Genomic DNA, 115,343 nt, shown 5'->3' with positions numbered 1-115,343 from the left:
TCGATCATCGAATACGGCATGCAGATATGCAGCGTGCCGCCCGTCGTGCCGAATTCGATCGAGAACTGCGTGACGATGACGATTTCGTTCGGCGTCGCGACGTTGGCGAACTGCGTGTGCATTTCCGAGCGCATGTACTCGAACTGCAGCGGACGCACGCTTTTCCACGACGCCGCGTAGTGTTCGAACGTCAGGTTGAGCAGCTTCATGATGATGCGCTGCTCGGTCTGCGTGAAATCGCGACCTTCGACACGCGTGTGAAAACGTCCGTCGCCGCCGAACAGGTTGTCGACGACGAAGAACACCAGATTCGGGTCGAACACGAACAGCGACGTGCCGCGCAACGGCTTGATGTGGACCAGGTTCAGGTTGGTCGGGATCGGCAGGTTGCGGGTGAACTCGCTGTACTTCTGCACCTTCACCGGACCGACGGAAATTTCCGCCGAACGCCGCATGAAGTTGAAGATGCCGACGCGCAAGAGGCGCGCAAAGCGGTCATTGATGATTTCGAGGCCGGGCATCCGGCCGCGGACGATGCGTTCCTGCGTCGCGATGTTGTAGGGACGTACGCCTACACGTTCGCTCTGCTCGGCTTCAGAGTCGGACTCGCCGGTTACGCCCTTGAGGAGGGCATCGACCTCCTCCTGGGACATGAACTCTTCGTGGCCCATTCCTTATTCCTCGTGCATACCGTGACGGTTGATGATGGCAGTGCGGGACAGCGTCACAACGACGTCACTGCACGACGAATTCGGTGAACAACACGTCCTGGACGTGGATCGGCGCGGCACCCTTGTCCGTCGGTTGCTCGATCAGCGTCCGCAGTTCGGTGGAAAGCGCATGCTTGCCTTCGAGCGGAGCGAGTTCATCCGGATGATGGTTCGACAGCGCAAGCAGGATGCGGCTGCGGATTTCCGGCATGTGTTCGGTGAGTTCCTGCGGCGTCTTCGGATCGGTGAGCTTGAGCGTTAGACCGATACGCAGGAAGTGCTGCTGGCCGTCGTCCGATTGCAGGTTGACCGTCATCGATTCGAGCGGGAAAAACGTCGGAGCGGGAGCCGGGGCCGGGGCAGCTGCGGCGGCCGGGGCGCGTTTGGACATGAAGAACCACACCCCTGCGCCAGCGCCGCCAGCGGCGACGATAGCGATGAGGGCGATCAGGATGATGCGCTTCAAGGGGCCCGGAGACACGGGCGCGGCTTGCTGATTTGCGGGAGTGGTAGCCATGAGGTTTGCTTGCTTGCCGTTAGTGCTGGTGATAGTGATTGTTGTTGATTTGCCTGCGGCGCGATGGGTCGAACAGAAGGGTTAATGCGGGCTATCTCTAGTTTTTGGCCCTTCCCTGAAATGAAATCGCGGTGCTCTACTGGCATTGCCCCGCACAAGGGCAGCGCCAATAGGGCACCGCGATATCGAGGAACGGCCAACACCTCGAATCAACCACCAAACAAAGCCGCAACCCGCAAAATCCCGTCAGGCGAACGTATCGACCAACCCGACGCTGCGTCGCACGGCAACGTCCGCCGCCACGCCGGCGCCAGCCGCACCGCCCATGCCGCTTCCACTACCCGCCGTAGAGCGGCTACCAGAGCCGGAGCGTCCCGACTCGGCGTTCTGCTGCTGCCCGCCCTGGCGACCAAACCCGTCGCTGACGCTCGCGCTGCCGAGTCCGATGCCGTTCGCTTCCATCGCCTCGCGCAATTTCGGCAAAGCTGCCTCGACGGCTTCACGTACCTGCTGGTGCTGCGAAACAAACAACGCGTGTGCATGGTTATCGGCGACCTGCAGCACAACCTGGAGCGGCCCGAGATCCTTCGGGTTCAGCGTCAGCTCGGCGCTCTGCGAATGAGCGTTCGACAGGAACACGACCTTCTGACTCAGCGCTTCCTCCCAGTCGGTCGTGCCGACCTGCGGTCCCAACGCATTTGCCGCTGCAGCCGCGCCCGCGTTGCCCGTCGTCTGCACGGCGGCCGTCGTGCTGGCTGCGTTAGCGGCTGCCTGCGACGCGGCCAGCGCTGCGCTCGCCGCGTCGGCTGCGTTTTTGAACGCCGCCAGATCGTCCGCCTGTGCACCTGCCGCACCCGCCGATGCCAACGCACCGGCCGCCGCTGCGGAAGCAGCCGACGCAGCCGCCGTCGGGTCCGCCACGGTCGCGGTCGTCGTCAATGCGCCGCGGGCGGCTGCGGCGCCCTTGCCGCCACCGGAGAGACCGGCTTCCAGCGTCTTGCCGTCTGTGTCGTTTAGCGACGCGTTCGCGCTCGCCAGTCCGTTCGCGGCCGCAGCCGCGGCCGCGCCGCTTGCCAGCGCCTGCGATGGCACCACGGCCTGGCCGTTCGCGAGCGCCGCTAGAGCCGACTGCAATGCGTCCTGCAGCGACTTCGGATCAGTAGGCGCCTTCTTGCCAGGCAGGCCGACCGTGGCGGCGTCGGTGGCCGCGCCGGCTGCGGTCGTGCCGGCATCCGTCGCTGCGGGAATGTTCACGTTGGCCGCATCGGCCGCAGCGCTTGCGTCGGCCTGAGCCTGGGCTTGCGCCTGAGCCGCTGCGGCTGCCGCCGCGGTGCTTGCGTCACTGCTGCTCGCCGCGTTGGCGGCGTTGGCCGACTTCGGAGGCGTGGCGCCCGTCTTGTCCGTCGATGCCTGTTGCGGCTTGTCCGCCGGCGCAGACGCCGCCGCGTCTGACGCGGTGATGTCCTTAGTGTCGCTGCTCGCGTCGTCGGCGTTTTTAGTCGCGGAATCGTCCGACGGCGGCGCGTCGTGCACGCTCGACGACGACGCCTGCGAAGCATCGGCCGGCGTCGGGGAGGGTGTCGGCGTTGCGGCCGACTGGCTCGCGCTCGCGTTGAATCTGGCAGCCGCACTTGCAGCCGCACTTGCAGCCGCACTTGCAGCCGCACTGTTCTGCAGGCTGATGCTTTGCTGCAGGGTTTGCGAGAACGGTTTCGCGCTTGCGGCGGCCAGCGCCGCTGCGCTGTTCGAACCGTTGGTAGAGGCGCTGCCGGTAGAACCTGGCAGCGAGCCGATCTGTGAAAGAAGCGACATAAGTGTCCTGTCAATCCGTCAAAGGGTACGGTGTTCAGTCAGTCGAGGACGGCGCGGGCGTCAGGCGCCTTCCGCGCGCATCCTCAGAATTCGTGCAGCGTGTTCGTCGGCGTCGCGTTGATCGCGCCGCGCCACGGTCTTGGCCTCGGCCGCTTCGCCGCGCGCCTGCAGCACTTCATACGAGCCAAGCTTTTGCTTCTGACGCTGCCAGTCGGGTTTGGCCGCCTCGACTCGCGCATTGGCCGTCATGAGCAGATTGCGCTGCTGTTCGATGGCCGCGTCGAGCGTGTCGATGAACGCCTGAAAATTGCGCATGTTGCCGGCGGGCATTCCCGCCTGGGCGGTTGCCGTGAAACGCGCGTGGTACTCGTCGCGGTACTGCACGAGCGACTGAAGCTGCGCCTCCACTTCGTTACGCTCGCGCTGTGCGCGGCCAAGACGCTGCGCGGCGGCGTCGACATCGTCTTGCGCGAGCCCAATCAATGTCTTGATCGGAAAGTGTTTCGCCATCGTCAGGCTCCTTGGGCAAACAGCGCGTCCAGCATCTCGACACTCGGTTCAAAATTCGCGCACTCACGGAAGCCTTGCTGCAGGAAGGCTTCCATCCGCGGATATAGCGCGATGGCGCGGTCGAGCAACGCGTCACGTCCGCTCGAATAAGCACCAACGTTGATCAGATCGCGGTTGCGCTGATAGCGCGACAGCATCTGCTTGAACATACGCGTTTTGTCCAGATGGTTATCGTCGATCAGCGCGGTCATTGCCCGGCTAATCGACGCTTCGATGTCGATTGCCGGATAGTGGCCGGCTTCCGCGAGCGAGCGCGACAGCACGATGTGGCCGTCGAGAATCGCACGCGCCGAGTCCGCAATCGGGTCCTGCTGGTCGTCGCCTTCGGTCAGCACGGTGTAGAACGCAGTAATCGAACCGCCGCCCGCCGGCCCGTTGCCAGTTCGCTCGACGAGCGCCGGGAGCTTCGCGAACACAGAAGGCGGGTAGCCTTTGGTCGCGGGCGGCTCGCCGACGGCCAGCGCGATTTCGCGCTGCGCCATCGCGTAGCGGGTCAGCGAATCCATCAGCAGCAACACGTGCTTGCCCTGATCGCGGAAATATTCGGCGAGCGACGTCGAATACGACGCGGCCTGCATCCGCAAAAGCGGTGAAACGTCGGCGGGAGCGGCGATCACGACCGAGCGCGCAAGGCCTTCTTCCCCAAGAATCTGCTCGATGAATTCCTTCACTTCGCGACCGCGTTCGCCGATCAGGCCGATCACGATCACTTCGGCGCTGGTGTAGCGCGCCATCGTGCCGAGCAGGACCGATTTACCGACGCCCGAGCCTGCGAACAGTCCCATGCGCTGGCCGCGTCCCACGGTGAGGAGCGCGTTGATCGCGCGCACGCCAACGTCGAGCACCTTGTGAATCGGCTCCCGGTTCAGCGGATTGATGACCGGCGCGGACAGCGGCGCGTCGGCATGCGCGCCGAGCGGGCCGAGTCCGTCCAGCGGGCGGCCGGACGCATCGAGCACGCGGCCGAGCAGTTCCCAGCCGACCGGCAGACGCTTCGCGCCCGCCATCGGATCGGCGATCGGCGCACTTTCGAGCGGGTAGACACGCGCGCCGGGCAGCAGGCCGATTACTTCGGTGGTGGGCATCAGGAACAGCTTGTCGCCGGAGAAGCCGACAACTTCCGCTTCAGCCATCGGCAGCGAGCTGCCCGGCGGCAGTTCGATCATCACTTCGGCGCCTACCGAAAGGCGCAATCCAACCGCTTCGAGCACGAGACCGGCGGCGCGCGTCAGGCGTCCGCAGGCGCGCATCGGCTTCGCGATCGCGTTGCGCGCGCGCAGTGCGTCGAGCCGGCCGCGCCAGGCTTGCATATGCGGATTGCTGTCGAGCGCGGGATCGTACGCAGCAGGAGCCGCGGCGCTTGCTGCCTTGGCGGCGGCCGGACCCGCACCCAGACCAGCGCCCGCAGCCGGCGCCGACTCGCGGCTTGCGGCCGCGCCCGTCACCGGATGAGCCTGATCCAGGTCAGCGGCCGTCGCTGCGGTCGAGACTGCGTCCGCGAACGGCGCGTCCGCGAGCGCCTCGGCGCCGAACGACGCCAGCGCCAGTTCGCGTTCGAGCGGCGTCAGGTCGCTTGCGCGGATCTCCTCGAGCGTCGGTTTCACCATGTACTCACTTTGCCAAGCGCTGCGGCAACGCGTTCCCAGCGTGTATCGATGCCGGCGTCCACCTCGCCGCTGCCGGCCTGCGCGCGGCAGCCGCCGCGCTCCACGGCCGGATCGGTGCGCACGGTCCAGCCGCGCGTTTGCAGTTCTTCCATCAGATACGCTTCGACCACCGGCAGATCGGCGGGACTCACGATCAACGCGGGCGCGCCGATCAGCGCCGGTTCCGCCGCGAGCACCTCGCGGGCAGCGGCGATCAGCGCGGTCGGGTCGTGCTGCACATGCTGACGCACCACCTGTTGCGCGATGTCGAGCGCGAGCGCGACGAGCGTCTCCGAAATGGCGCCCTGCGCGCCGTCGAGCGCGGCCTTGAAGGTTTCGGCGAGCGCGGCGAGTCGCGCAGCTTCCTCGCGCGCTTTGCTTCGGCCCTGTTCAAAACCTTGTGCGTGGCCCTGGTCGTATCCCGCCTGATAGCCGAGCGCCTGGCCCGCCACGTGGCCAGATGCGATGCCCTGCGCGTGCGCGGCTTCGCGCAGACGCTCGAGCTCGGCTTCAAAAGCCGCTTCGTCGATCTCGGACGTCGGCGGTGCCGGCGGCACCGGATCGAACGAGGCCATCTCCCAGCGCTGGTAGGCCGAGAGGCTTTCCTTTGCCGCGGAGTTGCGATTAGACATATGCATCTTCCGCCTTGCCGCCAATCACGATCTGGCCGCTTTCTGCCAGATTGCGCACGATCTGCAGGATACGGCGCTGTTGCGTCTCGACTTCGGAGACGCGAACCGGGCCGCGCGCGTCGAGGTCTTCCGCGAGCAGCTCGGCTGCACGCTGGGACATGTTCGACAGGAACTTCTGACGCAGTGCAGGCGCTGCGCCCTTCAGCGAGATGATCAGCGCTTCCGATTCGACTTCCTTCAGCAGCAGCTGGATCGCGCGGTCTTCCAGGTCGAGCAGGTTCTCGAACACGAACATCTGGTCGACGATCTTCTGCGCGAGCTCCGCGTCGTACTGGCGGACGTTCTCGATGACGCCTTCCTCGTGGTTGCTCGACATGAAGTTGAGGATTTCCGCCGCCGTGCGAATGCCGCCCATCGGGCTGCGCTTCAGGTTGTCGCTGCCCGACAGCAGGTGCGTGAGCACGTCGTCGAGTTCGCGCAGCGCGGCCGGCTGGATACCGTCGAGCGTCGCGATTCGCAACAGCACGTCGTTACGCAGACGCTCCGTGAAGCACGCGACGATTTCCGACGCCTGATCGCGGTCGAGGTGAACGAGAATCGTCGCGATGATCTGCGGGTGCTCGTTCTTGATCAATTCCGCGACGGCCGGCGAGTCCATCCACTTCAGGCCTTCGATACCGCTGGTGTCGCTGCCTTGCAGGATCCTGTCGATGATCGCGCCGGCCTTGTCGTCGCCGAGCGCCTTCGTCAGCACCGAACGGATGTACTCGTTCGAGTCCAGCGACATGCCGGTGTGCTTTTCCGCCTCGCGCACGAACTCGTGCAGCACCACGTCGATCTCGTCGCGCGTCACGGCCTTCATGGCGGCCATGGCGACGCCGATCTTCTGAACTTCACGCGGTCCAAGGAACTTGAACACTTGCGCGGCTTCTTCCTCGCCGATCGACATCAGCAGAAGCGCGCTCTTCATTACGCCTTCAGCGCTCATCGGTCACCCAATTTTTGACGACTGTTGCAACGATCTTCGGATCCTGGCGCGCGATGCTGCGTGCGAACTCCAGGTTCCGCTCATATTTGTGTTTCGCGTTTTCCAGCGCCAGCAGTTCGCTGTCGCCGGAGTCGATTTCGACGTTGCCGTTGGCGCGTTCCGCGGTCGGGATGCCGTCCAGCAGGATCGGCTCGTCCGGCGACGGCAGCGCTGCGGCGACGACCGGTTCCGGCGGCGGGAAGGCGCGGCGCAGCGCCGGCTTCACCATCACGAAGTAGAGGAACAGGGCGACGGCGCCAATGCCGAGATACGTCGCGATCTGCTTGTACAGAGCCAGCATGTCATGCGTGCGCCACCACGGCAGGTCCGCATTCGGGTCGACATCGGCGGTGAACGGGCTGTTGACCACGTTGACCGAGTCGCCGCGCTGCGCGTCGAAGCCCATCGCGTCCTTCACGAGCTGGTTGACCTGCGCGAGCTTGTCGGCGGTGACCGGCTGCATCGTCGCGTGACCTTTGCCGTCGATCACGCGCAGATAGTTGACCACCACGGCCACCGACAGACGCTTGATGCCGCCCATCGGCTGCTCAAGGTGACGCACGGTCTTGTCGAGCTCGTAATTCGTAGTCATGTCCTTACGATCGCTGACGGGCGTCGTCGTCACGCCGCCGCTCGCGCCATTGGGCGCATTGATCGGCGCGGAGGCGGGCTGCGGCGGCTGATTCGACAGCGCGCCCGGCACGCCCGACGCGCCGCCTTGCGACATTTCCGTCGCGGTGCTCGATTGCTGGCTGCGGATCGCCGCCTGTTGGGGGTTGCCGTTCGGGCCGTAGTTTTCGGAAGTCTGTTCGGTGCGCGAGAAGTCGATGTCGGCGCTCACCTGCGAATGTGCATTGCCGGCGCCGAAGAGCGGCGCGAGGATCGCGTCGATGCGTTGCTGCGTGTTGCGCTCGATCTGCTGGCGATACTTCAGTTGCGACGCGTCGAGCCCGCCGCCAACCGACGGTTGCGTCAACAGGTTGCCGTCCTGATCGAGAATGGTCACGCCCTTGACCGGCATTTCCGGCACCGCGGAAGACACCATGTGCGTGATTGCCAGCACCTGGCCCTCGTCGAGCGCACGGCCCGGATAGAGATTGACGAGCACCGACGCCGACGGCGCTTCCTTGTCGCGTACGAACACGGAGGGCTTCGGAATCGCCAGATGGACGCGCGCCGACTTGACCGACGAAACGGATTCGATCGTGCGTTCCAGTTCGCCTTCCAGCGCGCGCTGATAGTTGATCTGCTCGGCGAACTGGCTGATGCCGAACTTCTGGTTGTCCATCAGTTCGAAGCCGACCGAGCCGCTCTTCGGCAGGCCTTGCGACGCGAGGCGCAACCGCATCTCGTGCACCTGTTCGGCCGGCACGAGGATCGCGCCGCCCGACTCGGAAAACTTGTACGGAATGTTGGCCTGCTGCAGCGCGGTGATGATCGCGCCGCCGTCGCGGTCGGACAAGTTGCTGTAAAGCACCTTGTAGTCCGGGGCGCGCGACCACAGGAACAGGCCCGCCACCACGGCGACAAGCAGCGCCACCGCGAAAATCAGCGGGGCGCGCGGGTTGCCGCGCATTTGCGCGAGGCCTGACAGGCGCTGGCCGAAATTGCCGCCGAGGCCGCCACCGAGGCCGCCCAGGTCTGCGTTACCGCCGGGCTGACCGGCGCCCGCCGCTGCCGCGCCGGGCTGTGCGCCGGCGAGGCCCATGCGGGCGTCGGGGTTGATCAAAGAGTTGGCTGACGAATCCATGCGTCGGGTTTCTCCGGGAAGCCTTTTGCGTTCTGCCGCTCAACCGCACCGAGGCTCGGCGGGAGTATGGACAGATACTTTCACGACTGAAATTATCCGCACGGCAGGCGCGCCCGATTGCTTGAATAGAGCCGGGTTTCCCCCCTAGTTTCGGGGCTTTCCAGGAGAGCCCGCTGCTATGCTTTCGTCCAGATCGGTACGGTTTGGTCGTGCCGCTCGTCATTCCTGGAGAGAACATGACTTTGCCCGTGAACGCGCTTTCGTCGGCGCTGCAACAAATGCAGTCGATGGCGGCGCAGGCCGCCGGCGGCAGCACCGCCGCTGCCGGCGCTTCGGCCGCAGGTGAGTCCGGTGCGGCTACGGCCGGCGGTTTTGCGTCGGCACTGAAGGCTTCGTTGGACAAGATCAGCGGGGATCAGACCAAGGCGGTCGGCGAATCGCAAGCGTTCGAGCTTGGCGCGTCGAACGTTTCGCTGAACGACGTGATGGTCGACATGCAGAAGGCGAACGTCGGCTTCCAGTTCGGCCTGCAGGTCCGCAACAAGCTGGTGTCCGCCTATAACGACATCATGCAGATGCAGGTCTGATCGAGGCTGCGGCCATGGCGGCAAGAATGTTCCGCCCGCCCGGCTGCAACTGCCCGCGTGACACACGCCGCGCGCCCTTGGGGGCGCGTGCAACCTGCACCCCTTAATCCTCCTTACACCGGCCTAAAGCTTTCTCGCTGCGTATCCGATAACCAGATACAGGCATGAATCGGGGTGCGCTTACGCATCGCGATGGGCCGCCACGACCAACCGTAGTTGCATTTGAGGAGGAGCGCCGATGTTTTCCCCAGGACACTCTGGAGCCAATGCGTATGCACGCGTGGGCGTCGAGACAGGGGTGATGGGCGCGAGTCCGCATCGTCTGATCGTGATGTTGTATCAGGGGGCCCGGCAGGCAATCGCGCAAGCGCGGATGCATTTGCAGCAGGGCAATGTGCCCGGTCGTGGAGAGGCGATCGGCAAGGCGATTCAGATCGTCGAAAGCGGGCTGCAACAGTCGCTCAACCTTGAGGTGGGCGGTGAGATTGCACAGCGGCTGAACGCGCTATATAGCTATATGTCGCGCCGGCTGCTCGAAGCCAACATAAAAGAGAGCGAGGCAATGCTGGTCGAGGTAGATGGTCTGCTGGCCACGCTCGAAGAGGCATGGATCGGGATTGCCCCGGAGATAGCGCGAATGGCTGCTCAGCCGGTCGCGGAAAGCATGAGATGACATCGAACGCAGAATACTTTGCCCGCTACGAGGCCATTGCAGCGTTGTCCTGCCGCATGCTGATGGCTGCCCGACGCGCCCTGTGGAACGACCTGGTCCACTTGCAGGATGAATACCGGCTGCTCGTCGACGCGCTGAAAGAGGCGGAGACGGGCGTCAAACTTGACGAGACGGAACGCCTGCGCAAATACGCGCTGATCCGGCAAATCCTCGCCGACGACGCCGCGATCCGCGACCTGGCCAATCCGAGCCTCGCCAAACTGTCGGCGTTGTTCGGCGGCCGGCCGTCCCGGGTGCTCAAGGAGCTGTACGGGGCGCGCTGAGGGTGGCCGCAAGGCGTCAGATTGTGTGAATTGAGCGCGTTGCCGCCAATGTGATCAAGGAATCGGCATGAACGGAATCGACACGGCCGTCGCATCGCTCCTCGCGACCCGCGTCGACAGCCTGCTCAACATTGCCCCCGGCAGCGCGGCCACCGCCCAGACGGGCGCGGCCGACGTCGAGACCGCGCCGACAACGCCGGCTCCGGCCACTCTTGCTGCGCCGCAGCCTTCCGCGCAGACCGCGCTGTCCGCCGTCGCACTGACGCTCAACGCGATCGTGCGCTCAGGCGGCGAGGCGACGCCCGCGATCGTCGGGCAGTTGCCGATCTGGCCCGCTGCTCCCGCACTCGACGTCGAGGTAGGCGCTTTGCCGCTCTTCGACGCGCCTGCTCCTTCCAATACCGCTCCCAATGCCGGGGCTTCCGCCGCCACGGCCAATGTCGCGGCGGCCCAGGTGCCGGTGGCGGCGCTCGCGGCCGCGCTCGCGCACACGGTCGGCGACAGCGGTCTTTTCTACGAAGCACACCTCGCTCAATGGCTGAGCGGCCAGCGCTCGCCGGAGACACTCGCGGGCGAAGCACAGAACAAGCTCGTCGCCGCCGCCGCGCAATTGCCGTTGAACTGGGCAAGCGATGGAGGCGACGCGTCGTCGGCGCAAGCTGCCGCGAGGCAAGGCATGGGCGCCACGCCGCACGGCTCAGGCGGCGCGGCCGATGCCGGCAGCGCGAATGCCGCGAACCCGAATGCAGCTAACACCGCCGGCCGCCCGATGCCGTCGATCGACACCGTGCAGGCCGCGCGCTTCGTCGCCGGTGAAGTGCTGGCAAGTTCCCTGTCCGACCTGAACGGCCAGACGTCCCATGCGGGCCTGCATAACGCTGCCTCGCCGGCGGCTGACGCCGGTTCGCAGCAGAATCCGCAGGCCGCCGCCGTCCATCCCGCAACGGTGCCGCTCGTGCGCCAGCAACTGGATCTGCTTGCAACCGGCCAGTTCCGCTGGACCGGCGAAGCATGGCCCGGCGCGAAGCTCGACTGGACCATCGAGCAGGAAGGCGACGAGTGGGACCGCAGCGGCGGCGGCGCGGATAGCGAGGACGATCAGCCTTGGCGCACGCGCCTTACGCTGTCGCTGCCGACGCTCGGCACCGTCGACGCCGAATTGACGTTGACCGGCATGCGCCTCGTCGCGCGTGTGCAGGCGAGCCCCGGCGGCGCGGCGCGTCTCGCGATGCAGGGTGAAAGTTTTCGCCAGCGGCTCGCGGCGGCGGGCATCCAGCTGAACGGTTTGACGATTCGTGAGATCGGCGGCGGCGCGCCCGCCACCGGGGCGGCTGCAGCGGGCGCCGCGGCTGCGGCTCAGGCAGCGGCTTCCGCGTATGCGCGGTCGGCTTCGGCGGCGAATCGGGCGGACGCCGCGGCGTCTGCCGCGTCTGCCGCATCGGGGGCGGCGCCGGCCGGTGCCGCCGCCGGAAAGAGCCGTCGCGCGCCGCACGCGTCGAACGCAGCGACCGCGCCGCTCGACGATTTCGACTGGGACATGTGATGAGCCGCAAACATCGTCGCAGCGCGGCTGCGCTCGTCTACGACGCACAAGGCGGCGATCCGGCGCCACGCGTGATCGCCAAGGGCTACGGCATGCTCGCCGAGATGATCGTGCAGCGCGCCAAGGAAGCCGGCCTTTATGTGCACGAAGCGCCCGAAATGGTCTCACTGCTGATGCAGGTGGACCTTGACGCGCGCATTCCGCCGCAGCTCTATCAGGCGGTGGCGGAACTGCTGGCGTGGCTGCATCGGCTGGAAAGCGAGCCGGCGCAGCCAGCGCCGGACGGTGCGCGCACCGGCGCGGACGATGTCACCGACGTGGTCGCGGTCGATATCGAGGGAGCAACAGGCGCGCGCTAGGCATCCGCCTGGTCAAGCCATGCAGTTGCCCTCGCTCAAAACCGCATCATCAGTTTCAGCAGCGCGTTGACGCGCCTGCCATACGGCGGCGCAATCCATGCGCGCGCGTTCAGTCGCGCTTGCGTCAGTACGGGCTTCATCTTCGAGAAGGTCACGAAGCCTTCATAGCCGTGATACGCGCCCATTCCACTTGCGCCGACGCCGCCGAACGGCAGGCTTTCGCACGCCAGATGCATCAGCGTTTCGTTGACCGCCATGCCGCCCGCAATGGTTTCGTGCGTGACCCGTTCGATGGTGGCTGCGTCGTCCGCATACAGGTAGAGCGCAAGCGGGCGTGGCCGGGCGTTGATCCACGCGATCGCATCGTCGAGGGTGTCGTATGGCACGACAGGTAGCAGCGGGCCGAAGATTTCCTCCTGCATCAGTTCGCAATCCTGCGGCGCGTTGGTGACGGCGATAGGCGGAAAGCGGCGACTTGCCGCGTCGGGCGCGCTGTCGGTCAGCGGATGCAGTTGCGCGCCAGCGGCCTGCGCTTCGTCGGCGAGACGCTGGAGCCGCGCGAAGTGGCGCGGCGAAATGATCGACGTGTAATCCGGGTTGTGCGCGAAGCCGGGGTACATCTTCGCCATCCGCTTGCGCGCCCGCTCGACGAACGCCTGTTCCTTGCCGCGCGGCACGAGCACGTAATCCGGCGCGATACAGGTTTGCCCGGCATTGAGCGTCTTGCCGGCGACGAGGTTGTCCACGGCATTGTCGAACCGCGCATGCGCGCCGATGATTGCCGGTGACTTGCCGCCGAGTTCCAGCGTCACCGGCGTCAAATGCTCGGCGGCGGCACGCATCACTTCGTGGCCGATTTTCGTCGAGCCGGTGAAAAGGAGATGATCGAAGGGCTGCGCGCTAAATGCGGCGGCGAGCGCGGCGTCGCCGTTCACTACGACAACGTGATCGCGGGCAAAAGTCTGGCCGATCAGCTGCTCGAACAACGCCGACGTACGCGGCGTCAACTCGGACATCTTGACGATCGCGCGATTCCCGGCGGTCAGCGCGCTAATGAGCGGTCCAGCGGCGAGCAGCACCGGATAATTCCACGCCACGATAATACCGACCACGCCGAGCGGCTGCGGCACCACTTTCGCGCGGGCCGGCAGCAACCATTTGTTGGTGCTGCGGCGCTGCGGCTTCATCCAGCGCTTGCCGTGCCGCAGCGCGGCGTCGATTTCCTCCTTCACCAGCAGAAATTCCGCGAGCAGCACTTCCTGTTTCGCGCGATTGCCGAAGTCGGCATTCATCGCATCGGCGAGCGCGTCGCGGTTGTCCAGCAGGACTTTGCGCAGCGCTTTAAGATGCGCCGCGCGCGTTTCCCATGACGGATACGGCGCACGCAACCAGGCGTGACGCTGGTCGTGAAGCAACGCCTCCAGCGCGGCGACCTCGGGCAGATCGTTTTTCATTCTTCACCACTCCCTAATGAAAGATGCGCGGTCGCGCCGCGGCTATTGGCGTCGTTGCTTGCTGTTTGCTGCGGTTCGTCTGCGGCTTCCTGGCATCAGCCTGGAAAAGCCCGCTCGACGATCGCCGCATGATCGAACGTGGCGGGCAGCGTGCCGTAGACCCGGCCGCTTTCGCCGCAGCCGCTGGCAAGACGCGTGGCGATGAAAGCCTCGGCGACAGCAGCGGGCGCATGCCTGATGAGCAACGTGGCCTGCGCGATCAATACGATCTGTTGCGCGATGCGCCGCGCGGAGGCTTCGCGATGCTCGGCGGGACCATTGAGCGTCGCGGCGAGCTTGCCGAGGGCGGCACTCAACGCCGGATGCGCGGCGGCATCCGCTTGCCACTGTGCGAAGAGCGCTTGCGCCGCTTCAGGCTCGCGCTCCATGGCGCGTAGCACGTCGAGGCACATCACATTGCCTGAGCCTTCCCAGATCGAGTTGACGGGCGCTTCCCGATAAAAGCGCGCCATCGGACCGGTTTCGACATAGCCGTTGCCGCCCCACACTTCCATTGCCTCGCCCGTAAATTCGAGCGTGCGCTTGCACACCCAGTACTTTGCCGCGGGCGTGACGATGCGCCGCCACGCGCGCTCGGCGGATGCTTCCGTCGGATTCGCGGCAGACGTTGCCGAATCTGCATCCGCGGATTGCTCGAACGCGTGGGCGAGCCGCATGAACAGCACGGTCGCCGCTTCTGATTCCAGGCTGAGGTCGGCGAGCACGTTGCGCATCAACGGCTGATCGACGAGGTTGCGGCCAAACGCACTGCGATGGCGCGCGTGATGAATGGCTTGCACGAGCGCCGCGCGCATCAGCGCTGCGCTGCCGATCACGCAATCGAGCCGCGTGTAATTCGCCATTTCGATGATGGTCGGCACGCCGCGTCCTTCGTCGCCGATCATGATGCCGAACGCGTCAAGGAATTCGACTTCGCTGCTGGCGTTCGAGCGGTTGCCGAGCTTGTCTTTCAGACGCTGGATCTGCACCGCGTTCTTGCTGCCGTCCGGCGCGAAGCGCGGCACGAAGAAGCACGAAAGACCGGCGTGATCATGCGTGCGCGCGAGTACGAGATGTGCGTCGCATTGCGGCGCGGAGAAGAACCACTTGTGGCCCACGAGTTCGTAGGCGCCGCCGCGGCCACCGGCGGCGATCGCACGCGCTTGCGTCTGATTGCTGCGCACGTCCGAGCCGCCTTGCTTTTCGGTCATGCCCATGCCGATCATCGCGGAGATTTTTTGCATGAGCGGCAAGTCGCGTGGATCGTGCTCACGTGCGTAGAGTTTGTCGCGGAGGGTCTCGAACAATTGCGGTTCGCGCTGCAATACCGGAATGCTGGCGAACGTCATGGTCAACGGGCAAAGAGACCCTGATTCGATCTGCGCATGCAGAAAATATCCGGCACAGCGCGCGGCCATCGCGCCGGGCTGCGGATCGGAAAAAGGCAACGCGTGCAGCCCCTCGCGACGCAGCAGCGATAGCAGCTCATGCCACGCGGGATGAAACTCGAGCGCGTCGATCCGCTCACCTCTCGGGTTGTGCGTGGAAAGCTCGGGCGTGTGGCGGTTGGCGAGTTCGGCGAGCGCGAGTGTCTCGGGCGTGGTGAGCGCCGCGCCGTGACGCAGCAATGCATCGCGATGCCACGCGGCGCCGTCGCGTTCGAGCGCGGCTGAGAGCGCCACGTCGCTGGAAAACAGGTTGTAGTCCGCGAGCGGCGGGACCTGGTTGGTGACCTCGTGGGTCTGGCCGAAGCTATGGCGTTGCATCTGCTGTCTCCGTTCGCCGTGAGTTCGACGGCGGTCTGCCCGTGCCGGGTCATCGCGCGGTCGGTGGCCTTCGCGTCGCTGGTCCACGTTCCGCTTCAAGGTCGTCCACGGCTGATTGACGGCTCATCGACGGCTCGTTCGTGGCACGTTTTTGACCTCGCTCTTCGCGACAGGCCGCCGCCTTCGCGGACGGGTCTGCGGCGCAAATCGGCGCTGCGACGTTTGACCGCTGCGTGTCTGCCGCGCGGGAAAAGCGCGACGTCCGCGGACGTTGTTCGAATGCCCCGCGCGACCGTCCGGCGGGCGCGTATGGGACCTTTCATCATAGGGTCGCGGCGCCGCCCATGTTTAGAGTAATCGCTCTGACGCGAAGCCTCCGTGGCCGCACAACGCTCCCTACAATGCCGGTGAAACACACGTAGACAAGTGTGCACGAGACAGGGTCCGCGAGCAACGCGGGCGATCAGGAGGAGCGATGGAATACGACTACATCATCGTAGGCGCCGGATCGGGCGGTTGCGCGCTCGCGAGCCGTCTTGCGGACGACTGTCCCGACGCGTCGATTGCCCTCGTCGAAGCGGGGCCGCACACGAACCGCAACCTGCTGGTCAATATGCCGGTCGGCGTCGCGGCGGTTGTGCCGAACAAGCTCAAAACGAACTACGGCTATCTGACCACGCCGCAGCCGGGTCTCGCCGGACGCCAAGGCTATCAGCCGCGCGGGCGCGGCTTCGGCGGATCGAGTGCGATCAACGCGATGATCTACACGCGCGGTCATCCGCTCGATTACGACGAATGGGCGGAGTTGGGCTGCGACGGCTGGTCCTGGCACGACGTGCTGCCGTATTTCCGCCGCGCCGAGGGCAACGAACGCGGCGCCGACGCGTGGCACGGCGACAGCGGTCCGCTCACCGTGTCGGATCTGCGCTACCGCAATCCGTTCTCCAGGCGGTTCGTGCAGGCCGCGATGGAAGCCGGCTACAAACCGAACGACGATTTCAACGGCCCGGACCAGGAAGGGATCGGCTTCTATCAGGTCACGCAGCGCAACGGGCGCCGTTGCAGCGTGGCGCGCGCGTATGTCTACGACCGCGAGCGTGCCAATCTGCATACCATCGCGGATGCCACGGTGTTGCGCGTCGTGTTCGAGCAGAAGCGCGCTTGTGGCGTCGAAATCGTGCGCGGCGGTCGTCGGGAAATGCTCAAAGCGCGCGCGGAAGTCGTCGTCGCGGCGGGCGCCTTCAATTCGCCGCAACTGTTGATGTGCTCCGGCGTCGGGCCGGCCGCGCATCTTCAGGCGCATGGCATCGAGGTCCTGCACGATGCGCCGGAAGTCGGGCAGAACCTGATCGATCACGTCGATTTCACCATCAACAAACGCGTGTCGTCGATCGAGCCGACGGGCTTTTCGGTCCGTGGCATCGCGCGAATGGCGCCGCAGTTCGTCACTTTCATCCGGCATGGACGCGGCATGCTGTCGAGCAATGTCGCGGAGGCGGGCGGTTTTCTAAAGAGCAAGCCGACGCTCGAGCGACCTGACCTGCAACTGCATTTCTGCGCGGCGCTCGTCGACGATCACAACCGTCACATGCATTGGGGGCACGGCTATTCGCTACATGTATGCGTGCTGCGGCCGTTCAGCCGCGGCACCGTGACGCTCGCCAGCGCGGATGCGCGCACGGCGCCCGTGATCGATCCGCGGTTTTTCAGCGATTCACGCGATCTCGACCTGCTGGTGGAAGGCGTGCAGATGGCGCGGCGCATTCTCGATGCGCCGTCGCTCGCACTGCACGGCGGTCGCGAGCTTTACACGCGGCCGGGCCAGACCGACGCGCAATTGCGCGAGACCATCGCACGCCATGCGGACACGATCTATCACCCGGTCGCCACCTGCCGGATGGGCGGCGACGCGGGCTCCGTAGTCGATCCCCAGTTGCGGGTGCGAGGGGTCACCGGGCTGCGAATCGTCGATGCATCGGTGATGCCGACGCTGATCGGCGGCAATACGAATGCGCCCACGGTAATGATCGGCGAACGCGCAGCGGAGTTGATCGCGGCAAGCCGTCGAAAGCCGCACACGGTGACAGTTCAGGCGCCCGCGATGGCGCCTGCGGGCAACGCGGCATGAATCGAACTCCGCGCGCTCTGCCGCCAAAGTCGAACAACCAGCATCTCGATGTCAAATAGGAGATAAGTCGGCCAAACGTCGTCTAAATCGTCATAAATTGTGCCATTCCGTTTATGAGATTTCCCGCTGCCTATAATCGCCGCGCAAAAACGGGCGCGTCAGGTGGCGAGTCCGGAAACTCAAGGAAGCGAAGGCATGAGCATCAACTTGATTCACGCGATTCAGTCGGCGTTGACGGACGAGGTAGTCGGGCAGCTCGGAGCGCGCATCGGATTGCCTCCTGAGGCGGCGCGCTCGGTGATGAGCACGGCCGCGCCCGCGCTGCTCGCCGGTCTCATGCAGAGGGCTGCGACGCTCGAAGGCGCGCGCTCGCTGTTCGCCACTGTCGTGTCGCCGGACGTGAACGCGAGAATCGCCGAACAGTTGCCGCATCTGACGGGGAGTACGGGCGGCGTCAGTGAACTCGAAAGCGCGGGGCGCGGTTTGCTCGAACGTTCGCTAGACCGCCGCGCCGAGTCGCTCAGCGACGAAGTCGCCGCGCAAACCGGCGTGCCGGCGCACGCCACGCATGCCATCACGGGTATCGTCGGTGCAACCATGCTGGGCGTGCTGAAGCAGCACTTGCTCAAGAGCCAGGGCAATGTTGGTCAGTTGCCCGTGCTGCTGAGCCATCAGATGCCGCTCATCGCACCGTATCTGAACGATCGTCTGCTTGCCGCGCTCGGCTTGGGCAGCGTCGGCGCTTTCGCCGGCAGCGTGCTCGCTCAACTCAAGGCCGTGTCGGCGCATATCGAGCAGCCCACGCCAGCGGCAAAGCCCGCACCGGAAGTCACTGCTGCGGTTCAGGTCCCGGCAGACGCAGTAGTCGGCGAAAAACGCCGTTCGCACGCGTGGCTGTGGTGGCCGCTACTGGCGATCATTGCCGCCGCAATGGCCCTCGTCTATCTGTTTCCGGGCGGCTTCCCGCGCGGACAGTGGAACGGCGGGGCGGCGGTTTCGGGCGCAGAACGGTCTGCGGACTTTCAGTCGGCTTCGGCGCCCGGTGAGCTTACTGCGGTGGGCGTGTCGAGCGATTCGTCAGCGTCTAATGCAGCAGGTGCAGTTCACGCGCTCGATGCCGCGAGTTCTACGGCTGGGATTTCTGCCTCGGCTGCGGGTGCCGGTTCAACTCCAGTGGGCGGCGCAAGTTCCGCAGATACAGCAAGCGCCGCCAGCGCTGCTAGCGCCGCACGTCAGCCGGGCGCGGCCGTCCCGCCGACGAAAGACAGTCAGCTTGCTTTCGCGGTCGCCGAAAGCGGCAAGCCGACGCTCACGGCGACGGTCGGCAGCGAAGCAGAAAAAACCCAGCTCGTGGATGAACTGACGAAGCGCCTCGGGCAGTACAACTACGCCGCAAACATCGCCGTCGATCCGGCAACGAAGCCCGCTGGCTGGCTCCCGCGCCTCGACGGCCTGATGCCGCTGATGAGCGTGCCGGGAGCGGAACTGAGACTGGACGGCACGCATGTCGAACTGAGCGGCGCGGCCGCCAATGCTAGGCTCGGCTGGCTGAACACGCTGAAATCGCTGTTCGGTGCTCCCTACGAGATCGGCACGTTCGACGCAGACAACGCGATCCAGCAGGCAACGGCGAACTTTCGCAGTGCAATCAAGGCGCTGCTCGCGCCCGGTGCTACCTGCGCCGCAGCCGATGTGGCCAAGGTGCTGAACCTGCAAGTGATCAATTTCACGAGCGCGAGCGCGCATGTGCCCACGTCGGCAGCGGAAGACTTGAACCAGTCCGCGCGCGTGCTGAACGCGTGTGCGCGCAACGGCCGGGCGGCGAAGCTCGAGGTCGCGGGATACTCGGACAACGTGGGCGGCGAACAGGCCAATCTGCAACTGTCGAAGCAGCGCGCCGAGGCCGTTCGCACGTATCTCGTTAAAACCGGCGCTCCGGCAGATTCGCTGAGTGCTCAAGGCTACGGCCAGGCGCACCCGATTCAACCCAACGACACCGCCAGCGGACGCTTTGCCAACCGCCGCATCGAGTTCGTTGCACAGTAATGAGTTAGACGCTGCTTGCAAGTACGTTAGCGACATGCCCCCCGCGACCCGCCGGGCGGCGCGTCGTCATTCGGAACGCGGTGTTTGAAGCGGCGCGGCAATGCCGGTCAGACCGAGCATCAGATCGTCGCCCGCCCGGCCGGGTAGCGTCTCGCGCGCCACGTCCAGCCACGCGCGTGCAGCATGCGACAGATATCCATTGCGGCGCCAGCCAATCGCCATTTCCCATGGAATTTCCGGCTCCGCGACCGGCCGGCAAGTGAACTGCGCGGCATCCAGCCGCCGGCAATAGGGCGCAGGCAGCAGCGCAATGCCGACGCCGGCCAGCACGAGCGCCGCCATGAAATCCCAATGTCCGCTGCGCCCGACGATAGTCGGCGCGAATCCCGCGCTGCGGCAGGCGCCGAGCACTACGTCGTTGAGCGCGAGGCTTTCGCCGTAGAACACGAACGGTTCGTCGGCGAGCTGGGCGAGCGGCACTACGCGAAGCTCGTCCCACCGGGAGCCTGCGCGCGCGACGAGCCAGAGCAACTGGCGCGTAATCGGCAGCACGTCGATATTGTCGGGGTCCACCGGCTGGAGAACGCCCCCGAGTTCCAGCTCTCCGTTGATCAGCGCGGTCTCGATCGCACGGGAGCCCTGCTCGAAAAGCTTCAGTTCGATTTTCGGGTAGCGCTGGCGAAACGTGGCGATAGCGGGCGTGAAGAGCGAACCGCCCATCGGCGGAATACCAATGGTGAGCTCACCGTGACCGAGCGTGCCGAGGTCGTTGAGTTCGGCTTGCAGCTGCGCGTGCGCGGCGAGCACTTCCTGGCCCCGCTGATAGACGATGCGGCCGGCGTCGGTGAGCACCATCTGGCGGCCGTCGCGCAGCAGCAGCGGGGAGCCGACCTCGTCTTCGAGCGATTTCACCATCTTGCTGATGGTCGGTTGGGTGACGAACATCTGCTCGGCGGCGACAGTGAAGCTCTGCTGACGAACGACTTCGACGAAATAGCGCAGCGCACGCAGTTCCACGATCGGGCTCCGGATTCCATATTGGAATGAATCCGGGGATTGTAAGTCATCAAATTTATAGCGGCGAGGTTGATGACGGTCGCTTGTGGACAGCGCACGAAGCCCGCGCGATTTCGAGATGAGCCTTCCGGCGCCCGCGCTACCATCGCCGGTTTTTGCTGCGCCCGCCGCCAGCCACGGCTTCTGTCCATGACACTCGCTCACCCCATTTCCGTCGTTATCCCGTGCTACAACGGCGCCTCGACGCTTGCCCGGGCTCTCGAAAGCTGCCGGCTGCAGTCGGAGGCGGCGCAGATCATCGTCGTGGACGACGCCTCCACCGATTCGTCCGCCGAACTCGTCCTTCGTTACGCGCGGGCCGACTCGCGCGTCGCGTTGCTGCGCATGCCCTGCAACGGCGGCGCAGCACAGGCGCGCAATTGGGGCGCGCTGCATGCGTCGCACGATCTGCTCGCCTTCCTCGATGCCGACGACGAATACCTGCCCGGCGCATTGGCTGCCGCAAGCGCGTTCCTCGCGCAGAACCGGAAACAGGTGTCGGTGCGCCTCGACGTCGAGTACGTGGGTTTTCCTCGCGAAATCGCCGGTCACCAGGACTTCGCCCATCATGCGTCGACGCTCAGCAATACGGTGCCGAGCAGTCTCATCGTGCGTCGGGCGGCGTACGCGGCGCTCGGCGGCTTTCCTATGGATGACGCGTTTCGCCGCATCGGCGGCGAGGACGGCGCATTTTCGTGGGCGCTCCGCGAGCTTTTCGGCAATCCGCGGCTCGCGGACGCGAAGCGCGTGCGCATGCATTACCACCCGGGCATCCACGCTGAGCGCTACTTCCGCATTGCGTTCGGCTGGCTGACGCCCGATCCCGCCGACGTCGCCGACGCTTTCCACTTTTCACGGCAGTTCCTCGACAGAGCACGAGCGGGCATCGTCCAGTTGCACGGCGCGCAGATGACCGCCGAAGCCGGCGCGCATCCGGCAGGCGGCGCGGCCGTTGCGTAACCAGCGCAAGAGCCGGCCGCCTGACGCCGCCAAAGGCGACCGCAAGGCAACGCTACTCCAATAAGCCTGCCCCCAGAGCCCACCCCAAACCGATCCTCACGCCCCGAAGCCATCTCGATTTGCTACAATCGCCGCTCGTCTTCGAGGAGCGTTGCGACGGGTACCGCGAATCAGCATATATTCGCCGGCCGCCCGCCAGGCTCGAAGGCTTCAATCGGAAGGAACGGATGCGCATCGCGCTTTCCTGTCCACCGCATCGAACCGCGCTCACGTCAAATTTCTAGTCAATTTCTTAGAAAGGAGGGCGTGATGAACGCCGCAGTTATCGATTCCCAAGCTTCCCAGGATTACATCGTTGCCGACATGTCGCTTGCCGACTGGGGCCGCAAGGAACTCACCATTGCAGAGACGGAAATGCCCGGTCTCATGCAAACGCGTGACGAATACAAGGCGCAGCAGCCGCTGAAGGGCGCGCGAATCGCAGGTTCGTTGCACATGACTATCCAGACCGGCGTGCTGATCGAAACGCTGACCGCGCTCGGCGCGGACGTGCGCTGGGCATCGTGCAACATCTTCTCGACGCAGGATCACGCCGCTGCGGCAATCGCCAAGGCCGGCACGCCGGTGTTCGCGTTCAAGGGCGAGTCGCTCGACGAATACTGGGAGTTCTCGCACCGCATTTTCGAATGGCCGAACGGCGAGTTCGCGAACATGATTCTCGACGACGGCGGCGACGCGACGTTGCTGCTGATCCTCGGCTCGAAGGCCGAGAAAGACCGCTCGGTGATCGCCAAGCCGACCAACGAGGAAGAAGTCGCGCTGTACAAGTCGATCGAGCGTCATCTGGACGCTGACCCGACGTGGTATTCCACGCGTCTCGCTCACATCCAGGGCGTGACGGAAGAGACCACGACCGGCGTGCATCGTCTGTATCAGATGGAAAAAGAAGGCCGCCTGCCGTTCCCGGCGATTAACGTCAACGACTCGGTCACCAAGTCGAAGTTCGACAATCTGTATGGCTGCCGCGAGTCGCTCGTCGACGGCATCAAGCGCGCGACCGACGTGATGATCGCGGGCAAGATCGCCGTGGTGGCGGGTTACGGCGACGTGGGCAAGGGCTGCGCGCAATCGCTGCGCGGTCTCGGCGCAACCGTGTGGGTCACCGAAATCGATCCGATTTGCGCACTGCAAGCGGCGATGGAAGGCTACCGCGTGGTGACGATGGAATACGCGGCGGACAAAGCCGACATCTTCGTTACGGCAACGGGCAACTACCACGTGATCAACCACGATCACATGAAGGCGATGCGTCACAACGCGATCGTCTGCAACATCGGTCACTTCGATTCGGAAATCGACGTGGCCTCGACGCGTCAGTACCAGTGGGACAACATCAAGCCGCAAGTCGACCACATCATTTTCCCGGACGGCAAGCGCGTGATTCTGCTGGCTGAAGGCCGCCTCGTGAATCTGGGTTGCGCGACGGGCCACCCGTCGTTCGTGATGTCGAACTCGTTCACGAACCAGACGCTCGCGCAGATCGAACTGTTCACGCAAGGCAAGAAGTATGAGAACCGCGTGTACGTGCTGCCGAAGCATCTGGACGAGAAGGTCGCGCGTCTGCATCTGGCGCGCATCGGTGCAAACCTGACCGTGCTGTCGGACGCGCAGGCGGGCTACATCGGCGTGGACAAGAACGGTCCGTTCAAGCCGAACCACTACCGCTACTAAGTACGCGTTCCGGTATGCCCTTCGCGCGTAAGCCCGAGGGCAGCCTGAAAACATGATGGTGTGACGACGGGGCGGCGCTTAGGCGCCGCTTTGCTCGCCATGCCTGCCTTTTCGTTCAACGGACATCCTGCCTGCAAGGAGCTTTACATGACCGTTCTGCTGACCTGGCTGATCAATGCACTGGCGCTGCTGATCATCACCTACCTCGTTCCGTCGATTCATATCCGCAGCTTCGGAACCGCGTTGATCGTCGCGGTAGTGCTCGGACTGATCAACACGGTCCTGCGGCCGGTGCTGATTCTGTTGACGCTGCCCGTCACGATTGTCACGCTCGGGCTCTTCATTCTGGTGGTCAATGCGCTGTGCTTCTGGCTGTGCGCGTCGCTGCTGAAGGGTTTTGAAGTGTCGGGTTTCTGGTCGGCGTTCTTCGGCTCGATTCTGTATAGCATCGTGTCATGGCTGTTGTCCGCGCTCATTTTCGGCAACCGTAGTCTCGGTTGACATACTGAACCATGAACCCGATCGAACTTTCATTCGAATTCTTCCCGCCGAAAACGCAGGAAGGCGTCGACAAGCTGCGCGCAACGCGTGCGCAACTCGCGTTACTCAAGCCCAAGTTCGTGTCCGTCACGTTTGGCGCGGGCGGCTCGACGCAACAGGGCACGCTCGACACCGTCGTCGATATGGCGAAGGAAGGGCTCGAGGCGGCGCCGCATCTGTCGTGTATCGGCTCGTCTAAAGAGAGCTTGCGCGCGATTCTCAACGAGTACCGCGCACATGGCATTCGCCATATCGTCGCGCTGCGTGGCGACTTGCCGTCCGGCATGGGCGAAGTCGGCGAGTTGCGTTATGCGTCTGAACTGGTGAGCTTTATCCGCGCCGAGTTCGGCGACTGGTTCTGGATCGAGGTGGCAGGCTACCCGGAATATCATCCGCAGTCGCGTTCACCGCGTCACGATCTCGAAAACTTCGCTCGCAAGGTGAAGGCCGGCGCCAATTCGGCGATCACGCAGTACTTTTTCAACGCAGACGCGTATTTCCGCTTTGTCGACGACGCCAGGAAACTCGGCGTCGACGTGCCAATCGTGCCGGGTATCATGCCGATCACGAACTTTTCGCAGCTGATGCGCTTTTCAGAGATGTGCGGCGCCGAAGTGCCGCGCTGGATCGCGCGCCGGCTGGAGAGTTTCGGCGACGACCGCGAGTCGATTCGCGCGTTCGGGCTCGACGTGGTGACGGACCTGTGCAGGCGTCTGATCAGCGCGAACGTGCCGGGTCTGCATTTCTATACGCTCAACGGCGCCGCCGCGACCACGGCGATCTGCCAGCGCCTGGGCGGTTGAACGGCTGACCCGTCGTTGGTGCTGGCCGTTGATTCCGGCCGTTGTGCTGGCCTTTGTTGCCGATTGTTGTCCCAGGCCGCCGTGCGGATTCATGCGCGGCGGCGCTGGTGAATTGTCTCTTCCCAGCACTTTTCCCACATTTCCACTCAGAACAACTCGAAACGATTCCACAAGAATCGCTGCGATGGCCTACTCTGAAAGTCATTCGAAAGAGGTCTTTGAAATATCCGCGCAGGCGCGCCGGCTGCGGCGTGGCGGATAATTTCCTCTGCTTGTGACACCGGGGAAAGCTCAGTAATATCGCGCTACGCTGGCGTCAGCCAGCCCCGAACCTGGAGGAAACATGAAGCAAAACAACCTGTTGCGCGCCGCGCGTGTTACGACGCTCGTCGCAGCTGCAGCGGCATCGATGGTGGGTGCGCAAAGCGCTCGCGCCGAGATTCCGAACAAGACACTCGTTTACTGCTCAGAAGGCAGCCCTGCGGGTTTCGATCCGGCCCAATACACCACGGGCACCGACTTCACGGCCAATACGTTCACCGTCTATAACCGCCTCGTCGAGTTCGAGCGTGGCGGCACCAAGGTCGAGCCGGGCCTCGCCGAAAAGTGGGATGTCTCCGCGGACGGCAAGACGTACACGTTCCATCTGCGTCACGGCGTGAAGTTCCAGACCACGTCCTTCTTCAAGCCGACGCGCGAATTCAACGCAGATGACGTCATCTTCACCTTTGAGCGCATGCTCGACGCGAACCAGCCGTTCCACAAGGCCTACCCGGTGCAGTTCCCGTACTTCACCGACATGGGTCTGGACAAGCTGATCACGAAGGTCGAAAAGGTCGATCCGTACACGGTCAAGTTCACGCTGAAGGAAGTCAACGCGCCGTTCATCCAGAACCTGGCCATGGAATACGCGTCGGTTCTGTCGGCTGAATATGGCGACCAGTTGCTGAAGGCCGGCAAAGCCGCCGACATCAACCAGTTCCCGGTCGGCACGGGTCCGTTCATCTTCCGCAGCTATACGAAAGACGCGACCATCCGTTTCGACGGCAATCCCGATTACTGGAAGCCGAACGCGGTCAAGATTTCGAAGCTGATCTTCTCGATCACGCCGGACGCTGGCGTGCGCGTGCAGAAATTGAAGCGCGACGAATGTCAGGTGATGAGCTATCCGCGCCCGGCCGATATTGCACCGCTGAAAGCCGAATCGAGTCTCGCGATGCCGTCGCAGCCTGGCTTCAACCTGGGCTACCTCGCGTACAACGTGACGCACAAGCCGGTCGACAAGGTCGAAGTGCGTCAGGCGCTCGACATGGCGATCAACAAGAAGGCGATCATCGACTCCGTGTACCAGGGCGCAGGCCAGGCCGCCACGAACCCGATGCCGCCGACCCAATGGTCCTATGACAAGAACCTGAAGGGCGCATCGTACGACGCGGATAAAGCCAAGGCGCTGCTCGCAAAGGCCGGTTATCCGAACGGCTTCGACATCACGCTGTGGGCAATGCCGGTGCAACGCGCTTACAACCCGAACGCACGTCTGATGGCGGAAATGATCCAGGCTGACTGGGCCAAGATCGGCGTCAAGGCGAAGATCGTCACGTACGAGTGGGGCGAGTACATCAAGCGCGCCCACGCAGGTGAGGACGACACGATGCTGATCGGCTGGACGGGCGACAATGGCGATCCGGACAACTGGCTCGGCACGCTGCTTGGCTGCGACGCGGTGAACGGCAACAACTTCTCGAAGTGGTGCTACAAGCCTTTCGACGATCTGATCCAGAAGGGTCGTTCTACGTCCGACCAGGGCGCGCGCACGACGGCATATACGCAGGCGCAGCAAATCTTCGCGCAGCAACTGCCGTTCTCGCCGATCGCTCACTCGACGGTCTACCAGCCTGTCAGCAAGAAGGTGGTCGACATGCGTATCGAGCCGCTCGGCTACGCTCGCTTCGACGGTGTCAGCGTCAAGTAAGGCGCCCGATATTGAGTCAGGCAAGTCGTAAAATTCGCGCAGTACGCTTTTCGCACGGTTAGAAAACTGGTCGAAATGGTCCGGCGACCGGGGTCACAAGCCCTCGTCGCCGGTTGCGTTTTTTCTTCATCAAGACCATAGGGACGAACCATGTTCCGCTTTGTTTTGCGCCGCATCGGAATGGTGATACCGACATTCATCGGCATCACGATCCTTGCATTCGCGCTGATTCACCTGATACCGGGCGACCCCATCGAAGTGATGATGGGCGAGCGCGGCGTCGATCCGGCGATGCATGCCGCGGCTATGCACCGGTTAGGGCTCGACGAGCCTCTGCCAATGCAATACGTCCACTACATCGGTCGCGCGCTGCACGGCGATCTCGGCACTTCCATCATCACCAACACGAGCGTCATGGGCGAATTTCTCGCCCGCTTCCCCGCAACCGTTGAACTGTCGATTTGCGCGATGCTGTTCGCGCTGATCGTCGGCTTGCCGGCAGGCGTGTTCGCGGCGCTCAGGCGCGGCACGGCGGTCGATCACGGCGTGATGGGTACAGCGCTGACCGGCTATTCGATGCCGATCTTCTGGTGGGGCTTGATCCTCATCATGGTGTTCTCGGTCAAGCTTGGCTGGACGCCGGTGTCGGGCCGCATCGCGGTTGAATACGACATCCCGCACGTGACCGGCTTCATGCTAATCGACGCGATGATGTCCACCGACGAAGGCGCGTTTAAGTCCGCACTCAGCCATCTGATTCTTCCCGCCATCGTGCTCGGAACGATCCCGCTCGCGGTCGTCGCGCGCATGACTCGTTCGTCGATGCTCGAAGTACTGCGGGAAGACTACATCCGCACCGCGCGCGCGAAGGGATTATCGCCGGGGCGAGTGATCGTCGTTCATGCATTGCGCAATGCGTTGATTCCGGTGGTGACGGTGATCGGTCTGCAGGTCGGTACGCTGCTTGCGGGCGCGGTGCTGACGGAGACCCTCTTTTCGTGGCCGGGTATCGGCAAGTGGCTTATCGATGCGATTGGCCGCCGCGATTATCCGGTCGTGCAGGGCGGCATCCTGATGATCGCCACATTGGTGATCTTCGTGAACCTCGTCGTCGATCTGTTGTACGGCGTGCTCAACCCGCGCATTCGCCATACGAGGTGATCAAGCATGGCAGACATACAAAATACAGTTCCCACAGCAGTGACGCCGCCCAGCGGCCGCGCGATTGCCGCTCGCGAATTCTGGGCGAATTTCTCGCGCAATCGCGGTGCGGTTGGCGCCGGCATCGTCGTTTTGCTGCTTATCGTCGTGGCGATTTTCGCGCCGCTCATCGCGCCGCATAGCCCGATCGAACAGTACCGCGACTTCGTGAAAATTCCGCCTGCATGGCTCGAAGGCGGCAACTGGCGGTTCGTTCTCGGCACCGATGAAGCCGGCCGCGACATCCTCTCGCGTCTGATGTACGGCGCGCGGCTGTCGTTCTGGATCGGCTTCGTGTCGGTGGTGCTCGCGCTGATTCCGGGTGTCGTGCTCGGTCTCATCGCGGCATTCTTCGAGAAGTGGGCCGATACGCCGATCATGCGCGTCATGGACGTGCTGCTCGCGTTGCCGTCGCTGCTGCTCGCAGTGGCGGTGGTCGCGATCATCGGTCCGGGCCTCGTCAATACGATGCTGGCCATCGCGATCGTCGCGTTGCCGGGTTATGTGCGTTTGACGCGCGCCTCGGCGCAAGGCGAGTTGCAGAAGGAATACGTGACGGCCTCGCGAGTTGCCGGCGCCGGCACGCTGCGTCTGATGTTCTCGCAAGTGCTGCCCAACTGCACCGCGCCGCTGATCGTGCAGGCAACGCTCGGCTTCTCGTCGGCGATTCTGGATGCGGCCGCGCTCGGCTTCCTCGGCCTCGGCGTGCAACCGCCTTCGGCGGAGTGGGGTGCGATGCTGGCCTCGGCGCGTGACTACATCGACAGCGCATGGTGGATCGTCACCATGCCTGGTTTGTCCATCCTGATCTCGGTGCTCGCCATCAATCTGCTCGGCGACGGGCTGCGCGACGCACTCGATCCCAAACTGAAACGGATGGCATAAATGGACAATCTACTGACCATCCGCAATCTGGCGGTCAACTTCAACGGACTACCTGCTGTCGACCGGATCAATCTGGACGTCGCGCCGGGCGAAGTGCTCGGCGTTGTCGGCGAATCGGGTTCGGGCAAGAGCGTCACAATGATGGCTTTGATGGGACTGATCGACGCCCCCGGTAAGGTCACGGCGGACGAAATCACGTTCAACGGCCGCGATCTGCTGAAGGCATCGGCGAAGGAACGCCGCAAGATCATCGGCAAAGATATCGCGATGGTGTTCCAGGACGCGCTCACGAGTCTGAATCCGAGCTACACGGTCGGCTATCAGATCAAGGAAGTGCTGAAGCTGCACGAAGGGCTGCGCGGCGCCGCGCTCGACAAGCGCGCGCTCGAACTTCTCGATCAGGTCGGCATTCCGGACGCGAAGAGCCGCATTGGCGCGTTTCCGCATCAGATGTCGGGCGGCATGAACCAGCGCGTGATGATCGCCATGGCCATTGCCTGCAACCCGAAACTGCTGATCGCCGACGAACCGACCACCGCGCTCGACGTAACGATCCAGGCGCAGATCATGGAACTGCTGATGCGCTTGCAGAAAGAGCGCGGCATGGCGCTCGTGCTGATTTCGCACGATCTCGCGGTGGTGTCCGAGGTCGCGCAGCGCGTCGCGGTCATGTACGCTGGCGAAGTGATCGAGACAAACAAGGTGCCGGATATCTTCGCCGCGCCTCATCATCCGTACACGGAAGCGTTGCTGGCCGCGATTCCCGAGCATAACGTGGGTGCCGTGCGACTCGCTGCTTTGCCGGGCATGGTGCCGGGACGCGACGATCGCCCGAAAGGGTGTCTGTTTGCCCCGCGCTGCAAGTACATGGTCGACGACTGCAACAAGGGACGCCCCGCGCTCGCGCCCATGCAAGGTCACGCCGAAGTCGCGCGCGTGCGCTGCATCAAACCCTTGAACCTGAGCGGCGACGCGAACGTTCACACACATGGAGGCGCACGATGAACGCAGTACCTGAAACGCGGCGCCAGTCGGACCATGCGGGCGATCACGTGCTGGTCGCCGACAAGCTCGCGCGCTATTACACGGTCAAACGCGGCATGTTCGCGACGGGCACGGTCAAGGCGCTCAACGGCGTGTCGTTCGCGCTCGAGCGCGGCAAGACGCTCGCCGTGGTCGGCGAATCCGGTTGCGGCAAGTCCACGCTCGCGCGCCAGCTGACCATGATCGAAGCGCCCAGTGCGGGCCGTTTGCTGATTGACGGTGAAGACGTGGCTGGCGCCGATCACGCGAAAATCGCGGCGCTGCGGCGGCGCGTGCAGATGGTGTTTCAGAACCCGTTTGCGTCGCTCAACCCGCGCAAGACCGTGGAGCAGACGCTCGGCGAACCCCTCGCGATCAACTCCCAACTGAGCGTAACGGAACGCGCGGAACGCATCGCTCAAATGATGCGTACCGTCGGCCTGCGTCCGGAACATGCGAAGCGCTATCCGCATATGTTTTCGGGCGGTCAACGTCAACGCGTGGCGATTGCCCGCGCGATGATTCTCGACCCGCAGATCGTTGTCGCCGACGAACCCGTGTCGGCGCTCGACGTATCGATCCAGGCGCAGATTCTGAACCTGTTCATGGATCTGCAGCAGGAGTTCAAGACGAGCTATGTGTTCATCTCGCACAATCTGTCAGTGGTCGAGCATATTGCCGACGACGTGATGGTGATGTACTTCGGCGGCGTGGCCGAACTCGGCGACAAGAAACGGATTTTCTCGAAGCCGCGGCATCCCTACACGCGCGCGTTGATGTCGGCGACGCCGTCGATCTTCGAGGCGGATCGCACGATCAAGATCAAGCTGCAAGGTGAGATGCCTTCGCCGCTGAATCCGCCTTCGGGCTGCACGTTTCATCAGCGCTGCCCGTATGTGATCGACCGTTGCCGCAGCGAAGAGCCGAAGCTGCGTGAAGTGGATGGCCGTCAGGTGTCGTGTCACCGCGCCGAGGAGGTGGGGGACGTGGATGCCTGATGCGCTGGCGGCGCGTCGTCTTGCGCGCCGCTCACGTGAAGGCGGCCGCCGCGCTGCCTTCATGCGAAGCTTGCGGGCGCGTGCACTGACTGGTGCCGCGCTCGTCGGCGTTTGTTCCGTTCTGTATTTTTCCGCCGCACTGATCGGCCGCGCGCATGCTGCCGGCGCCGCGGCCAATACGCCCACGGCTGGCGTCAATTCAACCACGCAAGGTGTGCGTCCCGCATTGCCGGTGCCGCACGCGCCGTCGGAGCCACGCGCCGCGCTGCCGGGTTTGAACCCGCCACCTGCCACACCCGGTACGACTGCGAGCGGACCCGTGCGCCTGCAACCGGCGCGTATGCCGTTCTACGTCGCGACTCGCGGTGCTACCACCATCTACGTTCTGGGCACGCTGCACGTGGGCGATCCCGCCGATTACCCGCCGGCTCAGCCTTTTCGTCCGCCGATCATGGGCGCGTTGGCTGCTTCGCCGACCCTTGCGCTCGAACTTTCGCCGGACGAGCTACTCGTCTCGCAAGACGACGTTTCGAAGTACGGTGTGTGCCGCCGCGACTGCCTTCCTGGCCTCTTGCCGGAGCCGCTGTGGCGCAAGCTCGCGTTTCGTCTGCGCGGCAATCCCGCGGCGTTGGATGAAATCAAAAAGATGCGCCCGTGGCTCGCCTCGCTGCTGGTCGAAACCTACGACTCGCTCAGCGCCGGCTTGCAGACCGAGTACGGCACTGAAGCGCAGTTGCAGAACGTATATCTGCGCACACGTGGCAAGATCATCGGCCTTGAAACCCTGCCGCAGCAGATGCGCGCCTTCACCGGGCTCACGCTCGCCCAGCAACGCGAGATGCTCGCGCAGGATCTGATGCAGACGCCCGCGCAAAACGTCGAGGACGTGCGGACCTTGCACCGCCTGTGGCGGGTTGGCGACGCCGATGCAATCGCCGCCTGGGAGGCCGCGAAAACCGAAAAGCTCGCGCGCGACAAGCAGGTGTCCAACTCGATAGACGACAGGATCGTGTACGCGCGCAACCGGCGCTTCGTCTCGCGGATGCTGCAGATCGCCGCGCCGAACAAGCCGGTGTTCGTGGCGATTGGCGCGTTGCATCTTGGTGGCCGCAAAGGCGTTCTGCAGCTTTTGCGACAGCATGGGTTCGTGGTGGACGCGGGCTGAAGCGATGCGCGATTTACGTCGCGGGACCGATTGCGCTGATCACTTCCTTCACCACCTCCGCCCATTCGCCTAGTACCTTCTGCCGGAACAGCCGCATTCCCGGATACCACGGCGAGTCGCTCCGTTCTTCAAGCCAGCGCCAGTCTGAATTGGCCGGCAGCAGAAGCCAGACCGGCTTGCCGAGCGCGCCGGCCAGATGTGCGACGGCGGTGTCGACGGCGATCACCAGATCGAGGTTCATGATCAGCGCGGCCGTGTCCTCAAAGTCGTTCAACTCACCGGTGAAATCGTGCATGCGGAAGGCTTGCGGCGCGGCGGCGAGTTGCGCGTGCGCCGCACCCTTCTGCAACGGATACCAGTCCACATTGGCGACATCGGCGAGCGCGTGCAGGTCGGCAAGCGCCATTGACCGGTAGCGGTCGTTGCCGAACGCCGGACTGCCCGCCCACACGAGGCCCGCCTTGCGCTTCGCATCGCCGGTTTTCTTCAGTTTCTTGCGCCAGGCTTTGACCTTGGCGTGGTCCGCGAACAGATACGGTACTTCGGCCGGGATGGTGGACAACTCAGTGCCCACGCATGACGGCACGCTCGTCATGGGCACCCAGAAATCGTAGTTCTGCTCCGGTTTTCCGCTGAACGTGTTGTCTACGCCCGGCATGCGTTGAACAAGACTCAGCAATGGCTCGCGCACGCAGACGTCTACTGTGGCGCCGCGTTCGTGCAGCAAGCGCGCAAAACGCAGGAACTGGAAATGATCTCCGAAACCCTGCTCGCCGACGATCAACACACGACGTCCGTTGAGCGGTTCGCCGCGCCATTCGGCCACGCCCGGAATCGCGAGCGCTTCGTAATCGCTCTTACGCCAGCGCAGCGCAAACTCGGCCCAACCCTGCTTGAAATCGCCGCGCTTAAGCAGCAGCCAGGCAAGGTTCTGATGGGCGTCGGCGTAGTGCGGATCGCGCGCGAGCGCCTCACGATAGAACGTCTCCTCTTCGTCGAGCCGCCCCTGCGCGCCGAGCGAGCCGCCCAGGCACACGAGGTTGGTCGGATTCGGCGCGATTGCAACCGCGCGACGGTAGTGCGACTCCGCGCCCGCGTAGTCGCCATGCTTGCCGATCGCGCTACCCAGGTTGATGTGCGCCTCGGCGTAATCCGGGCGCAACGCGAGCGCGCGCTCAAAGCTCGCGACGGCCGCCTCGCGCTCGCCTTGCGCTGTGTAGGCATTGCCCGCGTTGAAGTGGGCTTCCGCTGAAGCCGGATCGATTCGCAAGGCGTCGCGATAGCACGCCAGGGCTTCCGCGAAGCGCCCGAGTTTGCCGAGCGCCGTGCCCAGATTCAGATGGGCATCGACCAGTGCAGGGTTCGACGCGATTGCAAGCCGATATTGTTCGACGGCTTCGTTCAACGCGCCTTGCGCCTGCAACGCAGTGCCGAAATTGTTGCGCGCGTCGGCGAAATCGGGTTGTAGTTGCAACGCCTGGTCGTAACAGATGGTGGCTTCGTCGAGATGGCCAAGCGCGGCGGCGGCGAGTCCGCGGTTGCTCCAGCAGGCGGCGTCGTGACGGTCGTATTTGAGCGCGTTGCTCATCAGCGCGGCGGCGTCCGCGAATTGCCCGCGCTGATAATGCAGTACCCCGAAATAATGCAAAGCCTGCGAATTCGTCGGCGCGAGCGCCAGGATCTCGCGGTAGATGGAATCGGCGGTGTCGAGCCGGCCGGCCTGATGCGCGCCAAGCGCGGCATTCACGAGCGAAGTAACGCTGGATGACGGCGGCGCGGAATGCGCGCCGGCGCGCTGAGGTTGACGTTCCATGGAAACCTGCGGGAAAGGCTCCGGCGGCGCGCGTTGCACGCGCCGGCGGGTGTGGATAGGAGATGGTCCAGCATCTTATGGTCGGCATCACGGACCGACGATCGGACGCATCCTATTTCCCTTGCAGTTTTTTCCTGTTTGAGGTGCTTCGCCGATGTGCCGCGAAAGCGTCGCGCGAGACATCGGAAATTGCTGCTTTTACGGACGCTTTTGCGAACGCTTTTACATGAACATCAGGAAGTTGAGCAGGAAGATGTTCACGACCAGCAAGGTCAGCGCGGTAGGTATCTGAACCTTGATAACGGCGTTCTTATCCGGCAGTTCCAGCAAGGCCGCCGGCACCATGTTGAAGTTCGCGGCCATCGGCGTCATCAGCGTGCCGCAGTAGCCCGAGAACATGCCGATTGCCACCATCACGGCCGGATTGCCATGGAACACGCCGACGAGAATCGGCACGCCGACGCCGCCCGTCATTACCGGAAACGCAGCGAAGCCGTTGCCCATGACCATCGTGAAAAGCGCCATGCCGATGCAATACACGGCCACTGCGATAAACCGGTAGTCGAGGCTGATATACGCGGTGGTCACGTGAGCGACGGCTTTGCCGACACCCGCGTCCGAGAACACGAGGCCGAGCATGCCGAGCATTTGCGGCAACACGGCGGCCCAGGAGAGCGCGTCGACGAGACGGCGCGTTTCCTTCATCGACTGCCCGACGGTGTCGCGCGTCAGCACGCATGCAACCGCGAGCGCGATCACGCAGCCGATGCCGAAGCCGATCAACGTGACGTTGGCCTTCTCGATCAGCGGAACGCCGCCGAACACAAGGTGGCTCGCCGACAAGGTGATGATCACGGTGATCACGGGAATCGTGAGCGCGGGCACGAACAGCTTGTTGCCAAGGCGCGCGGCACTCGCCTTGCGCGCTTCAAGCGACAGCACTCTCGGCTTGCCGGCGGTGACCCCGCCGAAGCCGGCAATCAGCGCCATCACGATCACCGCGACGCCGACCACTGCGGGAGGCAGTTTGTCGCCGATCAGAAAGATCAGCGCATAAAGAATCCAGAAGCCGCCGGCCGTCAGGCGGCGCGGATGTTCCTTGTCCGTGACGATCATGCCGCCGACGATCAGCAGCACCACGCCCAACAGCCAGAAGAGATAGGTAATCGAGAGCGTCATGCTTTGTCTCCTGCAGCGGATTGCGTCGGCGATACGGCGGCGTTGCCCGCGCGGGCGTTGCCGCGCAATTCGCGGTCGAGCTTGCGGTCAAGCAGATACAGGCGGAAGCCGTGGATCAGAAATGCGCAGATTGCAGTGGGAATGCCCCAGACCGCGACGTGGATCGGCTCGACGATAATGCCTGCCTCCTTCAGGAAGGTGGTCATCAGCACGATCGCACCGAACGCAACGAAAATGTCTTCGCCGAAGAAGAGGCCGACGTTGTCCGTTGCCGCTGAAAACGCCCGCAGCTTGAAACGCACGGCGTCGCTGATCTTGCCGAAGCGGGTTTCGGTTGCACCTTCGGCCATCGGCGCGATGAGCGGGCGCACCATCTGCGGATGTCCGCCGAGCCCGGTCAGCCCAACTGCCGCAGTCAGCTCGCGCACGAGCAGATAAACGATCAGCAGGCGCCCGGCCGTGGCGGCCTTGATGCCGCTGATCCACGTCTGCGCGCGCTCGCGCAGGCCATGCCGTTCCAGCAAGCCGATTACCGCGAGCGGCAGAAGAATGATCAACGGAATGTTGCGCGTCTTGATGAAGCCAGTGCCGATTTCGGCGAGGATTTTCTCGACCGGAAAGTGCGCGGCCAGCCCGGTAATGATCGCGGCGACTGCCACGATCAGCATCGGATTGAACCGCAATAAAAAGCCAACGATGATGACGGCCACGCCGATGAGCGGCCATAGACTGACTGTTGTCTGCATCTGGATCTCCAAACAGGTTTCAACGTCGCCGCTTGTGACGGCTAACATGGGCCGGCGCGTGGCGATCCGCGCGCCGTTTTGTTTCCGCGGCTCTTGATGGCCGCGTTGCTACGCACTGCAATTGCACCTGCACCAGCATTCACTGCGATGAATCGACTGCGGATACTGCAAATCTCTGCATTACCTCTTGCACCTGGCGAACGCCCCGCATGTAGCGGGGCGTTCAGGGCGTTCAGGACATGACCGGGATGCGGCGGCGCGTACTTCAGACGCTTGCTGCGCCGGCCGCGTGCACCTCGATACCGGCCTGCTGCAGCGCGCTGCGGATGCGCCGCGCGAACGCGAGCGCATGCGGGCCGTCGCCGTGCAGGCAAATGGTCTGCGCGTTGAGCGGCACCCATTGACCGTCGACGGCGCGCACCCGCTGCTCGCGCACCATCGCAAGTGTGCGTTCGAGCACTTCGTCTTCATCTTCGAGTAGCGCGCCGGGCTCCTTGCGCGGCACGAGCGAGCCGTCGGCGCGATAGCCGCGATCGGCGAATACTTCTTCGATGGCGGTCAGCCCCGCGTTGCGCGCGGCGGTCACGAGACCGCTGTTGGCAAGCGCGAAAACCGCGACCGACGGATCGAAGTCATGCACGGCCGAAACGATCGCGTCGGCGATCTTCGCGTCGCGCGCGGCCTGGTTGTAGAGAGCGCCGTGCGGCTTCACGTGCGCGATGCGCCCGCCCTCGGCCTGCGCGATTGCCGACAGCGCGCCGAGTTGATAAAGCACGCCCGCGTAAATGTCGGCCGCCGGCAAGTCCATCTCCTTGCGGCCGAAGTTCTCCGGATCGTTGAAGCTCGGATGCGCCCCGATCGACACGCCTTTTTTCACCGCCCATCGCACGCAGTCACGCATGGCGTTGGCGCCACCGGCGTGCCAGCCGCACGCGATATTCGCGGAGCTGACGAGGTCGAGCAGCGCCTCGTCGGAGCCGCAGCCTTCGCCGAGGTCGGCGTTCAGATCGATTTCCATGATGTTCCTCTACTCTCAAGAAAACGCCGGGCCGCCCCAAGTTTTCTTGCCCCTCGAAAGGCCGGGCGCGACGCGCCAGGCTTGGGGGCGGTCATTGTCACAACGCTGCGGCGGCCATCTGCCGTGCGCAACGTTCTTCATGCATTGCTATGGCGGCGTCGATTTGCCGCAAATAGGTGCGCTCTTCCAGTAAAGCGTGGCGCGCTTCGTAGGGCGTGGTCGGAATGAAGCGGACCGCCGCATTCAGCCGCACCTGGGCGAGCTTCCACAAGTCGGCCTGAATGACCGCGCCGATCTTCGGATAGCCACCGGTAGTCTGTGCGTCGCTCATCAGCACGATCGGCTGGCCGTTCGGCGGCACCTGGATCGTGCCCGGCAGCACCGCGTGTGACAGCAGATCCGCTTTGACTTTGCGCTTCAGTTCCGTGCCGGCAAGCCGGTAGCCCATGCGGTTGCTGTTCGGCGTGACCAGCCACTCGTCGGACCAGAAAGACTCGTGTGCTTCGTCGGTGAAACTTTCGTACTCGGGGCCGCGCAACACCCGAATCGGGACCGCCCAGGGCACGCCTGTCGGATGACGGCCGCGCCGCAGCGGTTCGTCCACGAGCACGAACTTGCACCACGCAGGCGCTTTGACGCCGAACTCCGGCGCCTCGGGAGAGAAGCCGACGTGAGCGCGCTGCGGCGGCGCGCCGACCGGCAGGCGGTCGCCGTCGCGCAGCGCCCGGCCCCCGAGACCGCCGAAGTGAGCCGCAAGGTCGGTGCTGCGCGAACCGAGCATCGGCAATACGTCGATGCCGCCCGCGATGCACACGTAGCCGCGCATGCCGCGCTTCGCCGCGTTCAGTACCAGCTCCTGGCCGGCCTTCACGGGCAGGCTCCACCACGAGTAGACCGGCTTGCCGTCGAGCGTCGCGCCGAATTCAGTGCCGGTGATGGCCACTCGCGTCGCGCGCAGGAAGCGCAGCACGGTGGGGCCGAAGGTGATTTCGAGACCTGCGGCGTCGGGCCGGTTGCCGACGAGCCGGTTGCCGACTTCCAGCGACAGGCGGTCGAGCGCCCCGCCCATCGCGACGCCCAGATGCCGGTAGCCGTGACGGCCGAGGTCCTGAATCGTGGTCAGCAGACCTGCGCGAATCACGTCGATCATGCGTGTATCCCCGCAATCGTGAAGCGCACCCGGTCGCCCGGCTGCAACAAGGTGGGCGGGCGGCGCGTTGGGTCGAACAGCGGCAGTTCCGTGCGGCCGATCAGTTGCCAGCCGCCGGGCGACGTAGCTGGGTAAATGCCCGTCTGCTCCCCGCCGATGCCGACCGAACCGGCCGGCACTTCGAGTCGCGGCGACGCGCGGCGCGGCGTATGCAGCGCCTCTTCCAGTCCGCCCATATAGGCGAAGCCCGGCTGGAAGCCGAGGAAAAAGACCACGTATTCGCCACCCGAATGCCGCTCGATCACCTCGCGCACGCTCAAACCGGTATGGTTCGCCACTGCACCCAGGTCGGGGCCGAACTCTCCGCCGTACTGGACGGGGACTTCGACTTCGCGGCCCGGCGCGGGCGCTGCGCTGACTGCTTGCCAGGCCTCCTGCAGCCTCGTCGTTAGCGCGTCGCGGTCGGCTTCGACGGGATCGAACACAAGCGTCAGATTGTTCATGCCCGGGACGACTTCGAGCACATGAGGCCAGTGCTGCGCCATTTCGGCAGCCGCCCACACGCGGCGCTGGCAATCCAGCGTCGCGGGCGGGGGCGCCTCGCAGACAAGCGCGGCGTCGCCGAGCGGAAAAATTCTGGGTTGGCTCATGGCTTGAAGACCCGAAGATGTCGAAGAGTTCTGCGTTGTGAACGCCGTCGGAAACCATGGGGCATGGTTACGCGACGTTTGAAGCGTACATTGTCAATAAAATATCAACAATTTATCAATAAGAGTTTTCGCCAGGCTCGCCGCCGTGAGCCGCTCGTCGTACACTCCCGACACTCTCCATCCCGTTTTCCTGAGAAATTCACATGTCGCGGCATCCCACCAAGATCGTCTCGTCCGAACATCTCGTGTCGGACACGAGCGCGGAACTGTCCGAGCTCGAGTACGCGCTCATCATGGCCGGCAACGCATTCAACCGATGGATGGTGCGCTGCATGTCGGCGGCCGGGGACAAGGACATGACCGCAATCGAGGTCTCGCTGCTGCATCACGTGAGTCATCGCGAGCGCCGCAAAAAACTGGCCGACATCTGCTTCGTCCTCAACATAGAAGATACGCACGTCGCGACCTATGCGTTGAAGAAGCTCGTAGCTAGAGGGTATGTAAAAAGCGAAAAGACCGGCAAGGAAGTGTTTTTTTCGGCGACGGAAGCGGGCCGTGCGCTGTGTCTGAAGTATCGGGAGGTGCGCGAGAGTTGCCTCATCTCGACGCTGAAGGAAAGCGGCCTCACCAACGAACAGATTGGCGACGCGGCGCAATTGATGAGAAACGCGTCTGGGATGTACGACACAGCCGCGCGCGCGGCGGCGTCGTTATAAATGTGAGGCGCTGGGACGCGCGCCAGCGGGGTATGAGTTTCCTGGCTGCATGCAAGCCGCGCTAAGCGGTGTGTTGCCGGTCGCTCTTCACACGCATCTAGCCGACGGTCCGCGCATGAAGCCCCGCTTCGGTCACGATCATGTCGAGCGGGATGTCATGCACCTCGCGCTCCAGTGCAGAGGTGCGGCATGCTTCATACGCCACACCCACCGTAATCGGCTTCTTCGCTCCGGGCCAGCCGGCGAGCGTACGGTCGTAGTAGCCGCCGCCATAACCGAGCCGGTAGCCGTCGGCATCGAAACCCACGCAGGGAACGAGCAGTAGCTCGGGCGTCACCATTCGCCCTGTGGTGGGCTCCGCGATCTTGTGGTGGCCGATCTTCATCGGCGTATCCGGCGACCATGCGTGGAACTCGAGAGGCAACCCGCGTTCCTTGATGATCGGCAGGCTGGCTTCGCGCTGCGTGCTGCCCGCGAGCCAGATGGTGATCGCTGCACGCGCATCGAATTCGCCTGCGAGCGGCCAGTAGAACCCGACGCTTTGCACGTCGAAATGCTTGAGCGCATCGAGAATGCAACGTCCGAGCGCGGCATTGTTCGTCGGCTCGGAAGCCGCTTGTAGCCTTGCTTCCAATAGCATTCGACGCAGCGCCTTTTTCGATTCCGCGACAGGGTTGCATGCTATGCTTGGGTTCAATTCGCGCTCCAGAAACAACGATGTCAAAAAGTCTTTATCGAGTATATCGCGCGGCAGGCATGGCGTTAGCCGCAGCGGCGCTCGTCGCATGCAGCACGGCGTCAGCCGTCAAGCCTCTTCCCATTTCGCAGCTCAACAACGACGATCAGATTTTCGTCCAGTTGCGCGAGGCCGCCCGCAATAACGACGCGGCTCGTGCGGTGCAGTTGGCAAGCATGATCCCGAGCTATCCAGCGCCTTCGTATCTGGAGTACTTCCAGATCAAGCCGCAACTCTTCGATTCCGGCGGCCATGCGCGCGTCGACGCGCCAGACGCGCCGGTGCTCGCGTTCCTGCAGAAGTACGACGGCCAGGCGATCGCCGACCGCATGCGCAACGACTACCTCACGGTGCTCGGCACGCGCCACGATTGGCGCAACTTCGACCAGCAATATGCGCGCTTCGTGCTGAACGACGATACGCAGGTCAAGTGCTATGCGCTCGAATCGCGTGCGTCGCGCGGCGAGAATGTCGCGGACGCGGCGCGCGCGCTGCTCGTCGATCCGAAATGGTACGGCGACGGCTGCGTCGATCTGATCACGGTGCTCGGCGTGAACAAGCAGTTCAGCACCGACGACATCTGGCAACAAATCCGTCTCGCTTACGAACAGAACTATCCGAATACCGGCAGCAAGCTGGTCGACGCGCTGGGCGACCAGGCGCCCGATCCGGTGCTGTTCGGCCAGGCTACCAGTACACCGCCATTGTTGCTGGCGCGCGGTGTGAGTCCCGACGCGCAATCGCATCAACTTGCGCTGCTCGCCATCACGCGCATGGCACGCAACGATCCGGCCATGGCCGCGGCCACGTTCGCGTCTGTCGCGCCGTCGCTGAATTCGCCCGAACGCGCGATCGGCTGGGGCACCATTGCCTATCAGGCGGCAGCCAAGCAGATGCCGAGCGCCACCGACTGGTACAGGTTGTCGGCAAACGCGCCGCTCTCGAATCCAGCGTATGAATGGCGCACGCGCACCGCGCTGCTTGCGGGAGACTGGAACATGGTGCGCTGGTCGATCGAGCAGATGCCGGTGGCGCTGCGCAATCAGCCGTCGTGGGTCTATTGGCATGCCCGTGCGCTCAAGCAGGCGGGCGACACGACCACGGCCAACCAGGAATTCGAGTCGATCTCGCAGGGTTTCAACTTCTACGGGCAACTGGCCGCTGAAGAACTCGGGCAGAAGATTTCGGTGCCGCCGAAAACCATGGTGACCGATTCCGAAGTCCAGCAGGCCGGCAACACGCCTGGTTTCGATCTGGCGCAGCGCTTCTACGCGCTGAACTTGCGGCTCGAAGGCAATCGCGAGTGGAACTGGCCGCTGCGCACCATGAGCGACCGTCAGTTGCTTGCCGCCGCCGAATACGCGCGCCGTATCCAGCTGTATGACCGCACCGTCAACACCGCCGACCGCACGAAAACCGAACACGATTTCTCGCTGCGTTATTTGTCGCCGTTCCGCGATATCGTCGAACGGGATGCGCAGTCGAGCGGCCTGGACGTGGAATGGGCGTACGGGCTGATTCGCCAGGAATCGCGTTTCATCATTAATGCGCGCTCGGAAGTCGGCGCGGGCGGTTTGATGCAGCTGATGCCGGGCACCGCGCAACTCGTCGCAAAGAAGATCGGCCTCGGCCCGATTTCGCGCGAGCAGATGAACGACATCAACACCAACATCCTGCTGGGCACGAACTACCTGTCGATGATCTACAATCAGTTCGATGGTTCCGCCGTGCTGGCCACCGCGGGTTACAACGCCGGGCCGGGCCGTCCGCGTAACTGGCGGCAGACGTTGCAGCATCCGGTTGAAGGCGCGATCTTCGCCGAAGCGATTCCCTTCCAGGAAACGCGTGACTACGTGAAGAATGTGTTGTCCAACACGGTCTACTACGCGGCATTGTTCGAAGGCCGTCCGCAATCGCTGAAGGCGCGTCTGGGTTACATCGCACCGTAAGCGCCGTGCCGCCGCTGCCTCGGTGTGAGGCAGCGGTGCGCCACGCCAGCCGTTGCCGCGGCTTCCACCAGGGAGTCGAAAATGCGACACAAAGCCATTGCGATCATTGGCGGTTCCGGTTTCATCGGAAGCCATCTCGTCAACGCCCTCGTTGAAATGGGCAAAGACGTGCGCATCGCCACACGGCGACGCTATAACGCGCGCCACCTCACGCTGCTTCCTATCGACGTGATCGAGACCGACGTCTTCGATCCAGTCCAACTCGCTCGCTTCGTCGAGGAAACCGACTGTGTGATCAATCTGGTCGGCACGCTGCACGGCAAGCGACGCACACCATACGGTCCGGAATTCGCGCGCGCTCACGTCGAACTGCCGACTAGAATTGCGGCGGCTTGCGAAGGCAAGGGCGTGCATCGGCTAATTCATCTGAGCGCGCTTGGCGCCGACTCGAACGGCCCGAGCATGTACGCGCGCTCGAAGGGCGACGGCGAAAAAGCCGTGCACGCTTCGAATCTTGCGTGGACGATTTTTCGGCCATCCGTCGTGTTCGGTCCGGAAGACCAGTTTCTCAACAAGTTCGCTTTCTTGCAGCGCATTTTCCCCGTGATTCCGCTCGCAATGCCGGACGCGAAATTCCAGCCGGTCTATGTCGGCGACGTCGCGAAGGCGATCGTGAACGTGCTCGATCTCGATGCGGCGAGCGGCAAGACCTACGAGCTTGGCGGCCCGAGCGTCTATTCGCTCGAAGAGCTCGTTAAATATTGCGGCGATGTGATCGGCAGGCACGCGAGCATCATCCGTTTGCCGCAAATGCTGGCGCGCATGCAGGCAATGACCTTCGAAATGGCACCCGGTGAACCTGTCCTCACACGCGACAATCTCGACTCGATGAAAGTCGATAACGTGCTGACCCGGCCGCTCGCACCCGAGCTTGGTCTTGAGCCGGCCAGCCTCGAAACCATCGCGCCGGTCTATCTGAGCGGGGCGTCGGCACGCTCGCGTTTCGATGCGTTTCGCGCGAGCGCGGGGCGCTGAACCTTCTTATTTTCTTCCTCATACGAACCCGCATGAAGCTGCTTATTGGTGACAAGAACTATTCGTCGTGGTCGATGCGTCCGTGGCTGCTGTTCAAGCATTTTGGGATTGCGTTCGACGAAATCCTGATTCATCTGGACCAGCCCGGCACCAATGCCGCCGTGCTGGCTCATGCGCCGAAAGGCCCGGGCAAGATTCCATGTCTGATCGACGACGCGGGCCGTGCCATCTGGGATTCTCTGGCAATTGCCGAGACGTTGGCCGAGCGCTTTCCTCGGCACGCATTCTGGCCGCGCGACCCGGCGGCGCGTGCGCATGCCCGCAGTGTGAGCGCCGAGATGCATTCCGGCTTTGGCGAATTGCGCTCGCATATGTGGATGAACATTCGCGCGTCGTTCCCCGGCAAGAACGCAACGCCAGGTGTGCTGGCCGACATCGCGCGTATCGAGGCGATCTGGCGCGACTGTCTGGACACATATGGCGGTCCTTTCCTGTTCGGCGAGTTCACTATTGCGGACGCGATGTACGCACCGGTGGTCATGCGCTTCAACACGTGGCAGCCGGCGTTGTCCGAGACGTCGTCGGCGTATATGCGACGGGTCATGGCCGTGCCCGCCGTGAAAGCCTGGATCGACGGCGCGCTCAGCGAGACGCACGCCGTTGCGTATCTAGACGAATGCCGATGAACATCTATGCAGTGGGCGGCGCCATCCGCGACGAATTGCTGGGCGTGCCGGTTCAGGATCGCGATTACGTGGTGGTCGGCGCAACACCCGAGCAGATGGTCGCGCAGGGCTACCGTCCGGTCGGCAAGGACTTCCCCGTGTTCCTGCATCCGCAGACGCACGAGGAGTACGCCCTCGCGCGTACAGAGCGAAAAACCGCGGCGGGCTATCACGGCTTCCAGTTCTTCTACGCACCCGACGTGACGCTCGAAGAAGACCTGGCGCGCCGCGACCTGACGATCAACGCAATGGCTCGCGAGGTGCGTCCGGGAGGCGAACTGACAGGCCCGGTGATCGATCCGTTCGGCGGTCAGCGCGACTTGCAGGCAAAGCTGTTCCGCCACGTCAGCGACGCGTTTCTCGAAGATCCGGTGCGTATCCTGCGGATTGCACGCTTCGCCGCGCGTTTTGCTGATTTCACCGTTGCGCCTGAGACACTCGCGCTGATGCGCAAAATGGTGGCGGACGGCGAAGTGGACGCGCTCGTCGCCGAACGCGTATGGCAGGAGGTGTCGCGCGGTTTGATGGAGAAAAAGCCGTCGCGCATGTTCGAAGTACTGCGCGATTGCGGCGCATTGGTGCGGATTCTGCCGGAGATCGACGCGCTGTTCGGCGTGCCGCAGCGCGCCGACTATCACCCCGAAGTCGATACGGGCGTGCACGTAATGATGGTGCTCGACCACGCCGCGCAGCAGGGTTATGCGCTGCCCGTGCGGTTTGCGGCGCTCACGCATGACCTCGGCAAAGCCACCACGCCCGAAGATATTCTGCCGCGGCATATCGGCCACGAAGGACGCAGCGTGGATCTGCTCAAGCCTCTGTGCGAGCGCTTACGTGTTCCGAACGAATGTCGCGACCTCGCGGTGCTGGTGGCGCGCGAACACGGCAACATCCATCGCGTGACGGAAATGGGCGCCGCTGCGCTCGTGAGGCTGCTCGAGCGCTGCGACGCGATACGCAAGCCTTCGCGTTTCGCAGAAGCCTTGCAGGCGTGCGAGGCCGACGCGCGCGGCCGGCTCGGTTTCGAAGCGCGGGAGTATCCGCAGGCGGAGCGTCTGCGAGTCGCGCTCGTCGCAGCGCGGGGCGTGGACGCGGGCGCCGTCGCCAAACGGCTCGCCGATACGCCGGCCGGCATCAAGGACGCCGTGCATCAAGAACGCGTGCGTGCTGTGGCCGCGGCGCTTGAGTGAGCGAAGTGGGGCGGTAGTGCACCGACGGTCTTTCGTGAAAGAGCTTTCCGAGCTGTCGCAATCAATCGCGCAGTCAACCGCTCGGCGGCTTTACAGGAGCCTCGCGATAAGCGACAGCAACATCGACAGCAACAACGTCGACATAAACGGAAAGTGATATTCGCGTCCGAACAGACGCACGCTGACGTCGCCGGGCATTCGTCCAATGCCGAGCTTTCGAAGCCACGGCCAGCAAGCCGACAGCACCGCGAGGGCAACGAAAGTAGTCAACAGCCAGCGGATCATTGTGCGTACCCCGGCATTACAGCGTGTGTGACCGGTCGCCGCTGGAAAACGCCTGCAGCGTGTCTTCCAGTCCGCGCGAGAACGCGATCACCTTGAATAGCTCGCCCATTTCGGCCTCCGACAACAGCTTCTGCACCGCGTTCGCCGCAGGCAAAAAGCGCGCTGTGTCGGCGGGATCGATTTCGGATAACGCATCCGTAATGCCCGCGTTCAGCAGGAAACGGGCTTGCGACGTGAAGCCCAGCAGGTCGGCTCCGGTTTCAACGCCGGCTTCGGCGATACCCGTGAATTCCACGTGCGCGGTGATGTCCTGCAAGCCAGGATAGACAAATGGATCGCCATGCGCGCGATGCCGGTAGTGGCACATCAGCGTGCCTTGCGCGCGCTGCGCATGGTAGTACTCGTGACGCGGGAAACCGTAGTCGATGAAGAACGCCGCGCCGCGTGCGAGCATCGTGCAGATGGTGCGCGTGAAGGCGCGTGCGGCGTCGTGCGTTTCGGCAAGGTAGTCGCCGCCGGTCGTGTCGATTTCGGACAGCAATGCCATGTCGGCGGATGCGGACACCGGGCGGTCTTCGAATGCGAACCACCCGTCGCGCCATGCAACGCCGCGTTCGCACCAGGCGCCGTCGACGGAAGCAAAAAGCCGCACCGGCATCGCGTCCAACACTTCGTTGCCGATCACCACGCCCTCGAAGCGCTCCGGCAGTGCGTCCAGCCAGCGCACTTTGCCCGCGAGTAAAGGCGCGGCGGCTTCAATCGTTTCACGCTGACGCTCACGCAATTCTCCCGACAGATCGACGATCGAATAGCTGTCGAATTCAGCGCCGAGCGCGACGAGCGCGTTCAGCAAGCCTGCCGCGAGTTTGCCGGTGCCGGCGCCGAACTCCATCACGTTGCGTGTACCGCTTGCGTGCAGCGCTTCGGCGACAGGACGCGCCAGCGTGGTCGCGAAGAGCGGCGATAGTTCGGGTGCCGTGACGAAGTCACTGCCGTCGTCGCCGCGCAAGCCGAACTTGCGGGCGCCGCCGCTGTAGTAGCCGAGTCCGGGCGCGTACAGCGCGCGCTCCATATAGCGATCGAACGGCAACCAGCCGCCGGCCTCTTCAAGCTCTGCTCGAATGAGCGCGACGAGCGCTTCGGACTGCGCGAGCGCGCTCGGGCCGGGAGCAGGTAAACTATCGGGTTGGTGAGCTTTCGGATTCATTCCCGCATTGTAAATGACCACTTCTATCGACACCGCCGCCGCCCGCGAGCCCGAAACGCCGCGTGTCGTCCTGATTACCGGCGCCGCGCGCCGCATCGGACGTTCGCTCGCGCTCGGCTTTGCCGCGCGGGGCTGGGACGTGGCCGTCCACTACGGCGCGTCGCGCGGGGAAGCTGAAGAGGTGGTCGCGGAAATCGCGGGCATGGGCCGCCGCGCGGTGGCCTTGCATGCGGAACTGAGCGACGAGGCTCAGGTCGCGGCACTATTGCCGGCCTGCGCCGCGGCGCTCGGCCGGCCGGTTTGCATCGTCAACAATGCGTCGAGTTTCGAGGAAGACACGGCTCGCAACGTCGGCTACGAACTGCTGCTGAAGCTGACCGCGATCAACCTCGGCGCGCCGCTCGTGCTGGCTCGCATGCTGTTCGACACGACGCCGCAAGCCGCGCTTGTCGACGAAACGCAGCGCAGCGTCGTGATCAATGTGCTGGACCAGAAGCTGTACAACATGAATCCGGACTACCTGTCGTATACGCTGTCGAAGGCAGCATTGCAGACAGCCACGATCGCGCTCGCGCAGGCGTTGGCGCCGAAAGTGCGCGTAGTCGGACTCGCGCCTGGTCTGACGATGCAATCCGCCGATCAAACAGCGGAGAGCTTCGCGGCCGCTCATCGGGTTACGCCTTTGGGCCGTGCGTCGCGGCCGGAGGACATTGTGGCCGCCGCACTGTATCTCGCAGACGCAACCGGCGTCACAGGAACGACGTTGGTGGTCGACGGCGGGCAGCACCTCGTGCCGCTGCCGCGCGACGTGATGTTTCTAACGGGTTTTTAATGGGTTTCCAATGGGCGCCTGAAGCGCCCTTTGCGTGCCCCCACGCTCTTTTGGACTGGAACGAACATGTTTGCCGCTCTTTCGCATCCCCGGCTCGCCGACTGCCGCCGGCTCTTTCTGCGCAATTACGAAGTGCACATCAACATTGGCGTGCACGACTTCGAGAAGCGCGGCGAACAGCGCGTTGTCATCAATGTCGAGCTGTTTGTGCCGCTCGCGCTTTCCACGCCGGTGCAGGACAAGCTGGATGAAGTGGTCGACTACGACTTTATGCGTTCGACCATTTCGCGCCGCGTCGAGCAAGGCCATATTCACTTGCAGGAAACGCTGTGCGACGACCTCGTCAAGGCCATGCTCGAACATCCGCAAGTGCGGGCCGCGCGCGTTTCGACAGAAAAGCCGGATGTTTATCCCGACTGCGACGCGGTGGGCGTCGAAGTTTTCCGTATCAAAGAGGATTGAGCCATGAATGCTCCGGAAATCATTGACGACACCACGCCCGCGACCCGTCAGAAGTCGCCACTCACACGCCGCGAGCAGAAGGAAGCGTACGAGAACAACAAGCTCTTCAAGCGGCTTGCGCGCCAGGTCGGCGAGGCGATTGGCGACTTCAACATGATCGAGGACGGCGACAAGGTGATGGTCTGCCTGTCCGGCGGCAAGGACAGCTATGCGATGCTCGACGTGCTGATGCGGCTGCGCGAACGCGCACCGATCAACTTCGACATCGTTGCGGTGAACCTCGACCAGAAGCAGCCCGGCTTTCCCGAGCACGTGTTGCCAGAGTATCTGAAGCAGCTCGACATACCGTTTCACATCGAAAACCAGGACACGTATAGCATCGTCAAGCGGCTCGTGCCCGAGGGCAAGACCACCTGCTCGCTGTGTTCGCGATTGCGGCGCGGCATTCTCTATCGTGTGGCGGGCGAACTGGGCGCGACCAAGATCGCGCTCGGCCATCATCGCGACGACATTCTGCAAACGTTGCTGCTGAACATGTTCTACGGCGGCAAGCTGAAGGGCATGCCGCCCAAGCTGCAATCGGACGATGGCAAGAACATCGTGATCCGTCCGCTCGCCTACGTGAAGGAAACCGATCTGGAAAAGTACGCGGAATTGCGTGAATTCCCGATCATTCCGTGCAATCTGTGCGGCAGCCAGCCGAATCTGAAACGCGCTGAGATGAAGGCGCTGATTCGCGATTGGGAAAAGCGCTTCCCGGGGCGCATCGAAAATATGTTCAACGCGTTGTCGAATGTCGTACCGTCGCACTTGATGGATCACAATCTGTTTCCGTTCGCGGGCCTGCGCGCGACCGGCGAGGCCGATCCGCAAGGCGACATCGCATTCGACGAAGAACCGTGCTCGACCGACGCCGATAACGGCGCGCCGCTTGGCGCCGCGCGGCCGATCTCGATCGTCCAGTTCGACGATCTTTGATTCGAACGCTCGCAAAAAAGGCGTCTGCGTGCGGGCTTTCGCTCGCAAAATGGCCGCTTTCGCGGTCATTTTGACAAGTGCGTGCATGATAGAATCGACGGCTCCAAACTCCGTCTATACGCCGACGCCATGAACATCGTGATTTTGGCGGCAGGCACCGGTAAGCGCATGCGGTCCGCGCTTCCCAAGGTGCTCCATCCCCTGGCCGGCCGGCCGCTCCTCGCTCATGTCATCGAGACTGCACGCACACTGAAGCCCACGCGGCTCGTCGTGGTGATCGGTCACGGCGCGGACCTGGTCCGCGAAACCGTTGCCGCGCCCGACGTGCAGTTCGCCGTGCAGGAACAGCAACTCGGAACGGGCCACGCGGTGCAGCAGGCTTTGCCGCTTCTCGATCCGTCCGTGCCCACGCTCGTGCTCTATGGCGACGTGCCGCTCACGCGTGCCAGCACGCTGCGGGCGCTGGTAGAACGCGCAGGGCAGCATGGCTACGGCGTCCTCACCGTGTCGCTTGCCGACCCGAGCGGCTACGGCCGCATCGTGCGCGATTCGCAGGGCAAGGTGTCGCGCATCGTCGAGCAGAAAGACGCGAACGCCGATCAGCTTCTGATTGCCGAGATCAACACGGGCATTATCGTCGCGCCCACGGAGCGTCTTGCGGGCTGGCTCGCCGCGCTGAAGAACGACAACGCGCAGGGCGAGTTCTATCTGACCGACGCGGTCGAAATGGCAATCGAAGCGGGCCTGGAAGTCGTCACCACGCAGCCTCAGGACGAATGGGAAACCTTGGGCGTGAACAGCAAGCAGCAGCTTGCCGAACTGGAACGGATTCATCAGCGCAACGTGGCTGACGCACTGCTCGTGTCCGGCGTGACGCTTGCCGATCCGGCGCGCGTGGACGTGCGCGGCACGCTGGAGTGCGGCCGCGACGTGTCGATCGACGTGAACTGCGTGTTCGAGGGCCGCGTAACGCTGGCTGATAACGTGACGGTCGGGCCGAACTGCGTGATCCGCAACGCGACCATCGGCGCAGGTACGCGGATCGATGCGTTCACGCATATCGAAGGCGCGGAAGTCGGCGCGAATGTCGTGCTCGGGCCTTATGCGCGGTTGCGCCCGGGCGCGTCGTTGCACGACGAATCGCATGTCGGCAATTTCGTCGAGGTGAAAAACGCGGTGCTCGGTCGTGGCTCGAAAGCCAATCACCTCACGTATATCGGCGACTCAGATATCGGCGCGCGGGTGAACATCGGCGCGGGCACCATCACGTGCAATTACGACGGCGCGAACAAATTCCGCACGATCATCGAAGACGACGTTTTCGTCGGTTCAGACACGCAACTGGTTGCGCCGGTGCTTGTGAAGCGGGGCGCGACGATCGCGGCGGGCACCACGGTCTGGAAGGACGTCGAGGCAGACTCGCTGGTCCTGAACGACAAAACGCAAACCAGCAAGACGGGCTACGTACGCCCGACTAAAAAGAAGAGTTGATGGAACGGCCGTGGGGCGACGTGCGCCCTGCAAGCTTCCAGCACTGAACGAGGAACAGACCATGTGCGGCATTGTTGGCGCGGCAGCGCAACGTAATATCGTCCCCGTCCTGATCGAAGGACTGCGGCGCCTCGAATATCGCGGCTACGACTCATGCGGCGTGGCCGTGCTGGGCGAAGGCGGCCCGGCGCGCGCTCGCAGCGTGGCGCGCGTCGCCGATCTCGACGATCAGGTACGCGACAGCCACCTGGGCGGCATCACCGGTATTGCCCATACGCGCTGGGCCACGCATGGCGCGCCGGTCACCGACAACGCGCACCCGATCTTTTCGAAAGATGCGCTCGCGTTGGTACACAACGGCATCATCGAAAACTATGAATCGCTGCGGGAAGCATTGCGTGACAAGGGTTACACGTTCGTCTCGCAGACCGACACAGAGGTTATCGCGCATCTGATTCACAGCCTTTATCGGGGCGACCTGTTTGCGGCTGTACGCGAGGCTGTCGCGCAACTGCACGGCGCCTATGCGATCGCGGTGCTGCATAAAGACCAGCCGCACACCGTGGTGGGCGCGCGCCAGGGCTCGCCGCTCGTGGTGGGACTTGGCGACGGTGAGAACTTCCTTGCCTCCGACGCGCTTGCGCTCGCAGGCAGCACGGAGCGCTTCATTTTTCTGGAAGAAGGCGATGTCTGCGAATTGACGCTCGAGGGTGTGCGCATTGCCGACCGCGAGGGTAACGAAGTGCGCCGCGAGGTGCGTCAGGTCGCGGCATACGGCGGCGCGGTGGAACTTGGCCCGTACCGTCACTTCATGCAGAAGGAAATCTTCGAGCAGCCGCGCGCGATTTCCGACACGATCCCGCAATCGGATTCGTTCGATGCGTCGCTGTTCGGCGAAAGTGCCGGGAACGTGTTCGCGGATATCGACAACCTGCTGATCCTCGCGTGCGGCACGAGCTACTACTCGGGGCTCACCGCGAAATACTGGCTCGAGTCGATCGCCAAGATCCCGACGCAGGTGGAAATTGCCAGCGAGTATCGCTACCGCGAGTCGGTGCCTAATCCCAGGTCGCTCGTGGTCGTGATATCGCAGTCCGGCGAAACGGCGGACACGCTTGCAGCGCTCAAGCATGCGCAGGCGCTTGGGCATCGGCATACGCTCGCCGTGTGCAACGTCGGCACCAGCGCGATGGTGCGCCAAACGGAACTGGCGTTTCTCACGCACGCGGGCCGCGAGATCGGCGTTGCGTCGACGAAGGCGTTTACGACGCAACTGGTCGCGCTGTTCGTGCTGGCCGTCACGCTCGCAAAGCAGCGCGGGCGCGTGAGCCCGGAGCAGGAAACCGAATACTTGCGGCAGCTTCGCCATTTGCCCGCCGCGCTGAACAGCGTGCTGGCGCTTGAGCCGCAGATCATCGCGTGGTCGGAAGAGTTTTCGCGCAAGGAACATGCGCTATTCCTCGGCCGCGGCATGCATTATCCGATCGCGCTTGAAGGCGCGTTAAAGCTGAAGGAAATTTCCTACATTCACGCCGAGGCTTATCCGGCTGGCGAACTGAAGCACGGACCGCTTGCCCTCGTCACCGAGGCAATGCCCGTCGTGACCGTCGCACCAAACGACGCGTTGCTCGAAAAGCTCAAGTCGAATATCCAGGAAGTGCGCGCGCGTGGCGGCCAGCTGTATGTTTTCGCGGACGCGGATACGAAGATCGTCAACGACGAGGGCATCCATGTGATCCGGATGCCGGAGCACTACGGTCTGTTGTCGCCAATTCTGCATGTGGTGCCGCTGCAGCTGCTGGCGTATCACACGGCTTGCGCGCGAGGCACCGACGTGGATAAGCCGCGGAATCTGGCGAAGTCGGTGACGGTGGAGTAAGAGGGACTGGCGGAGCTTTGTTGCTGTAGATTCAGGTAGCTCACCAGACCAAAGCGCCGGCTATATAGCCGGCGCTTTTTTCGTTTGTACAGCGTCTGCCCTTGATGGCTACCCGCGAGGCTCGTCACCGCCCCCGTTGTGCTCACAACTCTGGCCGGGCGAGGTCGGACAACGCGATGTGTTCGCCGTAGACCTGCGCGGCCGCGACCGCCTCCAGCTTCGTTGGATACGGGCCGAGTTCCGGTGCGCCATCGAACGGGAACAGCACGCGGCCGTCGGTCGTTCGAACGACTTTCAATACGCCGTAGAAGCGCCGGTAGCCCGCGAGCTTGGACTTCGCCGATATTTCGAAATCGTCCTCCGATGCGGCGGGGACGCTGGGAACAAATGCGGTCTTGCTCATGCTGAGGACATCTCGTGTTCGATTAACCTGCGATTGTCGCGGACGGAAGATCGCCGGCGACCGTCATTGTCTCAAATCCGCGGAAGCGAGGCTGTTTCACGTTCCAATGTGTGCGACGAGGAACGCATAGACGTCAACAATCGCAACTAACGGATCACCTTTTGCATTTAGACACGCAGCGTGCAACCGCACCGCCGACACATACAGCGAGGGATACGTGCACTTTAGGCGGCGTCTGGACCTGAGAGTCTGCGTTTAGCGGACCGATGCCTATTTTTAAGGCAGGGTTATAATGCGCAAACTTTTTCCTCAGACCTATGCCATGAGTCGGTTACTTTGCCTGATACTGCTTTCGCTCGGCCTCGCCCAATCGGCGCTGGCTGAGGAGAACGGCGACCGCATGTCCGTCTATCTGACGCAGAAGTTCGGCCTCGCCAAGGAAAAGGCTGCAAAGATATCCGATGCCGTGCAGTCCGCCGCATCGAAATACTCGTTACCGCCCGCGCTACTGCTGGCGATTATCTCGATCGAGTCGCGCTTCAAGGAAAAGGCCAAGGGCGCCAACGGCGCAACGGGCCTGATGCAGGTCGTGCCGAGCGCTCATCGCGGGCTTTTGAGAAACGTGAAGGATCTCACGGAGCCGACGGCCAACATCGAAGCCGGCTCCGCGATCCTGTACGGCTACATGCGCTCGGCTAACGGCGATATGAACGCCGCGCTCAGGAGCTACGGCGGCTCGCAAGCCTACGCGCAAAAAGTCAGCCTGCGTGCGGGCGATTTTGCCGGCGTCGCGACACCTCAAGACTCAGCCAAAAATCCGGACGGCCGAATGGTTTCCTGCGACGCTCGCACGACCGACGGTTGCCCGGCATCCGGCAGCTGGTCCGACGCGTTCACTGTCCCTTCGACCGGCGTTGGCGGCGCGGGCCCGAGCAGGGCGGTAACGTCAGCGGCCCTTCCCACGACGTCCAACTGAACGTCCACTCTTCTTCGTCGCAACCCAATTGTGCGGGGCGACGGTTGTCAGCATCGCTGGATGCATGGTGAAAGACGGCGCAACTCGCGCGTCGGCCGATTCGCTGCTCGCTTTTTACGCACCGGCGACAACCGCTCTACAATGCGTTTCCTGTGCGATTTCTTTCGCATTCACGCAGCGTTTCTGATTGACCATGTCCACCTCGCTTCTAAAGACCACTGCGGCTTCGCTGTGCGGCCTGCTGATTCTCGCCGCCTGCAGCAGCGCGCCGACGCCCAAGTTTCAGCAAGAGCTATTCGAAACCGGCGCGAGCCCCTATGCGCGCAATTTCAACTCGAGCGTCACGGACACATGTGAAGCTGCGCGTCGAGCCTTATTGAGCCAGGGCTATCTGACGACGATGACCCGCAACGATACCGTCGACGGCACGAAGAACTTCCAGCCTACCGGCGACACCCACGTGGTCGTCGAATTTCACGTGGTGTGCACGCCGGGCGAAGAGGCGAGCAGTAGCAGCATCGTCTATGTGAACGCCGTGCAGAACGGCTTCGCTTTGAAAAAGAGCGATACGTCGGCAAGTGTCGGATTGAGTGTGCTCGGTTCGCTGTCACTGCCAATCCGCTCGAACAGCGACGCGATGGTGAAGATCTCGAGCGAGACCATTCCCTCGGGCAAGTTCTACGACCGGTTCTTTGGTCTCGTCGGCCACTATCTGCAGACGGTGGTGCGCACTCAGCCTGTCGTCAACGACCGCATCGAGACACATCTGCTGCCGATGCCGGTCGAGACCGTGGCGCCTTCCCCTTCGCCTTCGCCCGACATCGCCGACCCGATCGGCAAAGCCGCTTCGGTGCAACCGGCGAGCGAAGCAGCCTTAGTACGCTGAGTCACACCGGATAAGTCGTCGGGCTGTCGCCGCTCACGGCGGTTGCAGCCCGCAAAACCAGCGCGGAGCCGCAGCTCTCTTAGGTCTTTTACTTAAGACGTATACATATGTAGTAGTAGTTAACAAGGGTTAGTCCTGTCTGTGGATAACCGCGAATTCTTCCGTTAGATCAAAGTAATGCGGTCGCGATAACCGTGGGGCTGTCCGCTGTAGAAAATCTACAAGGCCGGGATAACTTTTCATGCCGGCGACGCCTTCTCCGTTTTATCAAGATTTCGCGCACAGGCTGTTCCATGCGCTATCCCGACGTTATGCAAAGGCCGCTGTGGATAAGTACCGCAGCGCGCTGCTACATGGGGCGCGTGCGAAGGACGGCTCCTTTTGCGACCGAGGGCTCGCGAGCGTACAGATCGCACGCACCGTCGCGCGCAGATTGAGGCAGGCGGAACGAAGTTTGCGTCTCTCTTTCTGCAGCGCGACCGTTGCTATTTAGCCAAAAAAGGTTGGTAAATGCGCGATCCGGGCATAGAGTTAAAGTGGTTTCTGAGGTTCTTGGTGCAGTGCGGGGGTGTCGGATGAAGCGCAGAACAGCACGACAGTTGGTCCGTCTTCTATCGGATATCAGGCATGCTGCCCACTGCAGCACGTTGCGGGCGGCGGCTACCAACCGGGAAATCGCGATCGTATCGGCCGAGCGCGATGCGGGGCTGGAAGAGAGTCCCGAACGCGACGAAGGCAACGAAAGCGCCGACACGACCCGCGAGGTTCGCGAGAGCAAGCCGGCCCGGAGCGGATCATGAGAGCCTTGAGCGAACAGTCGTTGCGTTTTCTCGTCGAGAAATGGCTGGCGCCCGCTCCGTCTGCGGCTGTGCACGTCACCGAATTCAGTCGCACCCGAGTTGGCGGCCGACGCTACGTGCGCGTGGAGACATCGGCGGAATCCGGCTCGCGCGCTCTGTTCTTTTTCCGTCACGACGACGGCTGCTGGTGCGTATTCCCACCCACCGGCGACGCCAGGCGCCTGTACGCGCATCCACGCGCCGCTTGACGGCGCGCCCAGCGTGCCGCTTTTTCCCACCGTGTTTATTGCACGCTCCGGTGCTCGTTAAAGCGCCGATTCATGCGCCCGCAAAGCCGACCATCGTCTGATCCAACGCTCCGCGCGCGCCAATCGCGCAAGAGTGAGACGGCTTCGGGCACAATCACGCGACGAGCGGCGCCAGCGGCGTAGACAGCAGCGAGCCGCCGGCAGAGCTTTCGCTCGCAGCCCGAATCGCAGGCAACCCGATGGACGACAAAGACTGGATCGCCGGCGCCGCGAAAGCGCTCGCGATCATCGAGGCATTCGACGAAGAGCACGCGCGGATGACGCCGACCGCGGTGGCCGGACGCGCCGGTCTGTCGCGCACGGCGGCGCGCCGCTATTTGCTGACGCTGCGCGAACTCGGCTATGTCGACACCGATGGCAAGCTCTTCTGGCTCGCGCCACGCGTGTTGCGGCTGGGTCAGTCCTATCTCGACTCCGCGCGCTTGCCGCGCACGGTGCAGCCGTTCCTTCAACGGATTACGGCGACGCTCCAGGAGACCGCGCTCGTCGCGATTCTCGACGAACACGACGTCGTCTACGTCGCCCGTAACGGTGTGAACCGGGCGATGGCGGTCGGCTTCGTGCTCGGCTCGCGCGCGCCGGCGCCGTTATCGTCCGCGGGGTTGGTGTTGCTGGCCTTCCAGGCGCCGGAGAACATCGAACAATGGCTCGCGTCGTATCCGATCAAGGTGTTCACGCCGCACACGTACTCCACCATCGAACGGCTGCGCGAAGTGCTCGGTGAGATTCGGCGCAATGGTTATGTGGTCACGGACCAGCAACTGGAACTCGGTGTCCGCGGCGTCGCGGTGCCGCTGCGCGACCGGCACGGCACGGTCGTCGCGGCGATTAGCGTGAGCATGCCGATCGGTCAGGAGTCGGCGAACGCCGCGCTGCACCGCGTTCTGCCGACGCTGCTCGAGACCGCTAGCCTGCTGCGCAATCTGGTGTAGAAAGACCTAAGGGATATCCCTGATATCGGCTGTTTATGAGCGAAAGCGGCTCGAAAGGCAGCTGTCTCCCGGAAAATACATATCCCGTTTTGCGCATGACAAACCGCCTACGCCAGGTAATACTCTCCCGCGGGAAGCGGTAAGGCGCCCGCAGCGCTCCCTGCTTCACCGCGCAGTTATTTCATTCACACTGACTCAGTCGTTGAGGTTTGGGGAACAACACATGAAAAAAGTTATCGTCTCGCTCGCAGCAGCATCGATCGCGCTGGTTTCGGTTCAAGCTTTCGCACAAGCATCGGACGCAGCCGCTCCGGCCGCTGCAGCAAGCGCACCGAAGAAGCATCACGTGAAGAAGCTGAGCACGCACGGCAAGCGCGCTCCGGTCTCTGCAGCAGCGTCGGCTGCCGGCACGAACGACAAGGGCACGCAGAACTAAGCTGGCGACCTTCGTCAGGCGAGCCGCTTCGCCTGCTGCACGCGCCGCAAGCAAAAAGGCCAGAGCTCCTGCTCTGGCCTTTTTGCATTCCGGTCGCGCTTGTCGCGAGTCCCGGCGATTCGCAGCGATCTTCGTCGAGCGCGCTCGCATACCGCGCCGCGCATTCGCGTTAGCGGTGTTTAGCCCGCGAGGCCGCGTTTGATCACTTCGTTCAGTAGTCCGGTCATCCCTTCGGGATGCGTCGCGGCACGCACTTTCAGCTCTGCAACCAAGTCGCCGTTCAGCTTGCATGCGAACGCGACGAGGCCTTGCGCCTGATCCAGTTTGCGCTGCTCCCGGCGATCCAGTTTCGGCTCCGCAGCCGAAGCCTTGCCGAAGCGTTCGGCGGTGGACTGCTTCATTGCATTGTTCAGCTTGAGTGCCTTGTTCTTTTCAAGGTCGGTCTTTTTCATCGCCATACGTCAGGCCTCTGCCAGATAGGTAATCCCGCATTGTACGCACCGCGCGTTGCGTCGCGCGAGCGAAGGCGTTGCACGTCAAGGCGAGGCGGCCGACGCATCTGCATCGCGAGCGTCGGCGTCGACCGGTGCTGCGGCCACGCTGTCCATCAGCGCGCGCATTCTTTGCCAGTGTGTGCCTTCCCAGAATACGCGGCGGCACACGTCGCAAGTGACAAACTGATTATGCCGCTGCAGCACGCCGTCGGGCGCGCGGTCGCCGACTTCGTCGCGTGGAATGCGCCGCAGCGGTGCGTTGCACATCAGACATAGACGGAACGGCTGCGCGCTGCCCGCCAGATCCAGCCGTTCGAACACTTCGCGCAACTGCTCGCGCGGACGGAGCGTGCGGACGTAGCAGCCATGCGTAATCGAGCGGCGTTTCAATAGCTCGCGGTCGCGGGTGAGGACGATGCGGTTCTCGGCGGCGGCGAGTGCTTCGATATCCGCGTCAGGATAGTGGTTGTCGTAGAGCGTATCGAATCCCGCCAGTCGCAGCAGCGGGGCAAGGCCGCCAAGATGCGCGTCGGCGATGAAGCGCACTACGCGTAGCGGCCGTTCGCGCACTCGTAGCAGCGGGCGGATGTCGAGCGCTTCGAATTTCGGATAGACGGCGACCCGGTCGCCCTCGGCAAGAGGATGATTGAATCCCACCGACTCGCCGTTCACGAGGATCAGTTCCACTTCGGTGTGCGGTACGCCGAGCGCTTCGATCGCGTGTTTCGTCGTGGCGTCGCGCGCGCATGCGTAGGCGAACGCTCGCCGGCGCAGCGGCCGGGCGAGAAAATCGTTCAGCTCCTCATAGAAGCGGAAAGTCGCGGTGACCATCGCAGAAGTATCGCACCGTGCGCCATTGCGTGCCGCAGTGACATGCCCGGTTGCGTGCCGCCGTTGCGTCGTTTTCCTGCATATGTCCCACGGGTGTGCTTTACTTCCAGTTCTTTAGAAGACGGAGCCTCAGATGGACATCGGTTTTATCGGTCTCGGCGAAATGGGCGCCGCGATGGTTGCAAACATCCTGAAAGCAGGGCATCAGGTACGTGTATGGAACCGCTCGCCAGAACGCGCGCAGCCTCTCGTAGACGCAGGCGCGAAAATCGTCGCGACGCCTGCCGAAGCGTTCGCCGGCGACGCCGTGTTTTCAATGCTCGCCGACGACGCCGCCTTGCGCGAGGTCGTGACCGCATCGCTGCTGGAGCATGCACCGCGCGGCCTGATTCACGTGAACATGGCGACGATCTCAGTGGCGCTTGCCGAAGAACTCGCGACCGCGCATGCGTCGCGCGGCGTCAATTACGTTGCCGCACCGGTGCTCGGCAGGCCGGACGTGGCCGCCGCCGGCAAGCTGACGATCGTGGCCGGCGGGCCGGCGGAGTCGATCGATCGCGTGCAGCCTGTTTTCGACGCAATCGGGCAGAAAACCTGGCGCATCGGTTCGCTGCCGCAACAGGCGAACGTCATCAAGCTTGCCGCGAACTTCATGCTTGGCGCGGCGGTCGAGACGCTGGGCGAAGCTGCCGCGCTGGTGTCGGGGCATGGCCTTGCGATCCAGGATTTCCTCGACGTGATCACGAGCGGGATTTTCCCCGGCCCGGTCTACGCAGGCTACGGCAAGATGATCGCGGAGCAGAGCTACGAGCCGGCGCTCTTCAAGGCGCGTCTGGGGCTGAAAGACTTGCGGCTTGCACTTGCCGCAGCCGACGCAGTCACGACGCCGCTGCCAATCGCGAGCGTCGTTCGGGACAGCCTGCTGGAGGCAGTCGCGCATGGCGACGGCGAGAAAGATTTCGCGGTGCTGGGCCAAGTGGCAGCCCGCCGGGCCGGCCGTTGACCAACGCGGCCCGTACGGGCGGTGACGCTTCACGTGCATAATAGTCGCCCAATCTTTTCGCGGTGATGCCATGAGTTTGCATACCTGGTGGCTGTTTGCCGCCACTGTCTTTGTCGTGTGCGCCATTCCGGGCCCGAACATGTTGCTCGTCATGACGCACGGCGCCCGCCACGGCCTGCGCCGGACAGGCGCTACCATGGCCGGATGTCTGTCGGCACTGGTGCTGATGCTGGCGGTGTCGGCGGCGGGGCTCGGCGTGTTTCTCGAGGCGTGGCCGGCTCTCTTCAACGCGCTGCGTTTTATCGGCGCGGCGTATCTGGTGTACCTCGGTATCAAGGCATGGCGCGCGCCCGCTGATGAGACCGCGGGGACCGAGGCTGCGACCAATGCCGACGACCGGGCCGCGAAACCGGTCCGCTCGCCTTTCGCGCTATTTCGCAACGGTTTCCTGGTGTCGGGCAGCAATCCGAAGGCGATTCTGTTCGCTGCGGCGCTGCTGCCGCAATTCATCGACGCCTCGCTGCCCAAGCTGCCGCAGTTCGGCATTCTGGTGGCGACGTTCGCCGTTCTCGAGGTGAGCTGGTATTTCGTCTATGCCGGGTTTGGCACGCGCATCGGCAGCCGTCTGAAGAGCCGCAATGTCGCGCGCCTGTTCAATCGCCTGACGGGCGGCGTTTTCGTCGGCTTTGGCGCCATGATGGCGTTAGTGCGGCACTGACCGCAGCGCATTGGCCCCCTGCTTAAGCACATGTGGCGAAACTGCAACAAGAGGGGACAACCCTGATTTTGATGTTGCGTCGCACCAAACCTTTTGCTATAGTTTGTCTTGTCTCCTCCATGTCTCCTCTGATATGGATTCAGCCCGCCAACTTAGGCGGGCTTTTTTTTGCCTCGAATTTCTTCCGTCCCCACAAGCAAAAAGCCGGCTCTCCGCACGCGGTGGGCCGGCTCGGTCGCGCGTCGCTTCTTTTAGAACTTGTACGAGACCGCGAGGAACGAGATGATCGGGTCAGCCTTGAGCTCGGCTTTCGAGACGCCCAGTTCCGTGCCGTCCGCGGCTTTGATGATGACCGACGACGTCGTCTTCAGCGGAATGTAGGTCACGGAGGCCACCAGGCCCCAATGTTCCGTGATGTTGTACGCGAGGCCCGCGTTGAAAACCGGCGCCCACGAGGACGAAGCCTTCGCCGACACCTGTGTTTTGCCCGGCTTGCCCGCGCCGGCCGCGAGGATGGCGCCCAGGTTTTCCTGCGTCGATTGCACGAAGTTCGGGCTGAGCTGAATGTCGGAGAACCAGTTGTACGACACGCCGATGCCCAGGAACGGCCTGAACTTGGCCGTCGGCGCATTGAAGTAGTACTGGAAGAGCAGCGCCGGGCTCCATTGGCGCACGCTTTTTACGATCGGATTCACCTGCGGATCGCCAATGTCCTGCTGGCCGAGCGCGCCGGCCGGTCCCGGCGGCTTGATCGTGCCGTGCCCGTAGATCTTGAACACAGGCGGCACGCCCGCCACCGTCGTCACGGCAATGTGATCGGTCAGGTAATGGCTGAACACAAGGCCGACCGTGTCGGCGTTGTTCGTCGACAGACTCGTGCCTTCTGAGGTGAACGAACTTGGCAACCGCAGCGGCGTGTTGATCGGCGTGGGCGCCACATGGGTGGTCAGCGGCGTGCTCGAATCCTGCGGCATGACGTGGAACCAGCCTAGCGCGGCGACGTTGTCGCCCGCATGTTGTGCGTGCGCACTGGCGGACAGGCACGCGACCAGCATCGCGAGATAGATTTTTTTCATATTGTTGCTCCTCTAGGGCGCTCGTCAGGCGCGAGGCGCGCGTCGAGCGATGCCGCAGGCCGCAAGGCCGGCGTGCATGATCGTCGCTAACCGGGTCGCCGCGCGGCAGGAGCGGCGGCGACCTCGGCGCAAAGGCCATTGCGTATTGACGGCGCGGGCGTGCCCGTTACTGAACGAAGGCGCCGATCGTGAAGTACGGCGAGGCCGCGTTGGTCAGATCCAGGTAGCCGAATACGCCGCCCGTGAAAATCATCTTTCCGGTCGCCGTATTGCCCGTGGATGCGCCGACATGCGTCGTCGTGGCTACGCCCGGCACTGTTTGCGTGAAGTCGAGATTCAGCGCGGTAGCAAGCGAGGCCTGCGACGCGTTGAACGGATCGAGCAGCGTCGCCTGAGTGCCCGCCAGTGCGGTCGTGCGATAGTCGAACTGGCTATCTACGCCGATGTACTCGCCGTTCTGCGAGTTGACCGCTATCGGACTCTGCGGCGAGAGAATCGAGATACCCGATTCGTCGTCCGCGTACGGTCCAAGCGCGCCGTTTTGCGGCACCGTGACCGACGAGTTCGCCGCGCCGGTGCGCACGAGAATCGGCACCAACTGGTTGCGCAGCCTGCCGACGATCATGTAGCCGCGAGCTTTCGGCGTAGTGGCGAGCGTGGGCTTCGCCTGTCCCTGGAAGTTATTGGTCTGGAATGCGCCGCTGCCGTCGGCCGCCGGCGCGAAGTTACTGCCCGGCTGCTGGCATTTGCCCGCGTTGACACCGGAGTTGTCGCACTCGGTCCACGTGCCGTCGGCGTTGATCGTAATTTTGGTATCCACGGCGACGGGCGCGAAATTTTGCGACGGCACCTGGTGGTAGCCAAGCTGGTTGTAGGTGCCGGCTACCTTCGTGAGGTCGGTTTCGATCGACGAAAACCCGATGAACGGGTAGTAGGGGAACTTGGTGTCCGGCACGGCGCCGACGCCGAGAATACCGCCGAATGAAATTTCTGCACCGGGAATGGTGCCACCCGCAACGCCCTCGCCGACGAAGATCCTTGCCGGCCGGTTCGGATCGAGGCTTGCGCCGTTCAGGCGGAACGCGCACTGGTTAAGCTTGTTGGTCGGCAGCAGCGTTTCCTGGGTCAGTGTGCCGCTCGCGACCTGACCCGCACGTGTTGGGACGACGGTGCCGGTGGTCGCGGGAATCGGAGATTCGACGTAGGTCACCTGCCACGTCATCTTTGCGGTGTCGAGTTGCAGTTTGACCAGTTCGCCGTCACCGCCGCCGCCTGTGTACACCGTGCTGTAGTCGAGCGACGCGGGACACAGTCGAACTTCCGTCATAGGTCCGTCGCCGCCGCCACCACCGCCGCATGCCGCCAGTAACGGTGCCGCAAGTGCGAGCACCGACAGGAATCTCCATTTCATACCGCCTCCAGAATTTTTTCGTTGTAGGTGGCCGGCTCCCGGTCCAGCCACCGCTTGCTCTTTTATGTCTCGTCCTGCCGACTGGTTTGCTTTCCCGCTACTTGCTGATTTGGGCTCCTATGCCGAAGTACGGCGTGCTTGGCGTGTCCGCGTTCGCCGACGTCGATGCAATGCCGTTGTTCTCCGCGCCCTGGATCTCGATCGCGTATAAGCCGCCCGAGGCGATCGCGAGGCCGGTCTTGCCGTTGGTGTCCTGCACGCCGACGAGTCCGGGGCTTGGCAATCCGTAGCCGAGGCCGAAGCCGCTTTCGCCCGCCGAAGTGCTCGGGTTGATGAACGTGCCGACCGCGCCCTGAATCAGCGTCGCCGTGTACTTGAAGTTCGAATCGGCGCCGACGTAGCCGCCGTCGAAGCCGCCGGATGCGAGCGGCGTCGCCGCGGCGAGCATCGCGATGCCGGACTCGTCGTCGACCTTGGCGTCGAGATGGAGCGGCGCCGTCCCCAGGTTGATGTAGCCGGTGCGCACGACGAGCGGCACGGTCGCGCCGTTCACCTGGCCGAGAATCATGTGCGCGGTCCCCGACTTGCCGGTCGCGCCGACCAGCGGGAGTTGAAACTGCTGCACGATCTGCGGCGCCTGCTGGCTGTCGAAGTACCCATTGCTGTTGAGCGTCAACGGGTTGCCGGTGGTCAGGCAGCCGCCGGCATTGGGCGAGTAATTCGGATTGGCCGTGTTGCTGCTCGTGCAGGTGCCGCTTGCATCGAACGTTTCGACGGTGTTGGTCGCGACCGTCGAGTAGTTACCCGACGGTGCCAGGTGATACAGCAGGCCGTTGTACGTGCCCGGCAGTTTCGTGATGTCGGTGGTCGTGCTCGCGAAGCCGAGGAACGGGTAGAAGTCGAAATGCCGGTTCGGCACCGCGCCAATGCCCGAGCCGATGAGGGGAATCGACAATCCGTCGAACTGGACCGTCGCGCCTGGAATGCCGCCGCCCGCCACGCCTTGACCGACAAAGATCATCGGCGGATTTGGATTGTTGGCGAAGCCGGGCGTCGTGTAGGGCTGGCCGTCGCCGGCCGCGGTGCCGGTGCCAGCGCCGAGGATGAACGCGCAGCGCGTTTGCTCGGCGGTCGGCAGTGTGCCGGTGGGCGGGTGAATCACCGCGCCGGTGATCTGGGTGCCGGCGCGCGTGGGTGTGACCGTGCCGGTGCGCAGCGGAATCGGCGACTCGAGCCACTTGAGCGTGTAGGTCATCGCAGTGGCGTCGATATTGATTTGCACCACCTCGCCGCTGCCGGCCCCGCCGAGGAACGTGCTTTTGACGATGTCCGCAGTGGCGGGGCAAAGCGCAGCCGCAGTGCCGTTCGAAGCAGGCGGACCCTGCACGCCGCAACTGGAACCTGAACATTGCGGCGAGTTGATCGGGCCGGGATTATCGGCTTTGCCGCCGCCGCAAGCTATTAGTAAAGGCGTCGTGGCAATAGCCATTGCCAAGCCTCGAATAATGGCGTCCGCCATACTGTTGTCTCCCTTCCTGTAATTGTGCGAGCTAATTTCGCTGCGCGATTAACGCCTGTCAATTGAATGAGCCGTCTAAAAAAGCCGATTCAAACAGCGGCATTTTCGCTATGCACGCAGTGAGCGGGCGCACGCGGCGCATTTAAACAAAAACGTGAGTTGGACGCGAAAGGGCGCTTCGTTGCTCGGCGGCACACCCTTGCCAGGTAAGCCTTAGAGCAAAATGGCTCTATGATCTGCGAACGATCGTTCGACAAAAAATCCGGAATTTCCCTATGCGGAAAACTATGCTGATCGAGTGACGGGCTGGGAAGAGTTACCCGAAAAAATGGAAACCGCGATTGAGTAGCTTCAAATAACGGGAGCTACTTTCGAATATGTGTAAATAAATGTTTCGGCGAAGGGGGTTTTAAAACAAAAAGCCGGTCTCTTGAGACCGGCTTTCGCAAAGCTGACAAACGGAAAATCGAGGCGACTATTTAACCTTGTTAGCGTTTCAAACCGCTTTCCTCAGCCGCACCGGTTGCCAGGTTCATGCATTGGATTGCCGCGCCCGAAGCACCCTTGCCCAGGTTGTCAAGGCGAGCCACGGTTACAAAGCGCTCCGCCGTGCCAAACACGAACAGATCGACGCGGTTCGTGTCGTTGTTCGCCTGAACGTCGAAGAAACCGCTGTCGAGATTCGCTTCGGCGTCGAACGGCGCGACGCGCACGAACGCTTCACCCGCGTAGTACTCGGCGAGATGTGCCTGCACCTGTTGCGGTGTGGTCTTCCTGGCCAACTGGCGCGGCGAGAAGTAGGTGGTGACCGCGAGACCCTTGTAAAAGTCGCCGACGATCGGCGTAAAGATCGGCGCCGACGTCAGCCCGGTGTGCGCCGCCATTTCCGGCAGATGCTTGTGCGTGAGACCCAGCGCGTAAGGACGTGGGCTCTTCAGCTTCGCGTTACCGCCGGCTTCGTAGTCGGCGATCATTTTTTTTCCGCCGCCGCTGTAGCCGGTGATCGAATAGGCGTGCGCGTCGAAGTCAGGCGCGACCACGCCCGCTTCCACGAGCGGGCGCATGGCCAGCACAAAAGCCGATGCGTGACAGCCGGGAACGGCGATACGCTTGGCTGTGCGCAGGCGCTCGCGCTGCGAACGGGCAAGTTCCGGCAGTCCGTAAGCCCAGTCTGCGGACGTGCGGAATGCGGTGCTGGCATCGATCAGAACCGTGCGCTCGTTCTCAACCAGCGAAGCCGATTCGCGTGATGCAACGTCGGGCAGGCACAGAAACGTCACGTCCGACGCGTTGATGAGGCGGCGGCGCTCTTCCAGATCTTTGCGCTTCGCTTCGTCGATGCGCAGGATCTCCACGTCGGCGCGCTGCGACAGGTACTCAAAAATCTTCAGGCCGGTCGTGCCTTCCTGTCCGTCGACAAAAACTTTCGTGCTCATCTCGATCTCACTGGCTTCTTTGAAAACGGCGCACTTGGCCGCGCGAAAACGCCATTTTAAAACCTCATCGCCACGCGCGTGCAAAAGCGCTGGAAATGGACACAAAAACAGCAGAAAAATGACGATGCTCGCTCAAGGTGACAGCGGCATGACGCGGGCGTGGCGTAGCAAGCAGGCACCGCGCGACGAACCGGCCAACGCGAAGTATTAGCCTGCGGCGGATATCCAGCGGGCTGTCACCTGCGCGACGCGTGCGCCGAACAGGCGCGCCGTTTCCAGATCGCCTGCAGGCGGCGCCTCTTCCGGCGACGCATCCGCCGGAGACTGCGTGAGCACGCCGGTGGAACCGCCGACGTAATTCAGGTCGTTGCGGGTCGCAGCCTTGGTATTGGACGGCATCAAACCGGTACCCACCCAGATCATGCCGTGCTGCATGGCGAGCGTGACGAAGTACTGGATGGTCAGGAACTTGTCGCCGTTCATCGTCGCCGAGTTAGTGAAACCGGCCGCGATCTTGTCCTTCCACGTTTGGCCGAACCACGGTTTTGAGCTCGCGTCGGCGAACTTCTTGAAGTCGGCGGACGGTCCGCCCATGTACGTCGGCGCGCCGAAGATGATCGCGTCCGCGGCGGCGAGCTCGGCCCATGCAGCTTCGTCGATGTCGCCGACCGGCAGGAGCTTTGCGTCTGCGCCCGCCTCCTGCGCGCCCGCGAGCACGGACTCGGCGACTTTCTTCGTGTGGCCGTAGCCGCTGTGATAAACGATGACGATCTTCGACATAAGACGCTCCTGCAAAGAAGAGGAATTGAACGACGCACGATGCCGATGCGTTGGCTGACTGATGCAGTGCCGGTGGCCCCAACGTGTGTAGGCTCAAAGCACGTAAACCTGCGTGGATTGCAGAACGCACACTGTACGTCGGATCCGCATGCAAGCCATACGCCAATCGGCCTCCCGGCCGACAGGAGCCTTCGACGCGCGCCGCGCTATCGACCGTAATTGACCACCATCCTCGCGCTGCCGAGCGCCGCGGTGCCGATCTCGTGATCGAACATCAGTGCGGGTCGGCCTTGCGCGAGGCGCAGGTCCGCGGTGTTCAATGCATACACCGTAATCACGTAGCGGTGCGGTTTGCCGGGTGGCGGGCAGGGGCCGCCATAGCCGTCGATGTCGAAGTCGTTGCGCGATTCCACCGCGCCGAGTTTCCTGAGAAAGCCCGAAGCGCTCGCGTTCTCGGGCAGGCTTGCGACAGTCGCCGGGATGCCTGCGACGGCCCAATGCCACCAGCCGCGGCCAGGGGCATCGGGATCGAACATGGTGATGGCAAAACCGCGTGTTCCGGCCGGCGCGTCATGCCACGTCAATTGCGGGGAGCGGTTACCGCCCTTGCAGTCGCCCTGATCGAAAACTTGCGGAGTATTGACCGTGCCACCGGCCCGGAAGCTGGCGCTGGTCAGCGAGAATGCGCCTTGGGCGAAAGCGCGTGGCCCCTGCGCAAGCCAGAGCGCGAGGCCCAGTGTGGCGCAGACAAAAAACGGCGTGCGGCGAAACGGTGAAGCGTACGAAACAACCAGGCAACGCAAGTGCATGTGCCGGTTCTCCTGTGTCGACCAGAGCGGCTGCTGCTGTCGGTGAGGCTGGCGCTTCGCACCTGCTCGACCTTACGCAAAGCGCTTACTCGGATCCTATGCAGCACAAGGTAGCTGCGAGGGCGCGAGCTGACTGACTCGCGCGGATTTTGTCCCTATTTTGTCCCCGAAGGTCGAATCAAGTCTAACATTAGCTCTACGATGCATCATTGTTGTGCGTAAGCGGATTGCGCGCCTGAAAATGGGCTATAGTCGGAAGAATTTTCGCGTGCACTGGCCCGTGTTCCTATTAGGTAGATGGTATGAACGCCACCCTCCCGTCGCGGTCGTTTCGGCTCTGAACACTGAAGTGCCTTTGGAGGTACTGGGTCCCTCCAGAACGCAACGGCATCAATGTGCCAAATCTATGGTCCACCCCGTTTTTGCAACTATGATCTTCGATGGCGAGTTGGCTTGCTTAAATCTATTCGGCGTCATTGTGGGGATCGCTCCCCGCGCCACGATGAGATTCGCGCCTGACGATCCTTAACAGTGGATCGGCTTCGAAAAGCCTCTTTGGCACTCAGGTTCTTCGGCAGGCCGCTGCGCCGTTCACGTCATCAATTTTCAGTCGTCGCAAAACCAGTTGGGTGATTGTGTTAAGTAAAGATGAAGCTGTGTTCGTTCAGATCGGGTGAGTTGCGTAGCTGGCGTCGAATGTGGTTCGGCGCGCAACAATCGCCCAGGCCGTTCGGGCCAGCTTGTTGGCGAGCGCACACGCCACCACGTTTGAATGTCGTTGAGCGAGCATTGCGCGGACCCAGTCTGCCAGGCGACCGGTTCGTTTCTCCAACCCTCGCATGTAGGCTCGGGCGCACAGGACGAGCAGACGCCTGACATTTTTGTCGCCGCGCCGGCTGATCCCAAGAAGATTGGTCTTGCCGCCCGTACTGAATTGCCGGGGCACGAGCCCAACCGATGCCGCAAAATCGCGACTGCATCGGTACTGCCTTGCGTCGCCCATCTTTGCGGCCAACGCGCTTGCGGTGACCGGGCCGACTCCCGGGATGCTCATCAGGCGCTGTCCGACCTCGTCGTCGGCGAGCTGACGTGCAAGCTCCTGGTCAATCTCACCGATCTGTTCTTCAAGGTACTTGAAGTGCTGATGGAGGCGTTCGAGGATCGCAACCAGTCTTGGCGGCAGTTCATGCATAGCGAGCACAGACGGCAGACGTGTGACGGCAGTGTTGCCTACCGGCAGACTGATGCCGAACTCGAGAAGAAAGCCATGCATCTGGTTGACGGTTCTGGTCCGCTCGCGCACCATCGATTCACGTACACGGTGCAGCACCGAAAGCGTCTGTTGCGACTCAGTCTTCGGAATTACGAATCTCATCGCCGGGCGCGACGCAGCTTCGCAGATCGCCTCTGCATCGACGAAATCATTCTTGTTCGATTTGACGAATGGCCTGACGAACTGCGGCGAGATCAGGCGCACCGTGTGCCCGAACTCGGCCAGCTTCCGCGCCATATGATGCGAACCGGCGCAGGCCTCCATGACGACGGTACAGGCATGGAAAGTCGCGAAGAATTCGATCAGTTGTTTGCGGCTCATCTTTTTACGAAACAAAGCCTTGCCTTTCGCATCTTGCCCATGCAGGTGAAAGCTGTGTTTGCCAAGATCGATACCAACGAGCGTAACGTCGTCCATGGTGGCCTCCAGTTCGGTATGAACACTGCCAGCCTAACCTGTCCAGCGAGGTGGGGTGGACCATCCCATTAGTGGAAGTTGTCGCGACCACTTGAGGGAACGGAGGGACCATCATGAATGCTACGACGTTCGGGCTCGATATTGCAAAGCGCACGTTCCAGATGTATTGGATCGAAGCGGAAACCGGAGAGGTTGTGAACCGGCGATTCACGAAGCAACAGCTTATAGAATTCCTTGGCCAGCGAGCGGCCAGTCGGGTGGCCTTGGAAGCCTGCGGGAGTGCGCACTGGTGGGCGCGCAAGATTGCGGCGCTAGGTCATCAAGTCGTATTGCTGCATGCACGGTTCATTCGCCCGTTCGTCCAGAATAACAAGACCGACGCAACAGATGCTCGTGCAATCTGGACGGCAGCGCAGCAACCCGGCATGCGGTCCGTAGCACCGAAGACCGCAGATCAGCAGGCCATGCTCGGATTGCATCGCATCCGTTCACTGCTGGTCAAGTCACGTACCATGCAGGTCAACCAGTTGCGCGGCCTGCTGTATGAATTTGGCGTAACGCTGAGAGCGGGACGTCTCGCGGGCTTGGCCGAGGTCCGCGAGCGACTGGGTGAAATTGAGCAGATCGTTCCGGGCACATTGTTCTGTGCGCTGCGCGACCAGCTTCAGTTCATTGAACGCATCGAAGCCGAGATCCGCAAGCTCGAGCGGCAGATCGTTGTCTGGCAGCGGCAAGAGGCAGCATGTCGACGGCTTTCGACGATCCCGGGTATTGGGCCATTGACGGCGACAGCCCTGGTCGCGACGATCGGCGATCCCGCCGCGTTCAAATCGGGACGAGAACTTGCCGCATACCTCGGCCTGGTGCCCAGGCAAAGCGGTACCGGCGGAAAGGTGCGATTGGGCGGCATAAGCAAGCGCGGCGACAGCTATATTCGGATGCTGCTGATCCACGGTGCACGTGCGGTCCTCTTCAAAAGCAGGAGCAAGGAGGCCTGGTGCGAGCAACTGTCGCGACGTCGACCTGCGAACGTGGTTGCAGTCGCACTGGCAAGCAAGATGGCGCGGACAGCGTGGTCGCTGCTGGCGAACAACCGCACGTATCAAAAAGACTACGCACTACAAAAGACAGCCTGAAAAATTTCCGCATCGCGCGAGCCATGCAGAAAGGTTGCGAAGGTTGGTAATGATGTGATGGCGAGACAGGTTGGTCCGCAAGAACGCAAACCTGATTGACGCTGAGCGCTTCGAGCGCGCTAGATAGCAGAGGTCGTTCTTGGCGAATTCCATCAGGGCACGCAGGCTCGGCCTGCAGATGCCGGATATAAGCCTGCAACCAAATCCCTGTCGAACGTCGCAGCGTTATTACCTTGCAAGCCGGGCGGCGTTCATATAAGCGTAAACATTAAGAATAAGAAGCATGTCTGAAGTTTTGGAGAGGGGTTTTCCTGTCGAGGTACGGGCAATGCAAGAGGTAGTCAAGGTCGTCATCGCCGACGATCATCCAGTAATCCTATTCGGCGCAGAACAGGCCTTGCTCAAGTTTCCCGGGATGCAGGTGGTCGCGCGTGCGCGGCAGTCGACGGAACTGATCAAGATCCTGCAAACGGTCGAGTGCGACGTGCTCGTCACCGACCTCGCTATGCCGGGCGGCCAGTTCGGCGACGGCTTGCCGTTGATCGGCTACTTGCGCCGCAACTTTGCCAAGGTTCCCATCGTCGTACTGACGATGCTGGAGAACGCCGCGCTGCTGCAACGCTTGCGGGAGCTCGGCGTGACGTCGGTTGTGAACAAGTCGGACGATCTGAGCCACATCGGACTCGCGGTGCAGCACGTGAGCCGCAACCTGGAATACATGAGCCCGTCGGTAAAGGCGTCGCTCGACGCGTTGCGCATGAATGCCGGCGGCAAGAGCGACGAGGTGATGCTATCGAGGCGCGAGCTTGAAGTCGTGCGGCTCTTCGTGTCGGGAATGACCATCAAGGAAATCTCCGAGCAACTGAATCGCAGCATCAAGACGATCAGTACACAGAAGAACACGGCGATGCGCAAGCTCGGCATTGACCGCGATTCGGAGTTGTTCCAGTACGCGCAAAGCAATGGCTTGCTGAATCTGTCGTCGCATTCGGCGGGAAATGGCGGCGATCCGCCTTAACTATTCGCAGCTATTTTTTGCCGCAAAAAGATAAAGGCCGCCTGTGAAAAGCAGGCGGCCTTTTTACTCGAACGGTATTTCGCAGTGACGCTTACTGGGGCGTTGACGTTGCGCCGCCGTGCGCTGCCGACCACTCAGCCGGTGCGTGCAGGAATTTTTCGACTTCGTCGAGCGTCTTCGAGTCGAAGTATTTGTTTTCCTTGGCGACGCGCAGCACGTCCCACCACGTAGCGAGCGCGTGCAGATCGACGTCGATGTCTTTCAGCACGGAGACGCTTTCTTTGAAGATGTTGTAGTGGAACAGCACGAAGCAGTGATTCACCGTCGCGCCTGCAGTGCGCAGCGCGTTGATGAAGTTGATCTTGCTGCGGCTGTCGGTGGTCAGATCTTCGACGAGCAGTACACGCTGACCTTCGGTCAACAAACCTTCGATCTGCGCATTGCGGCCAAAGCCCTTGGGCTTCTTGCGCACGTATTGCATCGGCACCATCAGGCGGTCGGACAGCCATGCCGCGAACGGAATGCCGGCGGTTTCACCGCCCGCCACCGCGTCGATCTGCTCGTAACCGACGTCGCGCAGAATGGTGCTTTCCGCCATTTCCATCAGGCCGCGACGAACGCGCGGGTAGGAAATCAGCTTGCGGCAATCGATATAAACCGGGCTCGCCCAGCCGGACGTGAAAATGTACGGTTTCTCCGCGTTGAAGTGCACTGCCTGTACTTCAAGCAGCATCTTGGCGGTGGTGTCGGAGATCGTCTGGCGATCGAAGCCTGTCATGGGCGGATCCTTGGGTATGAGCGGGAGAAGCGGGCGCTAAGCCCGATGGCGCAGCAAGCGGGATATGCCGCGCCGTGCTGGGCGGAATATGCAGCCAGTGGATGCCGGCCGGTTTTTGCTGCGCGCGTAGGCCGACATTTTACCCGAAACGGACCCTTCCGAGGAGGCCGTCGGAGCGGCCGCCACGAACCGCAGCGGCCGTCGCTGCGTCGAAAGCGTCGGGCAGGCATTCAACGGCGAGGTTTGGCGCGGCTTTCTGCCTGGCGTCACGGCGCGGTCTCGTGCTTGATCGACTGGCTTTTTGGCTAGCTTGTGAGCGGCTTTGCGCGCCTTTACACTCACGCGGATTTCTCGGCCGCCGGCCGCCGCTGTCCTCCCACCGACCTTCGGATTGCTTCCATGACGCCCGCTTCCTCTGCCGCCGACAGTCCCGTCACCACCCGGAACGGTTACGCCGCCCGTGCGTTGATTGCATCGATGCTCGGCTATGCGATGGACGGCTTCGATCTGCTGATCCTCGGTTTCATGCTGCCGGTGATCGCGGCGGACCTCCACCTCAGTTCTGCACAGGCCGGCTCACTCGTCACATGGACGCTGATCGGCGCGGTAGCTGGCGGTTTGATCTTCGGCGTGCTGAGTGACTATTGGGGCCGAGTGCGCATGCTCACCTGGACCATCCTGGTGTTCGCGGTTTTCACCGGCCTGTGCGCTCTCGCACAAGGCTATACCGACTTGCTCGCTTACCGGACTATTGCGGGTATCGGGCTTGGCGGAGAGTTCGGCATCGGCATGACACTCGTGGCCGAAGCGTGGCCGGCGTCGCAGCGCGCGCGAGTGTCGTCGTATGTGGGCCTCGGGTGGCAACTCGGTGTACTGGCGGCCGCATTGCTGACGCCGCTTCTGTTGCCGCTTATCGGCTGGCGCGGCATGTTCGCGCTCGGGCTGCTGCCTGCCGTGGTGTCGTTCTTCGTGCGGCGGCGCGTCGAGGAACCGGCGCTCTTCACCGAGCGGGCCGCTCGCGGCATGCGCAAGCTGCCGCTAAAACTGCTGATAGCCGACGGACGCACGGCGCGCGCGAGCCTCGGTGTGGCGATCCTATGCTCGGTGCAGAACTTCGGCTATTACGGTCTGATGATCTGGCTGCCGAGCTATCTGTCTAAGACCTTCGGCTATTCGTTGACGAAATCGGGCGTGTGGACGGCGGCCACGGTGATCGGCATGGCGTGCGGCATCTGGCTGTTCGGCATTGCCGCTGATCGTTTCGGTCGCAAGCCTGCGTTTCTGTTCTATCAGGCAGGGGCGGTCGTCATGGTTTTCGTCTACGCGCATCTCACAACGCCCGCGGCACTGCTGATCGGCGGCGCGGCGATGGGCGTGTTCGTCAACGGAATGATTGGCGGCTACGGCGCGTTGATCTCCGAGCTTTATCCCACCGATGCGCGCGCGACCGCGCAGAACGTACTCTTCAATGTCGGCCGGGCGGTTGGCGGCTTTGGCCCGGTCGCGGTGGGCGCGCTGGCCGCGCGCTATTCGTTTGGCGCCGCGCTGCTGTCGCTGGCATCGATCTATCTACTCGATGTGCTCGCAACATTGTTCCTGATCCCCGAACGGCGCGGCGTCGAGCTCGAATAGCCGGCTGCCGCGTCAGCTCTGATGCGGCGCCGCAGCATGACTGGCGGGCGTTTCGCCAATGGCGAGCGGTGTTAACCAGTCAGTCCATCGACTCCTGTGGGGTGTACACTAACCGACCCGCGTAGCACTCCGCATCGTCCTGCCCTCCGCCGAGGACCGACGCCGCGCCTAACCGGCGCACGCGAAAATCGCCTCGGTCGATTATCCATTCGATAGATGCAAGCGACGCCAACGTTGCGGTGTGCCGGCCCAATTTCTTACGTCTCGCAGGCAAAAAATGGACGAACAACTGAAGCAAAGCGCCCTCGCATATCACCAGAATCCGAAGCCCGGCAAGATTTCGGTCACGCCGACCAAGCCGCTATCGAATCAGCTCGACCTGTCGCTCGCCTACTCGCCGGGCGTGGCTGCAGCCTGTATGGCAATTTACGACGAGCCGCTCGACGCGCAGAAGTACACCTCGCGCGGCAACCTGGTCGGTGTGATCACGAACGGCACAGCCGTGCTCGGTCTTGGCAACATTGGTCCGCTCGCGGCGAAGCCGGTCATGGAAGGCAAGGGTTGCCTTTTCAAGAAGTTCGCCGGCATTGACGTGTTCGATATCGAACTCGCCGAGTCCGATCCGGACAAGCTGGTGGAAGCCATCGCGATGCTCGAGCCGACGCTCGGCGGCATCAATCTGGAAGACATCAAGGCGCCCGAGTGCTTCTACATCGAGAAGAAGCTGCGCGAGCGTATGAAGATTCCGGTCTTCCACGACGATCAGCACGGCACGGCGATCATCGCGTCCGCGGCGATTCTGAACGGCCTGAAGGTGGTCGGCAAAAAGCTCGACGAAGTGAAACTGGTGTGTTCCGGTGCGGGCGCCGCTGCGATCGCGTGTCTGGATCTGCTGGTGAACCTCGGTTTGTCGAAGCAGAACATTCTCGTTGTCGACTCGAAGGGCGTGATCTACGAAGGTCGCGGCAATCTTGATCCGTCGAAGGAACGTTATGCGGCGAGCACGGAAGCACGCACGCTGGCTGACGCCATTCGCGGCGCCGACGTGTTCCTCGGCTGCTCGAGCGCGGGCGTGCTGAAGCCGGAGATGGTCGCTGAAATGGGCACGCAGCCGCTGATCCTCGCGCTGGCCAATCCGGAGCCGGAAATCCGCCCGGAAGAGGCTAAGAAAGTGCGTCCGGACTGCATCATCGCGACGGGCCGTTCGGACTATCCGAACCAGGTCAACAACGTGCTGTGTTTCCCGTTCATTTTCCGCGGCGCGCTCGATGTGGGCGCGACCACGATCACGGAAGAAATGAAGCTCGCGTGCGTGCGCGCGATTGCCGAGCTCGCCGAAGAAACGGATCAGGGCGATGAAGTCGCAAAGGCGTACGAAGGCCACTCGCTTGAATTCGGTCCCGAGTATCTGATTCCCAAGCCGTTCGATCCGCGTCTGATCATCAAGATCGCGCCGGCCGTCGCGCAAGCGGCAATGGATTCGGGCGTCGCGACCCGTCCGATCAAGGACATGGACGCATATCGCGAAGAACTCGGCACCACCGTCTACCGCACGGGCATGGTGATGCGTCCGGTGTTCGCGGCGGCGAAGTCGGAGCCGGCTCGCATCGTGTTCGCCGAAGGTGAAGACGAGCGCGTGCTGCGCGCCGCGCAATTCGTGCTGCTGGAAAAGATCGCCAAGCCGATTCTGGTCGGCCGTCCGTCGGTGATCGAGATGCGTCTGAAGAAGATGGGTTCGAAGCTCCGGTGCGGCGAAGACTTCGAGATCGTCGATCCGGAAGACGATCCGCGCTATCAGCAATGCTGGCAGGCGTACCACGAGTTGGGTGCGCGCGAAGGCGTGACGCCGGACGTCGCGAAAGCCGCGATGCGCAAGTTCAACACGCTGATCGGCGCGATCCTCGTGCGCCTCGGCGAAGCCGACGGCATGATCTGCGGGATGATCGGCCAGTACCACACGCATCTGAAGTTCATTGAACAGGTGCTGGGCAAGGCGGATAACGTGCAGAACTTCGCCGCCATGAATCTGCTGATGCTGCCGGGCCGCAATCTGTTCATCTGCGATACGTATGTGAACGAAACGCCCACGGCCGAGCAGCTCGCCGACATGACCATGCTGGCTTCGCGCGAAATCGAGAAGTTCGGCATCACACCGAAGGTCGCGCTGCTGTCGAACTCGAACTTCGGCAGCGCGCCGTCTGCGTCGTCGCAACGCATGGCCGCGGCTCGCAAGCTGATCGCGGAACGCGCGCCGACGCTCGAAATCGACGGCGAAATGCACGGCGACGCGGCGCTGTCGGAAATGGTCCGCAAGGCTGCGTTCCCCGGCACGACGCTCTCGGGCGAAGCCAACCTGCTGATCATGCCGAACGTGGAAGCGGCGAACATCGCGTACAACCTGCTGAAGATGGTCGGCGGCGAAGGCGTGACGGTCGGGCCGTTCCTGCTGGGCGCCGAAAAGCCGGTGCATGTGCTGACGCCGGCTGCAACCGTGCGCCGGATCATCAACATGACGGCGGTGGCCTCGGCAAACGCGCGCAAGTCGGTGAACAGCAAGTAAGCGAGGCGGCGCCCGTTGGGGCGCTCCGTTCTCGCGAGCGTGTGGGTGACTAGCGCCGCGAAAATAAAAACGCCACGGAAAGAGATTCCGTGGCGTTTTTTTATGCGTGCAGCGCGAGCGCGGCGGCGGCCGCGCTCGCCGCAGTCAACACGGCGATCAGGCTGCGTGCTGCGTCGTTCCGGCTTGCGGTGAGCGCCAGCGCGTCAGCAACTCGTTCCACTTCACGCGCACACCCTTCAGGTTGTTCTCCTTGATGTGCCCGAAGCCGCGGATACCGTCCGGCAGATTCGCGAGTTCCACCGCCAGGTCGCGATTCTGCACGGTCAGCCCGCCGATCAGTTCCCGCACCAAGGCTTCGTACTCGCCGATCAGCGCGCGTTCGGTGCGACGCTCCTCTGTCTTGCCGAACACATCGAGCGCGGTGCCGCGCAGGAACTTGAACTTCGCCAGCACGTGCATCGCGCTGAACACCCAGGGACCATACTTTTTCTTGATCAGGTGACCGTGGGCGTCCTTTTTGGAGAACATCGGCGGCGCGAGGTGAATGTGCAGCTTCCAGTCGCCTTCGAAGCTGGCCTTGAGTTTTTCGATGAACGCAGGGTCGCTGTACAGGCGCGCGACCTCGTATTCGTCCTTGTAGGCCATCAGCTTGTGCAGATTCTTCGCGACCGTTTCGGTGAGAGGCAACTGGCCGTCGATCGAATCGAGCGCCGACTCGGCCACCCGCACCTGCGATACGAGCGCGCGGTAACGGTCTGCGTACGCGTCGTTTTGCCATGCGGCCAGGTAAGTCGCGCGTTTGTCGATCAGCGTGTCGAGCGCCTTCGGCGTATGCAGGGAAATGATCTTTCCGCTTGGCGTGTCGGACGTGTCTGCCCGACCTTGCGATTGCGCGTACTTGCGCAGTGCTACCGGATCGTGCGCCGCGCGACGGCCCCATTCGAATGCCGCGCGGTTCTTCTCGACCTGCACATTGTTCAGCTCGATAGCTCGCATCAGCGACTGATAGGTCAACGGCACCCAGCCACGTTGCCATGCGTAACCGAGCACGAACGGGTTCGTGTAGATCGCGTCGCCGAGCAAGGCCACTGCGAAGTGATTGGCGTCGACTGTATCGACGCATTCGTCACCCGCGCCCGCGCGAACGTCGGCTTCTGTGCTGCTGCCCGGAAAGCGCCAGTTGGGGTTCTTGATGAGTTCGGCGGTCGGCGTGTGCGCGCTGTTCAGCACGACACGGGTTCGGCCGGCTTGCATCCGCGACACGCATTCGTCGCTGGCGGTGACGATTGCATCGCAACCGATCACGAGACTCGCTTCACCCATTGCGATACGCGTGGCGTGGATGTCGCCGGGGTTGTTCGCGATCTGCACGTGGCTCATCACGGCGCCGCCTTTCTGGGCGAGGCCGGTGACATCGAGCACGGTGACACCTTTGTTCTCCAGATGCGCGGCCATGCCGAGAAGTGCGCCGATTGTCACGACGCCCGTGCCGCCCACGCCTGTCACGAGCACGCCGTAGGGACGTGCGATCGACGGGAGTGCGGGCTCCGGTACTGGCGGCATGGCGTCAGCGACGATGCCCGACGCGGCTTTCGGCTTGCGCAACTGACCGCCTTCCACGGAAACGAAGCTTGGGCAAAAGCCGTTCACGCAGGAAAAATCCTTGTTGCACGTGGACTGATTGATCTGGCGCTTCGTGCCGTATTCAGTGTCGAGCGGCTCGACCGACAGGCAGTTCGATTTCACGGAGCAGTCGCCGCAACCTTCGCACACCGCTTCGTTGATCACCACGCGGCGCGCCGGGTCCGGATACGCGCCGCGTTTCCTGCGGCGGCGTTTCTCGGTTGCGCAGGTCTGGTCGTAGATCAGGATCGTCGTGCCTGGGATCTCGCGCAGCTGGCGCTGCACTTCGTCGAGCTGGTCGCGATGGTGGATGTCGATGCCCGGCGCGAGGCCCACGTTGCCCGAGTATTTTTCAGGCTCGTCCGTCACGATCGTGATTTTCGTCGCGCCTTCGGCGGCCAGCTGATGGGTAATCTGCGGCACGGTCAGCACGCCGTCGACCGGTTGACCGCCCGTCATCGCTACGGCGTCGTTATAGAGCAGCTTGTAAGTGATGTTCGCTTTCGAAGCAATCGCCGCGCGAATGGCCAGCAGGCCGGAGTGGAAATAGGTTCCGTCGCCGAGATTGGCGAACACGTGCTTGTCGTTCGTGAAAGGCGCCTGGCCGATCCACGCGACGCCTTCGCCGCCCATCTGGCTGAAGGTGCTCGTGCTGCGATCCATCCACACCGTCATGTAGTGGCAGCCAATGCCGGCCATTGCACGCGAGCCTTCCGGGACATTGGTCGACGTGTTGTGCGGGCAGCCGGAGCAGAACCACGGCTTGCGCTCGACTTCGACCCGCGGACGCGCGAGCGCTTTTTCCTTCGCTTCGATCACTGCAATGCGCGCGGCAATCCGGGCGCGGACGTCCGAGGGCAGGTCGAACTTGTCGAGCCGCGTGGCGATCGCCTTTGCGATGATCGCGGGCGATAGCTCGTAATGCGCCGGCAGCAGCCAGTTGCCCATCGGCACCGACCATTCGCCGCCCGCGCCGTCTTTCTCGTCGAACTTGCCGAACACACGCGGACGCTGCGCGTCAGGCCAGTTGTAAAGCTCTTCCTTGATTGCGTATTCGAGAATCTGGCGCTTTTCCTCGACCACGAGAATTTCATCGAGGCCGCGAGCGAAGGCTTGCGCGCCTTGGGCTTCGAGCGGCCACACGCAACCCACTTTATATAGCCGTATGCCGATGCGCGAGCACGTTTCGTCGTCGAGACCGAGGTCAGTCAGCGCTTGACGCACGTCCAGGTACGCTTTGCCGCCGGTCATGATGCCGAAGCGCGCATGCGGCGAATCGATTTCGACGCGGTCCAGTTTATTTGCGCGCACGTAGGCGAGCGCCGCGTACCACTTGTAGTCGAGCAGACGCGCTTCCTGCGCGAGCGGCGGATCCGGCCAGCGGATGTTCAGACCGCCCTCGGGCATCGCGAAGTCGTCCGGCAGAACGATCTGCGTGCGGTGCGGATCGATGTCGACCGAAGCCGACGACTCGACGACGTCGGTCACGCACTTCATCGCGACCCACAGACCTGAGTAGCGGCTCATCGCCCAGCCATGCAGGCCGAAGTCCAGGTATTCCTGAACGTTCGAAGGGAACAGCACCGGCAGGCCGCAGGCCTTGAAGATGTGCTCCGACTGATGCGCAAGCGTGGAGGATTTGGCCGCGTGATCGTCGCCGGCGAGCACCAGCACACCGCCGTGCCGCGACGATCCCGCCGAGTTGCCGTGTTTGAAGACGTCACCCGAACGGTCGACGCCCGGGCCTTTGCCGTACCACATCGAAAACACGCCGTCGTATTTGGCGCTTGGGTACAAATTCACCTGCTGCGAACCCCAGACGGCGGTTGCCGCGAGGTCTTCGTTGACGCCGGGCTGGAACACGACCTGATGTGACGCGAGATGCTGTTTCGCCTTCCACAGAGACTGGTCGAGCCCGCCGAGCGGCGATCCACGGTAGCCGGAAATGAAGCCGGCCGTATTGAGTCCAGCGGCGCGATCGCGTTCCTGCTGCAGCATCGGCAGACGCACCAGCGCCTGGATGCCGCTCATGTACGCGCGGCCGCGTTCGAGGGTGTATTTGTCGTCGAGCGTGACGGAAGATAGAGCGGCTTCGAGCGAGGCTCGCTGACCTGCGTCTAGCGGGGCATTCATTATGTGTACTCCTCCACCCAGTTTGGGATCGCCAAAACTTATGGGCCGCGGCATCTTGTGAATGCGTATGGCCGGGGTCGCCATATTGACTTGTTTTAAGTGATGGTAGCACTGGTAAAAACCCGCCGCAGCGGTCGATCGCGGTGCTGCGCCTCGGGACATTGCGCGCGCTTGCGCCAACTTCACCTGACGCTTGAGGGAACCGGTGTAACAAGCTGTAAAAGCTACAATTTCGCGGAACCGCAGGCGACAAGTCTGTCTAATAGCGCACCTGTGAGCAATGTCTGTGTAACGCGCTGCATGTTGTGGCGCTTCAGGACAACAGGGCAGTTAGAAAAGGAGTACGCATGAACACTAGAAATATCCAGACCTTCCTGATGGTGTCGGCCGCATTTTTCGCAATCAGTGCGCCGGTTCGCTCAAATGCGGGCACGGGGGCGCCGTCGAGCGCCATTAGCCGTACGGCAGTCGTTGCGCCCGCGCGCATCGCTATCGACCGCACCGCGCGCGAGAGCGCGTCTGACAAGGAAGACCAGAATTCCTGACGCGCTGCTAATGCGGCGTATCGCTGGCTAACCCGCCGTCGCTTGAAGTCTAGCGGCGGCGAATACGAAAAGGGCGAGGATCGTACGATCCTCGCCCTTTTCGTTTTATCGCTGCGTAATGGAGCTTACGGCCGATTCACGGCCTCGGCGTCACGAATCACGCTTTGTCCTGCACCACGCCGCGGCGGATCTGATCCAGTTCGATTGATTCGAACAGCGCCTTGAAGTTGCCCTCGCCGAAACCCTGATTGCCCTTGCGTTGAATGATCTCGAAGAAGATCGGGCCGATCTGGTTCTCGGTGAAGATTTGCAGAAGCAAGTCGTCCGGCGCGCCGTCGATCAGGATCTTGCGCTTGCGCAGTTCGTCGAGCGGTTCACCGTGATTCGGCACACGGCGGTCGACCAGTTCGTAATACGTGTCGATCGTGTCGAGCAGCGAGATGTTCGCCGCTCGCAAACCATCGACCGTGCGGTAAATGTCGTTGCTGCCCAGCGCAATGTGCTGGATGCCTTCGCCGCGGTACGCATCCAGGTATTCCTGGATCTGGCCGGACGTTTCCGAACCTTCCTCGTTGATAGGAATGCGGATCTTGCCGCACGGCGACGTCATTGCCTTGGACTTCACGCCCGTGACCTTGCCTTCGATGTCGAAGTAACGCACTTCGCGGAAGTTGAACAGGCGTTCGTAGAACTCAGCCCATTCCTGCATGCGGCCACGGTGCACATTGTGCGTGAGGTGATCGATGTACGTCAGGCCGTGACCGACGGGGTTGGGATTCGCGCCGGGAATCGGCTCGAAGTCGACGTCGTAGATATCGATATCGCCGACGCTGCCCGGCGCTGCGCCGTTCTTGCCGCGCCAACGGTCGACGAAATAAATCAGCGAATCGCCAATGCCTTTGATCGCGGGAATGTTCAGTTCCATGGGGCCGGTTTTGTTGTCGAAGCCCCATGCGCCTTTTTCGACCGCCTGCCGGTAAGCCTTCCCCGCGTCCTGCACACGGAAGGCGATCGCGCAGATCGACGGGCCGTGCAAGCGCGCAAAGCGCTGCGCGAACGAATCCGGCTCACCGTTGACGATGAAATTGATGTCGCCTTGCCGGTATAGCGTCACATCCTTATGGCGATGCCGCGCAACGGCGGTAAAGCCCATCTGCTCGAAAAGCCTGCCCAGCGCCTTCGGATCGGGTGCGGTGTATTCGATGAACTCGAAGCCGTCTGTGCCGACCGGATTTTCCCAAGTTGCAACCTGCATTGTCTGTCTCCATGTCGAGGGCGCGTCGCGCCGGTATCGCGGCTACGGATGTTCCACCGCGACCGAATGACGCAAGTGTAAAGGCGGCTGCGCGGCGAAAACTTGCGAACTTAATCACGTCGAGCTACGCTCGCGCTATTTTCTAGCTCCATGTACGGAGCACGAGGCAGAAAGTGGCCAATATAGAGATAGATGCGATCGACCGGCGTATTCTGGCGATTCTTCAGGAGAGCGGCCGGCTATCGAATCAGGAAATTGCCGAACGGATCAATCTCTCGCCGAGTCCCTGTTTGCGACGCATACGGCGGCTCGAAGAGAGCGGCGTGATCCGCGGCTACGTTGCGTTGCTGGATGCCAAGCGCCTGGGGCTTGATTTGCTCGCGTACGTCAATGTGCGGTTGGAAAAGCGCGGCGGGCCGGCGCTGAGTCCGCGCGGGGACGCGACGCATGCCGATCTTTTCCGTGCCGCCGTTCAGGCATGGCCGGAGGTGGTGGCTTGTCACGCTATGACTGGCGACATGGACTATCTGCTGCGCGTACAGGTGGAAGACATGGCGCACTTTTCGCGCTTCGTGCAGGACCAGCTGTTGCATCACCCGTCGGTGATTGACGTGAAGACGAGCTTTTCGCTCGAAAAGATCAAGGAGACGACCGCGTTGCCGATCTTGTAGGGCGTGAGTGCAGATCCACGCAGGATGGAAAAAGGGCAGCCCTGAGGCTGCCCTTTTCGCCGTTCGCTCGCTGCCGCCGAGTGGTCAGGCTGCGGCGGCTGTCGGCATGAAGCTTTCCAGCAGTTTCGAAGCACGCCGCGCTTGACGCTTGAGCGCATAGTCAAACACCGCGGCTTGTTCCTGCAGCATCTCGGTAATGATGCTGGTCTGATCCGCCGGCGGCAGCGTCAGATAGGCATCCGCTTCGCCGTACGCGTACTCGATCTTCATGCCCGCTTTCTTCGCGATGTGCATCATGGTCGAATTGCGCGACAGGCAGTGCATGTACAGCATGGTGACGTGCGTGTTGCGGCTGCGAATTGCAGCGCGCTCGAACAGCTTGGAGCCGATACCTTGGCCGCGCACGCTTTCGAGCACGGACACGCCGAACTCCGCCGTACGCTTGTCGCCTTCAGCGGGCAGGTAAGCGAGGTGACCGACGCCAGTAAGTTGTAGTTGATCGTCGAACACACCAAATACGGTGTCGCGCGTGAAATCGATTGCGCGCACGTAATTCTCGATAACGTGGTCCGGCACGATTTGCCCGAAGCGCAACAAGCGGTCGTCTTCGTCTAGCGTGAGAAAGTGAGCCAGCAGGCGTTCACGGTCGATCGCAGTGAGTTCACGAACCAGAGCAGGTGCACGACCGGCTGGCGGCGATGCGCGATCGTGCGCGACGATCGGTTCGGCGGCGCGGGGTGTAATCAGGTTCATGGTCAGGTTCTCCTTGTGATCGTGCGGCGTTGTTGCACCGCAAAAACGATTGTAACGGATATGCGAATCCGGCACTAGGGAAAACCCGTACCAAACTTGGAGGTTGCTGTCTAAAATTCGGGTGCTTTGTTGTTAAGTAATTGATTTAGAAGAACAAATTTAAAAGAACGAGCGTTCGTGCGTGTTGTCGCACCCGCGCAACTTACGCGCATTCCAGTTCGCAGACCGCTGTCCTGCGCTATTTCACGGCCGCCGAGCCCAGTCCGTGATCCACCATGGCCACAACCTGCTCCGCAAATTCCCGGTAGCCCATGCGGCCGCCCGCTTTAAGCCAGGTGAACGTCCAGTTGATCATGCCGAACACCATCATCGTCAATGCAGTCTGGTTTTCGCGCGTGGCGCGCTCCGGATAAGCGCGCGCCAGCTGCCGCGCAAACGCGGCCACGACATCGCGCTGGCGGTTGAGGATCACCTCGCGCTGCGCGTCGACGAGATATTTCACGTCGTTCAGCAGCGCAACGTGCCGGCTGTGCGAGGTTTCATATTCTGAAAGAAAGGCGCGTATCAGTTCCGCGAAAGTCTCGCGCTCAGTCAGGCCGCGACGCTGGCTCGCGCCTTCGACCTCCGCAATGATCAGCATCAGCCGTTTGGTGTAACGGTCGAGTAGATCGAACAAGATCGCTTCCTTGCTCGCGTAATAGTGGTACAGGCGCGCTTTCGACGTGCCGCTCGCCGCGGCGAGGTCTGACATCGACGTGCTCGGATAACTCGTCTGCGCGAACTTCGCTGCCGCCAGTTCGAGAATCTGTTCGCGCTGGGTTTCGTGGTCGGGGGCTCGGGTGCGGGCCATGGTGTGTGTTTATTGATGTGGACAAGCTGCGAGCGCTGCGCACAGTTCCAGCGTGCGCCATGCGTTGGCGTCACCGCGCAGCCTGATGCGGCGGGTCGCGGCCATTTCGCGGAAGCGCCAGAGCACGATGCTGTCGCTGACGAGAAACCACAACTCAGCGGTCATCACCTCGGCGGCCACGCGGGCGGCGGGTTGCCAGTCGGCGGTGACGTGCTCAAGTATCAGCGCGTCGAGATCGGCGAAGCTGCCGCTCGTGAACGTGTTGTCGCGCCAACGCCGCGTTTCGCCGTTCGCATGTTTGGCTTCCTGCCATTCCAGCGCGAGCCGGCTGATCCGCAAGACGGAAATGGGTGCGGCGTCGGGCAACCGCGCCTGCAAAACGGCCGGCGCGAACATGCCGACGGACGTCGCGCGGTCCCTGCGGCTATGCGCCCAGGCGCCGGCGTCGGTGAGGTCGCGAATCGACAGACGCACTTCGTTCAGACGTTGGGGATTGTTGCGCAAGTAATAGCACACGCGTCGAAGCATCAATTGATCGGATGCGCTTTCGCCATGCCAGACCACCAGACTTGCGTCGTCGCGCGCAATGGCTTGCAGCGCAGCAGCCTGCTCCCGGAACTCGCGAAGGAAGTCGCGCTTCGTGTCGGTGCTCACGCGGTCCCAGAAAGCGGCGCGCACTTCGGGGCCGTCGTCGATGCCGCGTAGCGGACCGACCGCCAGATCGTCGCGCAGTGCATGCACGCGATCATTGCGTCCCACTTCGCGCAACGCGGTGCGCAATGATTCTGCGGCGACATCGCCGTTGGTGAGATGGATGGTGCTCATCGGCCGTGAGTGGATTCTTGTTGGGCGATTGCCAAAGGGGCCGCTCGCAAGACGGACTCAACGGTCCGGTTGCGAGCGGCCCCTAGTGTAAGCGGATCGCGGAACGGCTCAAAGCTTCGCGGCATCAAGTCCCAAGCACGCTCAGCGCTCGTCGTAGCTCACCACCACGCGGTCGCTGACTGGATGGCACTGGCACGTCAGCACGAAGCCGTCGCGGATTTCGTGCTCTTCCAGCGTGTAGTTCTTTTCCATTCGCACTTCGCCTTCAACCACTTTGGCGCGGCAGGTGCAACAGACGCCGCCTTTGCATGCATATGGCAGCGCAAGGCCGGCGCGCAGACCGACGTCGAGTACGCTCACGCCCTGATACGGCAGACGCAGCTTGCGACGCTTGCCGTCGAGCACGATTTCGAGGTCCGCAGCGGGCGTGTCTTCGGTGATTTCGACGGGCGGCACGCCCGCCTGGGGCAGCGGCGAGCCGAAGCGTTCCACGTGCACCTTTTCGGACGGCACGCCAGCAGCTTTCAGCGCGGCCTCGGCGGCGTCCATCATCGGCGCAGGACCGCAAATGAACGCTTCGTCGACGGCATCCGCCGGCACGAGGCTGTCGAGGAACGCCGCGCACTTCTGCTGGTCGAGTACGCCATTGAACAGTTCGACGTCCTGCAGGTCGTCCGACAGCACGTGATAGAGCACGAAGCGGTTCATGAAGCGGTTCTTCAGGTCTTCCAGCTCTTCCGCGAACATGATCTGGTCGACGCTGCGGTTGCCGTAGATCAACGTGAAGGTGCTGCGCGGTTCCAACTCGAGCGTCGTCTTGATAATCGCGAGCACCGGCGTGATGCCCGAGCCGCCCGCGAAGGCGACGTACTGCTGGCCGTGATCCGCGTTCAAAAGGGTGAAAAAGCGGCCGTCGGGCGTCATGACGTCGATCGTGTGGCCCGGCTGCAACGTATCGAAAGCGAAGTTCGAAAAGCGTCCGCCGCGCACGCGCTTAATGCCGATGCGAAGTTCGCCGTCGCGGTCGTAGTCGGTGACGCCCACACAGATCGAATACGACCGGCGCGTTTCCTCTCCGTCGATGTGCGTCTTCAGCGTGACGAACTGGCCCTGCGTGAAGCGATAAAGCTCGCGCAGTTCCACGGGAACTTCGAACGCGACCGAGACGGCGTCGGCGGTTTCTGGCCGCACTTCGCGGATACGCAGCGGATGGAATTGCGGAGTGGCCATATCAGTATGGTTTGAAGTAGTCGAAGGGTTCGCGGCAGTCGATGCAGCGGTACAAGGCTTTGCAAGCGGTCGAGCCGAACTGCGCGAGTCGTTCTGTATGCGCCGAGCCGCACCTTGGGCAGGACGGCGCGGGCAGCGCGCGCGGCACGAAGCGCAGTACTTTTTCCTGTGCGCCGGCCGGTCCGGTCGCCGACCCGCAATTGCCCGTGGGCGGCGCAATGCCGTAGGCGCGCAGCTTTTCACGGGCGTCGGCCGTCATCCAGTCGGTGGTCCATGCGGGCGCGATGACGGTGGAGATCCGGTACGGTTTGAGTTCCGCGACGTCGAGCGCATGCGCGACGTCTTCCGCGATCTGCGACATGGCCGGGCAACCGGAGTAGGTCGGCGTGATTACGACTTCGAGTGCGCCGTCCTCGGCGCGCCGGACATCGCGCAATATGCCGAGTTCGCGAATCGACACCACCGGAATCTCCGGATCAGGCACCGCTTCGAGCACGGCCCACGCGCGTTGGACAGATACGTCGGCTCGTTGCGTCGTAGTCGAGGTCGTCATCGTCGAATGGTCCGTATTACCAGGGGGCGCCGGGATGCTGGCGAGCCAGGCTTTGCATTTCGGCCAGCACGAAGCCCATGTGTTCGGAATGCTCGCCGTGCTTACCAGTCGTGATGTGCTTGACTGCTTCGGGCAGCGTGAGCGTGGCTTGCTCGAGCGTCGCGCGAACGTCGTCGAGCCAGGCGGCTTCGAGATCTGCGGTCAGCGGGCCAATGCCTGAGCTGGCGATGGTCTCTTCGACAGGATCGGTGCTGAAGAACTCACGCGTGTACGGCAGCAGATAGTCCAGCGCAGCCTGCGCGCGCCGATGCGATTCCTCTGTGCCGTCGCCAAAGCGGATCAGCCATTCACTCGCGTGATGCACGTGGTAGCTGGCTTCCTTGATCGACTTCGACGCGATCGCGGCAAGCTGGGCGTCCGTCGATTGCGTGAGCGCCGTCCACAGATGCGCCATCAGCGTGGAGTACAGAAAGTTGCGGACGATCGTGACCGCGTAGTCCTTCTCGGCTTGCGCGGTAGCCGACAGCGGACCGCAGTGCGGCAGTTCGGCGAGCGTGTAGTTGGCGAATTCACGCTCGGCGCGAAAGTACGCGTAATCGTCTTCCGAGCGCGTCTTGCCGGTGAGCTGCTGTTCGAGCGAGGCCGCGTGCGTATAAAGCAGGCGCGCCTGGCCGATCAGATCGAGGCTCATGTTCGACAGCGCGATGTCTTCTTCGAGAATCGGGCCGTGGCCGCACCACTCGCTATTGCGCTGACCGAGTATCAGCGCGGTATCCGCGAGGCGCAGCACGTATTGCAGATGTTCAGGCGTGATGTTCATGGCCGCGCTTACATGTGGTTGACTTCGTCGGGAAGCGTGTAGAACGTCGGATGGCGATAGATCTTGTCGCCGGCCGGGTCGAACAGTTCGGGCTTGTCTTGCGGCGCAGACGCCGTAATCGCCGAAGACGGCACGACCCAGATGCTCACGCCTTCCTGACGGCGCGTGTAGACGTCGCGCGCCATGCGCAGCGCCATTTGCGCGTCGGCGGCGTGCAGGCTGCCGCAGTGCTTATGGTCGAGTCCCTGCTTGCTGCGCACGAAGACTTCCCAGATTGGCCATTCATTGTTCATTCCTGATCTCCTGATTCTTTGCCGGGCGTGCCGCGCTTGTCAGGCGGCGTGCTGTTGTGCGCGCTGGCGCTGCTTTTCGGCGTGGGCGAGGGCGGCTTCGCGGACCCAGGCGCCCTCGTTATGAGCTTTGACGCGGGTGCCGAGACGCTCGCGATTGCACGGACCGTCGCCGTTCACGACGCGCCAGAATTCTTCCCAGTCGATGTCGCCGTAGTCGTAATGGCCGCGCGCCTCGTTCCATTTGAGGTCGGGGTCGGGCAGCGTGACGCCGAGGACCTTGGCTTGATCGACGGTGGCGTCGACGAATTTCTGGCGAAGGTCGTCGTTCGAAATACGCTTGATGCCCCATTTCGACGACTGATTGCTATGGATCGAGTCCTTGTCGCTCGGCCCGAACATCATCAGCACCGGCCACCACCAGCGGTTCACCGCCTGCTGGACAAGCGTGCGCTGAGCTTCGGTGCCCGACATCATCGCCATCAACGCGTCGAAACCCTGGCGCTGATGAAACGACTCTTCCTTGCAGATGCGGATCATCGCGCGGGCGTAGGGGCCGTACGTGCAACGACACAGCGGAATCTGGTTCATGATTGCCGCGCCGTCGACCAGCCAGCCGATCACGCCGACGTCGGCCCACGTGGGCGTCGGGTAATTGAAGATGCTCGAATACTTCGCTTTGCCAGAATGCAGCGCCGCAACCAGCTGGTCGCGCGAGACGCCGAGCGTTTCTGCCGCGCTATATAGATAGAGACCGTGACCCGCTTCGTCCTGCACTTTGGCGAGCAGGATCGCCTTGCGCTTGAGACTTGGTGCGCGCGTGATCCAGTTGCCTTCCGGCAGCATGCCGACGATCTCCGAATGCGCATGCTGCGAAATCTGGCGCACCAGAGTCTTGCGGTACGCGTCGGGCATCCAGTCTTGCGGCTCGATCTTGCCGTCGGCGGCCATTACGGCGTCGAACTGGGTCTGCTCAGGCGACGCCGCGCCAGCGTCCAGCGAAGCGACGTTGCCGGGAATATCCAGGGATTGCGTGTACATGGGGACTCTCTTTGCGGGAGTTGTCTGGTGCGAACAGTATAAACCAACCGACCGGTCGGTTAATAGATTTTTTTGAGACCAGCCGGGCGTCGCTGCTGCGGCCGCACTATCGCGGCGGGCCGTTTCCGCGCCGGCGAGTCCCCGGGCCGACGCATAACCTATAAAATTGCGAATTGGCCGCGATTCGCGGCCTTCCTGCATCCTCGGTACTCATGTTACGTCTCAGCGAAATCAAACTCCCGCTCGATCACCCCGAGAGCGCGCTCGAAGCCGCCGTCCGCGCGCGCCTCGCGGAACTCGGCGTGCCTGACGACGGGCTCGTCCGATACACGGTATTCCGGCGGGCTCACGATGCGCGCAAGCGCGCCGACATCAAGCTCACCTATATAGTCGACGTGGAAGTCGCGGACGAAGCGGCCGCGCTCAAGCGAATCGCCGACGTTCCGCACTGCGGGCTCACACCGGACATGACGTACCGTTTCGTCGCGAAGGCGCCGGCGCAGTTCGCGACGCCGCGTCCCGTGGTGATCGGCATGGGCCCTTGCGGACTTTTCGCGGGGCTGATCCTCGCGCAGATGGGCTTCCGGCCGATCATTCTCGAACGAGGCAAGGCGGTGCGCGAGCGCACCAAGGACACTTTCGGACTGTGGCGCAAGTCGGTGCTGAATCCGGAATCGAACGTGCAGTTCGGTGAGGGCGGTGCGGGCACCTTCTCCGACGGCAAGCTCTACAGCCAGATCAAGGACCCGAAACACTACGGCCGCAAAGTGCTGGATGAGTTCGTGCGCGCCGGCGCGCCGGAAGACATCCTGTACCTGAGCCGGCCGCATATTGGCACGTTCCGCCTGGTGAGCATGGTCGAGAAGATGCGCGCGACCATTCACGAACTGGGCGGCGAAGTGCGCTTTGAGACGCGCGTGGACGATATCGACATCGACCAGGGGAAGGTGCGCGGGCTGAAGCTGTCAACGGGCGAAACGCTGCGCTGCGATCATGTCGTGCTGGCCGTTGGCCACAGCGCGCGCGATACGTTCCACATGCTGCACGAACGCGGCGTCTATATAGAAGCGAAGCCGTTCTCGTTGGGGTTCCGGATCGAACATCCGCAGGGTTTGATCGACCGTAGCCGGTTCGGCAAGTTTGCCGGCCACAAGCAGTTGGGCGCCGCGGACTACAAGGTCGTGCACCACTGCAGCAACGGGCGTGCGGTGTACAGCTTCTGCATGTGCCCGGGCGGTACCGTGGTCGCCGCGACATCCGAGCCCGGACGCGTGGTCACCAATGGCATGAGCCAGTACTCGCGCGCTGAGCGCAATGCGAACGCGGGGATCGTCGTGGGCATTACTCCGGACGATTACCCCGGAGGACCGCTTGCCGGGATCGCGTTCCAGCGCAAGTGGGAAGAACGGGCGTTCGAGCTCGGCGGCGGAAACTACATGGCGCCGGGCCAGCTGGTGGGCGACTTCATTGCTGGGCGGCCGTCCACGTCGCTGGGTTCCGTGGTGCCGTCTTATAAGCCGGGCGTACATCCCACGGATCTCAGCACGGCTTTGCCGGACTACGTGATCGAGGCAATTCGCGAAGCGCTGCCGCAAATGGACAAGAAGATCGCCGGTTTCGCGATGCACGACGCCGTGTTGACCGGGGTGGAGACGCGGACCTCGTCGCCCATTCGGGTGCGTCGCCGGGAGGACTATCAAAGCATGAACGTCGAGGGTCTCTATCCGGCTGGAGAGGGCGCGGGCTACGCGGGTGGCATCTATTCGGCTGCGATCGACGGGATCGAAGTCGCCGAGGCGCTCGCTTTGAAGATGAGTGGGGCGAAAGCGGCGTTGTAAGTGAGTTGGGCTGCTACTGGCAGCAGGCTGCGGGGCGCGCGCTGCGGGGTTGTCGCGATGACACTGCGCGCCGCGTTGGACGGTCCGATCGTGCACAATGCCCGTTTTGCTTCGAGCCAGACATCGGAATGACCATTCGTTCTTTCGCCGCCGCATGCGGCGCGGCGCTGCTTTGCCAGTTTGCCGTTTCATCCACTGCCGCTGCCGCTGCCGCCGATGCCCCGGCGCATTGGGTCACCGCGTGGGCTACGGCGCTGCAACCCATTCCGCAGCGGTCCGATTTGCCGCCGCTGTACCGTGCGCCGGAAGTGGCTGGGCGCACTGTCCGTCAGATCGTTTATCCGACGCTGTCTGGAAAGTCTGCGCGAATCCACCTCAGTAACGAGTACGGTAAGACGCCGCTCGTGATCGAAGATCTGCGCATCGCGCGGTCCACTGGCGGCGCGGCGGCTTCCGCAAACGGCGGCGCGCGGGTGACCTTCAATGGCAGGGGCGCCGTGAGCGTACCGCCAGGCCGCGAACTGGACAGCGATCCGATTGCGATGGACATCGACGCGGGCGCCCCGTATTCAATCAGTGCATTCATGGGTCCGGAACAGCGGATCGTGGCATGGCATCGCGTTGCCAACCAGCTCAGTTACGTTTCGGCGCCGGGCAACCATGCCGCGGACTCGGGCGCAGAGGCGTTTCGCGCGCGCTTCACTCAATATGTATGGGCGACGGCGTTGTCGGTGTACGCGGCGCCTGAAGCGACCGCAATTGCGGCGATCGGCGATTCGATCACAGACGGCATGCGCTCCAGCCTGAACCTGAATCGGCGATGGCCCGACGTCTTTGCCCGCCGGTTGGCCACTTCGGGGAACCGGTCGACGGCCGTGGTTAATTTGGGCATCAGCGGAAACCGGTTGCTGAACGATTCCCCCTGCTATGGCGACGCGCTAATGACGCGCTTTGGCCGCGACGTACTCGAACGGCCGGGCGTCAAGGCAGTCGTTGTTCTGATCGGCATCAACGATATCAATTTCGCGGCCATGCCGGCACGCAACGGTCTTGATTGCGACTTCCCGCATGCCTCGGTGACGGCGGCCGACCTGATTGCGGGCTATCAGCGAGTCATCGCAGCGGCGCGACACGGCGGTGTAAGGGTGTTCGGCGGAACGTTGACGCCCGCGTCGCTCCCACCGCAGCGGGAAAATATCCGCCTTGCGGTGAACGATTGGATCCGGTCGAGCCACGCTTTCGACGGCGTAGTCGACTTCGACGCCGCGCTTCGCGATCCGGCGCAACCGGATCGTCTTCAGGGCAAGTTCGATAGCGGCGATCACATCCATCCGAGCGACGCCGGGTACGCTGCCATGGCCGGCGCCGTGCCTGTCGAGGCGCTAGTAAATTCGATGCGCAAATAAGTCCGTCGAAAAGCTATCGCCACCCTTGCCATGAGGCTGTGAGTGACCTATGATTCGCCTCCTCGTTTGCGAACGAGGGCCGCGGCGGAAACCAGCGGCGGTTGAGTCAACAAGGTTTTAAGCGAAAGCGAAAAAATTTAGTTGACGAAACGGAAGAGAGTCTTCATAATCTCGTTTCTCTGCTGCAGATGCAGCGACGCAGAGCGAAGCGGTGCCGGGTAGGTGTGGTAAGGCAGCGTGGCGTGAGGCGAACCGATCTTTAAAAACTAACAGCCGATAAGTGTGGGCGCTTGATGCGCGACGCGAGCCGGGCCTTTCGGGGTCTGGCGCAAAGCGAAAGTATCAAGTCTCACACAGTAATGAAAGGAAGGTTTGGTCATCGAGAGATGGTTGAACACTTCGTCAGTACGTTGAGTGAGCGACCGGTTGGTAAGACAACCGAAAACAGTAACAGGTTTGAACTGAAGAGTTTGATCCTGGCTCAGATTGAACGCTGGCGGCATGCCTTACACATGCAAGTCGAACGGCAGCACGGGGGCAACCCTGGTGGCGAGTGGCGAACGGGTGAGTAATACATCGGAACGTGTCCTGTAGTGGGGGATAGCCCGGCGAAAGCCGGATTAATACCGCATACGCTCTGCGGAGGAAAGCGGGGGATCCTTCGGGACCTCGCGCTACAGGGGCGGCCGATGGCAGATTAGCTAGTTGGTGGGGTAAAGGCCTACCAAGGCGACGATCTGTAGCTGGTCTGAGAGGACGACCAGCCACACTGGGACTGAGACACGGCCCAGACTCCTACGGGAGGCAGCAGTGGGGAATTTTGGACAATGGGCGCAAGCCTGATCCAGCAATGCCGCGTGTGTGAAGAAGGCCTTCGGGTTGTAAAGCACTTTTGTCCGGAAAGAAAACCTCGTGGTTAATACCCGTGGGGGATGACGGTACCGGAAGAATAAGCACCGGCTAACTACGTGCCAGCAGCCGCGGTAATACGTAGGGTGCAAGCGTTAATCGGAATTACTGGGCGTAAAGCGTGCGCAGGCGGTTCGCTAAGACAGATGTGAAATCCCCGGGCTTAACCTGGGAACTGCATTTGTGACTGGCGGGCTAGAGTATGGCAGAGGGGGGTAGAATTCCACGTGTAGCAGTGAAATGCGTAGAGATGTGGAGGAATACCGATGGCGAAGGCAGCCCCCTGGGCCAATACTGACGCTCATGCACGAAAGCGTGGGGAGCAAACAGGATTAGATACCCTGGTAGTCCACGCCCTAAACGATGTCAACTAGTTGTCGGGTCTTCATTGACTTGGTAACGTAGCTAACGCGTGAAGTTGACCGCCTGGGGAGTACGGTCGCAAGATTAAAACTCAAAGGAATTGACGGGGACCCGCACAAGCGGTGGATGATGTGGATTAATTCGATGCAACGCGAAAAACCTTACCTACCCTTGACATGTATGGAACCCTGCTGAGAGGTGGGGGTGCCCGAAAGGGAGCCATAACACAGGTGCTGCATGGCTGTCGTCAGCTCGTGTCGTGAGATGTTGGGTTAAGTCCCGCAACGAGCGCAACCCTTGTCCCTAGTTGCTACGCAAGAGCACTCCAGGGAGACTGCCGGTGACAAACCGGAGGAAGGTGGGGATGACGTCAAGTCCTCATGGCCCTTATGGGTAGGGCTTCACACGTCATACAATGGTCGGAACAGAGGGTCGCCAACCCGCGAGGGGGAGCCAATCCCAGAAAACCGATCGTAGTCCGGATCGCACTCTGCAACTCGAGTGCGTGAAGCTGGAATCGCTAGTAATCGCGGATCAGCATGCCGCGGTGAATACGTTCCCGGGTCTTGTACACACCGCCCGTCACACCATGGGAGTGGGTTTCACCAGAAGTAGGTAGCCTAACCGCAAGGAGGGCGCTTACCACGGTGGGATTCATGACTGGGGTGAAGTCGTAACAAGGTAGCCGTATCGGAAGGTGCGGCTGGATCACCTCCTTTCTCGAGCTAGACGTGTCAAACGTTGAGCGCTCACGCTTATCGGCTGTAGTAGTAAAGAAACGCAGACAGACTCAGGGGTCTGTAGCTCAGTCGGTTAGAGCACCGTCTTGATAAGGCGGGGGTCGATGGTTCGAATCCATCCAGACCCACCACTGTCTTGTCTGGTGCGCTGGGCGTCTGAATACCTCTGGGGTCACTGTATGACTGGGGGATTAGCTCAGCTGGGAGAGCACCTGCTTTGCAAGCAGGGGGTCGTCGGTTCGATCCCGTCATCCTCCACCAATCCTCAATGCGTAGGGTTCTGTGTCAGGTACACAGAGCGTTGTGCATTGGCGATTGAGCCAGTCAGTAAGGATACGCGGTTACAGCAATCGCGCTATCGGCTGAACGTTCTTTAACAATCAGGAAGAAGTAGTAAAGAGATTCACGAAAGTGTACTTAGAGATGGGTACATGAGTAGGTGAATCAGGGTTGTGATTGTATCGATGTATTTTTAAGTGATCGAAAGATTGCTTTGGAATACGGCGCAACACGAATACTCAACCTGTAACGATTGTGAATCGACAGAGACACACCCGTTATAGGGTCAAGCGAACAAGTGCATGTGGTGGATGCCTTGGCGATCACAGGCGATGAAGGACGCGGTAGCCTGCGAAAAGCTACGGGGAGCTGGCAAACGAGCTTTGATCCGTAGATGTCCGAATGGGGAAACCCACTCCGTATGGAGTATCCATGACTGAATCCATAGGTCATGTGAAGCGAACGCGGTGAACTGAAACATCTAAGTAACCGCAGGAAAAGAAATCAACCGAGATTCCCAGAGTAGTGGCGAGCGAAATGGGAGCAGCCTGTACTCTTTATCTTCATTGTTAGTCGAAGGCTCTGGAAAGTGCCGCCATAGCAGGTGATAGCCCTGTAGACGAAAACAGCGAGGAAGAACTAGGTGTACGACAAGTAGGGCGGGACACGTGAAATCCTGTCTGAAGATGGGGGGACCATCCTCCAAGGCTAAATACTCGTGATCGACCGATAGTGAACCAGTACCGTGAGGGAAAGGCGAAAAGAACCCCGGGAGGGGAGTGAAACAGATCCTGAAACCGCATGCATACAAACAGTCGGAGCCTCGTAAGGGGTGACGGCGTACCTTTTGTATAATGGGTCAGCGACTTACATTCAGTGGCAAGCTTAACCGATTAGGGCAGGCGTAGCGAAAGCGAGTCCGAACAGGGCGTTCAGTCGCTGGGTGTAGACCCGAAACCAGGTGATCTATCCATGGCCAGGATGAAGGTGCGGTAACACGTACTGGAGGTCCGAACCCACTAACGTTGAAAAGTTAGGGGATGAGCTGTGGATAGGGGTGAAAGGCTAAACAAACCTGGAAATAGCTGGTTCTCTCCGAAAACTATTTAGGTAGTGCCTCGTGTATCACCTTCGGGGGTAGAGCACTGTCATGGTTGTGGGGTCCATTGCGGATTACTACGCCATAGCAAACTCCGAATACCGAAGAGTGCAATCACGGGAGACAGACATCGGGTGCTAACGTCCGGTGTCAAGAGGGAAACAACCCAGACCGCCAGCTAAGGTCCCCAAATATGGCTAAGTGGGAAACGAAGTGGGAAGGCTAAAACAGTCAGGAGGTTGGCTTAGAAGCAGCCATCCTTTAAAGAAAGCGTAATAGCTCACTGATCGAGTCGTCCTGCGCGGAAGATGTAACGGGGCTAAGCCATATACCGAAGCTGCGGATGCACATTTATGTGCATGGTAGGAGAGCGTTCCGTAAGCCTGCGAAGGTGCACTGGAAAGTGTGCTGGAGGTATCGGAAGTGCGAATGCTGACATGAGTAGCGATAAAGGGGGTGAAAGGCCCCCTCGCCGTAAGCCCAAGGTTTCCTACGCAACGTTCATCGGCGTAGGGTGAGTCGGCCCCTAAGGCGAGGCAGAAATGCGTAGCTGATGGGAAGCAGGTTAATATTCCTGCACCATTGTTGAATGCGATGGGGGGACGGATCGCGGAAGGTTGTCCGGGTGTTGGAAGTCCCGGTCCTTGCATTGGAGAAGGCGCTTTGGCAAATCCGGGCGCGTAATTCAAGGGTGTGAGGCCAGTCACTTCGGTGACGAAGCAATCGGAAGTGGTTCCAGGAAAAGCCTCTAAGCTTCAGTTCAACAAGACCGTACCGCAAACCGACACAGGTGGGCGAGATGAGTATTCTAAGGCGCTTGAGAGAACTCGGGAGAAGGAACTCGGCAAATTGGTACCGTAACTTCGGGATAAGGTACGCCCCTGTAGCTTGACTGGCCTGCGCCAGGAGGGTGAAGGGGTTGCAATAAACTGGTGGCTGCGACTGTTTAATAAAAACACAGCACTCTGCAAACACGAAAGTGGACGTATAGGGTGTGACGCCTGCCCGGTGCCGGAAGATTAAATGATGGGGTGCAAGCTCCTGATTGAAGTCCCGGTAAACGGCGGCCGTAACTATAACGGTCCTAAGGTAGCGAAATTCCTTGTCGGGTAAGTTCCGACCTGCACGAATGGCGTAACGATGGCCACACTGTCTCCTCCCGAGACTCAGCGAAGTTGAAGTGTTTGTGATGATGCAATCTCCCCGCGGCTAGACGGAAAGACCCCATGAACCTTTACTGTAGCTTTGCATTGGACTTTGAACCGGTCTGTGTAGGATAGGTGGGAGGCTGTGAAGCGTGGACGCCAGTCTGCGTGGAGCCATCCTTGAAATACCACCCTGATCTGTTTGAGGTTCTAACCTTGGTCCGTAATCCGGATCGGGGACAGTGCATGGTAGGCAGTTTGACTGGGGCGGTCTCCTCCCAAAGTGTAACGGAGGAGTACGAAGGTACGCTAGGTACGGTCGGAAATCGTGCTGATAGTGCAATGGCATAAGCGTGCTTAACTGCGAGACCGACAAGTCGAGCAGGTGCGAAAGCAGGTCATAGTGATCCGGTGGTTCTGTATGGAAGGGCCATCGCTCAACGGATAAAAGGTACTCTGGGGATAACAGGCTGATACCGCCCAAGAGTTCATATCGACGGCGGTGTTTGGCACCTCGATGTCGGCTCATCTCATCCTGGGGCTGTAGCCGGTCCCAAGGGTATGGCTGTTCGCCATTTAAAGAGGTACGTGAGCTGGGTTTAAAACGTCGTGAGACAGTTTGGTCCCTATCTGCCGTGGGCGCTGGATATTTGAAGGGGGCTGCTCCTAGTACGAGAGGACCGGAGTGGACGAACCTCTGGTGTACCGGTTGTCACGCCAGTGGCATCGCCGGGTAGCTATGTTCGGAAGAGATAACCGCTGAAAGCATCTAAGCGGGAAACTCGCCTTAAGATGAGATATCCCCGGGGCTTCGAGCCCCTTGAAGGGTCGTTCAAGACCAGGACGTTGATAGGTCAGGTGTGTAAGCGCAGTAATGTGCTCAGCTAACTGATACTAATTGCCCGTAAGGCTTGATCCTATAACAGGTGTGTCTCGACCAGCGTTGGCGCTTCAGCGCCTACACTGGTCCGATCCCCGAAGGGGATGCGCTTGAACTCGCAGTGAGTTCGCGCCAGACACCCAGGTTGAGAGATCAGTGTTGTGCCAGAAACAACACAACCCGCACGTGCTGAACGTGCAAAACGAGAGGCATCCTCTCAACTACTTCTTCCAGATTGGCTGTGCCGCCCCAAAGGCGACCCAGCAACCCGTCAAAGCCTGATGACCATAGCGAGTCGGTCCCACCCCTTCCCATCCCGAACAGGACCGTGAAACGACTCCACGCCGATGATAGTGCGGATTGCCCGTGTGAAAGTAGGTAATCGTCAGGCTCCCCAGCAGCATCAGAAACCCCACCCCAGCAAAGGTGGGGTTTCTGCGTTTACGCGCAGCACCGTGATCACTACATATAAGTGAGAGCGTTTGGGTTGGAATAGTCAGGCAGGTCTTGACATCGAGCGGTTGTTCCCCCATAATCATCAGTTCTCTGCGGAGGGGTGCCCGAGTGGCTAAAGGGGGCAGACTGTAAATCTGTTGGCTTACGCCTACGTTGGTTCGAATCCAACCTCCTCCACCAGAATGCAAGTTGAAGCAGTTGTTGGGAATCCATGACCTTGCGGGTGTAGCTCAATGGTAGAGCAGAAGCCTTCCAAGCTTACGACGAGGGTTCGATTCCCTTCACCCGCTCCAGCACACAAAAGTAGCGCCCATGTGGCTCAGTGGTAGAGCACTCCCTTGGTAAGGGAGAGGTCGGCAGTTCGATCCTGCCCATGGGCACCAGAAGTACTCGGTGATTGTTTGCGCCCGGCGCAACGTACGGAAAAATCCTCTTAGGAGTCGAAAATGGCCAAGGGTAAGTTTGAGCGGACCAAGCCGCACGTGAACGTCGGCACGATCGGTCACGTTGACCACGGCAAGACCACGCTGACGGCAGCGATCACGACGGTTCTGACGCAGAAGTTCGGCGGCGAAGCGAAGGCATACGACCAGATCGACGCGGCACCGGAAGAAAAGGCGCGTGGTATCACGATCAACACGGCGCACGTCGAGTACGAAACGGCTAACCGCCACTACGCACACGTTGACTGCCCGGGCCACGCTGACTATGTGAAGAACATGATCACGGGCGCCGCGCAGATGGACGGCGCGATCCTGGTGTGCTCGGCCGCTGACGGCCCGATGCCGCAAACGCGTGAGCACATCCTGCTGGCGCGTCAGGTCGGTGTGCCGTACATCATCGTGTTCCTGAACAAGTGCGACATGGTGGACGACGCTGAGCTGCTGGAGCTGGTCGAGATGGAAGTGCGCGAGCTTCTGTCGAAGTACGACTTCCCGGGCGACGACACGCCGATCATCAAGGGTTCGGCCAAGCTGGCGCTGGAAGGCGACAAGGGCGAGCTGGGCGAAGTGGCGATCATGAATCTGGCCGACGCGCTGGACACGTACATCCCGACGCCGGAGCGCGCAGTGGATGGCGCATTCCTGATGCCGGTGGAAGACGTGTTCTCGATCTCGGGTCGCGGCACGGTGGTGACGGGTCGCGTTGAGCGTGGCGTCGTGAAGGTCGGTGAGGAAATCGAAATCGTCGGTATCAAGCCGACGGTGAAGACGACCTGCACGGGCGTGGAAATGTTCCGCAAGCTGCTCGACCAGGGTCAGGCGGGCGACAACGTTGGTATCCTGCTGCGCGGCACGAAGCGCGAAGACGTGGAGCGTGGCCAGGTGCTGGCCAAGCCGGGCTCGATCAACCCGCACACGCACTTCACGGCTGAGGTGTACGTGCTGAGCAAGGACGAAGGCGGCCGTCACACGCCGTTCTTCAACAACTATCGTCCGCAGTTCTACTTCCGTACGACGGACGTGACGGGCTCGATCGAGTTGCCGAAGGACAAGGAAATGGTCATGCCGGGCGACAATGTGTCGATCACGGTGAAGCTGATCAACCCGATCGCGATGGAAGAAGGTCTGCGCTTCGCTATCCGCGAAGGCGGCCGTACCGTCGGCGCTGGTGTCGTTGCCAAGATTCTCGAGTAACGCCAGATAGTTCTCGTTAATCTGTAGTTTCGGGGTTGGCGGTGTCGTCAACCCCAAATGGTTTAGGGGTATAGCTCAACTGGCAGAGCGTCGGTCTCCAAAACCGAAGGTTGGGGGTTCGATTCCCTCTGCCCCTGCCAACTCTCGCGTCAACTGTGGCGCTTCGTTAAGGTGTTATGGCGAATCCTTCCGTCGAAACTGTAAATACATCCGGCGACAAGCTGATGCTCGTCGCGGGCGTATTGCTGGTCTTGGCCGGGTTCGTGGGGTTCTTCTGGCTCAATGGTCAGGAATGGTACGTCCGCGGAGCCGCCTTGGCTGTTGGTGCAATCGCGGGTGTTGCAGTCGGTCTTCTCTCCGCGCCTGGCAAGGGTTTCATCGCTTTCGCCAAAGACTCGTACAAGGAAGTCCGCAAGGTCGTCTGGCCGACTCGCAAAGAGGCAACTCAGACGACTTTGGTGGTTTTCGGCTTCGTGTTCGTGATGGCGATCTTTCTGTGGGTTAGTGATAAATCCATCGAATGGGCGATTTTCTCGGTGATTCTGGGTTGGAAATGATATGAGCGATACTCCGGCATCTCCGAGCGGCAAACGTTGGTACGTCGTGCACGCCTACTCCGGTATGGAGAAGAGCGTGCAGCGTGCGCTTCAGGAGCGCATTGAGCGCGCCGGCATGCAAGACCAGTTTGGTCAAATCCTCGTCCCGACCGAAGAGGTGGTCGAGGTAAAGGGCGGTCACAAATCTGTGACTGAGCGTCGTTTCTTCCCCGGTTACGTACTGGTTGAGATGGAAATGACGGATGAGACGTGGCACCTCGTGAAGAACACGGCGAAGGTCACGGGCTTCGTAGGCGGTGCGCGTAATCGGCCGAGTCCGATTTCTCCGCGCGAAGTCGAGAAGATCATGTCGCAGATGCAGGAGGGTGTGGAGAAACCGCGTCCGAAGACCCTGTTTGAAGTAGGCGAGATGGTTCGGGTGAAGGACGGTCCTTTCACCGATTTCAACGGCAGCGTCGAAGAAGTGAATTACGAAAAGTCGCGCGTCCGTGTTTCCGTTACAATCTTCGGCCGCGCCACGCCGGTCGAGCTGGAATTCGGCCAAGTCGAGAAGTTGTAATCCAGATTCTACGCAGCGCGCCGGTCGGCGCGTTTCGTATTTCGCGCTTACGGTCCGCGTAATGGCCGTTGAGGAGCGCAAGTACTCGGGTTTCCGGCGAACGCGCGCTACTACTCACTGAACGTTCGCTTGCAAGATGACGTTCCAAAGAGGTTTTCAACATGGCAAAGAAAATCATCGGCTTTATCAAGCTGCAGATTCCTGCAGGTAAAGCCAACCCGTCGCCGCCGGTCGGTCCGGCACTGGGCCAGCGCGGCCTGAACATCATGGAGTTCTGCAAGGCGTTTAACGCGCAGACTCAAGCACTGGAACCGGGTCTGCCGATTCCGGTCGTGATCACCGCGTTTGCTGACAAGAGCTTCACGTTTGTCCTGAAGACGCCGCCGGCAACGGTTCTGATCAAGAAGGCAGCTAAGATCGACAAGGGTTCGAGCAAGCCGCACACCGACAAGGTCGGCAAGATCACCCGCGCTCAAGCTGAAGACATCGCCAAGACCAAGATGCCCGATCTGACCGCGGCTGATCTGGATGCAGCGGTTCGTACGATCGCTGGTAGCGCCCGCTCGATGGGCATCACCGTGGAGGGCGTGTAAATGGCTAAGCTTTCTAAGCGTCTGCAGGCTTTTGCAGCAAAGGTTGACCGTCAGAAGCTGTACCCGATCGACGACGCGCTGTCGCTGGTTAAGGAGTGCGCAAGCGCGAAGTTCGACGAGTCGATCGACGTGGCAGTGCAACTCGGCATCGACGCGAAGAAGTCGGACCAAGTGGTCCGCGGTTCGGTCGTTCTGCCGGCAGGGACGGGCAAGTCGGTTCGCGTCGCCGTGTTCGCACAGGGCGAAAAGGCTGAACAGGCTCGCGCAGCCGGCGCTGAAGTCGTCGGTATGGAAGACCTGGCTGAACAGGTGAAGGCTGGCAATCTGGACTTCGACATCGTGATCGCTTCGCCGGACACGATGCGCGTGGTCGGTACGCTCGGTCAGATCCTCGGCCCGCGAGGCCTGATGCCTAACCCGAAGGTTGGTACGGTCACGCCGGACGTCGCAACGGCCGTGAAGAATGCCAAGGCTGGCCAGGTGCAATTCCGTGTCGACAAGGCCGGTATTATCCACGCCACGATCGGTCGTGCTTCGTTCGAACCGACGGCTCTGCGTAGCAATCTGAGCGCTCTGATCGACGCGCTCCAGAAGGCTAAGCCGGCAACCAGCAAGGGTGTTTACCTGCGTAAGGTTGCACTGTCGAGCACGATGGGCGTCGGCGTTCGCGTCGATCAGACGTCGCTCGCTGCACAGTAAGTAATTCTTCGCCTCGACGAAAGTCGGGGCGTTTATGGGCTTTGGGCGGTTGCGAGGTGGCAGTAGTTGGCATCTCGCAGCCGGTTGTCAAAGACCGTTGGCGGGCACGCAGCAAGTAGGCGGGCTCTTAATGTAAAGCCAACGCAGATGGCGAACCCGAAAAGGTTTTGTAGTGATGAAGTCGTCAGACGCTTGCAGCAATGCGGGTGTCGGGCGGTCGAAATACTCCTGACTGGTCGGACGCCGTTATTGAACGCGGTACACAAGGCGCACGCTGCGTGTATCGAATCTGGAGGTTAACCGTGCCACTCAACAAAGAAAGCAAGCAGGCCGTCGTCGCTGAGGTTGCCGCGCAAGTCGCGAAAGCCCAGACCGTGGTTCTGGCTGAGTATCGTGGGATCACGGTTGGCGATCTGACCAAGCTGCGCGCGAAAGCGCGTGAGCAACAGGTGTACCTTCGCGTGTTGAAAAACACGCTGGCGCGTCGCGCTGTCGAAGGTACCCCGTTCGCTCCGCTGGCAGAGCAGATGACTGGCCCCCTGATCTACGGCATCTCTGAAGATGCAATTGCTGCTGCTAAGGTCGTCAATGACTTCAGCAAGAGCAATGATAAGTTGGTCATCAAGGCTGGCGCCTACGAAGGCAACGTGATGGACAAGGCGGGCGTGCAAGCGCTGGCCAACATCCCGAGCCGCGAGGAGCTGCTCTCCAAGCTGTTGTTCGTTATGCAAGCACCTGTTTCTGGCTTCGCGCGCGCTTTGGCCGCGCTGGCAGAAAAGAAACAAGGCGAAGAATCCGCTGCGTAATGCACTTCAGCCGAGCGTAATTGATCGCTAGCTGTATCCGAATTCAATTTAGGAGTATTTCAAATGGCAATCGCAAAAGAAGACATCCTCGAAGCCGTAGGCTCGATGTCGGTTCTGGAACTGAACGAGCTGGTTAAGGCGTTCGAAGAAAAGTTTGGCGTGTCGGCAGCTGCTGTTGCAGTGGCAGGCCCCGCAGGTGCAGGCGGCGGCGCTGCTGCAGCTGAAGAGCAAACCGAATTCACGGTGAACCTGATTGAAGTTGGCGCGAACAAGGTTTCCGTCATTAAGGCAGTTCGTGAACTGACGGGTCTCGGCCTGAAGGAAGCGAAGGACCTGGTCGACGGTGCACCGAAGCCTGTGAAGGAATCGGTACCGAAGGCTGCTGCTGAAGAAGCGAAGAAGAAGCTGGAAGAAGCCGGCGCGAAGGCTGAAATCAAGTAAGTTTCAGCGCGCTGTGCGAAGGCTGGCGGTTTTCCACCGCCGGCCTTTTTGTGCTTTGTGGGGGACGCGTTTTTGCATCGTTGTTTAGCAACAATGCGACTCCCAGAAGCCAAAGAAAACCGCCTATCGGCAACATTGACCGGCGCTTCTCTTTGTCTTCTGAAGCGACTGCAGAAGGCAAGTTTGGTCGGGTAGCGGTTAAGGTTCCATGCGACAGGCATCCGCTGCCGTCAGCCAGCGGTTGGTAGAGGCCAACCACCAAGCTTCTAGGCTCGTTCAAGCCATCGGACGGCCATCGGGTCTCAGTCGGTGAACACTCGGGTTGTCTCATCAAGGTATCCTGCCTCGACAACAATGCCCGCCGTGATTCGGAGATCGTATGCAATATTCCTTCACCGAGAAGAAGCGTATTCGCAAGAGTTTTGCGAAGCGCCCCATCGTTCACCAAGTACCTTTCCTGCTGGCTACCCAGCTTGAATCATTCAGCACGTTTCTGCAAGCAGACACGTCCTCCACGCAACGCAAGCCGGAAGGCCTGCAAGCCGCGTTCACATCCGTTTTCCCGATTGTTTCGCACAACGGGTTCGCACGTCTCGAGTTCGTCAGCTATATGCTGTCGCCGCCGGCATTCAACATCAAGGAATGTCAGCAGCGCGGTTTGACGTACTGCTCCGCCCTGCGCGCCAAAGTGCGTCTGGTGCTGCTCGACAAGGAGTCGCCGAGCAAGCCGGTCGTCAAGGAAGTGAAGGAACAGGAAGTGTACATGGGCGAAATTCCGCTCATGACGCCGACGGGTTCGTTCGTCATCAACGGCACGGAACGTGTGATCGTTTCGCAGCTGCACCGTTCGCCTGGCGTGTTCTTCGAACACGACAAGGGCAAGACGCACAGCTCGGGCAAGCTCCTGTTTTCGGCACGTATCATTCCTTACCGCGGTTCGTGGCTCGATTTCGAGTTCGACCCGAAGGATGTGCTGTACTTCCGCGTCGACCGTCGCCGCAAGATGCCGGTCACGATCCTGCTGAAGGCAATCGGCCTCACGCCGGAACAGATCCTCGCAAACTTCTTCGTGTTCGATAACTTCACGCTGATGCCGGAAGGCGCGCAGATGGAGTTCGTGCCGGAGCGTCTGCGTGGCGAAGTCGCGCGCTTCGACATCACGGACCGTGATGGCAACGTGATCGTCCAGAAGGACAAGCGGATCAACGCGAAGCACATTCGCGATCTGGACAACGCGAAGACCAAGTTCATCTCGGTCCCGGAAGACTATCTGCTCGGCCGCGTGCTGGCGAAAAACGTCGTCGACGGCGACACCGGTGAAGTCATCGCCAACGCGAATGACGAAATCACCGAGACCGTCCTCGAAAAGCTGCGCGAGTCGAAGATCAAAGACATCCAGACGCTCTACACGAACGATCTGGATCAAGGTCCGTACATTTCGTCGACGCTGCGTATCGACGAAACCGCGGACAAGATGGCCGCTCGCATCGCGATCTACCGCATGATGCGTCCGGGCGAACCGCCGACCGAAGAAGCGGTCGAGGCACTGTTCAACCGTCTGTTCTACAGCGAAGACGCATACGACCTGTCCAAGGTGGGTCGTATGAAGTTCAATCGCCGTGTCGGCCGCGATGAAATCGTTGGCCCGATGACGCTGCAAGACGACGACATCCTCGCCACGATCAAGATTCTGGTCGAACTGCGTAACGGTAAGGGTGAAGTCGACGACATCGACCACTTGGGCAATCGCCGTGTGCGTTGCGTCGGCGAACTGGCGGAAAACCAGTTCCGCGCCGGTCTCGTGCGTGTCGAACGTGCTGTGAAGGAACGCCTCGGCCAGGCCGAAAGCGAAAACCTGATGCCGCACGACCTGATCAACTCGAAGCCGATTTCGTCGGCAATTCGCGAGTTCTTCGGTTCGTCGCAGCTGTCGCAGTTCATGGACCAGACGAATCCGCTGTCGGAAATCACCCACAAGCGCCGTGTCTCGGCACTTGGCCCGGGCGGTTTGACGCGTGAGCGCGCAGGCTTTGAAGTCCGCGACGTCCACCCGACGCACTATGGTCGTGTCTGCCCGATCGAAACGCCTGAAGGTCCGAACATCGGCCTGATCAACTCGCTCGCGTTGTACGCGCACCTGAACGAATACGGCTTCCTCGAAACGCCGTATCGCAAGGTCGTGGACGGCAAGGTGACCGACCAGATCGATTACCTGTCGGCAATCGAAGAAGGTCGTTACGTGATCGCTCAGGCGAACGCGGCAGTGGCTGAAGACGGTACGCTGACCGACGAACTCGTGTCGTCGCGTGAAGCGGGCGAAACGCTGATGGTGACGCCGGATCGCATCCAGTACATGGACGTGGCGCCGTCGCAGATCGTGTCGGTGGCAGCATCGCTGATTCCGTTCCTCGAGCACGACGACGCGAACCGCGCTTTGATGGGCTCGAACATGCAGCGTCAGGCTGTGCCGTGTCTGCGTCCTGAAAAGGCCGTGGTGGGTACGGGTATCGAGCGCACGGTGGCGGTCGACTCGGGTACGACGGTTCAGGCATTCCGCGGCGGTGTGGTCGATTACGTCGACGCCGGCCGTATGGTGATTCGCGTGAACGACGATGAAGCCGTTGCTGGCGACGTCGGCGTGGACATCTACAACCTGATCAAGTACACGCGTTCGAACCAGAACACGAACATCAACCAGCGCCCGATCGTGAAGGTCGGCGATATCGTGTCGCGTGGCGACGTGCTGGCTGACGGCGCATCGACCGATCTGGGTGAACTGGCTCTTGGCCAGAACATGCTGGTCGCGTTCATGCCGTGGAACGGCTACAACTTCGAAGACTCGATTTTGATCTCGGAGAAGGTGGTTGCCGACGACCGTTACACGTCGATCCACATCGAAGAACTGAACGTCGTGGCTCGCGACACGAAGCTCGGACCGGAAGAAATCACGCGCGACATCTCGAACCTGGCTGAAGTGCAACTCGGCCGTCTCGACGAGTCGGGCATCGTCTACATCGGCGCGGAAGTCGAAGCAGGCGACGTGCTGGTCGGCAAGGTCACGCCGAAGGGCGAAACCCAGCTGACGCCGGAAGAAAAGCTGCTGCGCGCGATCTTCGGTGAAAAGGCTTCGGACGTGAAGGACACGTCGCTGCGCGTGCCGTCGGGCATGAGCGGTACGGTGATCGACGTTCAGGTGTTCACGCGTGAAGGCATTCAGCGCGACAAGCGTGCGCAACAGATCATCGACGATGAACTGAAGCGCTATCGCCTCGACTTGAACGACCAGCTGCGCATCGTGGAAGGCGACGCGTTCCAGCGTCTCGCACGTATGCTCGACGGCAAGGTCGCGAACGGCGGTCCGAAGAAGCTGGCAAAGGGCACGAAGATCGAACAGGCTTACCTGCAAGATCTGGATCATTACCACTGGTTCGACATCCGCCTCGCGGACGAAGAAGCAGCGGCACAGCTCGAAGCCATTAAGGACTCGATCGAACAGAAGCGTCACCAGTTCGATCTGGCGTTCGAAGAGAAGCGCAAGAAGCTCACGCAAGGCGACGAACTGCCGCCGGGCGTGTTGAAGATGGTCAAGGTGTACCTGGCAGTGAAGCGCCGCCTGCAGCCTGGCGACAAGATGGCCGGCCGTCACGGTAACAAGGGTGTCGTGTCGAAGATCGTGCCGATTGAAGACATGCCGTACATGGCCGACGGCCGTCCGGCTGACGTCGTTCTGAACCCGCTCGGCGTGCCGTCGCGGATGAACGTCGGTCAGGTTCTCGAAGTGCATCTGGGTTGGGCCGCGAAGGGTCTCGGCTGGCGTATCGGCGAAATGCTGCAGCGTCAGGCGAAGATCGCTGAACTGCGCGAATTCCTGACCAAGATCTACAACGAGTCGGGCCGCGCCGAAGAGCTGGACAGCTTCACCGACGACGAAATCGTGGAACTGGCGAAGAACCTGCGCGAAGGCGTGCCGTTCGCAACGCCGGTGTTCGACGGTGCGACGGAAGAAGAAATGTCGCGCGCGCTGGATCTGGCGTTCCCGGACGACATCGCGAAGAACCTCGGCATGACGCCGTCGAAGAATCAGGTTCGTCTGTACGACGGCCGGACCGGCGAAATGTTCGAACGTACGGTGACGGTCGGCTACATGCACTACCTGAAGCTGCACCACCTGGTCGACGACAAGATGCACGCGCGTTCCACGGGCCCGTACTCGCTCGTGACGCAGCAGCCGTTGGGCGGTAAGGCGCAGTTCGGTGGCCAGCGTTTCGGTGAAATGGAAGTGTGGGCGCTCGAAGCGTACGGCGCATCGTACGTGCTGCAGGAAATGCTGACGGTGAAGTCGGACGACGTGACAGGCCGGACCAAGGTGTACGAGAACCTGGTCAAGGGCGATCACGTGATCGATGCAGGCATGCCGGAATCCTTCAACGTGTTGGTGAAGGAAATCCGCTCGCTCGGTATCGACATCGACCTCGACCGCAACTAATCGGACTACTGGAGAGAAGCGATGAAAGCTTTGCTCGATCTATTCAAGCAAGTCCAACAACCTGAAGTTTTTGACGCGATCAAGATCGGTCTGGCCTCGCCGGACAAGATCCGTTCGTGGTCGTTCGGTGAAGTGAAGAAGCCGGAAACCATCAACTACCGGACGTTCAAGCCGGAACGCGATGGTTTGTTCTGCGCGAAGATTTTCGGGCCGATCAAAGACTACGAATGCCTTTGCGGCAAATACAAGCGCCTGAAGCACCGTGGCGTGATCTGCGAGAAGTGCGGCGTCGAAGTGACGCTGGCGAAGGTGCGTCGCGAACGGATGGGCCACATTGAACTGGCCTCGCCGGTTGCGCACATCTGGTTCCTGAAGTCGCTGCCGTCGCGTCTGGGCATGGTGCTCGACATGACGCTGCGCGACATCGAACGCGTGCTGTACTTCGAAGCATATGTGGTGATCGATCCGGGCATGACGCCGCTGAAAGCGCGGCAGATCATGACCGAAGAGGATTACTACAACAAGGTCGAAGAATACGGTGACGAATTCCGTGCCGAAATGGGCGCGGAAGGCGTTCGCGAGCTGCTGCGCGCGATCAATATCGACGAACAGGTCGAAATGCTCCGTACCGAACTCAAGAACACGGGTTCGGAAGCGAAGATCAAGAAGTACGCGAAGCGCCTGAAGGTGCTCGAGGCTTTCCAGCGTTCGGGCATCAAGCCTGACTGGATGGTGCTCGAAGTGCTGCCGGTGCTCCCGCCGGAACTGCGTCCGCTGGTGCCGCTGGACGGCGGCCGCTTCGCGACGTCGGACCTGAACGACCTGTATCGCCGCGTGATCAACCGTAACAACCGGTTGAAGCGTCTGCTCGAACTGAAGGCGCCTGAAATCATCGTCCGCAACGAAAAGCGGATGCTGCAGGAAGCCGTCGATTCGCTGCTCGACAACGGTCGCCGCGGTAAGGCAATGACCGGCGCGAACAAGCGTCCGCTGAAGTCGCTCGCTGACATGATCAAGGGTAAGGGCGGTCGTTTCCGTCAGAACTTGCTCGGTAAGCGCGTCGACTATTCGGGCCGTTCGGTGATCGTGGTCGGCCCGACGCTGAAGCTGCACCAGTGCGGTCTGCCGAAGCTGATGGCGCTCGAACTGTTCAAGCCGTTCATCTTCAACAAGCTGGAAGTGATGGGTGTTGCTACCACCATCAAGGCTGCGAAGAAGGAAGTCGAGAACCAGACGCCGGTGGTGTGGGACATCTTGGAAGAGGTGATCCGCGAGCACCCGGTCATGCTGAACCGTGCGCCTACGCTGCACCGTCTTGGCATTCAGGCTTTCGAGCCGGTGCTGATCGAAGGTAAGGCAATCCAGCTGCACCCGCTCGTTTGCGCGGCGTTCAACGCCGACTTCGACGGTGACCAGATGGCTGTTCACGTCCCGCTGTCGCTCGAAGCGCAGATGGAAGCGCGCACGCTGATGCTGGCGTCGAACAACGTGCTGTTCCCGGCTAACGGCGATCCGTCGATCGTGCCGTCGCAGGATATCGTGCTCGGTCTGTACTACGCGACCCGTGAAGCTGTGAACGCGAAGGGCGAAGGCCTGACGTTCACCGGCGTTTCGGAAGCGCTGCGTGCATACGAGAACAAGGAAGTCGAGCTCGCCTCGCGCGTCAACGTGCGGATCACCGAAATGGTCCACAACGAAGACAAGTCGGAAGGTGCGCCGGCGTTCGTGCCGAAGATCTCGCTGTACGCGACGACCGTCGGCCGTGCAATCCTGTCGGAAATTCTGCCGCCGGGCCTGCCGTTCTCGGTGCTGAACAAGCCGCTGAAGAAGAAGGAAATCTCGCGTCTGATCAACACCGCATTCCGCAAGTGCGGTCTGCGTGAAACGGTGATTTTCGCCGACCAGTTGATGCAGTCGGGTTTCCGTCTGGCCACGCGCGCTGGTATCTCGATCTGCGTCGACGACATGCTCGTGCCGCCGCAGAAAGAAACCATCGTTGGCGACGCTGCGAAGAAGGTGAAGGAATACGACCGTCAATACATGTCGGGTCTCGTCACGTCGCAAGAGCGCTACAACAACGTGGTCGACATCTGGTCGGCAACGTCGGAAGCGGTCGGCAAGGCGATGATGGAACAGCTGTCGACGGAACCGGTGGTGGATCGCGACGGCAACGAAACGCGTCAGGAATCGTTCAACTCCATCTACATGATGGCGGACTCGGGCGCTCGTGGTTCCGCAGTTCAGATTCGTCAGCTGGCCGGTATGCGTGGCCTGATGGCGAAGCCGGACGGCTCGATCATCGAGACGCCGATTACGGCGAACTTCCGTGAAGGTCTGAACGTGTTGCAGTACTTCATCTCGACCCACGGCGCACGTAAGGGTCTGGCTGATACGGCACTGAAGACGGCAAACTCCGGTTACCTGACGCGACGTCTCGTCGACGTGACGCAGGATCTGGTGGTGGTCGAGGACGATTGCGGTACGTCCAACGGCGTGGCGATGAAGGCGTTGGTCGAAGGCGGTGAAGTCGTCGAAGCGCTGCGTGATCGTATCCTCGGTCGCGTGGCGGTGGCTGACGTCGTCAATCCGGAATCGCAGGAAACGCTGTACGAAGCGGGCAGCCTGCTCGACGAAGATGCGGTCGAAGAAATCGAGCGCCTCGGCATCGACGAAGTGCGCGTGCGTACGCCGCTGACGTGCGAAACACGTTACGGCCTGTGCGCAGCTTGCTACGGCCGCGACCTGGGCCGCGGCTCGCTCGTGAATGTCGGCGAGGCAGTCGGTGTGATCGCCGCTCAGTCGATCGGTGAGCCGGGCACGCAGCTGACCATGCGTACGTTCCACATCGGTGGTGCGGCGTCGCGTGCGGCAGTGGCTTCGTCGGTTGAAGCCAAGTCGAACGGTACGGTGCGTTTCACGTCGACGATGCGTTACGTCACTAACGCGAAGGGCGAGCAGATCGTCATTTCGCGATCGGGCGAAGCGATGATCACCGACGACCACGGTCGCGAGCGCGAACGTCACAAGGTGCCGTACGGCGCGACGCTGTTGCAGCTGGACGGCGCGCAGATCAAGGCCGGCACGCAACTGGCGACGTGGGACCCGATGACGCGTCCGATCATCACCGAGTACGGTGGTACGGTGAAGTTCGAGAACGTCGAAGAAGGCGTGACCGTTGCGAAGCAGATCGACGACGTGACGGGTCTTTCGACTCTTGTCGTGATCGACGTGAAGCGCCGCGGTTCGCAAGCTTCGAAGACGGTGCGTCCGCAGGTCAAGCTGCTCGACGCGAACGGCGAGGAAGTGAAGATCCCCAACACCGAGCATTCGGTGCAGATCGGCTTCCAGGTCGGCGCTCTGATCACCGTGAAGGACGGTCAGCAAGTGCAGGTCGGTGAAGTGCTCGCACGTATCCCGACTGAATCGCAGAAGACGCGTGACATTACCGGCGGTCTGCCGCGTGTGGCGGAACTGTTCGAAGCACGTTCGCCGAAGGACGCAGGTATCCTGGCGGAAGTCACGGGTACGACGTCGTTCGGTAAGGACACGAAGGGCAAGCAGCGTCTCGTTATCACGGACCTCGAGGGCAACCAGCACGAGTTCCTGATCGCGAAGGAAAAGCAGGTTCTGGTTCACGATGGTCAGGTCGTCAACAAGGGCGAAATGATCGTGGACGGACCGGCGGATCCGCACGACATCCTGCGTTTGCAGGGCGTCGAAGCGCTGTCGCGCTACATCGTGGACGAAGTGCAGGACGTGTACCGTCTGCAAGGCGTGAAGATCAACGACAAGCACATTGAAGTGATTGTTCGTCAGATGCTGCGCCGCGTGCAGATTACGGACAACGGCGATACGCGTTTCATCCCGGGCGAACAGGTCGAGCGGTCGGATATGCTCGACGAGAACGACCGTATGATCGCGGAAGACAAGCGTCCGGCAACGTACGAAAACGTGTTGCTCGGTATCACGAAGGCGTCGCTGTCGACCGATTCGTTCATCTCTGCGGCATCGTTCCAGGAAACGACCCGCGTGCTGACCGAAGCGGCGATTATGGGCAAGCGCGACGATCTGCGTGGCCTGAAGGAAAACGTGATCGTCGGCCGTTTGATTCCGGCCGGTACGGGTCTCGCGTTCCACAAGGCACGCAAGAGCAAGGAACTGTCCGACCGCGAGCGTTTCGATCAGATCGCAGCGGAAGAGTCGTTCGAATTCGGTACGCCGGAAACCCCGGCCGCCGAACAGCAGCACTCAGGCGAATAAGTCCCAGCGGCGTAAGCCGCTTGGGGCTCTAGCCAGCGAAGCCGCTCAGTTTCGACTGAGCGGCTTTTTTTTGCGCCGCTTTATTACGCGTTCTTGTCCATTGGCAGGCCAGATGGCTAACGTTGTTGCAAAGCGCGGGCGCAGCGCGAATGCGTTGGTAAAATTCGTGTCACCCGCTTTACGCTGCTTCTCTCAAATTCATGTCCCGTCCGCTCGAAATCCTCAACGAAGTTTTTGGTTACCCCGCGTTCAGAGGACAGCAAGGCGAAATTGTCGAACACGTCGCTGGCGGCGGCGATTGTCTCGTGCTGATGCCAACGGGCGGCGGGAAGTCGCTGTGTTATCAGATCCCGTCGCTGGTGCGACGCGAAGGCGGCTTCGGCACGGGTATCGTGGTCTCGCCGTTGATCGCGCTGATGCAGGATCAAGTCGCCGCGCTCACGGAAGTCGGCGTGCGCGCCGCTTACCTGAACTCCACGCTTTCGAGCGCGGAGGCAATGGCTACCGAGCGTGCGCTGCGTGACGGCGACATCGATCTGCTCTACGTGGCGCCCGAACGTTTGATGACGCCTCGATTCCAGGAGTTGCTCGAGCGCACCCGCATCGGACTTTTCGCGATCGACGAAGCGCATTGCGTCTCGCAATGGGGGCACGATTTCCGGCCCGAATATATTCAGCTGTCGGTGCTGCACGAGCGCTTCCCGAATGTGCCGCGCATTGCGCTGACCGCGACCGCGGACGCCATCACGCGAGACGAAATCATTCACCGTCTCGCACTCGACGACGCGCGCATTTTCGTTTCGAGTTTCGACCGGCCCAATATCCGTTATCGCATCGTCGAAAAGGACAACGCGCGCACGCAGTTGCTCGACTTTATTCGCGCCGAACACACGCGGGCGGACGGTACGACCGACGCTGGGGTGGTCTATTGCCTGTCGCGGCGCAAAGTCGAAGAGACCGCCGAATGGCTCAAAGAAAAGGGCATGCGCGCCTTGCCGTATCACGCGGGCATGGAATTCGAGACGCGCCAGAAACATCAGGAGATGTTTCAGCGCGAGGAAGGCATTGTGATGTGCGCGACGATCGCATTCGGCATGGGCATCGACAAGCCGGACGTGCGGTTCGTCGCTCACCTCGATTTGCCGAAGAGTGTCGAAGGGTATTACCAGGAAACCGGTCGCGCCGGCCGCGATGGCATGCCGGCCAATGCATGGATGGCCTATGGTTTAGGCGACGTCGTCCAGCAGCGCAAGATGATCGACGAGTCTGACGCAGACGACGCACACAAGCGCGTCCAGACCGGCAAGCTGGATGCACTTCTTGGTTTGTGCGAAGCGGCGACGTGCCGGCGCGTGCGCCTTCTCGCGTATTTCGGCGAATCGAGCAAACCTTGCGGTAATTGCGACAACTGCCTTGAGCCACCCGACACGTGGGACGCGACGCGCGAGTCGCAGATGGCCCTGTCGTGTGTCTTTCGCGCGCAGCGGGCGAGCGGTTTTCACTTCGGCGCGGGCCATCTCATCGACATTCTGCGCGGCAATCGCAGCGAGAAGATCCTGCAGCGCGGGCACGAAAAACTGACCACATTCGGCATTGGCGCAGCACTCGGCGAACCGGAGTGGCGCGCGGTGTTTCGCCAGTTGGTGGCGTTCGGTTATCTGACCGTCGATCACGAAGGATTCGGCTCGCTCGTTCTCACCGAGGCTAGCAAGCCCGTTTTAAAGGGCGAGCAAAACGTCACGATGCGCCGTTACGTGAAGCCCACGCGTACCCGCCAGTCGTCTGGTCGAACCAGCGAACGAGCGGACCCGACGATCGGCATGGGACCGCGGGAGCGCGCGCGCTGGGATCGGCTGCGCGCATGGCGCACGGAAACCGCGAAGAGCGACGGCGTACCCGCCTATGTGATTTTCCACGACGCGACGCTTGCGGAGATCGCTCGAAACGGCCCGGATTCCATTGAGGATTTGCGGGGCATTCCGGGCATGGGCGCGCGCAAGCTCGATCGTTTCGGGGACGAACTGCTCGAAGTCGTTGCCGCTGATTAGGTCGGCCGCCGTCGCCGGCCAACGTGCGCAGGTCTGCGAAACATTGCAACCTGTTGACTCGCTTAGCCTTTTCGGAATATTATGCTAGGTTCCGGTCTTTGGAATGCTCGCGCGCGGACTCTGTCCACGTGCTTGTAGTCGAAGCCGGAAGTTCGATGCGCAATCGTTTCTGCTTTGCCCGGAAACAGATGCGTCGATTTTGTTCAATTTCAGGAATAGACAATGCCAACCATCAATCAACTGGTTCGCAAAGGCCGCGCGTCGGAAACGACGAAGAGCAAGAGCCCGGCCTTGCAGGACTGCCCCCAGCGTCGCGGCGTGTGCACCCGTGTGTACACCACGACGCCGAAGAAGCCGAACTCGGCACTGCGTAAAGTTGCGAAAGTGCGCCTCACGAACGGTTTCGAAGTCATTTCGTACATCGGTGGTGAAGGCCACAACCTGCAGGAACACTCGGTCGTGCTGATTCGCGGCGGCCGTGTGAAGGACTTGCCGGGTGTGCGTTACCACATGGTTCGCGGCTCGCTGGATACCCAGGGCGTCAAGGATCGTAAGCAGGCTCGCTCGAAGTACGGTGCGAAGCGTGCCAAGGCCGGCAAGTAATCATCAGCCGGTCCGTAGTTCAGGTCGCCTGCAAAGGCGGTAATAGCGGTGGTGCCGGAATCGCCGGTGCTGTCGAGTAAGTGGTCACCCGACCAGGCTGGTAAGTCGTTAGAGATGAATCGGGTTAGTTGGTGGCCGCGGGGCTAAAACAGCTCCAACTGAAAAGTTAAAGGAAGAAACATGCCGCGTCGTCGCGAAGTCCCCAAGCGGGAAGTGTTGCCGGATCCGAAGTTCGGTAACGTTGATGTAGCTAAGTTCATGAACGTGCTGATGCTCTCCGGCAAGAAGTCGGTTGCCGAGCGCATTGTGTACGGCGCTTTCGAACAGATCCAGACCAAGGGTGGCAAGGACCCGCTGGAAGTGTTCACGGTAGCGCTCAACAACGTCAAGCCGGTGGTCGAAGTCAAGAGCCGCCGCGTTGGTGGTGCGAACTATCAGGTTCCGGTCGAAGTGCGCCCGTCGCGTCGTATGGCATTGGCGATGCGTTGGCTGCGTGAAGCCGCGAAGAAGCGCAGCGAGAAGTCGATGGCCCTGCGTCTGGCAGGTGAACTTTCCGAAGCGGCCGAAGGCCGTGGCGGCGCAATGAAGAAGCGCGACGAAGTTCACCGGATGGCAGAAGCCAACAAGGCGTTCTCGCATTTCCGTTTCTAAGCTTCCCGAATCCGGGTTTAGCAGACAAAAACGGAAAGAAATTCCGGGCGGGTGCGCTTACAAAGCGCCTCGCCCGTTTGTGTTACAGCGCGATGGGTATTTTCTCGCATCGCGTCATCCCCATAGAGGATCAAAGTGGCTCGCAAGACACCTATCGAGCGCTACCGTAACATCGGTATTAGCGCTCACATCGACGCCGGCAAGACGACGACGACCGAGCGCATCCTGTTCTATACCGGCGTGAACCACAAGATTGGTGAAGTTCACGACGGCGCTGCCACCATGGACTGGATGGAGCAGGAGCAGGAACGCGGCATCACGATTACGTCGGCTGCTACGACGGCGTTCTGGAAAGGCATGGCCGGCGACCGCGCTGAGCACCGCATCAACATCATCGACACCCCGGGCCACGTCGACTTCACGATCGAAGTTGAGCGCTCCATGCGTGTGCTCGACGGCGCGTGCATGGTGTACTGCGCTGTGGGCGGCGTGCAACCCCAGTCGGAAACCGTGTGGCGTCAGGCTAACAAGTACAAGGTTCCTCGTCTCGCGTTCATCAACAAGATGGACCGTACCGGCGCGAACTTCTTCAAGGTTTACGACCAGCTGAAGCTGCGTCTGAAGGCAAACCCGGTTCCGGTCGTGGTGCCTATCGGCGCGGAAGAAAACTTCACGGGTGTTGTCGACCTGATGAAGATGAAAGCGATCATT

General features: G+C 61.9%; 97 protein-coding genes, 6 tRNA genes, 3 rRNA genes and 1 riboswitch (2 of these 107 only partly in view). Of the genes, 65 read left to right on the top strand and 41 right to left on the bottom strand.

Annotated features, from left to right (window positions below):
- The 8 genes from fliM to fliF all read right to left on the bottom strand — a co-directional run.
- Nucleotides 1–671 carry the 5' portion of a flagellar motor switch protein FliM gene (gene fliM, locus OH764_RS16435; protein ID WP_006050937.1) on the bottom strand. The gene continues 328 nt to the left of window position 1, outside the view, so only the first 671 of its 999 coding nucleotides appear in the window; it begins with the start codon at nt 669–671; its stop codon lies off the left edge, out of view.
- 64 nt (nt 672–735) lie between these two features.
- Entirely contained in the window at nt 736–1,227 is a 492-nt protein-coding gene (gene fliL, locus OH764_RS16430; protein WP_498847470.1) for a flagellar basal body-associated protein FliL, read from the bottom strand.
- Between the two features lie 246 nt (nt 1,228–1,473).
- A complete protein-coding gene (locus tag OH764_RS16425) occupies nt 1,474–3,039 on the bottom strand; it encodes a flagellar hook-length control protein FliK (protein WP_498847469.1) in 1,566 nt (521 codons plus the stop codon).
- A 60-nt stretch (nt 3,040–3,099) separates the two neighbouring features.
- Nucleotides 3,100–3,549 (bottom strand): flagellar export protein FliJ, encoded by a 450-nt coding sequence (gene fliJ, locus OH764_RS16420; RefSeq protein WP_498847468.1) that lies wholly within the window; start codon nt 3,547–3,549, stop codon nt 3,100–3,102.
- 2 nt (nt 3,550–3,551) lie between these two features.
- Entirely contained in the window at nt 3,552–5,216 is a 1,665-nt protein-coding gene (gene fliI, locus OH764_RS16415) for a FliI/YscN family ATPase (protein WP_498847467.1), read from the bottom strand.
- Entirely contained in the window at nt 5,210–5,893 is a 684-nt protein-coding gene (gene fliH / locus OH764_RS16410; RefSeq protein WP_498847466.1) for a flagellar assembly protein FliH, read from the bottom strand. The genes fliI and fliH overlap by 7 nt, the downstream gene beginning before the upstream one ends.
- Entirely contained in the window at nt 5,880–6,875 is a 996-nt protein-coding gene (fliG, locus tag OH764_RS16405; RefSeq protein WP_027776990.1) for a flagellar motor switch protein FliG, read from the bottom strand. The genes fliH and fliG overlap by 14 nt, the downstream gene beginning before the upstream one ends.
- The gene (fliF, locus tag OH764_RS16400; RefSeq protein ID WP_498847465.1) at nt 6,865–8,664 is read right to left on the bottom strand and encodes a flagellar M-ring protein FliF; all 1,800 of its coding nucleotides are present in this window, start codon (nt 8,662–8,664) and stop codon (nt 6,865–6,867) included. Before fliF ends, fliG begins: the two co-directional genes overlap by 11 nt.
- Before the next feature lie 236 nt (nt 8,665–8,900).
- Between fliF and fliE the strand changes: the two genes are divergently transcribed.
- From fliE to OH764_RS16375, 5 genes are all read left to right on the top strand, one after another.
- Nucleotides 8,901–9,251, top strand: coding sequence for a flagellar hook-basal body complex protein FliE (gene fliE / locus OH764_RS16395; protein WP_498847464.1), 351 nt, complete (start codon nt 8,901–8,903; stop codon nt 9,249–9,251).
- Nucleotides 9,252–9,489: 238 nt separating this feature from the next.
- Entirely contained in the window at nt 9,490–9,924 is a 435-nt protein-coding gene (fliS, locus tag OH764_RS16390; protein ID WP_498847463.1) for a flagellar export chaperone FliS, read from the top strand.
- Nucleotides 9,921–10,247 (top strand): flagellar protein FliT, encoded by a 327-nt coding sequence (locus tag OH764_RS16385; protein ID WP_013589910.1) that lies wholly within the window; start codon nt 9,921–9,923, stop codon nt 10,245–10,247. Before fliS ends, OH764_RS16385 begins: the two co-directional genes overlap by 4 nt.
- 67 nt (nt 10,248–10,314) lie before the next feature.
- Nucleotides 10,315–11,790 (top strand): flagellar hook-length control protein FliK, encoded by a 1,476-nt coding sequence (gene fliK, locus OH764_RS16380; protein ID WP_498847462.1) that lies wholly within the window; start codon nt 10,315–10,317, stop codon nt 11,788–11,790.
- Nucleotides 11,790–12,149 (top strand): EscU/YscU/HrcU family type III secretion system export apparatus switch protein, encoded by a 360-nt coding sequence (locus OH764_RS16375; protein WP_498847461.1) that lies wholly within the window; start codon nt 11,790–11,792, stop codon nt 12,147–12,149. The genes fliK and OH764_RS16375 overlap by 1 nt, the downstream gene beginning before the upstream one ends.
- A 35-nt stretch (nt 12,150–12,184) precedes the next feature.
- Here OH764_RS16375 and OH764_RS16370 read toward each other — a convergent pair whose 3' ends face one another.
- Nucleotides 12,185–13,603 carry a coniferyl aldehyde dehydrogenase gene (locus OH764_RS16370; protein ID WP_498847460.1) on the bottom strand — a complete coding sequence of 473 codons (1,419 nt, stop codon included), beginning with the start codon at nt 13,601–13,603 and terminating at the stop codon, nt 12,185–12,187.
- 95 nt (nt 13,604–13,698) lie between these two features.
- Entirely contained in the window at nt 13,699–15,408 is a 1,710-nt protein-coding gene (locus OH764_RS16365) for an acyl-CoA dehydrogenase family protein (RefSeq protein WP_498847459.1), read from the bottom strand.
- A gap of 475 nt (nt 15,409–15,883) precedes the next feature.
- Here OH764_RS16365 and OH764_RS16360 point away from each other — a divergent pair, with 475 nt between their 5' ends.
- Nucleotides 15,884–17,536 (top strand): GMC family oxidoreductase, encoded by a 1,653-nt coding sequence (locus OH764_RS16360; protein WP_498847458.1) that lies wholly within the window; start codon nt 15,884–15,886, stop codon nt 17,534–17,536.
- A gap of 195 nt (nt 17,537–17,731) precedes the next feature.
- Complete coding sequence (locus tag OH764_RS16355; protein ID WP_498847457.1) at nt 17,732–19,582, top strand: OmpA family protein; 1,851 nt, start codon at nt 17,732–17,734, stop codon at nt 19,580–19,582.
- 66 nt (nt 19,583–19,648) lie between these two features.
- Here OH764_RS16355 and OH764_RS16350 read toward each other — a convergent pair whose 3' ends face one another.
- Nucleotides 19,649–20,599, bottom strand: a complete 951-nt coding sequence (locus OH764_RS16350) for a LysR family transcriptional regulator (protein WP_498847456.1) — start codon at nt 20,597–20,599, stop codon at nt 19,649–19,651.
- 189 nt (nt 20,600–20,788) lie between these two features.
- On the opposite strand from OH764_RS16350, the gene OH764_RS16345 reads away from it, so the two are divergent.
- The 10 genes from OH764_RS16345 to OH764_RS16300 all read left to right on the top strand — a co-directional run bounded on the left by OH764_RS16345 (nt 20,789) and on the right by OH764_RS16300 (nt 31,915).
- On the top strand, nt 20,789–21,598 hold the full coding sequence (locus OH764_RS16345; RefSeq protein WP_498847455.1) for a glycosyltransferase family 2 protein: 810 nt from the start codon (nt 20,789–20,791) through the stop codon (nt 21,596–21,598).
- Between the two features lie 137 nt (nt 21,599–21,735).
- A riboswitch (S-adenosyl-L-homocysteine riboswitch) is annotated at nt 21,736–21,874 on the top strand.
- A 33-nt stretch (nt 21,875–21,907) separates the two neighbouring features.
- On the top strand, nt 21,908–23,329 hold the full coding sequence (ahcY, locus tag OH764_RS16340) for an adenosylhomocysteinase (protein ID WP_020070781.1): 1,422 nt from the start codon (nt 21,908–21,910) through the stop codon (nt 23,327–23,329).
- A gap of 147 nt (nt 23,330–23,476) precedes the next feature.
- Complete coding sequence (locus tag OH764_RS16335) at nt 23,477–23,830, top strand: phage holin family protein (protein ID WP_006052549.1); 354 nt, start codon at nt 23,477–23,479, stop codon at nt 23,828–23,830.
- 11 nt (nt 23,831–23,841) lie between these two features.
- Nucleotides 23,842–24,672 (top strand): methylenetetrahydrofolate reductase, encoded by an 831-nt coding sequence (gene metF, locus OH764_RS16330; RefSeq protein WP_498847454.1) that lies wholly within the window; start codon nt 23,842–23,844, stop codon nt 24,670–24,672.
- 343 nt (nt 24,673–25,015) lie between these two features.
- Nucleotides 25,016–26,644 carry an ABC transporter substrate-binding protein gene (locus OH764_RS16325; RefSeq protein ID WP_087752462.1) on the top strand — a complete coding sequence of 543 codons (1,629 nt, stop codon included), beginning with the start codon at nt 25,016–25,018 and terminating at the stop codon, nt 26,642–26,644.
- Between the two features lie 150 nt (nt 26,645–26,794).
- Nucleotides 26,795–27,805, top strand: coding sequence for an ABC transporter permease subunit (locus OH764_RS16320; RefSeq protein ID WP_006052552.1), 1,011 nt, complete (start codon nt 26,795–26,797; stop codon nt 27,803–27,805).
- Nucleotides 27,806–27,811: 6 nt separating this feature from the next.
- Nucleotides 27,812–28,729: an ABC transporter permease subunit gene (locus OH764_RS16315; protein ID WP_408472727.1), complete on the top strand. Its 918-nt coding sequence runs from the start codon at nt 27,812–27,814 to the stop codon at nt 28,727–28,729.
- Nucleotides 28,730–29,734, top strand: coding sequence for an ABC transporter ATP-binding protein (locus tag OH764_RS16310; protein WP_027777007.1), 1,005 nt, complete (start codon nt 28,730–28,732; stop codon nt 29,732–29,734).
- Entirely contained in the window at nt 29,731–30,750 is a 1,020-nt protein-coding gene (locus tag OH764_RS16305) for a peptide ABC transporter ATP-binding protein (protein WP_020070787.1), read from the top strand. The genes OH764_RS16310 and OH764_RS16305 overlap by 4 nt, the downstream gene beginning before the upstream one ends.
- A complete protein-coding gene (locus tag OH764_RS16300; RefSeq protein WP_498847453.1) occupies nt 30,743–31,915 on the top strand; it encodes a TraB/GumN family protein in 1,173 nt (390 codons plus the stop codon). Before OH764_RS16305 ends, OH764_RS16300 begins: the two co-directional genes overlap by 8 nt.
- Nucleotides 31,916–31,928: 13 nt before the next feature.
- Here the strand turns inward: OH764_RS16300 and OH764_RS16295 are convergent, their stop codons facing one another.
- The 6 genes from OH764_RS16295 to pxpB form a co-directional block, all read right to left on the bottom strand.
- Complete coding sequence (locus tag OH764_RS16295) at nt 31,929–33,728, bottom strand: tetratricopeptide repeat protein (protein WP_498847452.1); 1,800 nt, start codon at nt 33,726–33,728, stop codon at nt 31,929–31,931.
- A gap of 222 nt (nt 33,729–33,950) precedes the next feature.
- Entirely contained in the window at nt 33,951–34,907 is a 957-nt protein-coding gene (locus OH764_RS16290) for a DUF979 domain-containing protein (RefSeq protein WP_498847451.1), read from the bottom strand.
- Nucleotides 34,904–35,653, bottom strand: coding sequence for a DUF969 domain-containing protein (locus OH764_RS16285; RefSeq protein ID WP_498847450.1), 750 nt, complete (start codon nt 35,651–35,653; stop codon nt 34,904–34,906). Before OH764_RS16285 ends, OH764_RS16290 begins: the two co-directional genes overlap by 4 nt.
- Nucleotides 35,654–35,918: 265 nt before the next feature.
- Nucleotides 35,919–36,671: a 5-oxoprolinase subunit PxpA gene (gene pxpA / locus OH764_RS16280; protein WP_498847449.1), complete on the bottom strand. Its 753-nt coding sequence runs from the start codon at nt 36,669–36,671 to the stop codon at nt 35,919–35,921.
- A 97-nt stretch (nt 36,672–36,768) separates the two neighbouring features.
- Nucleotides 36,769–37,821, bottom strand: coding sequence for a 5-oxoprolinase subunit C family protein (locus OH764_RS16275; protein ID WP_498847448.1), 1,053 nt, complete (start codon nt 37,819–37,821; stop codon nt 36,769–36,771).
- Nucleotides 37,818–38,471 (bottom strand): 5-oxoprolinase subunit B family protein, encoded by a 654-nt coding sequence (gene pxpB / locus OH764_RS16270; RefSeq protein WP_498847447.1) that lies wholly within the window; start codon nt 38,469–38,471, stop codon nt 37,818–37,820. Before pxpB ends, OH764_RS16275 begins: the two co-directional genes overlap by 4 nt.
- A gap of 203 nt (nt 38,472–38,674) precedes the next feature.
- Here pxpB and OH764_RS16265 point away from each other — a divergent pair, with 203 nt between their 5' ends.
- Complete coding sequence (locus OH764_RS16265) at nt 38,675–39,187, top strand: winged helix DNA-binding protein (RefSeq protein ID WP_020070795.1); 513 nt, start codon at nt 38,675–38,677, stop codon at nt 39,185–39,187.
- Between the two features lie 97 nt (nt 39,188–39,284).
- Here OH764_RS16265 and OH764_RS16260 read toward each other — a convergent pair whose 3' ends face one another.
- On the bottom strand, nt 39,285–39,827 hold the full coding sequence (locus tag OH764_RS16260) for a 5-formyltetrahydrofolate cyclo-ligase (RefSeq protein WP_498848842.1): 543 nt from the start codon (nt 39,825–39,827) through the stop codon (nt 39,285–39,287).
- A 77-nt stretch (nt 39,828–39,904) separates the two neighbouring features.
- On the opposite strand from OH764_RS16260, the gene OH764_RS16255 reads away from it, so the two are divergent.
- The 4 genes from OH764_RS16255 (at nt 39,905) to OH764_RS16240 (ending at nt 44,822) form a co-directional block, all read left to right on the top strand.
- Complete coding sequence (locus tag OH764_RS16255) at nt 39,905–41,872, top strand: lytic transglycosylase domain-containing protein (protein WP_498847446.1); 1,968 nt, start codon at nt 39,905–39,907, stop codon at nt 41,870–41,872.
- Nucleotides 41,873–41,953: 81 nt separating this feature from the next.
- Entirely contained in the window at nt 41,954–42,907 is a 954-nt protein-coding gene (locus OH764_RS16250) for a complex I NDUFA9 subunit family protein (protein WP_498847445.1), read from the top strand.
- 32 nt (nt 42,908–42,939) lie between these two features.
- The gene (locus OH764_RS16245; RefSeq protein ID WP_498847444.1) at nt 42,940–43,593 is read left to right on the top strand and encodes a glutathione S-transferase family protein; all 654 of its coding nucleotides are present in this window, start codon (nt 42,940–42,942) and stop codon (nt 43,591–43,593) included.
- A complete protein-coding gene (locus OH764_RS16240; protein ID WP_498847443.1) occupies nt 43,590–44,822 on the top strand; it encodes a multifunctional CCA addition/repair protein in 1,233 nt (410 codons plus the stop codon). The genes OH764_RS16245 and OH764_RS16240 overlap by 4 nt, the downstream gene beginning before the upstream one ends.
- Before the next feature lie 90 nt (nt 44,823–44,912).
- On the opposite strand, the gene OH764_RS16235 is transcribed toward OH764_RS16240, so the two are convergent.
- Both OH764_RS16235 and OH764_RS16230 read right to left on the bottom strand, forming a co-directional pair.
- Nucleotides 44,913–45,107 carry a DUF2905 domain-containing protein gene (locus OH764_RS16235; protein ID WP_020070801.1) on the bottom strand — a complete coding sequence of 65 codons (195 nt, stop codon included), beginning with the start codon at nt 45,105–45,107 and terminating at the stop codon, nt 44,913–44,915.
- Nucleotides 45,108–45,123: 16 nt separating this feature from the next.
- Nucleotides 45,124–46,314 (bottom strand): class I SAM-dependent methyltransferase, encoded by a 1,191-nt coding sequence (locus tag OH764_RS16230; RefSeq protein WP_498847442.1) that lies wholly within the window; start codon nt 46,312–46,314, stop codon nt 45,124–45,126.
- 13 nt (nt 46,315–46,327) lie between these two features.
- On the opposite strand from OH764_RS16230, the gene OH764_RS16225 reads away from it, so the two are divergent.
- From OH764_RS16225 to glmS, 5 genes are all read left to right on the top strand, one after another.
- Complete coding sequence (locus tag OH764_RS16225) at nt 46,328–47,146, top strand: SDR family oxidoreductase (RefSeq protein WP_498847441.1); 819 nt, start codon at nt 46,328–46,330, stop codon at nt 47,144–47,146.
- A gap of 66 nt (nt 47,147–47,212) precedes the next feature.
- Nucleotides 47,213–47,608 (top strand): dihydroneopterin aldolase, encoded by a 396-nt coding sequence (locus OH764_RS16220; protein WP_020070804.1) that lies wholly within the window; start codon nt 47,213–47,215, stop codon nt 47,606–47,608.
- A gap of 3 nt (nt 47,609–47,611) precedes the next feature.
- Complete coding sequence (gene ttcA, locus OH764_RS16215; RefSeq protein ID WP_498847440.1) at nt 47,612–48,586, top strand: tRNA 2-thiocytidine(32) synthetase TtcA; 975 nt, start codon at nt 47,612–47,614, stop codon at nt 48,584–48,586.
- A gap of 129 nt (nt 48,587–48,715) precedes the next feature.
- The gene (gene glmU, locus OH764_RS16210; protein WP_498847439.1) at nt 48,716–50,077 is read left to right on the top strand and encodes a bifunctional UDP-N-acetylglucosamine diphosphorylase/glucosamine-1-phosphate N-acetyltransferase GlmU; all 1,362 of its coding nucleotides are present in this window, start codon (nt 48,716–48,718) and stop codon (nt 50,075–50,077) included.
- Nucleotides 50,078–50,138: 61 nt separating this feature from the next.
- Nucleotides 50,139–51,956: a glutamine--fructose-6-phosphate aminotransferase gene (gene glmS, locus OH764_RS16205; protein ID WP_498847438.1), complete on the top strand. Its 1,818-nt coding sequence runs from the start codon at nt 50,139–50,141 to the stop codon at nt 51,954–51,956.
- Between the two features lie 142 nt (nt 51,957–52,098).
- On the opposite strand, the gene OH764_RS16200 is transcribed toward glmS, so the two are convergent.
- Nucleotides 52,099–52,359, bottom strand: a complete 261-nt coding sequence (locus tag OH764_RS16200) for a DUF6723 family protein (RefSeq protein ID WP_498847437.1) — start codon at nt 52,357–52,359, stop codon at nt 52,099–52,101.
- 322 nt (nt 52,360–52,681) lie between these two features.
- Between OH764_RS16200 and OH764_RS16195 the strand changes: the two genes are divergently transcribed.
- The 6 genes from OH764_RS16195 (at nt 52,682) to OH764_RS16170 (ending at nt 56,697) form a co-directional block, all read left to right on the top strand.
- Complete coding sequence (locus tag OH764_RS16195; RefSeq protein ID WP_498847436.1) at nt 52,682–53,335, top strand: lytic transglycosylase domain-containing protein; 654 nt, start codon at nt 52,682–52,684, stop codon at nt 53,333–53,335.
- 193 nt (nt 53,336–53,528) lie between these two features.
- On the top strand, nt 53,529–54,221 hold the full coding sequence (locus tag OH764_RS16190) for a DUF2242 domain-containing protein (protein ID WP_498847435.1): 693 nt from the start codon (nt 53,529–53,531) through the stop codon (nt 54,219–54,221).
- A gap of 575 nt (nt 54,222–54,796) precedes the next feature.
- Entirely contained in the window at nt 54,797–55,021 is a 225-nt protein-coding gene (locus OH764_RS16185) for a hypothetical protein (RefSeq protein WP_498847434.1), read from the top strand.
- A complete protein-coding gene (locus OH764_RS16180) occupies nt 55,018–55,269 on the top strand; it encodes a hypothetical protein (protein ID WP_498847433.1) in 252 nt (83 codons plus the stop codon). The genes OH764_RS16185 and OH764_RS16180 overlap by 4 nt, the downstream gene beginning before the upstream one ends.
- A 239-nt stretch (nt 55,270–55,508) precedes the next feature.
- Nucleotides 55,509–56,261, top strand: coding sequence for an IclR family transcriptional regulator domain-containing protein (locus OH764_RS16175; RefSeq protein WP_020070813.1), 753 nt, complete (start codon nt 55,509–55,511; stop codon nt 56,259–56,261).
- A 223-nt stretch (nt 56,262–56,484) separates the two neighbouring features.
- A complete protein-coding gene (locus tag OH764_RS16170) occupies nt 56,485–56,697 on the top strand; it encodes a hypothetical protein (protein WP_498847432.1) in 213 nt (70 codons plus the stop codon).
- Between the two features lie 179 nt (nt 56,698–56,876).
- Here the strand turns inward: OH764_RS16170 and OH764_RS16165 are convergent, their stop codons facing one another.
- A complete protein-coding gene (locus OH764_RS16165; protein WP_498847431.1) occupies nt 56,877–57,155 on the bottom strand; it encodes a hypothetical protein in 279 nt (92 codons plus the stop codon).
- Between the two features lie 78 nt (nt 57,156–57,233).
- Nucleotides 57,234–58,022, bottom strand: a complete 789-nt coding sequence (locus tag OH764_RS16160; RefSeq protein ID WP_214877924.1) for a Mut7-C RNAse domain-containing protein — start codon at nt 58,020–58,022, stop codon at nt 57,234–57,236.
- Between the two features lie 133 nt (nt 58,023–58,155).
- Between OH764_RS16160 and OH764_RS16155 the strand changes: the two genes are divergently transcribed.
- Nucleotides 58,156–59,025, top strand: coding sequence for an NAD(P)-dependent oxidoreductase (locus OH764_RS16155; RefSeq protein ID WP_498847430.1), 870 nt, complete (start codon nt 58,156–58,158; stop codon nt 59,023–59,025).
- 70 nt (nt 59,026–59,095) lie between these two features.
- The gene (locus tag OH764_RS16150) at nt 59,096–59,743 is read left to right on the top strand and encodes a LysE family translocator (protein ID WP_498847429.1); all 648 of its coding nucleotides are present in this window, start codon (nt 59,096–59,098) and stop codon (nt 59,741–59,743) included.
- A 251-nt stretch (nt 59,744–59,994) separates the two neighbouring features.
- On the opposite strand, the gene OH764_RS16145 is transcribed toward OH764_RS16150, so the two are convergent.
- The 7 genes from OH764_RS16145 to OH764_RS16115 form a co-directional block, all read right to left on the bottom strand.
- The gene (locus OH764_RS16145; RefSeq protein ID WP_498847428.1) at nt 59,995–60,819 is read right to left on the bottom strand and encodes an OmpW/AlkL family protein; all 825 of its coding nucleotides are present in this window, start codon (nt 60,817–60,819) and stop codon (nt 59,995–59,997) included.
- A gap of 166 nt (nt 60,820–60,985) precedes the next feature.
- Nucleotides 60,986–62,230 carry a DUF2957 domain-containing protein gene (locus OH764_RS16140; protein WP_498847427.1) on the bottom strand — a complete coding sequence of 415 codons (1,245 nt, stop codon included), beginning with the start codon at nt 62,228–62,230 and terminating at the stop codon, nt 60,986–60,988.
- Between the two features lie 97 nt (nt 62,231–62,327).
- Nucleotides 62,328–63,749, bottom strand: coding sequence for a DUF2957 domain-containing protein (locus OH764_RS16135; protein WP_498847426.1), 1,422 nt, complete (start codon nt 63,747–63,749; stop codon nt 62,328–62,330).
- A 488-nt stretch (nt 63,750–64,237) separates the two neighbouring features.
- The gene (gene argC / locus OH764_RS16130; RefSeq protein WP_498847425.1) at nt 64,238–65,185 is read right to left on the bottom strand and encodes an N-acetyl-gamma-glutamyl-phosphate reductase; all 948 of its coding nucleotides are present in this window, start codon (nt 65,183–65,185) and stop codon (nt 64,238–64,240) included.
- A gap of 207 nt (nt 65,186–65,392) precedes the next feature.
- A complete protein-coding gene (locus tag OH764_RS16125) occupies nt 65,393–65,965 on the bottom strand; it encodes a flavodoxin family protein (RefSeq protein ID WP_498847424.1) in 573 nt (190 codons plus the stop codon).
- Between the two features lie 206 nt (nt 65,966–66,171).
- A complete protein-coding gene (locus OH764_RS16120; RefSeq protein WP_498847423.1) occupies nt 66,172–66,774 on the bottom strand; it encodes a YbhB/YbcL family Raf kinase inhibitor-like protein in 603 nt (200 codons plus the stop codon).
- A 664-nt stretch (nt 66,775–67,438) separates the two neighbouring features.
- Complete coding sequence (locus tag OH764_RS16115) at nt 67,439–68,464, bottom strand: IS110 family RNA-guided transposase (RefSeq protein WP_498847422.1); 1,026 nt, start codon at nt 68,462–68,464, stop codon at nt 67,439–67,441.
- A 113-nt stretch (nt 68,465–68,577) separates the two neighbouring features.
- Between OH764_RS16115 and OH764_RS16110 the strand changes: the two genes are divergently transcribed.
- Together OH764_RS16110 and OH764_RS16105 are read left to right on the top strand one after the other, a co-directional pair.
- Entirely contained in the window at nt 68,578–69,600 is a 1,023-nt protein-coding gene (locus tag OH764_RS16110; RefSeq protein ID WP_498847421.1) for an IS110 family RNA-guided transposase, read from the top strand.
- A gap of 328 nt (nt 69,601–69,928) precedes the next feature.
- Nucleotides 69,929–70,618, top strand: a complete 690-nt coding sequence (locus OH764_RS16105; RefSeq protein WP_498848841.1) for a response regulator transcription factor — start codon at nt 69,929–69,931, stop codon at nt 70,616–70,618.
- Between the two features lie 91 nt (nt 70,619–70,709).
- On the opposite strand, the gene OH764_RS16100 is transcribed toward OH764_RS16105, so the two are convergent.
- On the bottom strand, nt 70,710–71,396 hold the full coding sequence (locus tag OH764_RS16100; RefSeq protein WP_020070827.1) for an orotate phosphoribosyltransferase: 687 nt from the start codon (nt 71,394–71,396) through the stop codon (nt 70,710–70,712).
- 399 nt (nt 71,397–71,795) lie between these two features.
- Between OH764_RS16100 and OH764_RS16095 the strand changes: the two genes are divergently transcribed.
- A complete protein-coding gene (locus OH764_RS16095) occupies nt 71,796–73,028 on the top strand; it encodes an MFS transporter (RefSeq protein WP_498847420.1) in 1,233 nt (410 codons plus the stop codon).
- Nucleotides 73,029–73,305: 277 nt separating this feature from the next.
- A complete protein-coding gene (locus tag OH764_RS16090; protein WP_027777041.1) occupies nt 73,306–75,588 on the top strand; it encodes an NADP-dependent malic enzyme in 2,283 nt (760 codons plus the stop codon).
- A gap of 156 nt (nt 75,589–75,744) precedes the next feature.
- Here the strand turns inward: OH764_RS16090 and OH764_RS16085 are convergent, their stop codons facing one another.
- On the bottom strand, nt 75,745–79,344 hold the full coding sequence (locus OH764_RS16085) for an indolepyruvate ferredoxin oxidoreductase family protein (protein WP_498847419.1): 3,600 nt from the start codon (nt 79,342–79,344) through the stop codon (nt 75,745–75,747).
- 347 nt (nt 79,345–79,691) lie between these two features.
- Between OH764_RS16085 and OH764_RS16080 the strand changes: the two genes are divergently transcribed.
- Nucleotides 79,692–79,889 (top strand): hypothetical protein, encoded by a 198-nt coding sequence (locus OH764_RS16080; protein ID WP_498847418.1) that lies wholly within the window; start codon nt 79,692–79,694, stop codon nt 79,887–79,889.
- Nucleotides 79,890–80,046: 157 nt separating this feature from the next.
- Here OH764_RS16080 and hppD read toward each other — a convergent pair whose 3' ends face one another.
- A complete protein-coding gene (hppD, locus tag OH764_RS16075) occupies nt 80,047–81,144 on the bottom strand; it encodes a 4-hydroxyphenylpyruvate dioxygenase family protein (RefSeq protein WP_498847417.1) in 1,098 nt (365 codons plus the stop codon).
- A gap of 173 nt (nt 81,145–81,317) precedes the next feature.
- On the opposite strand from hppD, the gene OH764_RS16070 reads away from it, so the two are divergent.
- Nucleotides 81,318–81,815 (top strand): Lrp/AsnC family transcriptional regulator, encoded by a 498-nt coding sequence (locus OH764_RS16070; protein WP_498847416.1) that lies wholly within the window; start codon nt 81,318–81,320, stop codon nt 81,813–81,815.
- A gap of 84 nt (nt 81,816–81,899) precedes the next feature.
- Here the strand turns inward: OH764_RS16070 and OH764_RS16065 are convergent, their stop codons facing one another.
- From OH764_RS16065 to paaA, 8 genes are all read right to left on the bottom strand, one after another.
- A complete protein-coding gene (locus OH764_RS16065) occupies nt 81,900–82,568 on the bottom strand; it encodes a GNAT family N-acetyltransferase (protein WP_498847415.1) in 669 nt (222 codons plus the stop codon).
- A 238-nt stretch (nt 82,569–82,806) separates the two neighbouring features.
- On the bottom strand, nt 82,807–83,418 hold the full coding sequence (locus OH764_RS16060; protein ID WP_498847414.1) for a TetR/AcrR family transcriptional regulator: 612 nt from the start codon (nt 83,416–83,418) through the stop codon (nt 82,807–82,809).
- Between the two features lie 9 nt (nt 83,419–83,427).
- Entirely contained in the window at nt 83,428–84,243 is an 816-nt protein-coding gene (locus tag OH764_RS16055; protein ID WP_498847413.1) for a DUF1835 domain-containing protein, read from the bottom strand.
- A 141-nt stretch (nt 84,244–84,384) separates the two neighbouring features.
- The gene (paaE, locus tag OH764_RS16050) at nt 84,385–85,473 is read right to left on the bottom strand and encodes a 1,2-phenylacetyl-CoA epoxidase subunit PaaE (protein ID WP_498847412.1); all 1,089 of its coding nucleotides are present in this window, start codon (nt 85,471–85,473) and stop codon (nt 84,385–84,387) included.
- Between the two features lies 1 nt (nt 85,474).
- Complete coding sequence (gene paaD / locus OH764_RS16045; RefSeq protein WP_498847411.1) at nt 85,475–86,026, bottom strand: PaaD family protein; 552 nt, start codon at nt 86,024–86,026, stop codon at nt 85,475–85,477.
- Between the two features lie 16 nt (nt 86,027–86,042).
- Nucleotides 86,043–86,846: a 1,2-phenylacetyl-CoA epoxidase subunit PaaC gene (paaC, locus tag OH764_RS16040; RefSeq protein WP_498847410.1), complete on the bottom strand. Its 804-nt coding sequence runs from the start codon at nt 86,844–86,846 to the stop codon at nt 86,043–86,045.
- An 8-nt stretch (nt 86,847–86,854) separates the two neighbouring features.
- The gene (paaB, locus tag OH764_RS16035; RefSeq protein ID WP_498847409.1) at nt 86,855–87,139 is read right to left on the bottom strand and encodes a 1,2-phenylacetyl-CoA epoxidase subunit PaaB; all 285 of its coding nucleotides are present in this window, start codon (nt 87,137–87,139) and stop codon (nt 86,855–86,857) included.
- Nucleotides 87,140–87,178: 39 nt separating this feature from the next.
- On the bottom strand, nt 87,179–88,177 hold the full coding sequence (paaA, locus tag OH764_RS16030; RefSeq protein WP_498847408.1) for a 1,2-phenylacetyl-CoA epoxidase subunit PaaA: 999 nt from the start codon (nt 88,175–88,177) through the stop codon (nt 87,179–87,181).
- A 212-nt stretch (nt 88,178–88,389) separates the two neighbouring features.
- On the opposite strand from paaA, the gene OH764_RS16025 reads away from it, so the two are divergent.
- The 24 genes from OH764_RS16025 to fusA form a co-directional block, all read left to right on the top strand.
- On the top strand, nt 88,390–90,015 hold the full coding sequence (locus tag OH764_RS16025) for an NAD(P)/FAD-dependent oxidoreductase (protein ID WP_498847407.1): 1,626 nt from the start codon (nt 88,390–88,392) through the stop codon (nt 90,013–90,015).
- A 128-nt stretch (nt 90,016–90,143) separates the two neighbouring features.
- Complete coding sequence (locus OH764_RS16020) at nt 90,144–91,421, top strand: SGNH/GDSL hydrolase family protein (RefSeq protein ID WP_498847406.1); 1,278 nt, start codon at nt 90,144–90,146, stop codon at nt 91,419–91,421.
- A 458-nt stretch (nt 91,422–91,879) separates the two neighbouring features.
- Nucleotides 91,880–93,412, top strand: a 16S ribosomal RNA gene (locus tag OH764_RS16015).
- A gap of 75 nt (nt 93,413–93,487) precedes the next feature.
- Nucleotides 93,488–93,564: transfer RNA gene (locus OH764_RS16010), tRNA-Ile, on the top strand.
- A 54-nt stretch (nt 93,565–93,618) separates the two neighbouring features.
- Nucleotides 93,619–93,694 (top strand) — tRNA-Ala (locus OH764_RS16005).
- Between the two features lie 302 nt (nt 93,695–93,996).
- Nucleotides 93,997–96,875, top strand: a 23S ribosomal RNA gene (locus OH764_RS16000).
- 238 nt (nt 96,876–97,113) lie between these two features.
- Nucleotides 97,114–97,227: ribosomal RNA gene (gene rrf, locus OH764_RS15995) — 5S ribosomal RNA — on the top strand.
- The 16S, 23S and 5S rRNA genes sit together here with 5 tRNA genes alongside, the layout of an rRNA operon.
- Before the next feature lie 159 nt (nt 97,228–97,386).
- Nucleotides 97,387–97,472, top strand: a tRNA-Tyr gene (locus OH764_RS15990).
- Nucleotides 97,473–97,511: 39 nt separating this feature from the next.
- Nucleotides 97,512–97,585: transfer RNA gene (locus OH764_RS15985), tRNA-Gly, on the top strand.
- Nucleotides 97,586–97,600: 15 nt separating this feature from the next.
- Nucleotides 97,601–97,675: transfer RNA gene (locus OH764_RS15980), tRNA-Thr, on the top strand.
- A gap of 63 nt (nt 97,676–97,738) precedes the next feature.
- On the top strand, nt 97,739–98,929 hold the full coding sequence (tuf, locus tag OH764_RS15975; protein ID WP_012434572.1) for an elongation factor Tu: 1,191 nt from the start codon (nt 97,739–97,741) through the stop codon (nt 98,927–98,929).
- Between the two features lie 64 nt (nt 98,930–98,993).
- Nucleotides 98,994–99,069 (top strand) — tRNA-Trp (locus OH764_RS15970).
- Nucleotides 99,070–99,105: 36 nt separating this feature from the next.
- Nucleotides 99,106–99,486 carry a preprotein translocase subunit SecE gene (gene secE / locus OH764_RS15965; protein WP_015003929.1) on the top strand — a complete coding sequence of 127 codons (381 nt, stop codon included), beginning with the start codon at nt 99,106–99,108 and terminating at the stop codon, nt 99,484–99,486.
- Between the two features lies 1 nt (nt 99,487).
- A complete protein-coding gene (gene nusG / locus OH764_RS15960) occupies nt 99,488–100,045 on the top strand; it encodes a transcription termination/antitermination protein NusG (RefSeq protein ID WP_007180147.1) in 558 nt (185 codons plus the stop codon).
- 161 nt (nt 100,046–100,206) lie between these two features.
- Nucleotides 100,207–100,638: a 50S ribosomal protein L11 gene (rplK, locus tag OH764_RS15955; protein WP_007180146.1), complete on the top strand. Its 432-nt coding sequence runs from the start codon at nt 100,207–100,209 to the stop codon at nt 100,636–100,638.
- Entirely contained in the window at nt 100,639–101,337 is a 699-nt protein-coding gene (rplA, locus tag OH764_RS15950; RefSeq protein ID WP_020071562.1) for a 50S ribosomal protein L1, read from the top strand.
- A gap of 302 nt (nt 101,338–101,639) precedes the next feature.
- Nucleotides 101,640–102,143, top strand: coding sequence for a 50S ribosomal protein L10 (rplJ, locus tag OH764_RS15945; protein WP_013340748.1), 504 nt, complete (start codon nt 101,640–101,642; stop codon nt 102,141–102,143).
- Nucleotides 102,144–102,206: 63 nt separating this feature from the next.
- Nucleotides 102,207–102,584, top strand: coding sequence for a ribosomal protein bL12 (rplL, locus tag OH764_RS15940; protein ID WP_498847405.1), 378 nt, complete (start codon nt 102,207–102,209; stop codon nt 102,582–102,584).
- A gap of 379 nt (nt 102,585–102,963) precedes the next feature.
- Complete coding sequence (gene rpoB / locus OH764_RS15935; protein ID WP_020071564.1) at nt 102,964–107,070, top strand: DNA-directed RNA polymerase subunit beta; 4,107 nt, start codon at nt 102,964–102,966, stop codon at nt 107,068–107,070.
- A gap of 21 nt (nt 107,071–107,091) precedes the next feature.
- On the top strand, nt 107,092–111,330 hold the full coding sequence (gene rpoC / locus OH764_RS15930) for a DNA-directed RNA polymerase subunit beta' (RefSeq protein WP_020071565.1): 4,239 nt from the start codon (nt 107,092–107,094) through the stop codon (nt 111,328–111,330).
- 200 nt (nt 111,331–111,530) lie between these two features.
- On the top strand, nt 111,531–113,378 hold the full coding sequence (gene recQ / locus OH764_RS15925) for a DNA helicase RecQ (RefSeq protein WP_087751799.1): 1,848 nt from the start codon (nt 111,531–111,533) through the stop codon (nt 113,376–113,378).
- Between the two features lie 222 nt (nt 113,379–113,600).
- The gene (gene rpsL, locus OH764_RS15920) at nt 113,601–113,981 is read left to right on the top strand and encodes a 30S ribosomal protein S12 (RefSeq protein WP_006998493.1); all 381 of its coding nucleotides are present in this window, start codon (nt 113,601–113,603) and stop codon (nt 113,979–113,981) included.
- Nucleotides 113,982–114,161: 180 nt separating this feature from the next.
- Nucleotides 114,162–114,632, top strand: coding sequence for a 30S ribosomal protein S7 (rpsG, locus tag OH764_RS15915; RefSeq protein WP_006053291.1), 471 nt, complete (start codon nt 114,162–114,164; stop codon nt 114,630–114,632).
- Between the two features lie 135 nt (nt 114,633–114,767).
- Nucleotides 114,768–115,343, top strand: partial view of an elongation factor G gene (gene fusA, locus OH764_RS15910; RefSeq protein WP_498847404.1) — the start only. Its footprint extends 1,527 nt past the window's final position; the window shows 576 of its 2,103 coding nt (coding positions 1–576); it begins with the start codon at nt 114,768–114,770; its stop codon lies beyond the right edge, outside the window.

The sequence above is a fragment of the Burkholderia sp. M6-3 genome, assembly GCF_050858985.1.
Classification (GTDB): domain Bacteria; phylum Pseudomonadota; class Gammaproteobacteria; order Burkholderiales; family Burkholderiaceae; genus Paraburkholderia; species Paraburkholderia caledonica.
Note: the sequence above shows the minus strand (reverse complement) of the source record. Positions and strands in the feature narration are given on the sequence as shown.

What these genes read in the sequence shown, in the direction of transcription:
- nusG (WP_007180147.1), top strand. Translation starts at nt 99,488, where the DNA reads ATGAGCGATACTCCGGCATCTCCGAGCGGCAAACGTTGGTACGTCGTG.
- OH764_RS16230 (WP_498847442.1), bottom strand. Translation starts at nt 46,314, where the DNA reads ATGAATCCGAAAGCTCACCAACCCGATAGTTTACCTGCTCCCGGCCCG.
- paaA (WP_498847408.1), bottom strand. Translation starts at nt 88,177, where the DNA reads ATGTACACGCAATCCCTGGATATTCCCGGCAACGTCGCTTCGCTGGAC.
- OH764_RS16065 (WP_498847415.1), bottom strand. Translation starts at nt 82,568, where the DNA reads ATGAACCTGATTACACCCCGCGCCGCCGAACCGATCGTCGCGCACGAT.
- fliF (WP_498847465.1), bottom strand. Translation starts at nt 8,664, where the DNA reads ATGGATTCGTCAGCCAACTCTTTGATCAACCCCGACGCCCGCATGGGC.
- OH764_RS16100 (WP_020070827.1), bottom strand. Translation starts at nt 71,396, where the DNA reads ATGACAGGCTTCGATCGCCAGACGATCTCCGACACCACCGCCAAGATG.
- OH764_RS16125 (WP_498847424.1), bottom strand. Translation starts at nt 65,965, where the DNA reads ATGTCGAAGATCGTCATCGTTTATCACAGCGGCTACGGCCACACGAAG.
- ttcA (WP_498847440.1), top strand. Translation starts at nt 47,612, where the DNA reads ATGAATGCTCCGGAAATCATTGACGACACCACGCCCGCGACCCGTCAG.
- metF (WP_498847454.1), top strand. Translation starts at nt 23,842, where the DNA reads ATGAACCCGATCGAACTTTCATTCGAATTCTTCCCGCCGAAAACGCAG.
- rplK (WP_007180146.1), top strand. Translation starts at nt 100,207, where the DNA reads ATGGCAAAGAAAATCATCGGCTTTATCAAGCTGCAGATTCCTGCAGGT.
- OH764_RS16325 (WP_087752462.1), top strand. Translation starts at nt 25,016, where the DNA reads ATGAAGCAAAACAACCTGTTGCGCGCCGCGCGTGTTACGACGCTCGTC.
- rpsL (WP_006998493.1), top strand. Translation starts at nt 113,601, where the DNA reads ATGCCAACCATCAATCAACTGGTTCGCAAAGGCCGCGCGTCGGAAACG.
- OH764_RS16310 (WP_027777007.1), top strand. Translation starts at nt 28,730, where the DNA reads ATGGACAATCTACTGACCATCCGCAATCTGGCGGTCAACTTCAACGGA.
- recQ (WP_087751799.1), top strand. Translation starts at nt 111,531, where the DNA reads ATGTCCCGTCCGCTCGAAATCCTCAACGAAGTTTTTGGTTACCCCGCG.
- OH764_RS16360 (WP_498847458.1), top strand. Translation starts at nt 15,884, where the DNA reads ATGGAATACGACTACATCATCGTAGGCGCCGGATCGGGCGGTTGCGCG.
- OH764_RS16385 (WP_013589910.1), top strand. Translation starts at nt 9,921, where the DNA reads ATGACATCGAACGCAGAATACTTTGCCCGCTACGAGGCCATTGCAGCG.
- OH764_RS16370 (WP_498847460.1), bottom strand. Translation starts at nt 13,603, where the DNA reads ATGAAAAACGATCTGCCCGAGGTCGCCGCGCTGGAGGCGTTGCTTCAC.
- OH764_RS16315 (WP_408472727.1), top strand. Translation starts at nt 27,812, where the DNA reads ATGGCAGACATACAAAATACAGTTCCCACAGCAGTGACGCCGCCCAGC.
- OH764_RS16195 (WP_498847436.1), top strand. Translation starts at nt 52,682, where the DNA reads ATGAGTCGGTTACTTTGCCTGATACTGCTTTCGCTCGGCCTCGCCCAA.
- OH764_RS16110 (WP_498847421.1), top strand. Translation starts at nt 68,578, where the DNA reads ATGAATGCTACGACGTTCGGGCTCGATATTGCAAAGCGCACGTTCCAG.
- OH764_RS16160 (WP_214877924.1), bottom strand. Translation starts at nt 58,022, where the DNA reads ATGGTCACCGCGACTTTCCGCTTCTATGAGGAGCTGAACGATTTTCTC.
- paaE (WP_498847412.1), bottom strand. Translation starts at nt 85,473, where the DNA reads ATGGCCACTCCGCAATTCCATCCGCTGCGTATCCGCGAAGTGCGGCCA.
- OH764_RS16250 (WP_498847445.1), top strand. Translation starts at nt 41,954, where the DNA reads ATGCGACACAAAGCCATTGCGATCATTGGCGGTTCCGGTTTCATCGGA.
- OH764_RS16085 (WP_498847419.1), bottom strand. Translation starts at nt 79,344, where the DNA reads ATGAATGCCCCGCTAGACGCAGGTCAGCGAGCCTCGCTCGAAGCCGCT.
- rpoC (WP_020071565.1), top strand. Translation starts at nt 107,092, where the DNA reads ATGAAAGCTTTGCTCGATCTATTCAAGCAAGTCCAACAACCTGAAGTT.
- paaD (WP_498847411.1), bottom strand. Translation starts at nt 86,026, where the DNA reads ATGACGACCTCGACTACGACGCAACGAGCCGACGTATCTGTCCAACGC.
- OH764_RS16225 (WP_498847441.1), top strand. Translation starts at nt 46,328, where the DNA reads ATGACCACTTCTATCGACACCGCCGCCGCCCGCGAGCCCGAAACGCCG.
- tuf (WP_012434572.1), top strand. Translation starts at nt 97,739, where the DNA reads ATGGCCAAGGGTAAGTTTGAGCGGACCAAGCCGCACGTGAACGTCGGC.
- paaC (WP_498847410.1), bottom strand. Translation starts at nt 86,846, where the DNA reads ATGAACATCACGCCTGAACATCTGCAATACGTGCTGCGCCTCGCGGAT.
- argC (WP_498847425.1), bottom strand. Translation starts at nt 65,185, where the DNA reads ATGAGCACGAAAGTTTTTGTCGACGGACAGGAAGGCACGACCGGCCTG.
- rpoB (WP_020071564.1), top strand. Translation starts at nt 102,964, where the DNA reads ATGCAATATTCCTTCACCGAGAAGAAGCGTATTCGCAAGAGTTTTGCG.
- pxpB (WP_498847447.1), bottom strand. Translation starts at nt 38,471, where the DNA reads ATGAGCCAACCCAGAATTTTTCCGCTCGGCGACGCCGCGCTTGTCTGC.
- fliE (WP_498847464.1), top strand. Translation starts at nt 8,901, where the DNA reads ATGACTTTGCCCGTGAACGCGCTTTCGTCGGCGCTGCAACAAATGCAG.
- fliJ (WP_498847468.1), bottom strand. Translation starts at nt 3,549, where the DNA reads ATGGCGAAACACTTTCCGATCAAGACATTGATTGGGCTCGCGCAAGAC.
- OH764_RS16080 (WP_498847418.1), top strand. Translation starts at nt 79,692, where the DNA reads ATGAACACTAGAAATATCCAGACCTTCCTGATGGTGTCGGCCGCATTT.
- OH764_RS16425 (WP_498847469.1), bottom strand. Translation starts at nt 3,039, where the DNA reads ATGTCGCTTCTTTCACAGATCGGCTCGCTGCCAGGTTCTACCGGCAGC.
- OH764_RS16135 (WP_498847426.1), bottom strand. Translation starts at nt 63,749, where the DNA reads ATGGCGGACGCCATTATTCGAGGCTTGGCAATGGCTATTGCCACGACG.
- OH764_RS16150 (WP_498847429.1), top strand. Translation starts at nt 59,096, where the DNA reads ATGAGTTTGCATACCTGGTGGCTGTTTGCCGCCACTGTCTTTGTCGTG.
- OH764_RS16245 (WP_498847444.1), top strand. Translation starts at nt 42,940, where the DNA reads ATGAAGCTGCTTATTGGTGACAAGAACTATTCGTCGTGGTCGATGCGT.
- OH764_RS16055 (WP_498847413.1), bottom strand. Translation starts at nt 84,243, where the DNA reads ATGAGCACCATCCATCTCACCAACGGCGATGTCGCCGCAGAATCATTG.
- OH764_RS16265 (WP_020070795.1), top strand. Translation starts at nt 38,675, where the DNA reads ATGTCGCGGCATCCCACCAAGATCGTCTCGTCCGAACATCTCGTGTCG.
- OH764_RS16295 (WP_498847452.1), bottom strand. Translation starts at nt 33,728, where the DNA reads ATGGAACGTCAACCTCAGCGCGCCGGCGCGCATTCCGCGCCGCCGTCA.
- OH764_RS16365 (WP_498847459.1), bottom strand. Translation starts at nt 15,408, where the DNA reads ATGCAACGCCATAGCTTCGGCCAGACCCACGAGGTCACCAACCAGGTC.
- OH764_RS16115 (WP_498847422.1), bottom strand. Translation starts at nt 68,464, where the DNA reads ATGGACGACGTTACGCTCGTTGGTATCGATCTTGGCAAACACAGCTTT.
- OH764_RS16185 (WP_498847434.1), top strand. Translation starts at nt 54,797, where the DNA reads ATGAAGCGCAGAACAGCACGACAGTTGGTCCGTCTTCTATCGGATATC.
- ahcY (WP_020070781.1), top strand. Translation starts at nt 21,908, where the DNA reads ATGAACGCCGCAGTTATCGATTCCCAAGCTTCCCAGGATTACATCGTT.
- OH764_RS16180 (WP_498847433.1), top strand. Translation starts at nt 55,018, where the DNA reads ATGAGAGCCTTGAGCGAACAGTCGTTGCGTTTTCTCGTCGAGAAATGG.
- secE (WP_015003929.1), top strand. Translation starts at nt 99,106, where the DNA reads ATGGCGAATCCTTCCGTCGAAACTGTAAATACATCCGGCGACAAGCTG.
- OH764_RS16025 (WP_498847407.1), top strand. Translation starts at nt 88,390, where the DNA reads ATGTTACGTCTCAGCGAAATCAAACTCCCGCTCGATCACCCCGAGAGC.
- OH764_RS16020 (WP_498847406.1), top strand. Translation starts at nt 90,144, where the DNA reads ATGACCATTCGTTCTTTCGCCGCCGCATGCGGCGCGGCGCTGCTTTGC.
- rplL (WP_498847405.1), top strand. Translation starts at nt 102,207, where the DNA reads ATGGCAATCGCAAAAGAAGACATCCTCGAAGCCGTAGGCTCGATGTCG.
- OH764_RS16090 (WP_027777041.1), top strand. Translation starts at nt 73,306, where the DNA reads ATGGACGAACAACTGAAGCAAAGCGCCCTCGCATATCACCAGAATCCG.
- glmS (WP_498847438.1), top strand. Translation starts at nt 50,139, where the DNA reads ATGTGCGGCATTGTTGGCGCGGCAGCGCAACGTAATATCGTCCCCGTC.
- OH764_RS16300 (WP_498847453.1), top strand. Translation starts at nt 30,743, where the DNA reads ATGCCTGATGCGCTGGCGGCGCGTCGTCTTGCGCGCCGCTCACGTGAA.
- paaB (WP_498847409.1), bottom strand. Translation starts at nt 87,139, where the DNA reads ATGAACAATGAATGGCCAATCTGGGAAGTCTTCGTGCGCAGCAAGCAG.
- glmU (WP_498847439.1), top strand. Translation starts at nt 48,716, where the DNA reads ATGAACATCGTGATTTTGGCGGCAGGCACCGGTAAGCGCATGCGGTCC.
- OH764_RS16060 (WP_498847414.1), bottom strand. Translation starts at nt 83,418, where the DNA reads ATGGCCCGCACCCGAGCCCCCGACCACGAAACCCAGCGCGAACAGATT.
- fliL (WP_498847470.1), bottom strand. Translation starts at nt 1,227, where the DNA reads ATGGCTACCACTCCCGCAAATCAGCAAGCCGCGCCCGTGTCTCCGGGC.
- OH764_RS16170 (WP_498847432.1), top strand. Translation starts at nt 56,485, where the DNA reads ATGAAAAAAGTTATCGTCTCGCTCGCAGCAGCATCGATCGCGCTGGTT.
- OH764_RS16095 (WP_498847420.1), top strand. Translation starts at nt 71,796, where the DNA reads ATGACGCCCGCTTCCTCTGCCGCCGACAGTCCCGTCACCACCCGGAAC.
- OH764_RS16140 (WP_498847427.1), bottom strand. Translation starts at nt 62,230, where the DNA reads ATGAAATGGAGATTCCTGTCGGTGCTCGCACTTGCGGCACCGTTACTG.
- fliK (WP_498847462.1), top strand. Translation starts at nt 10,315, where the DNA reads ATGAACGGAATCGACACGGCCGTCGCATCGCTCCTCGCGACCCGCGTC.
- OH764_RS16255 (WP_498847446.1), top strand. Translation starts at nt 39,905, where the DNA reads ATGTCAAAAAGTCTTTATCGAGTATATCGCGCGGCAGGCATGGCGTTA.
- fliG (WP_027776990.1), bottom strand. Translation starts at nt 6,875, where the DNA reads ATGAGCGCTGAAGGCGTAATGAAGAGCGCGCTTCTGCTGATGTCGATC.
- OH764_RS16305 (WP_020070787.1), top strand. Translation starts at nt 29,731, where the DNA reads ATGAACGCAGTACCTGAAACGCGGCGCCAGTCGGACCATGCGGGCGAT.
- OH764_RS16240 (WP_498847443.1), top strand. Translation starts at nt 43,590, where the DNA reads ATGAACATCTATGCAGTGGGCGGCGCCATCCGCGACGAATTGCTGGGC.
- OH764_RS16165 (WP_498847431.1), bottom strand. Translation starts at nt 57,155, where the DNA reads ATGGCGATGAAAAAGACCGACCTTGAAAAGAACAAGGCACTCAAGCTG.
- OH764_RS16145 (WP_498847428.1), bottom strand. Translation starts at nt 60,819, where the DNA reads ATGAAAAAAATCTATCTCGCGATGCTGGTCGCGTGCCTGTCCGCCAGT.
- OH764_RS16320 (WP_006052552.1), top strand. Translation starts at nt 26,795, where the DNA reads ATGTTCCGCTTTGTTTTGCGCCGCATCGGAATGGTGATACCGACATTC.
- OH764_RS16200 (WP_498847437.1), bottom strand. Translation starts at nt 52,359, where the DNA reads ATGAGCAAGACCGCATTTGTTCCCAGCGTCCCCGCCGCATCGGAGGAC.
- OH764_RS16335 (WP_006052549.1), top strand. Translation starts at nt 23,477, where the DNA reads ATGACCGTTCTGCTGACCTGGCTGATCAATGCACTGGCGCTGCTGATC.
- fliI (WP_498847467.1), bottom strand. Translation starts at nt 5,216, where the DNA reads ATGGTGAAACCGACGCTCGAGGAGATCCGCGCAAGCGACCTGACGCCG.
- OH764_RS16155 (WP_498847430.1), top strand. Translation starts at nt 58,156, where the DNA reads ATGGACATCGGTTTTATCGGTCTCGGCGAAATGGGCGCCGCGATGGTT.
- OH764_RS16275 (WP_498847448.1), bottom strand. Translation starts at nt 37,821, where the DNA reads ATGATCGACGTGATTCGCGCAGGTCTGCTGACCACGATTCAGGACCTC.
- OH764_RS16345 (WP_498847455.1), top strand. Translation starts at nt 20,789, where the DNA reads ATGACACTCGCTCACCCCATTTCCGTCGTTATCCCGTGCTACAACGGC.
- pxpA (WP_498847449.1), bottom strand. Translation starts at nt 36,671, where the DNA reads ATGGAAATCGATCTGAACGCCGACCTCGGCGAAGGCTGCGGCTCCGAC.
- OH764_RS16190 (WP_498847435.1), top strand. Translation starts at nt 53,529, where the DNA reads ATGTCCACCTCGCTTCTAAAGACCACTGCGGCTTCGCTGTGCGGCCTG.
- OH764_RS16220 (WP_020070804.1), top strand. Translation starts at nt 47,213, where the DNA reads ATGTTTGCCGCTCTTTCGCATCCCCGGCTCGCCGACTGCCGCCGGCTC.
- OH764_RS16105 (WP_498848841.1), top strand. Translation starts at nt 69,929, where the DNA reads ATGCAAGAGGTAGTCAAGGTCGTCATCGCCGACGATCATCCAGTAATC.
- OH764_RS16285 (WP_498847450.1), bottom strand. Translation starts at nt 35,653, where the DNA reads ATGCAGACAACAGTCAGTCTATGGCCGCTCATCGGCGTGGCCGTCATC.
- fliH (WP_498847466.1), bottom strand. Translation starts at nt 5,893, where the DNA reads ATGCATATGTCTAATCGCAACTCCGCGGCAAAGGAAAGCCTCTCGGCC.
- OH764_RS16355 (WP_498847457.1), top strand. Translation starts at nt 17,732, where the DNA reads ATGAGCATCAACTTGATTCACGCGATTCAGTCGGCGTTGACGGACGAG.
- OH764_RS16175 (WP_020070813.1), top strand. Translation starts at nt 55,509, where the DNA reads ATGGACGACAAAGACTGGATCGCCGGCGCCGCGAAAGCGCTCGCGATC.
- rpsG (WP_006053291.1), top strand. Translation starts at nt 114,162, where the DNA reads ATGCCGCGTCGTCGCGAAGTCCCCAAGCGGGAAGTGTTGCCGGATCCG.
- OH764_RS16120 (WP_498847423.1), bottom strand. Translation starts at nt 66,774, where the DNA reads ATGCACTTGCGTTGCCTGGTTGTTTCGTACGCTTCACCGTTTCGCCGC.
- fliS (WP_498847463.1), top strand. Translation starts at nt 9,490, where the DNA reads ATGTTTTCCCCAGGACACTCTGGAGCCAATGCGTATGCACGCGTGGGC.
- OH764_RS16235 (WP_020070801.1), bottom strand. Translation starts at nt 45,107, where the DNA reads ATGATCCGCTGGCTGTTGACTACTTTCGTTGCCCTCGCGGTGCTGTCG.
- rplA (WP_020071562.1), top strand. Translation starts at nt 100,639, where the DNA reads ATGGCTAAGCTTTCTAAGCGTCTGCAGGCTTTTGCAGCAAAGGTTGAC.
- OH764_RS16290 (WP_498847451.1), bottom strand. Translation starts at nt 34,907, where the DNA reads ATGACGCTCTCGATTACCTATCTCTTCTGGCTGTTGGGCGTGGTGCTG.
- OH764_RS16260 (WP_498848842.1), bottom strand. Translation starts at nt 39,827, where the DNA reads ATGCTATTGGAAGCAAGGCTACAAGCGGCTTCCGAGCCGACGAACAAT.
- OH764_RS16375 (WP_498847461.1), top strand. Translation starts at nt 11,790, where the DNA reads ATGAGCCGCAAACATCGTCGCAGCGCGGCTGCGCTCGTCTACGACGCA.
- hppD (WP_498847417.1), bottom strand. Translation starts at nt 81,144, where the DNA reads ATGCAGGTTGCAACTTGGGAAAATCCGGTCGGCACAGACGGCTTCGAG.